Origin of the sequence: Agrobacterium sp. rho-8.1 (genome assembly GCF_033957725.1) — a bacterium.
In the GTDB taxonomy this organism is placed as follows: domain Bacteria; phylum Pseudomonadota; class Alphaproteobacteria; order Rhizobiales; family Rhizobiaceae; genus Agrobacterium.
Genome location: NZ_CP192793.1, coordinates 1 through 101,464, shown reverse-complemented (window position 1 = coordinate 101,464; position 101,464 = coordinate 1). Strand labels below are relative to the sequence as shown.

The 101,464-nt window shown below is 54.1% G+C and carries 68 protein-coding genes and 4 pseudogenes; 26 read left to right on the top strand and 46 right to left on the bottom strand.

Going from position 1 to position 101,464, the window contains the following annotated elements; translation table 11 throughout:
• Positions 1-494 precede the first annotated feature (494 nt).
• Positions 495-910: pseudogene (locus RMR21_RS25855) on the bottom strand (site-specific integrase); the annotation flags it as partial.
• A 242-nt stretch (positions 911-1,152) separates the two neighbouring features.
• Here RMR21_RS25855 and RMR21_RS25850 point away from each other — a divergent pair.
• A protein-coding gene (locus RMR21_RS25850; protein ID WP_498668974.1) for an IS3 family transposase occupies positions 1,153-2,342 on the top strand; the annotation gives its coding sequence in 2 pieces (ribosomal slippage) (positions 1,153-1,405 and positions 1,405-2,342; 1,191 coding nt in all).
• 270 nt (positions 2,343-2,612) lie between these two features.
• On the opposite strand, the gene imm40 is transcribed toward RMR21_RS25850, so the two are convergent.
• Positions 2,613-2,939, bottom strand: a complete 327-nt coding sequence (imm40, locus tag RMR21_RS25845; protein WP_498672767.1) for an Imm40 family immunity protein — start codon at positions 2,937-2,939, stop codon at positions 2,613-2,615.
• Positions 2,940-3,087: 148 nt separating this feature from the next.
• Here imm40 and RMR21_RS25840 point away from each other — a divergent pair, with 148 nt between their 5' ends.
• Positions 3,088-3,471, top strand: a complete 384-nt coding sequence (locus RMR21_RS25840; protein ID WP_498672766.1) for an NUDIX hydrolase — start codon at positions 3,088-3,090, stop codon at positions 3,469-3,471.
• Between the two features lie 136 nt (positions 3,472-3,607).
• Here RMR21_RS25840 and RMR21_RS25835 read toward each other — a convergent pair whose 3' ends face one another.
• The 3 genes and pseudogenes from RMR21_RS25835 to RMR21_RS25825 form a co-directional block, all read right to left on the bottom strand.
• Positions 3,608-4,126 (bottom strand): transposase, encoded by a 519-nt coding sequence (locus RMR21_RS25835; protein ID WP_498672763.1) that lies wholly within the window; start codon positions 4,124-4,126, stop codon positions 3,608-3,610.
• Between the two features lie 248 nt (positions 4,127-4,374).
• Positions 4,375-4,677, bottom strand: a complete 303-nt coding sequence (locus tag RMR21_RS25830) for a hypothetical protein (RefSeq protein WP_498672762.1) — start codon at positions 4,675-4,677, stop codon at positions 4,375-4,377.
• An 80-nt stretch (positions 4,678-4,757) separates the two neighbouring features.
• Positions 4,758-5,674 (bottom strand): annotated as a pseudogene (locus RMR21_RS25825) (recombinase family protein).
• Between the two features lie 648 nt (positions 5,675-6,322).
• On the opposite strand from RMR21_RS25825, the gene RMR21_RS25820 reads away from it, so the two are divergent.
• Complete coding sequence (locus RMR21_RS25820; protein WP_498672760.1) at positions 6,323-6,541, top strand: hypothetical protein; 219 nt, start codon at positions 6,323-6,325, stop codon at positions 6,539-6,541.
• A 92-nt stretch (positions 6,542-6,633) separates the two neighbouring features.
• Here RMR21_RS25820 and RMR21_RS25815 read toward each other — a convergent pair whose 3' ends face one another.
• The 3 genes from RMR21_RS25815 to RMR21_RS25805 all read right to left on the bottom strand — a co-directional run bounded on the left by RMR21_RS25815 (position 6,634) and on the right by RMR21_RS25805 (position 10,666).
• Positions 6,634-6,837 (bottom strand): hypothetical protein, encoded by a 204-nt coding sequence (locus RMR21_RS25815; protein ID WP_498672757.1) that lies wholly within the window; start codon positions 6,835-6,837, stop codon positions 6,634-6,636.
• A gap of 458 nt (positions 6,838-7,295) precedes the next feature.
• Entirely contained in the window at positions 7,296-7,832 is a 537-nt protein-coding gene (locus tag RMR21_RS25810) for a hypothetical protein (RefSeq protein ID WP_498672754.1), read from the bottom strand.
• 167 nt (positions 7,833-7,999) lie between these two features.
• Positions 8,000-10,666, bottom strand: coding sequence for an ATP-binding domain-containing protein (locus tag RMR21_RS25805; RefSeq protein ID WP_498672750.1), 2,667 nt, complete (start codon positions 10,664-10,666; stop codon positions 8,000-8,002).
• A 179-nt stretch (positions 10,667-10,845) separates the two neighbouring features.
• Here RMR21_RS25805 and RMR21_RS25800 point away from each other — a divergent pair, with 179 nt between their 5' ends.
• The 9 genes from RMR21_RS25800 to RMR21_RS25760 are packed head-to-tail and all read left to right on the top strand — an operon-like array spanning position 10,846 to position 22,746.
• Complete coding sequence (locus RMR21_RS25800; RefSeq protein ID WP_498672747.1) at positions 10,846-11,862, top strand: ParB N-terminal domain-containing protein; 1,017 nt, start codon at positions 10,846-10,848, stop codon at positions 11,860-11,862.
• A gap of 4 nt (positions 11,863-11,866) precedes the next feature.
• Positions 11,867-12,286: a hypothetical protein gene (locus RMR21_RS25795; RefSeq protein WP_498672745.1), complete on the top strand. Its 420-nt coding sequence runs from the start codon at positions 11,867-11,869 to the stop codon at positions 12,284-12,286.
• Between the two features lie 7 nt (positions 12,287-12,293).
• Positions 12,294-13,775 (top strand): DEAD/DEAH box helicase, encoded by a 1,482-nt coding sequence (locus tag RMR21_RS25790; protein WP_498672743.1) that lies wholly within the window; start codon positions 12,294-12,296, stop codon positions 13,773-13,775.
• The gene (locus tag RMR21_RS25785; RefSeq protein WP_498672742.1) at positions 13,772-14,785 is read left to right on the top strand and encodes a hypothetical protein; all 1,014 of its coding nucleotides are present in this window, start codon (positions 13,772-13,774) and stop codon (positions 14,783-14,785) included. Before RMR21_RS25790 ends, RMR21_RS25785 begins: the two co-directional genes overlap by 4 nt.
• Positions 14,786-14,834: 49 nt before the next feature.
• Positions 14,835-15,908 (top strand): DGQHR domain-containing protein, encoded by a 1,074-nt coding sequence (locus RMR21_RS25780; RefSeq protein WP_498672740.1) that lies wholly within the window; start codon positions 14,835-14,837, stop codon positions 15,906-15,908.
• Positions 15,901-17,532, top strand: a complete 1,632-nt coding sequence (locus RMR21_RS25775; RefSeq protein WP_498672738.1) for a radical SAM protein — start codon at positions 15,901-15,903, stop codon at positions 17,530-17,532. Before RMR21_RS25780 ends, RMR21_RS25775 begins: the two co-directional genes overlap by 8 nt.
• Entirely contained in the window at positions 17,529-19,091 is a 1,563-nt protein-coding gene (locus RMR21_RS25770; protein ID WP_498672737.1) for an ATP-binding protein, read from the top strand. Before RMR21_RS25775 ends, RMR21_RS25770 begins: the two co-directional genes overlap by 4 nt.
• 17 nt (positions 19,092-19,108) lie before the next feature.
• Complete coding sequence (locus RMR21_RS25765) at positions 19,109-21,088, top strand: PIN-like domain-containing protein (RefSeq protein ID WP_498672735.1); 1,980 nt, start codon at positions 19,109-19,111, stop codon at positions 21,086-21,088.
• Positions 21,088-22,746: an ATP-binding protein gene (locus RMR21_RS25760; protein WP_498672733.1), complete on the top strand. Its 1,659-nt coding sequence runs from the start codon at positions 21,088-21,090 to the stop codon at positions 22,744-22,746. The genes RMR21_RS25765 and RMR21_RS25760 overlap by 1 nt, the downstream gene beginning before the upstream one ends.
• 181 nt (positions 22,747-22,927) lie before the next feature.
• On the opposite strand, the gene tnpC is transcribed toward RMR21_RS25760, so the two are convergent.
• The 3 genes from tnpC to tnpA are packed head-to-tail and all read right to left on the bottom strand — an operon-like array spanning position 22,928 to position 25,383.
• The gene (gene tnpC, locus RMR21_RS25755; RefSeq protein WP_498667440.1) at positions 22,928-24,583 is read right to left on the bottom strand and encodes an IS66 family transposase; all 1,656 of its coding nucleotides are present in this window, start codon (positions 24,581-24,583) and stop codon (positions 22,928-22,930) included.
• A gap of 45 nt (positions 24,584-24,628) precedes the next feature.
• The gene (tnpB, locus tag RMR21_RS25750; RefSeq protein WP_498667441.1) at positions 24,629-24,976 is read right to left on the bottom strand and encodes an IS66 family insertion sequence element accessory protein TnpB; all 348 of its coding nucleotides are present in this window, start codon (positions 24,974-24,976) and stop codon (positions 24,629-24,631) included.
• Positions 24,973-25,383 carry an IS66-like element accessory protein TnpA gene (tnpA, locus tag RMR21_RS25745; protein WP_498667442.1) on the bottom strand — a complete coding sequence of 137 codons (411 nt, stop codon included), beginning with the start codon at positions 25,381-25,383 and terminating at the stop codon, positions 24,973-24,975. The genes tnpB (RMR21_RS25750) and tnpA overlap by 4 nt, the downstream gene beginning before the upstream one ends.
• Before the next feature lie 354 nt (positions 25,384-25,737).
• Here tnpA and RMR21_RS25740 point away from each other — a divergent pair, with 354 nt between their 5' ends.
• The gene (locus tag RMR21_RS25740; RefSeq protein WP_498672731.1) at positions 25,738-26,367 is read left to right on the top strand and encodes a 4'-phosphopantetheinyl transferase family protein; all 630 of its coding nucleotides are present in this window, start codon (positions 25,738-25,740) and stop codon (positions 26,365-26,367) included.
• Between the two features lie 58 nt (positions 26,368-26,425).
• Here the strand turns inward: RMR21_RS25740 and cuyB are convergent, their stop codons facing one another.
• The 11 genes from cuyB to RMR21_RS25685 form a co-directional block, all read right to left on the bottom strand.
• Positions 26,426-27,178, bottom strand: a complete 753-nt coding sequence (cuyB, locus tag RMR21_RS25735; RefSeq protein WP_498672729.1) for a cysteate racemase — start codon at positions 27,176-27,178, stop codon at positions 26,426-26,428.
• Between the two features lie 42 nt (positions 27,179-27,220).
• Positions 27,221-29,083 carry an ABC transporter ATP-binding protein gene (locus RMR21_RS25730; protein WP_498672727.1) on the bottom strand — a complete coding sequence of 621 codons (1,863 nt, stop codon included), beginning with the start codon at positions 29,081-29,083 and terminating at the stop codon, positions 27,221-27,223.
• A gap of 75 nt (positions 29,084-29,158) precedes the next feature.
• Positions 29,159-52,912 carry a non-ribosomal peptide synthase/polyketide synthase gene (locus RMR21_RS25725; protein WP_498672848.1) on the bottom strand — a complete coding sequence of 7,918 codons (23,754 nt, stop codon included), beginning with the start codon at positions 52,910-52,912 and terminating at the stop codon, positions 29,159-29,161.
• A 303-nt stretch (positions 52,913-53,215) separates the two neighbouring features.
• Positions 53,216-54,505, bottom strand: a complete 1,290-nt coding sequence (locus RMR21_RS25720; protein WP_498672846.1) for a serine hydrolase domain-containing protein — start codon at positions 54,503-54,505, stop codon at positions 53,216-53,218.
• A gap of 514 nt (positions 54,506-55,019) precedes the next feature.
• Positions 55,020-55,874 carry a hypothetical protein gene (locus RMR21_RS25715; RefSeq protein WP_498672844.1) on the bottom strand — a complete coding sequence of 285 codons (855 nt, stop codon included), beginning with the start codon at positions 55,872-55,874 and terminating at the stop codon, positions 55,020-55,022.
• A 17-nt stretch (positions 55,875-55,891) separates the two neighbouring features.
• A complete protein-coding gene (locus RMR21_RS25710; RefSeq protein WP_498672843.1) occupies positions 55,892-56,947 on the bottom strand; it encodes a phosphotransferase in 1,056 nt (351 codons plus the stop codon).
• Entirely contained in the window at positions 56,948-57,733 is a 786-nt protein-coding gene (locus tag RMR21_RS25705; protein ID WP_498672841.1) for a hypothetical protein, read from the bottom strand. It abuts the gene before it with no gap.
• 5 nt (positions 57,734-57,738) lie between these two features.
• Positions 57,739-58,440, bottom strand: coding sequence for a hypothetical protein (locus RMR21_RS25700; RefSeq protein WP_498672838.1), 702 nt, complete (start codon positions 58,438-58,440; stop codon positions 57,739-57,741).
• Between the two features lie 161 nt (positions 58,441-58,601).
• The gene (locus tag RMR21_RS25695; protein ID WP_498672837.1) at positions 58,602-59,297 is read right to left on the bottom strand and encodes an HAD family hydrolase; all 696 of its coding nucleotides are present in this window, start codon (positions 59,295-59,297) and stop codon (positions 58,602-58,604) included.
• Positions 59,298-59,299: 2 nt separating this feature from the next.
• Entirely contained in the window at positions 59,300-60,361 is a 1,062-nt protein-coding gene (locus RMR21_RS25690; protein ID WP_498672835.1) for a hypothetical protein, read from the bottom strand.
• Between the two features lie 137 nt (positions 60,362-60,498).
• Positions 60,499-61,224 carry a thioesterase II family protein gene (locus RMR21_RS25685; protein ID WP_498672833.1) on the bottom strand — a complete coding sequence of 242 codons (726 nt, stop codon included), beginning with the start codon at positions 61,222-61,224 and terminating at the stop codon, positions 60,499-60,501.
• A gap of 189 nt (positions 61,225-61,413) precedes the next feature.
• Between RMR21_RS25685 and RMR21_RS25680 the strand changes: the two genes are divergently transcribed.
• The 3 genes from RMR21_RS25680 to RMR21_RS25670 all read left to right on the top strand — a co-directional run bounded on the left by RMR21_RS25680 (position 61,414) and on the right by RMR21_RS25670 (position 64,457).
• Positions 61,414-62,502, top strand: a complete 1,089-nt coding sequence (locus tag RMR21_RS25680; RefSeq protein ID WP_498672831.1) for a nucleotidyltransferase family protein — start codon at positions 61,414-61,416, stop codon at positions 62,500-62,502.
• 71 nt (positions 62,503-62,573) lie between these two features.
• Complete coding sequence (aepX, locus tag RMR21_RS25675; protein ID WP_498672829.1) at positions 62,574-63,470, top strand: phosphoenolpyruvate mutase; 897 nt, start codon at positions 62,574-62,576, stop codon at positions 63,468-63,470.
• A 60-nt stretch (positions 63,471-63,530) separates the two neighbouring features.
• On the top strand, positions 63,531-64,457 hold the full coding sequence (locus RMR21_RS25670; RefSeq protein ID WP_498672826.1) for a beta-ketoacyl-[acyl-carrier-protein] synthase family protein: 927 nt from the start codon (positions 63,531-63,533) through the stop codon (positions 64,455-64,457).
• A gap of 35 nt (positions 64,458-64,492) precedes the next feature.
• Here the strand turns inward: RMR21_RS25670 and RMR21_RS25665 are convergent, their stop codons facing one another.
• The 3 genes from RMR21_RS25665 to RMR21_RS25655 all read right to left on the bottom strand — a co-directional run bounded on the left by RMR21_RS25665 (position 64,493) and on the right by RMR21_RS25655 (position 67,020).
• On the bottom strand, positions 64,493-64,765 hold the full coding sequence (locus RMR21_RS25665) for an acyl carrier protein (protein WP_498672825.1): 273 nt from the start codon (positions 64,763-64,765) through the stop codon (positions 64,493-64,495).
• Positions 64,766-64,799: 34 nt separating this feature from the next.
• On the bottom strand, positions 64,800-66,287 hold the full coding sequence (locus RMR21_RS25660) for an AMP-binding protein (RefSeq protein ID WP_498672823.1): 1,488 nt from the start codon (positions 66,285-66,287) through the stop codon (positions 64,800-64,802).
• 229 nt (positions 66,288-66,516) lie between these two features.
• Positions 66,517-67,020, bottom strand: a complete 504-nt coding sequence (locus tag RMR21_RS25655) for a GrpB family protein (protein WP_498672821.1) — start codon at positions 67,018-67,020, stop codon at positions 66,517-66,519.
• 106 nt (positions 67,021-67,126) lie between these two features.
• Here RMR21_RS25655 and RMR21_RS25650 point away from each other — a divergent pair, with 106 nt between their 5' ends.
• Positions 67,127-68,017: a beta-ketoacyl-[acyl-carrier-protein] synthase family protein gene (locus RMR21_RS25650; protein WP_498672819.1), complete on the top strand. Its 891-nt coding sequence runs from the start codon at positions 67,127-67,129 to the stop codon at positions 68,015-68,017.
• 2 nt (positions 68,018-68,019) lie between these two features.
• Positions 68,020-68,721, top strand: a complete 702-nt coding sequence (locus RMR21_RS25645) for a hypothetical protein (RefSeq protein ID WP_498672817.1) — start codon at positions 68,020-68,022, stop codon at positions 68,719-68,721.
• A gap of 22 nt (positions 68,722-68,743) precedes the next feature.
• Here RMR21_RS25645 and RMR21_RS25640 read toward each other — a convergent pair whose 3' ends face one another.
• The 3 genes from RMR21_RS25640 to RMR21_RS25630 form a co-directional block, all read right to left on the bottom strand.
• Positions 68,744-70,360, bottom strand: coding sequence for a nucleotidyltransferase family protein (locus RMR21_RS25640; protein ID WP_498672815.1), 1,617 nt, complete (start codon positions 70,358-70,360; stop codon positions 68,744-68,746).
• Between the two features lie 39 nt (positions 70,361-70,399).
• Positions 70,400-73,096 (bottom strand): Gfo/Idh/MocA family oxidoreductase, encoded by a 2,697-nt coding sequence (locus tag RMR21_RS25635; RefSeq protein WP_498672813.1) that lies wholly within the window; start codon positions 73,094-73,096, stop codon positions 70,400-70,402.
• A 127-nt stretch (positions 73,097-73,223) separates the two neighbouring features.
• Entirely contained in the window at positions 73,224-74,306 is a 1,083-nt protein-coding gene (locus tag RMR21_RS25630) for an iron-containing alcohol dehydrogenase (RefSeq protein WP_498672811.1), read from the bottom strand.
• A 205-nt stretch (positions 74,307-74,511) separates the two neighbouring features.
• On the opposite strand from RMR21_RS25630, the gene RMR21_RS25625 reads away from it, so the two are divergent.
• Together RMR21_RS25625 and aepY are read left to right on the top strand one after the other, a co-directional pair.
• Positions 74,512-75,330: a TauD/TfdA family dioxygenase gene (locus RMR21_RS25625; RefSeq protein WP_498672809.1), complete on the top strand. Its 819-nt coding sequence runs from the start codon at positions 74,512-74,514 to the stop codon at positions 75,328-75,330.
• Positions 75,331-75,348: 18 nt separating this feature from the next.
• Positions 75,349-76,512 carry a phosphonopyruvate decarboxylase gene (gene aepY / locus RMR21_RS25620; RefSeq protein WP_498672806.1) on the top strand — a complete coding sequence of 388 codons (1,164 nt, stop codon included), beginning with the start codon at positions 75,349-75,351 and terminating at the stop codon, positions 76,510-76,512.
• Positions 76,513-76,747: 235 nt separating this feature from the next.
• Here aepY and RMR21_RS25615 read toward each other — a convergent pair.
• The 5 genes and pseudogenes from RMR21_RS25615 to RMR21_RS25595 form a co-directional block, all read right to left on the bottom strand.
• A pseudogene (locus RMR21_RS25615) lies at positions 76,748-76,979 on the bottom strand (integrase catalytic domain-containing protein); the annotation flags it as partial.
• A 113-nt stretch (positions 76,980-77,092) separates the two neighbouring features.
• Positions 77,093-77,293, bottom strand: coding sequence for an MbtH family NRPS accessory protein (locus tag RMR21_RS25610; RefSeq protein WP_498672854.1), 201 nt, complete (start codon positions 77,291-77,293; stop codon positions 77,093-77,095).
• Positions 77,294-77,302: 9 nt separating this feature from the next.
• Positions 77,303-84,976: an amino acid adenylation domain-containing protein gene (locus RMR21_RS25605; RefSeq protein ID WP_498672804.1), complete on the bottom strand. Its 7,674-nt coding sequence runs from the start codon at positions 84,974-84,976 to the stop codon at positions 77,303-77,305.
• 76 nt (positions 84,977-85,052) lie between these two features.
• Entirely contained in the window at positions 85,053-85,361 is a 309-nt protein-coding gene (locus RMR21_RS25600; protein ID WP_498672803.1) for a phosphopantetheine-binding protein, read from the bottom strand.
• 215 nt (positions 85,362-85,576) lie between these two features.
• Positions 85,577-85,735 carry a hypothetical protein gene (locus RMR21_RS25595; protein WP_498672801.1) on the bottom strand — a complete coding sequence of 53 codons (159 nt, stop codon included), beginning with the start codon at positions 85,733-85,735 and terminating at the stop codon, positions 85,577-85,579.
• 142 nt (positions 85,736-85,877) lie between these two features.
• On the opposite strand from RMR21_RS25595, the gene tnpB (RMR21_RS25590) reads away from it, so the two are divergent.
• Both tnpB (RMR21_RS25590) and RMR21_RS25585 read left to right on the top strand, forming a co-directional pair.
• On the top strand, positions 85,878-86,243 hold the full coding sequence (gene tnpB / locus RMR21_RS25590) for an IS66 family insertion sequence element accessory protein TnpB (RefSeq protein WP_498672799.1): 366 nt from the start codon (positions 85,878-85,880) through the stop codon (positions 86,241-86,243).
• A gap of 78 nt (positions 86,244-86,321) precedes the next feature.
• A pseudogene (locus RMR21_RS25585) lies at positions 86,322-87,029 on the top strand (transposase domain-containing protein); the annotation flags it as partial.
• Positions 87,030-87,049: 20 nt separating this feature from the next.
• Here the strand turns inward: RMR21_RS25585 and RMR21_RS25580 are convergent.
• Positions 87,050-90,169 carry a relaxase/mobilization nuclease domain-containing protein gene (locus tag RMR21_RS25580; RefSeq protein WP_498672797.1) on the bottom strand — a complete coding sequence of 1,040 codons (3,120 nt, stop codon included), beginning with the start codon at positions 90,167-90,169 and terminating at the stop codon, positions 87,050-87,052.
• Between the two features lie 152 nt (positions 90,170-90,321).
• Between RMR21_RS25580 and RMR21_RS25575 the strand changes: the two genes are divergently transcribed.
• On the top strand, positions 90,322-90,846 hold the full coding sequence (locus RMR21_RS25575; RefSeq protein ID WP_498672795.1) for an HAD domain-containing protein: 525 nt from the start codon (positions 90,322-90,324) through the stop codon (positions 90,844-90,846).
• Between the two features lie 275 nt (positions 90,847-91,121).
• On the opposite strand, the gene RMR21_RS25570 is transcribed toward RMR21_RS25575, so the two are convergent.
• The 3 genes from RMR21_RS25570 to RMR21_RS25560 form a co-directional block, all read right to left on the bottom strand.
• Positions 91,122-91,439 carry a helix-turn-helix domain-containing protein gene (locus RMR21_RS25570; protein WP_065700806.1) on the bottom strand — a complete coding sequence of 106 codons (318 nt, stop codon included), beginning with the start codon at positions 91,437-91,439 and terminating at the stop codon, positions 91,122-91,124.
• Positions 91,432-91,806, bottom strand: coding sequence for a type II toxin-antitoxin system RelE/ParE family toxin (locus RMR21_RS25565; RefSeq protein ID WP_498672792.1), 375 nt, complete (start codon positions 91,804-91,806; stop codon positions 91,432-91,434). Before RMR21_RS25565 ends, RMR21_RS25570 begins: the two co-directional genes overlap by 8 nt.
• A 195-nt stretch (positions 91,807-92,001) precedes the next feature.
• Positions 92,002-92,718 (bottom strand): hypothetical protein, encoded by a 717-nt coding sequence (locus RMR21_RS25560; protein WP_498672789.1) that lies wholly within the window; start codon positions 92,716-92,718, stop codon positions 92,002-92,004.
• Positions 92,719-92,858: 140 nt separating this feature from the next.
• Here RMR21_RS25560 and RMR21_RS25555 point away from each other — a divergent pair, with 140 nt between their 5' ends.
• A complete protein-coding gene (locus tag RMR21_RS25555; protein ID WP_498672787.1) occupies positions 92,859-93,089 on the top strand; it encodes a helix-turn-helix domain-containing protein in 231 nt (76 codons plus the stop codon).
• A gap of 41 nt (positions 93,090-93,130) precedes the next feature.
• Here RMR21_RS25555 and RMR21_RS25550 read toward each other — a convergent pair whose 3' ends face one another.
• The 4 genes from RMR21_RS25550 to RMR21_RS25535 all read right to left on the bottom strand — a co-directional run bounded on the left by RMR21_RS25550 (position 93,131) and on the right by RMR21_RS25535 (position 94,970).
• Complete coding sequence (locus RMR21_RS25550; protein ID WP_498672785.1) at positions 93,131-93,307, bottom strand: hypothetical protein; 177 nt, start codon at positions 93,305-93,307, stop codon at positions 93,131-93,133.
• Positions 93,308-93,510: 203 nt separating this feature from the next.
• Positions 93,511-93,699: a WGR domain-containing protein gene (locus RMR21_RS25545; protein ID WP_498672851.1), complete on the bottom strand. Its 189-nt coding sequence runs from the start codon at positions 93,697-93,699 to the stop codon at positions 93,511-93,513.
• A gap of 302 nt (positions 93,700-94,001) precedes the next feature.
• Complete coding sequence (locus tag RMR21_RS25540) at positions 94,002-94,433, bottom strand: hypothetical protein (RefSeq protein WP_498672784.1); 432 nt, start codon at positions 94,431-94,433, stop codon at positions 94,002-94,004.
• 243 nt (positions 94,434-94,676) lie between these two features.
• Entirely contained in the window at positions 94,677-94,970 is a 294-nt protein-coding gene (locus RMR21_RS25535; RefSeq protein ID WP_498672782.1) for a hypothetical protein, read from the bottom strand.
• 910 nt (positions 94,971-95,880) lie between these two features.
• Between RMR21_RS25535 and RMR21_RS25530 the strand changes: the two genes are divergently transcribed.
• Positions 95,881-96,612: a hypothetical protein gene (locus tag RMR21_RS25530; protein WP_498672781.1), complete on the top strand. Its 732-nt coding sequence runs from the start codon at positions 95,881-95,883 to the stop codon at positions 96,610-96,612.
• Between the two features lie 58 nt (positions 96,613-96,670).
• On the top strand, positions 96,671-96,901 hold the full coding sequence (locus RMR21_RS25525; protein ID WP_498672779.1) for a hypothetical protein: 231 nt from the start codon (positions 96,671-96,673) through the stop codon (positions 96,899-96,901).
• Positions 96,902-97,095: 194 nt separating this feature from the next.
• Here RMR21_RS25525 and RMR21_RS25520 read toward each other — a convergent pair whose 3' ends face one another.
• The 5 genes from RMR21_RS25520 to repA all read right to left on the bottom strand — a co-directional run bounded on the left by RMR21_RS25520 (position 97,096) and on the right by repA (position 101,464).
• Positions 97,096-97,401 carry a helix-turn-helix domain-containing protein gene (locus RMR21_RS25520; RefSeq protein ID WP_498672777.1) on the bottom strand — a complete coding sequence of 102 codons (306 nt, stop codon included), beginning with the start codon at positions 97,399-97,401 and terminating at the stop codon, positions 97,096-97,098.
• Between the two features lie 65 nt (positions 97,402-97,466).
• Entirely contained in the window at positions 97,467-97,733 is a 267-nt protein-coding gene (locus tag RMR21_RS25515; protein WP_498672775.1) for an addiction module toxin RelE, read from the bottom strand.
• Positions 97,734-97,792: 59 nt separating this feature from the next.
• Positions 97,793-99,007: a plasmid replication protein RepC gene (repC, locus tag RMR21_RS25510; RefSeq protein ID WP_498672773.1), complete on the bottom strand. Its 1,215-nt coding sequence runs from the start codon at positions 99,005-99,007 to the stop codon at positions 97,793-97,795.
• Positions 99,008-99,160: 153 nt separating this feature from the next.
• Positions 99,161-100,204, bottom strand: a complete 1,044-nt coding sequence (repB, locus tag RMR21_RS25505; RefSeq protein ID WP_498672771.1) for a plasmid partitioning protein RepB — start codon at positions 100,202-100,204, stop codon at positions 99,161-99,163.
• 45 nt (positions 100,205-100,249) lie between these two features.
• A complete protein-coding gene (gene repA, locus RMR21_RS25500) occupies positions 100,250-101,464 on the bottom strand; it encodes a plasmid partitioning protein RepA (protein ID WP_498672769.1) in 1,215 nt (404 codons plus the stop codon).

The window sequence follows — 101,464 nt, the reverse complement described above, 5'->3', positions numbered from 1 at the left end:
CGCGAAAAACCCTAAATGCGTTTTCAAGCCCACACGAGCAATGAAACCGCATTTAGACCCGATTCTACGAGTCTTGCAAGGAAAACAAAGTTAACAAGAAGTTAACTGGAAAACTATGACGTGTAGCGAGTTTACCGCAGTAAACTTTTAGAGCTATTACAAAGCGTATTGGTAAACATCGCGTCGAGGCGACTCCCGAAGGGCGCCGTACCTGTCTGCGTCCTTTGTCTGCCGCGCGAGCCACCGGAGAGATTCACCAACAAAATCTTCACCTAACTAAATTCCTGATCGCATCGTGAGCCTCCCGTTCGCGAAGATTAGATTCGCAGCGAGGCTGCGTATAAGATATTTTGGGGCTGGCGATAGAGTGGCCACTTGCCGTTTCGCCATGATTTTTTTCGCGCGCTTTTCGTCTGATTTGTACAAATAAGGAACGTGGGAGAAAGTGACCAATTGCCAGGCCCGCATGGCGTGGCCCTAAAAGCCAGGCCGCAGCCGTGTGCCGGAAACTCCTCCGGCTCCAATCCTGCCATCTCCGCTCGCGGTTTGAGTATCGCATTAATCGACTGCGGATCGATTGATCGCTTCGACACCGTTCCTCATCTCCCGATTCCGCTGAAGAAACTGCCATTGTCGATCTTCGCCGCCGACATCCATGCATAGATAGCCTCTACCGGCCGGCCTGTGAGATAACCGGCATCATACTGCTCGCCGCTCGTGGTTTTCGTCCGTCCGAGATGAATGGCGAGAAAGGGGAGGGGAGGGCCATCGGCCACCTCGATCGGCGGCTCGACACAAGGGCGACCATCAGGATCGCCCGGTCACGCAGATCGCGTAGGCCGTCGCCCGCGCAAGTGGCCAGCAGTTTTGCCAAAACGTCGCTCGTAACCGCTTTGGCGCTTTTACGCCGCCACGCCGTCATGAACTGTTCGTTTTCATATGAGTTTGAGCCATTTTCCCGTTTCGTCGTGATCGACTTACGCCGGATAGAATTGTTGTCGGCCAACTCACTACACCGGATATGACGTGCCAACGCGAAATGGAAAAGCGGATTAAATTTCGCTGAAACTCAACAGCATGAACTAAGAAATGACCTGCCACTGAGAATTTCCTCCAGATTCGATTATAGTCCGGCTCATCGAGGACGGACTTATGAAGAAGCAGAGATTTACGGAAGAGCAGATTATTGGTGTGCTGAAGGAGCAGGAGGCGGGCGTTAAGGCCGCTGATCTTTGCCGCAAGCACGGTATTTCCGAGGCGACCTTTTATAATTGGAAGGCCAAATACGGCGGCATGGAGGTGTCGGAGGCCAAGCGTCTGAAGGCGCTTGAGGACGAGAATGCAAAGCTGAAGAAGTTGTTGGCCGAGCAGATGCTGGATGTTGCCGCTCTTCGTGAGCTTCTTGGAAAAAAATGGTAGGGCCTGCCGCCAAGCGTGAAGCCGTCACGCATCTGAAGGTCACAATGGGGCTTTCGGAGCGGCGGGCCTGCCAGATCATATCTGCCGACCGCAAGACGGTCCGTTATCAATCCAGTCGACCACCTGAGTTAGAGCTGCGAGCGAAGTTGCGCGATCTGGCCAATGAGCGCCGCCGGTTCGGCTATCGTCGATTGTTCGTCTTGCTTCGACGAGACGGAGAGCCGTCTGGTATCAATCGCATCTACCGGCTATATCGCGAGGAAGGTCTTTCCGTGCGCAAGCGGAAAGGCAGGCGTCGTGCTGTCGGTACGCGTGCGCCGATCCTCGTCGAAGCAAAGGCAAATGCCCGCTGGTCGCTGGATTTCGTCCACGACCAGTTCGCCTGCGGCAGACGCTTCCGTGTCCTCAATGTGGTCGACGATGTCACGCGCGAATGCCTGGCGGCGATCCCGGACACATCGATCTCCGGCCGCCGTGTCGCGCGAGAACTGACGACGCTTATCGAGCGACGGGGCAAGCCCGGCATGATTGTCTCAGACAATGGGACCGAACTAACCTCGAATGCCATCCTTGCCTGGTCAAAGGATCATAAGGTTGAGTGGCACTACATTGCGCCGGGAAGACCGATGCAAAACGGCTATGTCGAGAGTTTTAACGGCCGCATGCGCGACGAACTGCTCAATGAAAGTTTGTTCTTTGGGCTCGATCATGCCCGCAGCGCCATTGCGGAATGGGCCGACGACTATAACAATTTCCGGCCGCACTCATCGCTCGGATACCAGACCCCGGCGGACTATGCCGGGATCATCGCCGCAACCGGCTCCAACGCTACGCAAAGTGGAAGCTTCGCGTTGCCGCCGGTTGCTCCCACCGCGCCATTTGGCGTATCAAAAACCGCCGAGGCTCTAATCGCAGCCGGATGAAACTTCAGTGGCAGGTCAGAAAGCCAAAGATTCCGATCCTGGCCGGATCGTCCCATGCGGACGACGGGATGGATGAAGCCGAATATGACTGCTGCGCTTCGAGCGCGTCCCTAAGCGAGGCTCTCCAGACCCTGATCCCATGCATGCGTGCAGCGGCTCCAAACGAAACTGAGCCACCAGACTGCGAAGAGAAGCGTGACCCGCGTGGACGATCAGGCCATCTAGGATAAAAAGAAAGAGCTTGACCCCAATGCCCGATTAGAGAAGCGGTCATGCTGATCTGGGTACAAGCACGAAATAAGCATCCTCAACTGGATAATCGCTAATGTAAGAAGATGCTTTTAATGCGCTTAATGACAGATCATCGGGACTCGGTGGAGACGAAAGCTCAAAATACCAGTTGTCATAAGTGTGACTGAAGTTCTTTCCAGGCCCGTTGAGGACATCTCCACCTAACAAAATGCATTTTGCGTCACGAAGTTTGCCAATCGCAACGAGAGCCTGCTCTTTGGTCAAGGCCCAGTTGGTACGATCAGGTCCCAGCCAGACACCTGTTGAGAGAATGGCATCAGCGTCTGTGGAATATACAACTGGCAACCCAGTCCCTCCTCGAACCGTTTAAACAAATACAAATTCCGGAGAAAGTGCAATGACCGCATCTGGCGCATTGCCGCCAAGGCTGCATTTGGCCCATTGAGGTCATTTGATTAATATTGCACGTTGTCTCGGCCCACTGGAGACGACATTGACAACTATCTTATTGGCAGCATTCATCGAAGATGGTCGGGTGTTGATGGCCCGCAGGGCCGATCATAAGAAACAGTTCCCCGGACATTGGGACCTGATCGGCGGCCGTGTCGATCAGGGAGAAACTTTAGAAGTTGCTCTCATCCGTGAGGCCCAAGAGGAGATTGGCTTGATGCCGACAGCTTTCCGTGACCTCGGTACTTTCAATGATGACGAAACGGAAGCCACATACCATCTGTTCGTTGTGACCGAATGGTCGAATGATCCTCCAAAACTGCTAGGCGACGAACATACCCAATTGGTATGGGTTCGGGTAAGTGAAGCTAATTCTCTAAGCCCTCTGGCGCATCCGGGCTTCATTTCGGTAGTCGGTCAAGTCTGAATAATGTCCGGTGTTGGCGCAAAGTGGTCGTCCCAACTGGATTGGAGACTGTTTTGGACAGCATTCATCCAATACAAATCAAAGCTTTCCGGCGCTAAAATTCACGAGGGCTGAATTGGGAAAACAGCCGGAATGCTTAAAGTGTCATTCCGCCCCATACCGGAACCGACCCCTTGACGCATCTGGCCCATGGCACAGGGGACAAAACCATGAAGCTCAACCACCGCAAGCCGCTGGCCTTGACGAAGTGTCCATGGCTTGAGCCCACCGGATCCCGATAAATTCCACGAGCGGCGATACGTTGGCCCCAACGACGTTCGATTGTATCGTCCATTCCGATCACGACGGGGCCATCGGGCACGAACCTTTCAATGATGATCGACAACAGGCGCGCCGACAATAGGCGAGGGCTCCAGCGGGCACGGTTGAGGAGTTGATGATAGGCGGCAAAATTGCTTGCCTCCGCTCGACCGGTGATCCGCAAGCATGCCGTCACTGTTCGCTTGCCAGGAGAAAGGATCGCACCCATCACTAGGACCAGAAGATGGTCCCAACTCAGCGCGGTAAACAAGCCACGAAACGGCGACAGCCATTGGCGGAGGAGGTGGGGAACCGCGTCTCCCCGGTCATTGCAACGATCAGGAGATTTGCTCATCCATCGGTTGGAATACGATCGGGCCGGTGAAGCAAGGCACGCTGACTGCGGCAAATTGATTCACACCGGGCCGCTTAGCAGCACCAGAAATCACAACCGATTTTGTACAAAGTCGAGCTAAGGGACAAAACAGTACACGCATAAACACAGTTGCCAGTCAGCAAAGCGTCCGAATCTGTTCAGACGATCAGAACCACCTCAAGGCTCCTCTGGAAGAGGTGGCGAGGTCTAGCCTCGCCACTTTGAGATCACCACTGTCCGCTGCCGAGGCAGGCAATCGCTTCCCATCCACTGTATTCCCACCAACTATAATTTGGATCATTGCATCCGTCGGCAAAGGAAGCGAGCTGGACGTTGCCTCCGTGTGTGGGACCTTTGATTTCGCCTTTTTGCAAACCAAGTTGTAGGATTGCGGGTTTCTCAATAGGTGGAATTGCGGTTGAAGTGGCCGGAGTAGCCAGCGACGTCATCCCGGCAGGCACTGCAGCCATCGCAGTGGAAGCAATCATAGAGAAGGCTGCGATGGTAGCACCGATCTTTGAGCTTTTCATGTTTTCTCCATCTGTTAGGAAGGTTCTACACGCTCAATATTCGCTTGCTTGCACTAGGCGACGCAATTAGTACGGATGTGCTATGTATCGGTAAGGCCGAACCGATGCGCTTCATCCAGCAGGTTGCGAACGGATGATGGCTGCCATTTACGTCCACCGCGCGCCGGTCGCTCTCCCATCTGATCAAGCTGGCTGGCAATGTCGCGCAGCGACAGGCCGGGATCGGCGATAGCAATCGCTGCGACGAGCTTCATGAGATGATCTTCTGGCGTGCGGCGTGGAGAGCGGACCAGTAGCTCGGGATCCGCGAGCTTTTCACGAACCATTCGATGCACGGCCCGACGTAGCCTTTCCATCGTCCAGTCATCGCCTCTGCGAGTGAGGACCCGCACGACATTGTCCCAGCTATGTTTTGGCCGAAGTTGCCGAACGGTCGGGAGCCAAATATGGGAAGTGGAGATCAGTTCGTCGAGATAGAGTTTTTGCCGGGACTTCGAGACCGCCTTGATGGCTTGCGGCCGCCGCTCACGAAGTCCAGGGTTCTCCGGTAGCTTGCCAAGGACTTTTGCTGCCTTGATGCCTGCTTTTGTTCGCTCGGCGATTAGCGCACGTTCGAGCTGCGCGACGGACCAAGAACCTGCAGAGAAAACATGCCTTGTGGCGTGGACGTATCGATCGGATCGCGGATTGACCGAAAATGGACCCCACGATCTTCGAGATCTTCGATCACTTGCAGAAGGTGGCTCACAGACCGGGCAAGGCGATCCAGCCGGACGACGACCAGCACGTCGCCGGCTTTGAGGTTTCCGAGAAGTCTTGTGAGAACCGGCCGAGCGCGTGATGCACCCGAGCCTTGCTCCTGAAAAATCCGCTCGCAGCCAACGGCACGCAACTCGTCCATCTGCGCATCATGGACCTGATCGTCGGTCGAGACGCGTGCATAGCCGATAAGCCGTTTGGGAGCCGGCGCTGGATTGGCGACTTGCCGTTTTGCCATGGTGTTCTCGTGCGCTTTTCAGGTGCCTTATACAAATAAGGAATGCGTGAGAAAATGACCAGTTGCAAGCGTGGTTTATGGGCTAAATGCAGCCCCACCAGACTCGAAATGCGGCCTCGAACAGGGTCCAGCCGTAACCAGCGCGAAACGCGCCCTAGTGGCCATCTGTGGCGGAAATGCCTGAAAACAAGCAGATCGGAGGAGGAGAAGGGCAAAAATGGTCGACTGAGCAGAACAATGATGAGGGAAGCCGCATCATAGCCGAATGCCAGGACCGCCGTGAGCGGCCCGCGGAGCAGCTACCGTTCCACCGATCCTAGCCGAAATCTGCCAAAAAGACCGGAAAACCATGGCTTTCCGGTCATTCAGGGCGACCGACAATCCTCGATTTGGGCCACGAAATCAACTACCATCGATAAGGGGTACTTATCGATGGTTAAAATGCCTACCTCGTGTCATACAGAGTGTTGCATCTTAAGGCCTAAATAGCTTTCGTTTAAGATAGAATCAGCCGCGATTTCAATGGTTTGTGGCGTGCACAGTTCTGGCACCCGTAATGGTCTGCGATCAAGATCGTGGCACGAAAGGGGAAACGAAGATGCAGATCTGCACATTGCAAGTGGTGTGAATTTTTCGGATCGTGTCGGAATGACAAACGATCAAAAAGCACTCTCCGATATCAAGATGAGGCCGACCACAGTTTTCATGTTAAACCAACATGGTTATGAAACTTTGGCGGACATCGCTCACCTTTCCAGCGCTGAAATTTTGCGTATGCCCTGCATGGGTGGTAGCGATTGGCGAAAACTCTCTGCAGCATTGGGTCGGGAGCCATTCTCTCAACTGTCGCGGCGCAAAAACGCCTAGCTGGCGTTTGCCACGAGGCTTGATCCGCCATCTCCGATATGTGACTGCCCCAAGATATGTACATTCGGATGGGGAAGCTCTCGCCTGTGTGATCAATCTTCTGTGTTGGTCAATTTTCGATTTAGCGTGAGGGCGTGCGGGCTGCGAAGAGCGGGTTCGGCGCCGTTGTCGACAGCAAGCACCATGCGGATGTGCTCTTCTTCCGCCAGCCGTCTGGCTTCGTTGTGGCCGTATTTGCCGATGTTGAATGTTCGGGTGATAGCTTTGCGGCGCCTTTTTGTTGAAGCGTCATTCACATGACCCTCAACCTGCATCTCAATCCGGGCGATCCAGGCAGCTTCTTTGAAATGTTTACCGGGCTGTAAGTAATAGACGCCAGGCAGGCTGCTTCCGTACCGCCATACGTACCATCGTTGAAGGTCATCTGAAACGTCTTGCAACCACGCGAAAAGTTAACGTGCCAGGCATTCTGACCGTGACGATCGGCATCAACACGGTTGATCGCGTACATGTCGCTTTCGTGGAACTGCGACGCTGCTTCAGAGATCTTGCAGAGCTGTAAGACTTTCGTCAAATGGCCGCTACCCATCTTATGGATTGCCTTTCGCTAAGTTCCAGGAAATCTCATCCGCTAAGCCCGATGGGCCAAACATTGCTCACTCTAAGGTGATCCAGGAAACACCTTCGACAAGCTTGCCGCCATGTGCACATGCATCTCCTAACCGGGCAATTTTCTTGCCCTGAATGTTTGCTATCAATCACCCGATCGTAATTTTATCAGATGTCGTCGGCACGCCGGTACACAGCAAGCTGTCTCCCGCGTGTCGTGAAACCGTTTCTCGTCCGGTGGGAAGTTGAAGTCGGTTTCAGATTCGAAAAACCTATTAGCTTCGTCTGGATCGACACATGTGTCTATCGCCGTCTCCAGTAGCCAAAAATTGTAGATCAGAACGATATTTGCGTCATGGTCCCGGTTTAGAGTCATAAGTATTTCGGGCTTCCAGATAAGTGCCATTTCAACAAGCTCATCCACCAGGTGGCCGGCGAACCGGTTACGCAAGTATGAGAAAAATTCGACGGCTTTCTCGATATGTTTATAGCTGGTACTTAGATCGCGATGCTCGCGGTACAGTGAACGTAGGGTCTTCTCAAAATCATTGAGATTGTGGAAGGCAATGAAAGCGGTCTTGAGGTGCGCGATTGCACGAATAAGCCCCTTGTTGCGGACCTCGACTGCTGCTTCGTCAAGATCATTGCGAATAACAAGGCATTTCAGAAGCTGCGTTTCCATATGATACCTTTGAAAATCCGCTCAGGCACGCGTCATGAAGCGACACAACATACCGGTGACCACAGGCGTTACACGTGCAGAGCAAAGGGGAGGCCCCACTCTAACAGGCTTCAGACAGAGCAAGAACGTCAGGCCTGCGAATCCGTCATTCTCAGGCTCGCACCCTCCTACCATTTCTTCTCGAAGAGCGGTTCGAGGTGTTTGACTCGATCCGGCAACAGCCCAGCGCAGGTGAGCCCGAGATAGGACGCCGCCCGCGTTGCTCCGACATATAGGTACTTGTCGAACAGGTCAGGTAGATTAGCTGCCAATGTATCGACGCCCACGAAAAAGACGGCTTCGAACTCAAGCCCTTTGATATGCTCGACATTGAAGACGCGGACAGCGCCCTCTCGACCCCGAACTTGACCGTTGGGGCACGGTATGACGCGAATGTTATTATCAAGGAGAGCCTCACCCAGAGTGTCGGCAACCGGGCGGACATCAGCTTCACTGTTGACCAGAACGGCAATAGACGGGAGTTCGCGGACAGTCTCCTCGATTTCGATGATCCTGTCCGCAAGCCAGCGCGCCGTTTTTGCAGCATCAATCATCCCCGTTCCCAGGACCGGCGATACGCCTTCGTTGTCAGCAAAGTCAGAAAGGACAACTTCCGCGGCGCTGTCCCCACTGAGAGCGACCAGTTGGCGGGCCAAGGCGTGAAGTTTTTTGCTCTGCCGATAAGCGATCGAAATAGAACGATTTTCGATATCCGACAGAACCCATTTCATTTGCTCGAGCGACCGGGTCCCCCATGCAGTTACCCGCTGGTTGAAGTCACCGCAAGCAAAGAATGAACGGCTGACAGGTCGGGCAAGCGTCGACATGCAGGCAAGCTGTATGGGAGAAAAGTCCGTTGCCTCGTCAACGAGAACTTGGGTCCTATAAAGTTCGCTCATGCGCGTCAGAATCCGCTGAGCTGGATTTTCCGGCGTATCAAGCCGTCGGGCGCGGCGCACGAGTTCGTCCGAACTGCGCATCATGACGAGCAGTATGATATCCGCTTCCAGGGGGTGAAGATCCGTCACTGCATGCCCGTCCGGGGCAAACCATAATCCCTCTGCCTGCCGGATGCGGCGGAAGCGGCGATAGCGTTGCGGGACCCCATCGACATAGCGGCGCACCGGATTGACGAACCATCGGAGTGCGGATTGCACCACAAGGCTTTCCCCGATGCGCTGCATATCCGTATCAGCCGGCATTCGGCCCGTAAGCCAATCGATGATGCGGCCGGAACGGCTGGCTTTCGGAACATTTCTCCGACGCGCGCGTGCTCGCGCTTGTGTACGCAGGACACGGAGATAGTGGTTCATCGCAGCCGCTCTGCCGACCCGTGGCTGGTTTGCCTCCTCGTCGTCTTCGTCCTGTTCATCCGCGTCGTCAGTCACATCGGACAAGCCTTCGATGAAGACTGCAAAGCTGTCGAGAAAGCCCCTGTCCCGGTTGACCTGCAGGTTCAGAGACTTTTTCAACTCGGAATCTGTGGCGGCCTTGCGCGCCTCCACCATTGCCCTGATGTCTTCGGCAATAGAAAGGAAACTGACAAATACCTGAGTGCTTTCGCTCCCTTGTGGACCCATGGCTGCAGAAAGTCGCGCCCCGACCCGGGCGACATCAGACGCTGTTTGTTCGCTCAAAGCTGTCGCAGAACTACGCATCTCCTCCCAGAACGCTGCCTTTTGCCACTGGTCAAAATCCTCAAACCAGGCAATCGCGTCATCCTGAGATGTCGGCCTCAATGTCAGCGCGTTGTCCTTAAGAACATAGCTGCTTGAATTAGACGTGGAGCGGAGGATGGGGAAAGTGTTGCGTGCAAGTTCCTCGCGATAGTCTGACCAGGTGCTGATGCGGTCGTCGGGCGCCGGGATTTCTTCGCGATTGAATGCCTCCTTAACGTAGAGTTTCAGGAGTTCGGTTGGGGTGAACATGATCCAGTCACGAGCGTAATTACTTTCACGGCTCAGCGATGTCGCTCCAATGGCGCGGCGTTCGTCCTCTTCGAGGAATGCGATATCAAGCTTTTGGCCGAGCCTTTTGATCAGGGTCGTCGTTTTGCCGGTTCCTGGGGCGCCCAGCAGCAACAGTCTGCTGTTTAGCGGAAGGCGGAAAATCTCGTCCTGATACTGGTCGAGCAACGGCTGGTCGCGCAGATCCATTCTGGTAATAACGCTTCGATGCAAGCCCGCCCGAATAATGGCGGCTGCATTTTCTTCTTCCAGCAAGGCGTCGAGCACACTCGCATCGACATCGGGCAGAATCCGCTCCAGCCATCGGCGAAACGATTCGATGCTCAGTGGGCCGTACTGGCCGCCGGCGACTACGGCGTTATGTGCATCCCATTGGCCAACGACTACCCTTGGCTGGAAGCGTGCAAATTCCACGACTTCGACCGTAACGGGGCGGCCGTTTTGAAAAAGGGTGTGATCTGAACCCACAGGAAGTGAGGCGAGCCTACCCACCGGCGAGCGATAACTTGCGAGCTTTACACCCTTGTTTGTAAGTGGGACAGGGCTTGTGCGGCAGATGTAATAGTCGGTGGTCTCACCGTCCTCATCGGCGACACTTACCCGTGCAATTGCGGGTTCTTCGATTAGCAAACGATGAGTTTGGGCAGTCTCCTCGTCGATGCGGCGGCGGTTTTGGTCAGCATTCGGATTTGTCCAGCTGTTGTCTGCAATCTGGATGGATGGAGCACGTGTAGCGTGCAAATGGTCGCGAGCCGCACCGGATATCGTCGCAAAGCATTCGAGGCTTTCTTGAGCCACTACTTCTATCTGTGCTTCGTGCTCGTTCAAGTTTATCCTCCAAAAATCAGACAGACCAGAAAGCTTCATTAAACTGTCGATAGTCTTTACAGGGGAGCTATGCAGCAATATTGATTCTGTCCACTAAAAGTTGCGGCCAATTTAATCTTGCTGCTTGGAATTCCCTGCGAATCAACACTAATGTCTAGCAACAGAGGGGGAGAATCAAATTGGTCAATGCGGGAACACACCAAAATATTGCGGTAGACACGATTGAACTCGATCGGTCGAACCCCCGGATCCGCAAGTTCCTCGAAATGTACGGAGACAATCCCTCACCGGAGGCGATCTACCTCGCGCTCGGAGCCGGCAACGAGGAAGAGCCCGGCAGTTCAAGCAGCACAACTTTCGAGAAGCTGAAGCAATCGATTCTCACAAACGGCGGCATTATTCAGCCTGTGATCCTCAACCGCCGAGCCGATGGCACTCTTGTCTGCGTCGAAGGTAATACCAGGGTTGCGCTCTATAAAAGCTTCCTCGACGAGGGAGTCAAAGGCAACTGGACTCATATTCCGTCGCTTGTTCATGAAGAAATTGACGAGGCCTCCGTTCATGCGATCAGGCTTCAGATACACCTGGTGGGAACGCGACCGTGGGATCCTTACTCGAAGGCGAAATATCTTTATGAGCTCAGAACACAGGAACACCTGCCGTTTGCCACCATCGTTGATTATTGTGGCGGACGCCAGTCTGAGGTGCTTGAGAGCATCAACGCTTATGCCGATATCGAAAAGTATTATCGCCCCGTGGTAGGGGAAGATGGGGAGTTCGACACCACACGCTTCAGCGGCTTTGTGGAGTTACAGAAAGCGGGGATAAAGCAGGCAATAAATCACGCCGGTTTCGACTGTTTCGATTTTGCGCGATGGATTCACAGCGGTAAATTGCATCCTTTGCAAAAGGTGCGCGTCTTGCCTCGTGTTCTACGAAACGAGAAGGCTCGAGAGATATTCCTTAAGGACGGAATCAAGAAAGCGGAAGCAGTTCTTGAAAAACCGGATCTGACGAAAACGCTGCAGGAGGCTCAACTCGGCCAGCTCGCTCGGGCACTCGTGACCCAGATTGCGGCTCTTCGGTACGATGAGCATCAGCGTATTGAAGCCGACCCCGGCGGTGACACCGCTCAGGCGCTGATCGATTCTCAGGCGGAACTGAGCAAATTGCTATCCAGCCTCAAACTGAGCTGATTTTATGGGTGAGACAGCCATCCATGCTAGATTGGTCGATGCATTGCTTGTCTATGCCGAAATCGAACTCGGCCAACAAACCAACCTTTGCCTACGCAATGATGCTGTCCGACCGGTCAGAGGCGAACGACCGCCAAGGATCAACGGGTACGTTCCTGATTTATATGCCACGGATGTTCCCACTACGGCAACGCTGATCGGCGAAGCGAAGACGAAGACCGATCTTGAGACCGACCACACACGCGTCCAAATCCACGCATTTCTCGACTATCTGTCGCAAACGCCAAATGGTATTTTTGTGTTGAGCGTACCACTGAGTGCGGCGGCGACGGCTCGCCGGCTATTATTGCAGCTTAAGGTGCCGTTCATCGACGCGCAGACCAGGACCATTGTTATTGACCGTATGAGGGCTGTAGTTTGCTGAGGTCGCCATGCTGAGAACACAGAAAGCCGCGAGCCTTGCCTCCAAACGCTCAGCCTTCCCGCATCAAATGGAGGCTTTTGCTGCCGTAAAAGACCTCCCCTATGCAGCCGTTTTTCACGAACAGGGCCTGGGCAAGACAAAGATTGGTCTTGATCTCGCATTGTTTTGGCTTGCCAACGACGTCGCAGACTCGGTGCTGATCGTCACCAAAAAGAGCCTCATTGAGAACTGGCGCAACGAAATTGCCGATCATAGCCATCTTCGCCCACGAATATTGGGCCAAGACCGTAACGCAAATTTCTATGCGTTTAACAGTCCGGCCCGCCTCTATCTCATGCATTATGAAGCCATCGTATCGGAAAAAAAGCGGCTGGAGCTGTTTTTAAAAACGCGCAAGGTCGCCGCAATACTCGACGAGGCTCACAAAATAAAGAACCCGGAGGCGGAGATCAGCCAGGCGGCGCACATGCTCGCTCCTGGATTTGTCCGCCGGGTTATCATGACGGGAACGCCTGTCGCAAACCGGCCATACGACCTATGGTCCCAGATCAAGTTTCTTGATCTGGGAAACAGCCTTGGCGATGAATTTGCCGCCTTCAAGCGCGATCTGGACCTAAGCAATGAACTCCGCGGTGACGATAGGCGAGCCCAAGCCTTTGCAGATGAACTCGAGGCGGTCTTCGAGAAGGTTCGGCCGTTTTCGGTCAGAGAGACAAAAAAGACCGCAGGGCTAAAGCTGCCGGACAAAACGATACGCAATCTGGAATGCGAACTCGAACCGCGGCAGGCGGAAATATACGGTCAGTACCGCGATGAGCTAGCGGCAATCGTCGTGCGGCAGGGGCGCCCGGTTCTTGATGACGCCGAGGACATCCTCAAGCGTTTGCTGCGACTGGTCCAAGTCGCGTCCAATCCGGCGATGGTCGACCAGGCGTACAGATCCGTGCCAGGCAAGATGCGTGCTCTCGATGAGCTAGTGACAAACGCCATCGATGCTGCGGAAAAGATCGTGGTTTGGACCAATTTTACTATGAATGCCGAGGCGCTGTGCCGCCACCTTGGAGAATTCGGAGCAGTATTGGTTCATGGCGGAATCGAGCTTGCCAAGCGCGAGGAAGCCTTGAGTGCCTTCAAGACGGATCCCCAAACCAGAGTGTTGATCGCAACGCCTGGTGCGGCGAAGGAGGGGCTGACACTCACCGTCGCCAATCATGCTGTCTTTTACGACCGCAGCTTCAGCCTCGATGATTATCTGCAGGCACAGGACCGAATTCATCGGATTTCGCAGACTAAGCCATGCTTCGTTACCAATTTGATCGCCTCGAATACGGTTGATGCCTGGGTCGATGCGCTTTTGTCCGCCAAACATCTCGCCGCCCAATTGGGGCAGGGCGACATCGACCGCAAGGAATATGATAGACGCGCAGACTACGCCTTCGCCGACATGATCCGCGAGGTGTTGGGGCTCAACACGCAGGAGGAAGAATGAACGCGATGGATAAACATCCGCTAACGGCTGGCGAACCGATCCTAATTCGCGGGGTCGAGGTGCCTGTCGAAACCGGATCTTTGCCGCAAAAGCATCTGCAATTTTTCGTGGAAAACCCGCGTGTCTATTCAATTTTGCGGTCAGGAGGCGAAGAACCCAGCCAGGTAGACATCGAGCGCAAACTCCTTGATATGGATCATGTGAAGAAGTTGGTCCAAGATATCAAGCGCGACGGAGGGTTGACAGATCCGGTTGTGGTGCGGTCCGGCACCCTGGAAGTATTGGAAGGCAATAGCCGCCTTGCCGCTTATCGAGCACTCGCTAAAAGCGATCCTGTCAAATGGGGATACATGAAGGTGCGGCTTTTGCCGCAGGACATTGATGAAGCTCTGATCTTCGCCCTTCTGGGCCAATACCATATCAAGGGCAAAAAGGATTGGGCCCCCTTCGAACAAGCTGGCTTTCTTTACCGTCGCCATAAAACCCATGACGTCGATACCGGCAAGTTGGCAATAGAAATTGGTCTCTCAAAGCGCAAGGTCGAGCATCTAATTGCCGTTTATCAATTCATGCTCGACCATGATGAAGCCGATACGGCGAAGTGGAGCTATTACGACGAATATTTGAAGTCGTCGAAGATCAGAAAGGCTCGCCTTGCCAATATCGCTTTTGACAGCCTTGTTGTTGAAAAAATAAAGAGTGACGAAATTGCTAAAGCGGTCGATATCCGAGACCGCTTGCCAATTATCTGTTCGGCGCCGAAGGCGCTGCAAAAGTTTGTCAATGGGACCGAAGGGTTCGAGGATGCCTTCGAACATGCCGTAGAAGCCGGCGCTGATAACACGCCCCTTAAGAAGATCACTAAGTTTCGCAATTGGCTTGCACTGCCAGGGACAGAAGCCGCGCTCAACCACGCCCAGGATGAAACCCGCAAAAAAATCCTGTTCGAACTTGGCAAGCTTTCGGGGCGGATTGACACATTAGTACAAAAACTGAACCCAAAGAAATAGCTGCACGATAAGCTGCGCTGGTCGTTTCCCCTTGACTTGCTCGCTGTAAATGCAGAAACTGCAGCGAACGAATGCAGATTTTGCATTAGGGGGTGCGATGGCAAAGTCGATTTGGCTCACTTGCTCGACTGGCGTGTCAGTCGACAGGCCGGTACTTTTGGGGTTTGCGCCAGCAAAACTTCTGCATCGATATAGCTTCGCGGACGTGTTGAACGAAGACACCGGCCTTGGCTATCAACGACGCTTCAACTCGCAACACAGCCAGGACTTCCGTCGCTATATCCGACAGTCCGGCGCCTCGACTATCCCGCTCACTTTGAATCTCCGCCCTAACGAAAAGGGTTGGAACGTCAAGAATGTTGGGCCTGGGCAGGCTCGATTAGAGGTAGAGCCGGAGGCTGGCAAGATCATGGCACAAGTCGATTGCCAACATAGGCTTGGCTGCCTTGAGGATCTCGATATCCAGCTACCGTTCATGTGCTATGTGGGGCTCAGTCTTAAAGAAGAGATGGAAGTTTTCAGTACTATCAACAGCAAGGCCAAAGGCCTAAGCAACAGTCTCCTCGATTTTCATGATGCACATCTGGCTGGAGATCTGGCAAAGGATCGCCCGGAAATTTTTATCGCTCTTCATCTGAACAATGACCCAGATTCGCCTTGGTGCCGACAGCTTGACCTTGGCGGAGAGAGCACTTCCGGGATGACCCGGCGTGCATCGCTTCGGACGATGCAGAAGGCCATAAAGCGATTTCTCAACTCGACCCGGTCGTTGAAGACACGGTCGCCGGAAACCCTCACACAGATCGTCATGTCCTTCTGGCGTGCAGTTGCCGAGGTGCTTCCTGCTCAGTGGAGCACGCCGCGTAAGCACATCCTGACCAAGGGTGTTGGCGTATACGCTTTAATGGACATCGCCGCCGATCTTTACAACGAGGCGGAGGATGGGGCCAAGCTCGACCGTGGCTACTTCGTCAATCGTCTCGCTGACTTTGCCTATGATATCGATTGGTCAACGACCGGCCGCCTAAAAGGACTTGGTGGCGAGGGTGGGGTTAACGAGGCGGTCGAATACATCCGCGAAACCCGCAATCGCTCTCATTTGAAAGTTGTCAGCAATGGCTAATAAGAAAATCCTGCTTATAGAGCCGAGCTACAAGAACAAATACCCGCCGCTTGGACTGATGAAGATAGCTCAATATCACGGCCCCCGGGGAAAGCGCGACAACGTGCGTTTCATCAAGGGTGAGGATCGTTCGGTCATGAACGAGGCTTGGGACCGCATCTATGTTACCACCCTTTTTTCTTTCGAATACCCCAAGATCTCTCAATCGATCGACTTTGCGCTGGAAGTGGCAAACGGCCAGGCCGATAAAGTCTTTGTGGGCGGAATTGCTGCATCTCTTATGCACGAGAGATTCCTGAATGAGCGTCGTTGGCATGGCATCAGGTTTATTAAGGGATTGCTGTCGGACGCGCCAGCCATTTCCCTGCAGCTCGACGAATTTGCAGAAGAACTCTATTCCACTGACACAAACGGTCGACCGATTGAGGATCTTGTTCCGGATTATGATATTCTCTCTCAGATCGATTACCGTTATCCGGTAAGGGACGCATATTTTGCCTATACGTCGCGTGGCTGCATTCGTAAGTGCCATTTCTGCGGCGTACCGAAGCTTGAAGGCATGCAGCGTGATACCGAGTCGCTGACGGATTTGGTGCGCGCCATTGACGAGCATTACGGTCCGAAGAAAGACCTTATTCTTATGGACAACAATGTTGTCGCATCGGCACGGTTCAAGGAAATCATTGCGGAAATCCGTGACCTCGGCTTCGTGCCGGGAGCAAAGCTTATGAGACCGGGCGCCAAGGTCGCCGTACAGCGTAGGGTCGACTTCAATCAGGGCGTTGATGCTCGGATCCTGTGCAAAGATCCGATGTATTTGCGTGAACTGTCGACCATTTGCCTCAAGCCGCTTCGCATCGCTTTCGATCATCTGGGCGTGAAAAAGCCTTACGAGCAGGCGGTGCGCTATGCCGCCGAATATGGACTGACAGAGTTGTCGAACTACATGCTTTATAATTTCCATGACGGGCCGGAGGATCTGTTCGAGCGCATGCGTCTGAACGTGACCCTTAACGAAGAGCTTGGCATTCGTATTTGGTCGTTCCCGATGCGCTATCAACCGACAAATCGTCCCAATCGCGGGCATATCGGTGAGAAGTGGTCCCGCTACCAGCTGCGTTCGATGCAGATTGTACTGCAAGCAACCCATGGTATCGTCAGCGGAGCGCCGGACTTTTTCAAACACGCTTTCGGCGACACGTTCGAGGACTATGCGCGCATTCTGATGATGCCGCACGACTTCATCTTTAATCGCACGTGGTACGAGCGATACGACCAGAATCACAAGCTCTATGAATTCAGGGCAGAATTTGCTGAGCTTGACAGCTACGAGAGGGCCGAGCTTATGGAGTTGCTTTCATCCCGCGACCCGCGCGAATTCGTGATGTTGAGCGACTTCGCTGCCAACGACAAGGTTCGACGTATTTTGCGGTTCTACATTCCGGTATCCAAGGAGGAACTGACGACAATCTGGGCCACTCAAAAAGAACTGGTCCGCCTGGAATCGATGTCCGACCTTGGGCTCGCGGAAGACGAGCGAGTTGAAGACGCCGGATTGGACTATGAGGAAGAGAGCATCGCGATCACTGCAGAGCTCGCACCAAAACAAAGGGCTATTGCATGACCGAAGCACGGATCAGCCGAGCGGCCCTTGCCGCTGCAAAAAATGTTGGCGAGAGTGAATACCTCAACGACATCGTCATCGGCCGCGATGTTCTGGAACTCGTTTCGAGCGCAATGTACGTCGACCCGATGACGGTGTACCGTGAGTATATTCAAAACTGCGCCGACGCGATCGACGAAGCTCGGGTCGCAGGCATCATAGGCGAGGGGGAACACGGACAAGTTTCGATAAAGATCGACGCAGCCTCTCGGTCAATCCTTATCCGGGACAATGGTATTGGTGTTGCGAACAAAGAGTTCGCCCGCAAGATGGTCGCGCTTGGAGCCAGCCGGAAGCGCGGCACGACGGCGAGAGGATTTCGCGGCGTGGGACGTTTGGCGGGCCTTGGCTACGCACAAGAGCTGATATTCCGTTCAAAAACCGCCTCCGACACGTCGGTTGCAGAACTGGTTTGGGATTGCCGCAAGCTAAAAGCCGCCCTGCGTCAATCCGAAGGGACTATCGAAGAACTCATTCGCTCAGTCGCAACATTGAGGAAGAAAGCCGTCGCCGATTATCCTGAACGCTTCTTTGAAGTTGAGCTCCGAAATGTGGTTAGACTTCGCAGCGACCGCTTAATGAGCCCAGCTGCCGTGGACGAATATCTTGGTCAGGTCGCTCCGGTTCCATTTTCTCCCGAGTTTCGCTTCGGCCCTGACATCCGGGCAGCTCTCGTGGAGCATGTCGGTTTGGGAGAACTCGACGTCCGCATCGATGGTCAGGACCAACCAGTCTATAGACCGCATCGCAACGTAATGATTAATGAGAGCGGGAAATCAATTGAATTTGAAAGTCTGTCCCTCACCGAAATACCTGGCGTCGATGGTGATACGGCTGCCGTTGCGTGGATCTTGCACCACAATTATGAGGGTGCCCTTCCGAATGAAGCGGGGGTTAAGGGATTGAGACTGCGATCTGGCAACATCCAGATTGGTGAACACGCATTGTTGGAAGATTTATTTCCAGAGACCCGATTCAACGCCTGGGCGGTTGGAGAGGTCCATGTTGTCGACAAGAAGATTGTCCCGAATGGACGACGTGACCATTTCGATCAGAACACTCACTATCATAACCTTACCAACCAGCTATCTCCCTTGGCCCGGGAGATTGCTCGCCGTTGCCGCACCAGCTCTGTCCGCCGCAAATGGCAACGCGAGTTTGAACTTGCCCAAACCTCTGTGCGCGAGGTCGTGGGCGTCATTGCGCAGGGAAGTCTGGGGTCGAAGGGTAGAGCAGAAATTGCCAGGGCTGCGGGCCAGACGTTGGACAAGATGACGAAGATTGCCGAGATGGATATCTTGGCAGACATGGCACCTAAATACCGTGATGCCGTATCCACGCTGCGCGAGAACCTGACCGCTGGTGACAGCGAAGTAGGCTCTGTCGCTGCGCCCCTCGCTCGATTACCAGAAGTCGAAAGGCAAAGGTTTGAAAACTTTTTCGAGCTAGTCTACGAGTGCTCTACCAACCGGGTCGCGGCGAAAGCTTTGATTGATCGCATCTTGCTCCGGCTGGAATAGCAATAAGCATTTTTGGCATGCAGGGGGCAGGCTTAGTGGAGGTAAACAAACTCAAATCGGTCCGCCTTCAGAAGAAAGCGGCTTCCACGACACGCCAATGGTCCGGACCGCTTATCGGCGCAGAGCCCGAAACTGCCGACGATTACCTCAAGCGCGTGAAAGATAGCTTGAGTGAGGGCGACACACACGCCTATTTCGATACGTCATTTCTGATGTGGCTTGCAAAGGCGGGCAAACCGTCGAGATCAGTTTTTTTCGATTGGCTGCGGGCGCAAAGAGAAGAGCGGTTTCATGTTCCGCTATGGTCGGCACATGAGTTCTTCAAGCACAGACTAAAAAAGACTGTTACCAAAGAGGTCTCAGCCGATATCAAGGCTTTCGATGATGCCGCAGTCAAACTCTATGAGAAAATGCGCCTCTACTGTTCTGACGACCTATTCGGCTTCGCCAACAGTGGGGCGCTCTTTCTGGATGAATACACCCGAACCGTTCAGCCGTTGCGCAGCATGCTGCAGCTAGCACAGAAGTCAGAACAGTTCGAGCACGGGATCCAGGCTGTATCAGCCTTTATCGACAGTCGGCTATTATCAGGCCCCCTTGATGAGGTCATCGCCGATGTCGACTTCGATGAGCGCGTACGCAATAGAGGCGTGATCCCGCCGAGCTTCAAGGATGCCCATAAGCGCGGAAGCCGAAAAAGCGAACAAGAGGGTGACGAAGAGAATGCTGCCGGCGACAATAGCTTCGGAGATTTGATTTTCTGGCGAGAAACCCTCCGGCATGCTACGAGCGTGAAAGCGGGGGGCGTCATCATCTTGACCGCGGACCGGAAAAACGACTGGTTTCTCAACCATCATGGGGAACAAGGCGTCACGAAAACCGTCCATCGCCTTGTGCAGAAGCCACGGCCTGTTCCCGCGCCTCATCCGCTCCTACGTCGTGAAGCCTTTGATAAAGGAATTGAGGAGCTTATCTTGCTGGACCCGATGTACTGCGGCGTCCTCCTCGAAGGCGCTGGGGTGGCTTATAAAAGCTTCGCGCAGGCAGCTCTAGATACCCAATTGCCAAAGCTTTCCGGCAAACCGGCGGCCGCGCGAAGCTGGGCAACCAGATTTGGCGCCTTGAGTAGCCTTATCGGAAAAGGAGGCGGTGGTTCAGAGGATCAACAAGACCAAGAGGCCGACGACAGCGAGGACGACGGAGACAAGCCAGTTGAGCTCGGAGCCCTTCATATAGACAATTTGAGCCCTGCCGCTGGTAAGCTCTCAAAAGCCGCTTCAACCTACTTGGGCGCGATTAATAAGGCCAACAGTGTAAAAAAAGCTGAGCTTTTCGCCGAAACTACTTGGGCATCGCTGGAAACATGGAGCGCCTTGGATCTCATCACCTTTGGGCGAAGAACGGAGCGACTGGCAGAGGCGGGCGACCTCCAAGCTCTTTATTTTCTGACACGACTACGTGACGAAGCAATCGAAATGTCCGAATTCGTGCGCGAAAGCCTGTATTTTGGCTCGCTGGGTGCTCTTTATTACGATGACAATCTGGCGCCGAAGACAGCCGCCCCGTTTTCTGTGTCGCCGGTTTTGCTGGATTTGGTGACAATGCCAGAAGTTGCAAATGCGGTCAGCGCACTGGGAGAAGCACTAGCCGGATCCGGCCTGTTTTTCACACCCGGCAGCAGCCAACAACCTCTGGTTCTAGAGGTGGTCGTACAGCCTGCCGCTGACAACAAATCGAACTCGGACCTTCAAGCGATCAAGCTCGGTGGCGTGGATCTAATGACAACCTTACAGGACGAGGAGGCTCACAGGTTCTCAAAGGTCCTTCAACAGCCGGGCGGCGCTTTCGACACCACCATTGGCTCTCTTATTGATATCCTCGCCCGCTATCACCGCCTGCCGCGGCAACTGATCACGGCGAACATGGACACAGATCAACAGGTGCGAGTCTCTGAATACTCTGGAGTCGAGCTCGAAGCTATGAGTGGAGAAGAGTGATGGCCCTGACAACGCGCAATCGTGGACGAGCCAAGCCTGTGCCGGCGCCGCTGATTGGTTCCTTTCTTCTGGAATCGATCACGACTGGCATGTATGGCGAGCGTAAAAATGCAATCCGCGAATATGTCCAGAACAGTTACGACGGCATTCAGACGGCCATCGAGGAAAAGGTGCTCAGAAGCGGAGCGGGCAAAGTCACGCTGACTATCGCGCCAGATAAAAAAATACTCACCATTCTAGATAATGGTGTCGGCCTTTCCCACCGCGTGGCCGTGAAGACTCTGACGGCAGTGGGAGCATCGCGCAAGGAACGAGGTCGTCAAGCCGGTTTTAGAGGTATCGGACGACTAGCCGGGATAGCGTTTTGTGAGACCCTCCGTTTCCGGACCAAGGCAGCAGGCGAAGACCTGGAGACAATCGTCGAGTTCGATTGCAATGAGCTGCGCAGCGGAATGTTGAGGTCAGGTCGTAAACCTGCGGCCGAATTGATCACCGCATGTGCGACTTACGACCAAATCAAGGTCGCCGACCCCCGGGCACACTATTTCGAGGTGTCGCTGGTTGGATTGAAAAACGCCCCCGTCGAGGCAATAGATCCCCTCCAACTGCGGCTATTCCTCTCCCAGGTCGCGCCGGTAGATTTCCATCCGGATTTCAAGGCATTTCGCGATCGGATCATGGATGAGGTCGACGCGCTCGAAATGCCTGAGCTAGTCGACCCTGTGACCGACGATGATGAAGACGAGGACGGAGAAGACCTGCCCGATTGGTCGGCGCTCGAAGACGACGCTGAAACCTTGCTCGAACGCATTCCCTTTACCTTCATCTCGGTGATCATCCGCCACAGCTCGCCCATCAAAGAGGAGCAGGTTTTCAAGCCGTATCGGCCGAAGCTCGGGGTCGATGATAGCGACAATATACCTTTGCAAGGGATCACCATCCATTCAGGCGCGTCTGGTGCGTGGTGGGGATGGGTCGGCCACAAGGCCAAGCCTGGTGGCTATCAGGATGAATCTGTCAGCGGTCTGCGTTTTCGGGTAAAAAACATTCAGATCGATGGAAACGATCTCATCACTCTTGTTCCGACCACCAACGAGATCCGCTCGTCGTTTCGCTGGTCTAACTGGTTCATCGGTGAGATCTATATTGATCCTCGGGCCGTTGTGCCGAACGCTCGCCGCGACAACTTCGAGGAAGAACCCCGCTGGTTGGCAATTCGTAAAGAGCTTAATCCTCTTTGCCAGTCTCTCACGAGCGAGGCCCGACGCGTATCGAGAGATCATCAAGCGTCAGTTGAAGTCCTTGAAGGGAAAGCTGAGAAACTGCGCACCGCCTATCTCGTAACATCAAACGCCAAGACGTTTGACGTGAAGAAGGCGGAAAAAATACTGCGCGACAGCGACAGCCTGCAAAAGGACATTGAAAAAGCTTCGAAGGGTGCGCCAGCCGTCGAGCAAATCCGCCTCAAGGCAATGACCAAAGAGGTAACGCAAATCCGAGTTGGACTTTTGGAACAGCCGAAGACCCCGGAATACGAACGGTTTCGAGGAGCGATCAAGGCGGAATTCCTCAAAATAACGCTATCGGTCCTGAACAATCATCTCGACATGGATCAATTCGAGGAAGTAAAGGAAGAACTTGAGCGAAAAATACGTTGAACTTCTCCCTTGGCTGCTCGGCTAAAACGTGTTCTGCGCCCGCTTCGCGACGCGATTGTCTTCTATGTCGTAGCGATCCGTTTACCGAAGACTATTCAAGATGCCTACGCGGACCTTGTTCGCTAAGCGATAGACACAGTCTTGGCGCGATAGGTCGTAAGCATCCGGCGAAGGCCGCAGGTCAGGCCGCCTGAGCACTCAGCGTCTTGGGTGTCCAGTTCCACGGCAGGAGTTGCTCAAGCCTTCTGATCGGCGTGTCCGCAATGTTGGCGAGGACGTCTGCAAGCCAGGCCTGCGGGTCGATGTCATTGAGCTTGGCGCTCATGATCAGTGTCGCCATGAACGCCGCACGTTCAGCACCACGATCCGATCCGGCAAACAGCCATGACTTCCTGCCGAGTGCAAAGCCTCTGAGCGCTCGTTCGGCAGCATTGTTCGCCAGGCAAATCCGACCGTCATCGAGGAATGACGTAAAGCCATCCCATCGCTTGAGCATGTAATCTATCGCCTCGGCGACGGGAGAACTGCGCGACAATTTTGCCCGCTCGGTTTGGAGCCAGTCATGCAGCTCTTCTACGAGTGGCTGGCTGTCTTTGCGGCGGCGCTCCAGACGCTGCTCGGCGGCAAGACCGTTGATCTCCCGTTCGATATCGAACAGGGCATCGATCTGTTTGACGGCCTCTAATGCCATTGGCGAGATCGGCGCAGCTTTGCTGCCACGTTTGGCGTTCGCGGCGATGTCGGCCAGCACGAAGAACTTTCGGCGTGAATGTGCCCAGCAGAGTGCTTGGCGCAGAGGCGCGGGATCGCGATCTACCTTGAACAGCGGATTGTAGCCGCCATAAGCATCCGCCTGCAGAATGCCATAGAAGGCCTTCAGGTGGCGTACGGGATGCTCTTGTCGCCGGTCTCGCGACGCGTAGAACAGAGCTGCTGGCGGTGACAGCCCGCCAAACGGCCGGTCATCCCGGACATAGGTCCAGATGCGGCCCGTATCGGTCTTTCCCTTCGCCAGGATCGGTACGGTCGTGTCGTCGCCATGCAGTCGCTCGGCGGCCAGGACATGGGCCTCGATCAACGAATGGATTGGCTTCAGGGCCGCGGCGCACGCGCCGACCTGATCGGCAAGCGTCGACAGGCTGAGGTCGATCCCCTCTCGGGCATAGCGCTCGCTTTGGCGATTGAGCGGCTGATGCTGGGCGAACTTCTCGAACAGGATCATCGCCAGAAGGTTCGGGCCGGCAAAGCCGCGCGGCGTCACGTGGAAGGGTGCTGGCGGCTGCGTGATCTTCTCGCATTCGCGGCAGGAGAACTTCTCCCGCACGGTCTGAATGACTTTCCACTGACGCGGGATGACCTCCAGCGTCTCTGTGATATCCTCACCGAGCTTCGAAAGCTTGGCCGAGCCGCAGCAGGAACAGTTTGTTGGGGCAGCAATGACGACACGTTCGCGTGGCAGATGCTCGGGAAACGGCTTGCGTGACGGACGCTTGCGCTCGAAGACCCTAACGGTCGAGCCCTTGGCAACCATCTCCGCCGCGAGCTCGTCTTCGCCAGCATCAGCCTCCAGTTCCTCGAGCTGCAGTTCCATCTGTTCGAGAAGCCGCGCTTTGCGCTCGGAGCGACTGCCATAAAGCTCCCGGCGGACTTTCTCGATCTCCAGCTTCAACCGCGCGATCAGCGCCTCGGAGTGCGACACGAGCGCCTTTGCACTGGCGGCTTCTGCCTTGGCAGTCGCTGCTTCTACCTCGGCAGCAACACGCCGGGCACGCTCCGCCGCCAGGGCCGCAAGTGCGCTGGCAAGATCGTCGGGAAGCTGTTCGGCCGTATCGTTCATGGACTGATGGAATCATATTCTATCCAGCGATTCCAGCGTTTTTGCTCATCCGGCTGAGGTCGGTCTCCACGTTTTTTTTGGCATCCGCCAGTCGATACCTTCCAGCAAATAACTGAGCTGCGCCGGCGTAATCACGACCGTCCCATCGGCCGCCGACGGCCATATGAAGCGTCCCCGTTCCAGCTTCTTCGTGAACAGGCATGCTCCCTGGCCATCATGCCAGATGACCTTGATCAGGCCGCCGCCACGACCCCGGAAGACGAACAGATGCCCGCACATCGGATCGCGCTTCAGCGTCTCTTGCACCATCAGCGACAAACCGGGAAAGCCTTTGCGCATGTCCGTATGGCCGGTTGCCAACCAGACCTTCACACTAGCAGGAACAGGGATCATCGTCGCCCCAGCACACAATCGAGAATGCGGCCAAGCGCCTCCGCGTCTATGTCGCTGTCCACGCGGACACGGCGATCGCGGCCCAGCTCAATCGTCACATCGCTACGCTTCCGACGGGGTTGCGATGGGGCTGGCGCTTCTAAGGCGGCGGGCTGGGCTGCCGGCGCGGCCTCCGAAACGATCACGGGCACCAAGGTGCTCGATACCTGCTTCGACGGCTCCTCGATCCGGCAGAGTTCCTTGCGCCACCGAAAGAGCTGGCTAACGTGGATGCCGGCCGCACGGGCAATCTCGGAAAGAACCGCACCAGGCTCAAGGCAGGCTGCAACCAGCCGCTCTTTGTCCTCGCGAGACCAGCGCCGACGGCGCTCGACAGACGTGATCACTTCAATCGGATGCTTGGTCATAGGACTACTCCTAGTGTTTGCACTAGGACTTCCGATGTTCGCATCAACCTCGCAAGACGGCCCTCACCGTGGGCTTACGATAGGTCTCGCCAAAAACGCTGAAGTCCTTCTCCATACACAGGCGTGGTCTATATCCAAGATAACAATATTGTCGCGGATAATCAGAATTATAGCTTCTCAAAATTTTAGGGTTGTACGTTCGATTCCGTTCAAGGCGCTCTCGTCCAAAAGCGCTACCTCGATGACGGCGATTCGGCCCAGACGCGTTTTGAATGGTCAAAAATGATAGTTGGAAATTCTTAGCTATCAATTTCTATTCTGAAGCGGGCAACGCATGGGCTAAAAGGAGTGAGAATGTTAGGATATGGTGACGGGGCATTACTCGCATCCTTTTCATCCAGAATACAAACCTATGGTGTCAACGCTGCGTGGAAAGCGATTGTTGCTGAAGACAGATTCTGGCTCGCTCCTGACGAACTGGCTATGTTTCAAGATGCTAATAATAAAGTAAAAGCGGCAAGTGGAGCCGCTCGACATCTCATTCGGAAGATATTGCGGGAGCGGGGTGAACCGGAAGTATCGGTCATAAAAACAACCCTCGGAAATCCCATTTGGCCTGATAATTTGGTAGGATCGATCTCTCATTCAGATGAGGTTGCTTTTGCTGTCATTGCCAACCGGGACAAATTTATCGGGATCGGCGTCGATGTCGAAAAGACAAGCGGCATCACGTCTGATCTCGCCTCGCTCATATTAACACCGAGCGAGCAAAGCAGTTACGGCGATGAGGCAATCGCCTCAATATTCAGTATCAAGGAAGCATGCTACAAGGCCTGCTATCATGCGGATTCGGTGTTCTTCTCCTTTTTAGACATCGAAATAAACTTGGAATCTTCCAGCGCTAGAACAAAGTATGGCCGCCAAATCGATTTCATTTGGTCGAAAGGCGAACAATCAGCAGCTTTCGCTTTCATAGCGGAATAGATTCGCCGGAATGGATTGCTTAGAGCTGCTACTTCTAGTCGAGTCCATCATATCGGCCTTAGTCTGATTTGGAAGTACGTTTCATACGTTGTTCGTAACCAAGTGCCTTAAGAGTGCTGCGTGCTAAGCAAACAGTTGGATTGACCTCTGGAACGGTTAAGCACCCTGCTTCTACGCGGGACCGCCAGACGATTGGAAGCTCGGTGCACGCGAGTATAACAGCATCGGCTTTTAATTCTCCCAGATGGGCGTGAATATTCGTAGCAGCTGTATTAGCCTCGATGAGGTGCCCACTTTTCACATAATTTATGATGGATTTTACTTCGAGCTGGAGGCGGTCGGACGGGACAATCGGCTCATAGCCAGCGGCGGCGAGCTTCCGTTGATAAAAACCAGATCTGACCGTGCCCTCCGTTCCGAGGACCGCAATACGTCGGCCTAGCGATCTCTGCATGATGTCGGTTATTGTACAATCAGCAATGTGAAGCATTCGGGCTCGACTCTGGGAGGATAATTCGTCGAACCAATGGTGTGCTGTATTGCACGTCATGACCACGAGCTCGACACCTAATTGGTTTAGTGTCTTTATCGCTGAGCTAAGAGATGGTAGCGGGGATGGGCCTGATTCAACAATCGCAACGGTTCGGTCCGGCGTATGAGTGACGTTCAACATCACCAGGGGAATATGGTCCTGATCCCCTGCTACTGGTGTCAACTTTGTTAAAACTTCACAGAAATTTGCGGATGCTAGCGGGCCAAGTCCTCCAATAATTCCAAGCCGATAATTTTGACCAGCTACTGTTCCGTTCATCGATCTTTTTCCCTTCGAGGCCAAGCGAAAATAGCCTCCGACTCAAAGTCCGCTACCCGGGTTATAGCCAGCAAGATAGCCACCTGTTTGTCGCTTCCACAAACGGGCATAGAGACCGTCAAGTTCGACAAGGTCGTTTGGTGCGCCCTCTTCGATAATGCGCCCCTCATCAAGGACAATGATTCGATCCATTTGGGCAATCGTGGAAAGTCGGTGGGCAATCGCAATAACGGTCTTTCCTTCCATCAAATGCACCAGATTTTCTTGTATAGCGGCTTCGACATCACTATCCAAAGCCGATGTTGCCTCGTCCAAGATGAGAAGTGGAGCATTTTTTAGCAAGACACGTGCGATGGCGATTCGTTGTCTCTGACCTCCCGACAGCTTTATTCCACGATCGCCTACGAACGCTTCGTACCCCTTTCGACCTGCGCTGTCCCTCAAATCCTCGATAAACTGATCAGCGTGCGCCAAAGCAGTTGCATGCATCACCTCATCTAGTGTCGCATTCGGCCGCCCGTACCGGATATTGTCCAACACTGACCGATTCAAAAGCGAAATATCTTGCGATATAACGCCTATACTATCACGAAGCGAAGCTTGCGTGACCCGACTAATATCGTGCCCGTCGATACGGATCGAGCCGCTTTTGAGTTCAAAGAAGCGAAGAAGCAAATGGATTAAAGTGCTTTTGCCTGCGCCTGATACGCCGACTAACCCAACTTTCTCAGCCGGCCTTACGCGAAGATTGAGGTCGCTAATTATAGGCTTGCCGGGACGATACTCAAAATGCACAGCATTGAATGTGACGCTACCCTGCTTCACGACCAAGGCCTTGGCTTCTGGTAAGTCCGTAATAGTAGGGGGAGTAGTGATAACAGGCATAGCGTCTTTTATTGTTCCCATCGCTTGAAAAATCTGCTGTCCAATTTGGAGAAAGACTCTCGCGTTTGAGGCAAGGCGCTGCACTATATATATGGCCGCAACAAATTCTCCAGTCGATACGAATGATTTGAGAAGACCAAAGATACCCGTGATAAAGACGCTGAACCAGAGTAAAACGTTCAATATAATTACAGCAATGTCTGTACTTAGGAATACCCGTCTTTCCCTCTGCTGTGTTTCGACAGCCGTAACCACAAGAGTACGCATTGTGCCTGCTTCGCTATCTTCGGATGCGAACAGCTTAACAAGCTGGATGTTACTGTATAAGTCGGTCATAGCACCTATAACCAGACTGCGAGCTCTCGCAGATTTGCTGGATTTAGCTGCTAGTTGGGGGACAACGAGCGCGACAAAAGTCACACTCATTATAAACCATATGACAACTGGCACGGCTAACTGCCATGACAATGCACCAAGAAGCCCGACAGAGCCGATCAGTTGGACGACGAGTTGAGGAAGACTTTGGACCGCTACAATAAGCTGTTGTTGAACTGCCGATGCAACCTGTGAAATTCTGCTCGCTACTTGACCGGCGAAGATATCATGAAAAAAGGCAAGGTCTTGTTTCTCCACGGCTTTATAGCCATGCCACTGAATCGTCGCAGGCATACAAACTGAAACTACCTGCGAGGATAGGGTATTTGAAAGAAAAATGAGGACTGGAAGAACCGGAAAGATTAATAGAGCTAGTGTCGCGAGTAGTCCAACACCCTCTCTCAGAAAGGTTGCGGGCCCCTTCGCACTCACACCATCGACAATGACAGAAATCCCCCAGATGACGGTCAAATTTATTGCCTCAGCTGCCATGCTAGTCAAAATTATTATTACTAGAACCCCTTTGAACATTTTTGCGAAATGCAGAAGGAGGAATATGGGGCCTTTCGAGGGAATTGGGCCGTAGGGCAGATCTAGAGGACGGATTAAAGTTTCGAATCGGCGATATATAAATTCCATGTTCATTGAATCTACCTACCTCGTTAAGGCACTCTAAAACGGACTTCCAGGACGCATGTGGAGAAACCTTGCTGCAGCCTGCTAATGCTTATCGAGAAAGTCCTCGTCTAACTCGTTTTCCAAGGCTTCGAGTTCTTCTTGAGAAAGCGCTACTAAAGGAAAATCAGATGGAGTGCTGTGGGACTTTTGGGCACTCTCAAGTGCCGCCAGAGCTTTAAGTGTATCAAGCCATCTGTCTATCAGCTGGTTTACTTGCGATTGTTCGAACAGGCGGGATGGCCAGGACCATGTAGTGACGAGCTCGCTGCCGCCTGCATGGTCTTTTACACGGGCATTGAGTTCAAGGGCGTAGGCTGAGGCTAACTTAGCATCGCTGCCGCCTCCAAACTCGTTTTGTTTGTCGTCTGATTGGGAATTATCACCAAAACGGCCCAGATAATTAAAGCAGATTTGCGGATTGGGGAATGCTGCTAGTTCGCCAGCGGTCTGCGAGTTCATATAGCGAAGAAGACCGTAACCAATTCCATTATCGGGTATCTGCCGCAGTTGCTCCTTCACAGACTTCAGCAGCTTCAGCAGCGTAAATTGCGTTAATGGGCCGGTGGCCAGATTCCGTTTATCGACTTCGATCCGAACTGGAGAGATGCTCGTAAACCAACCGATCGTGCGAGAAAGGTCGATTGACTGGCGCATTTCTTCCCGCCCATGACTTTCCAGGTCGAACAGAACGTGATTGATGTCTGTGGAACCTTGCTGGTGACGCCACATGATCAAAGACAGAGCAAACGCTGTCAGCAAAACATCATTTATGCGGCCATGTATAAGGGCTGGCACTTTAGTCAACAAAGGAACGGTAAATTCTGACGGCAGAACCACCCTCAGATGCCTGGTCGTTTGAGATGTGTCCAGCTGGGGATTTAAGCTCACCGGCGATATAGGCGGATCAGGCTGACTTAATAAATCCTTCCAGAAACCGAGCTCTTGAAGCCGCTGGGAAGTGTGAGCTTCCTCTTTAAGATGATTTGCCCAGGCGAGGAAAGATGTTCGGACGGGCTCCAACGGGAGCGAAGATTTTAGGTTGGCCGCTTCGAGGAGATCAGGAACCAAAATCCTCCACGAGACACCATCAATAACCAGATGATGTACCACGAGGGCAAATTTGATGACCCTATCCTTGAAGAGGATGCCTCTCACCATTTGGCCTTTGTAAGGATCGAGGTCGTATTGCACTTCCCGGAGCGCCTTCCTGATAGCAGGTGCCTTGTCATCTTCCGACAACGACAGGAGGTCGATCTCTTGGACTACATCCTTGGCATTAACCGTTCCTGGGGGGAGAACCTCTAGCTGCCAGCCAAGGCTGTTCGGCGAGGCAACAAGCCTGCTCCTCAGGATATCGTGGTGATCAAAAATCTTTTGTAGGGCCAGAACCGCCGAAGAACGGTCAACATTATCGGGGACCGTAATGATCATGGACTGATTGAAAATGTTGATCGGGCCGTGCCGCTCCAGCATCCAGTGAATAACCGGTGTCAAAGGGACAAACCCACTACGCGGTTCGTAGGTCAGGTCTTCAGGGGTAAGCGGAGCCGCAACAGAAGCAAGGGCCGCAACGGTCTGAGATTGGAAAACGTTGCGGGAAGAAATGATCAGACCTGCTTTCCTGCATCTACTTACCAATCGAATGGAACTAATGCTGTCCCCCCCCAGATCGAAGAAGCTGTCATCAATGCTAACCTGCTCGAGGCCCAGCACCTCCTGGAAGAGGCCAGCGATAATCTCTTCCTGGGGCGAGCGTGGCAAGCGCATCACGGATGGGGTGAAGTCTGGTGCCGGCAGGGCCTTCCTGTCGAGCTTGCCGTTCGGGGTCAGCGGCAGGGCATCGAGCAGGACGATCGCGGCCGGGACCATGTAATCGGGAAGACGGCCAGCAACATAATGACGCAACTGGCCCGCGTCAGGGATCTGCTCTCCGGCCTGCACAACATAACCGACCAGTTGCTTCTGCCCAGGCTTGTCCTCACGTGCCAGCACGATCGCCTGTCCCACGGCCGGATGTGATGCCAAGGCCGCCTCAACCTCGCCGAGCTCAATACGGAAGCCGCGGATCTTGACCTGATGGTCGGCCCGGCCCAGGAAGTCGAGCACACCGTCAGGACGCCACCGTACCAAATCCCCGGTCCGGTACATCCTGCTTCCCGCAGGACCAAAGGGATTTGCCACAAAACGATCCGCCGTTAATCCCGGACGCTTCAAATAGCCACGCGCAAGTCCCTGCCCACCAATGTACAACTCACCCGGGACACCCGCGGGAACAGGCTGAAGCCAAGCGTCAAGAACGTAAACCTGCGTGTTCCAGATCGGCCGACCGATCGCGTCCTGATCGTTACGTGCCAAGCCCCTGGTCAAGACAGAGCATATTGTTGTCTCAGTCGGGCCAAAAGCATTGTAAAGGTTGGTGTGTCGCGCCCAGCGATCAATAACTGCGGAGGTTAGTTTTTCCGCACCAACCACAATTCCTTTAAGTTGAAGTTGACCATTGTCGAATTGTGTTAACAGAGATGGGGACATAAATGCATGGGTAATTCTTTGCTCCGCAAAAAACTTCGGCAAGTGGGCCACTTCGAAATCGTTGGGGGCCAAAATAAGCGCCCCACCTGGATTCCAAGCCATCAGCATCTCTAGAATTGAAGCATCAAAACTCAAGGATGCAAATTGGGGTACCCGCGCGAATGAATTTGCATCAATTGTGAAACAGATTGAGCCACCTAGGCTAGTCAGCCCTTCATGGGTTACGACGACACCCTTTGGCCTTCCGGTTGAGCCGGATGTGTAGATGACATAGGCGGGTTTTGCGGGTGTGAGGGGAGCGGTACGCTCCTGGTCAGTCGGGTTATGGGGCGACCTTTTGGCGAGCGCCTGTGCGAGATCGTGATCGTCGATGAGGATCTGTTGCGAGGGCGGCAGGCGATCGGCCAGGCCGGTGGTTGTGAGGATGCAGATCGGCTCGGCATCCTCGACCATGAAGGCGAGCCGATCTTCCGGGTAGTTGGGATCGAGCGGCAGGTAGGCTGCGCCGGCCTTCAGGATAGCCAGCAGGCTGACCACCATATCGATAGAGCGTTCAAGGCAAAGTCCCACGATGCTTTCAGGTCCAACGCCTGCCTCGATAAGGTGGTGAGCCATCCGGTTGGCGCGGGCATTGAGTTCGTCATAAGAAAGCGACGTCTCGCCAAACACCAGCGCGACGGCATCCGGTGACTTTGCCACCTGCTCTTCGAGAAGGGCCGGAAGGGTTAGGTCGGGAACGGGGTGAGCCGTTTCGTTCCACTCGACCAGCATCGTCCGGCGCTCGTCGGCAGCAAGGATATCGAGTGAGCCGATAGGCAGCGCCGGGTCGGCGACGACCGCCTGGAAGATCCGTTCGAGCCGGGCCGCAATGGCTTCCACCGTCTGCCGGTCGAAGAGATCGGTGGCATATTCGATCCGGCCAGACAGACCTTTTGGCTGGCCCTCCGCATCGCGGGCCTCACTGAAGCTGAAGGAGAGGTCGAACTTGGCGGTCTGCGTCCCTTCCCCCTTGAACCGGGTCAGCGAGAGACCGGGCAGATCGAAGCGGCTCTGGGCGTTGTTCTGCAACACCAGCATGACCTGGAAGAGCGGATGGCGGGAGAAGGAGCGAGGCGGATTGAGGACTTCAACAAGCCTTTCGAATGGCAGGTCCTGGTTGGAATAGGCGGCGAGGTCCTGCTCCCTCACTCTGGCGAGTAGATCATGGAAGCTGGGATTGCCGGACGTATCGGTGCGTAGCACGAGAGTATTGACGAAGAAGCCGACAAGATTGTCGAGGGCAACGTCGGTGCGGCCTGCGATCGGACTACCCAAGGGAATATCCGTCCCCGCTCCGAGCCGGGTCAGCAGGGCGGATAGGCCGGCTTGGAGGACCATGAACAGACTGGCCTTGCCTTCCTTCGCCAGAGCCATCAGCTTTGTGTGCAGCGCCGCGTCGAACTGGATGTTGACCCGTTCGCCACGATGGTTTGGGGTAACCGGCCGGGGCCGGTCATAAGGCAGGTCGAGTTGCTCTGGCAGGCCGGCCAGTGCATTGCGCCAATATCCGAGCTGCGCAGCGATCGGGCTGGTCGGGTCGGCCTCGTCACCCAGGACCTCTTTCTGCCAGATCGTATAGTCGGCATATTGCACAGGCAAAGGAACCCATGCAGGCTCCTGCCCCCTGCTCCGGGCTTCGTAAGCAAGCGCCAGATCGCGCAGCAGCGGTCCAAGGGACCAGCCGTCGCCGGCAATGTGATGCAACAACAGGACAAGGACGTGCTCCTGCTCGGAGCGACGGAACAAAGAGGCCCGCAAAGGCAGGTCCCTGCCAAGGTCGAAGCAGTAGGACGAGGCTTCCGCGACAGCCTGGGCAAGCTCAGCCTCGTTGATATCACGAACTTCAAGAACCGACGCCCCGGCAGTATCGGGCAAGACCTGCTGGATGGCTTCGCCCTCGTGCAGGGCAAAGACCGTCCGCAGGCTCTCGTGGCGGCGAACGACATCGGCGATCGCAGCATCAAGTGCCGCCACATCCAGTGGACCATGCAACTGCATGCTCCAGGGGATGTTGTAGGTCGAGCTCGCGCCATCGATCTGGTCGAGGAGCCACAGACGACGCTGGGCAAACGACAGCGGCAAGAATGGCGGCCGTGTCATCCCGCGCAGCGCCGGACGGGCCATCTCCGCCCCGTTCAACCGTCGGGCGAAGGCCGACACGCTCGGTGCTTCGAAGAGCATGCGTACCGAGACCTCGATACCCAGGGTACTCCTGACACGGCTGATCAGGCGCATCGCCAGAAGCGAGTGTCCTCCCAGATCGAAGAAGCTGTCATCAATGCTAACCTGCTCGAGGCCCAGCACCTCCTGGAAGAGGCCAGCGATAATCTCTTCCTGGGGCGAGCGTGGCAAGCGCATCACGGATGGGGTGAAGTCTGGTGCCGGCAGGGCCTTCCTGTCGAGCTTGCCGTTCGGGGTCAGCGGCAGGGCATCGAGCAGGACGATCGCGGCCGGGACCATGTAATCGGGAAGACGGCCAGCAACATAATGACGCAACTGGCCCGCGTCAGGGATCTGCTCTCCGGCCTGCACAACATAACCGACCAGTTGCTTCTGCCCAGGCTTGTCCTCACGTGCCAGCACGATCGCCTGTCCCACGGCCGGATGTGATGCCAAGGCCGCCTCAACCTCGCCGAGCTCAATACGGAAGCCGCGGATCTTGACCTGATGGTCGGCCCGGCCCAGGAAGTCGAGCACACCGTCAGGACGCCACCGTACCAAATCCCCGGTCCGGTACATCCTGCTTCCCGCAGGACCAAAGGGATTTGCCACAAAACGATCCGCCGTTAATCCCGGACGCTTCAAATAGCCACGCGCAAGTCCCTGCCCACCAATGTACAACTCACCCGGGACACCCGCGGGAACAGGCTGAAGCCAAGCGTCAAGAACGTAGAACTGGGAGTTCCAGATCGGCTGGCCACATAGAGCATATTGGAACTCAGTTGCGTCATCGGGAATAAGCCAGAAGCTTGATGTCATTGTCGCTTCAGTTGGCCCGTATTGGTTAAAAATATTCGCCTTGGGGAAGGCCTTTTTTACATCTCGCGCAGATCGGAGAGGCAAAGCTTCCCCGGATGAGAGTATGATACGGACAAGAGGAAGTTGCTTTGCGTTGGACAATGCCTCGACCGCCAACGCCTGCATCAGACTAGGTGTAATACTGAGAACTGCAGTTACGCCATGACGGGCTGCGAGGAGTAGGATCTCGTTCGGAAGCTGTGACTTATCAGGTGGCAACAAAATGCACGCCGCTCCCGACATCAAGGAGCCGATGAGGTCACGCACCGAAGCATCGAAAGAAAGGGTCGGTATCTGTAATACGACGTCATCAGGGGAAACAGTGTATGTTTCACGGAGATGATAAAGGAAGTTTACAGCGTTCTTATGCCGCGTGACGACACCCTTTGGCCTTCCGGTTGAGCCGGATGTGTAGATGACATAGGCGGGTTTTGCGGGTGTGAGGGGGCCGGTACGCTCCTGGTCAGTCGGGTTATGGGGCGACCTTTTGGCGAGCGCCTGTGCGAGATCGTGATCGTCGATGAGGATCTGTTGCGAGGGCGGCAGGCGATCGGCCAGGCCGGTGGTTGTGAGGATGCAGATCGGCTCGGCATCCTCGACCATGAAGGCGAGCCGATCTTCCGGGTAGTTGGGATCGAGCGGCAGGTAGGCTGCGCCGGCCTTCAGGATAGCCAGCAGGCTGACCACCATATCGATAGAGCGTTCAAGGCAAAGTCCCACGATGCTTTCAGGTCCAACGCCTGCCTCGATAAGGTGGTGAGCCATCCGGTTGGCGCGGGCATTGAGTTCGTCATAAGAAAGCGACGTCTCGCCAAACACCAGCGCGACGGCATCCGGTGACTTTGCCACCTGCTCTTCGAGAAGGGCCGGAAGGGTTAGGTCGGGAACGGGGTGAGCCGTTTCGTTCCACTCGACCAGCATCGTCCGGCGCTCGTCGGCAGCAAGGATATCGAGTGAGCCGATAGGCAGCGCCGGGTCGGCGACGACCGCCTGGAAGATCCGTTCGAGCCGGGCCGCAATGGCTTCCACCGTCTGCCGGTCGAAGAGATCGGTGGCATATTCGATCCGGCCAGACAGACCTTTTGGCTGGCCCTCCGCATCGCGGGCCTCACTGAAGCTGAAGGAGAGGTCGAACTTGGCGGTCTGCGTCCCTTCCCCCTTGAACCGGGTCAGCGAGAGACCGGGCAGATCGAAGCGGCTCTGGGCGTTGTTCTGCAACACCAGCATGACCTGGAAGAGCGGATGGCGGGAGAAGGAGCGAGGCGGATTGAGGACTTCAACAAGCCTTTCGAATGGCAGGTCCTGGTTGGAATAGGCGGCGAGGTCCTGCTCCCTCACTCTGGCGAGTAGATCATGGAAGCTGGGATTGCCGGACGTATCGGTGCGTAGCACGAGAGTATTGACGAAGAAGCCGACAAGATTGTCGAGGGCAACGTCGGTGCGGCCTGCGATCGGACTACCCAAGGGAATATCCGTCCCCGCTCCGAGCCGGGTCAGCAGGGCGGATAGGCCGGCTTGGAGGACCATGAACAGACTGGCCTTGCCTTCCTTCGCCAGAGCCATCAGCTTTGTGTGCAGCGCCGCGTCGAACTGGATGTTGACCCGTTCGCCACGATGGTTTGGGGTAACCGGCCGGGGCCGGTCATAAGGCAGGTCGAGTTGCTCTGGCAGGCCGGCCAGTGCATTGCGCCAATATCCGAGCTGCGCAGCGATCGGGCTGGTCGGGTCGGCCTCGTCACCCAGGACCTCTTTCTGCCAGATCGTATAGTCGGCATATTGCACAGGCAAAGGAACCCATGCAGGCTCCTGCCCCCTGCTCCGGGCTTCGTAAGCAAGCGCCAGATCGCGCAGCAGCGGTCCAAGGGACCAGCCGTCGCCGGCAATGTGATGCAACAACAGGACAAGGACGTGCTCCTGCTCGGAGCGACGGAACAAAGAGGCCCGCAAAGGCAGGTCCCTGCCAAGGTCGAAGCAGTAGGACGAGGCTTCCGCGACAGCCTGGGCAAGCTCAGCCTCGTTGATATCACGAACTTCAAGAACCGACGCCCCGGCAGTATCGGGCAAGACCTGCTGGATGGCTTCGCCCTCGTGCAGGGCAAAGACCGTCCGCAGGCTCTCGTGGCGGCGAACGACATCGGCGATCGCAGCATCAAGTGCCGCCACATCCAGTGGACCATGCAACTGCATGCTCCAGGGGATGTTGTAGGTCGAGCTCGCGCCATCGATCTGGTCGAGGAGCCACAGACGACGCTGGGCAAACGACAGCGGCAAGAATGGCGGCCGTGTCATCCCGCGCAGCGCCGGACGGGCCATCTCCGCCCCGTTCAACCGTCGGGCGAAGGCCGACACGCTCGGTGCTTCGAAGAGCATGCGTACCGAGACCTCGATACCCAGGGTACTCCTGACACGGCTGATCAGGCGCATCGCCAGAAGCGAGTGTCCTCCCAGATCGAAGAAGCTGTCATCAATGCTAACCTGCTCGAGGCCCAGCACCTCCTGGAAGAGGCCAGCGATAATCTCTTCCTGGGGCGAGCGTGGCAAGCGCATCACGGATGGGGTGAAGTCTGGTGCCGGCAGGGCCTTCCTGTCGAGCTTGCCGTTCGGGGTCAGCGGCAGGGCATCGAGCAGGACGATCGCGGCCGGGACCATGTAATCGGGAAGACGGCCAGCAACATAATGACGCAACTGGCCCGCGTCAGGGATCTGCTCTCCGGCCTGCACAACATAACCGACCAGTTGCTTCTGCCCAGGCTTGTCCTCACGTGCCAGCACGATCGCCTGTCCCACGGCCGGATGTGATGCCAAGGCCGCCTCAACCTCGCCGAGCTCAATACGGAAGCCGCGGATCTTGACCTGATGGTCGGCCCGGCCCAGGAAGTCGAGCACACCGTCAGGACGCCACCGTACCAAATCCCCGGTCCGGTACATCCTGCTTCCCGCAGGACCAAAGGGATTTGCCACAAAACGATCCGCCGTTAATCCCGGACGCTTCAAATAGCCACGCGCAAGTCCCTGCCCACCAATGTACAACTCACCCGGGACACCCGCGGGAACAGGCTGAAGCCAAGCGTCAAGAACGTAAACCTGCGTGTTATCCAAAGGCCGCCCGATCGGAAGGGGACTGTTGGTATCCGTCAGAGAGATCAGATAGCTCGTTGCGAACGTCGTCGTCTCCGTCGGGCCATAGCCATTCCGAAAGTTCAGTCTGGGCTGTGCGGAAACAACCCGCCTTACAGCTTCCGAGGGTAATGCTTCTCCGCCTGCCCAGAGATTCTGTAGCCCTTTGAAGGATTCAAGTCTCTGGTCCGCAATTAACGAAAATAATGTAGCGGTGAGCCATACCGAAGTTATCTTGTTCTCTAGAATGAATTCCGCGAAAGCATGCACATCCAGCTTTGCATCTGGGAGGATAAATATGCGCCAGCCACGAGCTAATGAAGCGAAGACCTCAAAAACAGAGGCGTCGAAGGTAATTGGCGAGTGGAAAAGGACTTTTTGGCGCGCAAGTTTTTTCCATTCACAGTCTTCAGCAAAATAGACAACACTCTCATGGGTTACGACGACACCCTTTGGCCTTCCGGTTGAGCCGGATGTGTAGATGACATAGGCGGGGTTTGCGGGTGTGAGGGGAGCGGTACGCTCCTGGTCAGTCGGGTTATGGGGCGACCTTTTGGCGAGCGCCTGTGCGAGATCGTGATCGTCGATGAGGATCTGTTGCGAGGGCGGCAGGCGATCGGCCAGGCCGGTGGTTGTGAGGATGCAGATCGGCTCGGCATCCTCGACCATGAAGGCGAGCCGATCTTCCGGGTAGTTGGGATCGAGCGGCAGGTAGGCTGCGCCGGCCTTCAGGATAGCCAGCAGGCTGACCACCATATCGATAGAGCGTTCAAGGCAAAGTCCCACGATGCTTTCAGGTCCAACGCCTGCCTCGATAAGGTGGTGAGCCATCCGGTTGGCGCGGGCATTGAGTTCGTCATAAGAAAGCGACGTCTCGCCAAACACCAGCGCGACGGCATCCGGTGACTTTGCCACCTGCTCTTCGAGAAGGGCCGGAAGGGTTAGGTCGGGAACGGGGTGAGCCGTTTCGTTCCACTCGACCAGCATCGTCCGGCGCTCGTCGGCAGCAAGGATATCGAGTGAGCCGATAGGCAGCGCCGGGTCGGCGACGACCGCCTGGAAGATCCGTTCGAGCCGGGCCGCAATGGCTTCCACCGTCTGCCGGTCGAAGAGATCGGTGGCATATTCGATCCGGCCAGACAGACCTTTTGGCTGGCCCTCCGCATCGCGGGCCTCACTGAAGCTGAAGGAGAGGTCGAACTTGGCGGTCTGCGTCCCTTCCCCCTTGAACCGGGTCAGCGAGAGACCGGGCAGATCGAAGCGGCTCTGGGCGTTGTTCTGCAACACCAGCATGACCTGGAAGAGCGGATGGCGGGAGAAGGAGCGAGGCGGATTGAGGACTTCAACAAGCCTTTCGAATGGCAGGTCCTGGTTGGAATAGGCGGCGAGGTCCTGCTCCCTCACTCTGGCGAGTAGATCATGGAAGCTGGGATTGCCGGACGTATCGGTGCGTAGCACGAGAGTATTGACGAAGAAGCCGACAAGATTGTCGAGGGCAACGTCGGTGCGGCCTGCGATCGGACTACCCAAGGGAATATCCGTCCCCGCTCCGAGCCGGGTCAGCAGGGCGGATAGGCCGGCTTGGAGAACCATGAACAGACTGGCCTTGCCTTCCTTCGCCAGAGCCATCAGCTTTGTGTGCAGCGCCGCGTCGAACTGGATGTTGACCCGTTCGCCACGATGGTTTGGGGTAACCGGCCGGGGCCGGTCATAAGGCAGGTCGAGTTGCTCTGGCAGGCCGGCCAGTGCATTGCGCCAATATCCGAGCTGCGCAGCGATCGGGCTGGTCGGGTCGGCCTCGTCACCCAGGACCTCTTTCTGCCAGATCGTATAGTCGGCATATTGCACAGGCAAAGGAACCCATGCAGGCTCCTGCCCCCTGCTCCGGGCTTCGTAAGCAAGCGCCAGATCGCGCAGCAGCGGTCCAAGGGACCAGCCGTCGCCGGCAATGTGATGCAACAACAGGACAAGGACGTGCTCCTGCTCGGAGCGACGGAACAAAGAGGCCCGCAAAGGCAGGTCCCTGCCAAGGTCGAAGCAGTAGGACGAGGCTTCCGCGACAGCCTGGGCAAGCTCAGCCTCGTTGATATCACGAACTTCAAGAACCGAATTTATGGTTGACCTTGCTAAGATATGCTGGATGGCTTCGCCCTCGTGCAGGGCAAAGACCGTCCGCAGGCTCTCGTGGCGGCGAACGACATCGGCGATCGCAGCATCAAGTGCCGCCACATCCAGTGGACCATGCAACTGCATGCTCCAGGGGATGTTGTAGGTCGAGCTCGCGCCATCGATCTGGTCGAGGAGCCACAGACGACGCTGGGCAAACGACAGCGGCAAGAATGGCGGCCGTGTCATCCCGCGCAGCGCCGGACGGGCCATCTCCGCCCCGTTCAACCGTCGGGCGAAGGCCGACACGCTCGGTGCTTCGAAGAGCATGCGTACCGAGACCTCGATACCCAGGGTACTCCTGACACGGCTGATCAGGCGCATCGCCAGAAGCGAGTGTCCTCCCAGATCGAAGAAGCTGTCATCAATGCTAACCTGCTCGAGGCCCAGCACCTCCTGGAAGAGGCCAGCGATAATCTCTTCCTGGGGCGAGCGTGGCAAGCGCATCACGGATGGGGTGAAGTCTGGTGCCGGCAGGGCCTTCCTGTCGAGCTTGCCGTTCGGGGTCAGCGGCAGGGCATCGAGCAGGACGATCGCGGCCGGGACCATGTAATCGGGAAGACGGCCAGCAACATAATGACGCAACTGGCCCGCGTCAGGGATCTGCTCTCCGGCCTGCACAACATAACCGACCAGTTGCTTCTGCCCAGGCTTGTCCTCACGTGCCAGCACGATCGCCTGTCCCACGGCCGGATGTGATGCCAAGGCCGCCTCAACCTCGCCGAGCTCAATACGGAAGCCGCGGATCTTGACCTGATGGTCGGCCCGGCCCAGGAAGTCGAGCACACCGTCAGGACGCCACCGTACCAAATCCCCGGTCCGGTACATCCTGCTTCCCGCAGGACCAAAGGGATTTGCCACAAAACGATCCGCCGTTAATCCCGGACGCTTCAAATAGCCACGCGCAAGTCCCTGCCCACCAATGTACAACTCACCCGGGACACCCGCGGGAACAGGCTGAAGCCAAGCGTCAAGAACGTAAACCTGCGTGTTCCAGATCGGCCGACCGATCGGAACGTCTCCCTCCTCAAGTGAATTGAATGCGTATGATGTGGAATAGACAGTTGTTTCCGTCGGGCCATAACAATTAAATATTGAGGCCGAAGGGAATGATATTCTTAAATTTGTAGACAGCGAACGCGGGATTGGCTCACCAATAAGCACAACAGTAGTTACCTCGGATAATGGATGGCTTTCTTTGCATGCCGCTGCGACGATCGAAGGTACCCCACTTACTAGTCCTCCCGCTCCAAACGCTCCAGTAGTCCCAGCCAGAAAGTCTTCAAAAATATAGATGGTCCCGCCAGAGACCAATGGCACTGCATATTCGAAAACTGATACGTCAAAGCTCAGTGACGTCGTAAAATTGGCGGCAGAAACTCTGTCATTTCCAAAATAATCTTGAGCTGAACTGACCAAGTTGCATACATTGTCATGGGTTACGACGACACCCTTTGGCCTTCCGGTTGAGCCGGATGTGTAGATGACATAGGCGGGTTTTGCGGGTGTGAGGGGAGCGGTACGCTCCTGGTCAGTCGGGTTATGGGGCGACCTTTTGGCGAGCGCCTGTGCGAGATCGTGATCGTCGATGAGGATCTGTTGCGAGGGCGGCAGGCGATCGGCCAGGCCGGTGGTTGTGAGGATGCAGATCGGCTCGGCATCCTCGACCATGAAGGCGAGCCGATCTTCCGGGTAGTTGGGATCGAGCGGCAGGTAGGCTGCGCCGGCCTTCAGGATAGCCAGCAGGCTGACCACCATATCGATAGAGCGTTCAAGGCAAAGTCCCACGATGCTTTCAGGTCCAACGCCTGCCTCGATAAGGTGGTGAGCCATCCGGTTGGCGCGGGCATTGAGTTCGTCATAAGAAAGCGACGTCTCGCCAAACACCAGCGCGACGGCATCCGGTGACTTTGCCACCTGCTCTTCGAGAAGGGCCGGAAGGGTTAGGTCGGGAACGGGGTGAGCCGTTTCGTTCCACTCGACCAGCATCGTCCGGCGCTCGTCGGCAGCAAGGATATCGAGTGAGCCGATAGGCAGCGCCGGGTCGGCGACGACCGCCTGGAAGATCCGTTCGAGCCGGGCCGCAATGGCTTCCACCGTCTGCCGGTCGAAGAGATCGGTGGCATATTCGATCCGGCCAGACAGACCTTTTGGCTGGCCCTCCGCATCGCGGGCCTCACTGAAGCTGAAGGAGAGGTCGAACTTGGCGGTCTGCGTCCCTTCCCCCTTGAACCGGGTCAGCGAGAGACCGGGCAGATCGAAGCGGCTCTGGGCGTTGTTCTGCAACACCAGCATGACCTGGAAGAGCGGATGGCGGGAGAAGGAGCGAGGCGGATTGAGGACTTCAACAAGCCTTTCGAATGGCAGGTCCTGGTTGGAATAGGCGGCGAGGTCCTGCTCCCTCACTCTGGCGAGTAGATCATGGAAGCTGGGATTGCCGGACGTATCGGTGCGTAGCACGAGAGTATTGACGAAGAAGCCGACAAGATTGTCGAGGGCAACGTCGGTGCGGCCTGCGATCGGACTACCCAAGGGAATATCCGTCCCCGCTCCGAGCCGGGTCAGCAGGGCGGATAGGCCGGCTTGGAGGACCATGAACAGACTGGCCTTGCCTTCCTTCGCCAGAGCCATCAGCTTTGTGTGCAGCGCCGCGTCGAACTGGATGTTGACCCGTTCGCCACGATGGTTTGGGGTAACCGGCCGGGGCCGGTCATAAGGCAGGTCGAGTTGCTCTGGCAGGCCGGCCAGTGCATTGCGCCAATATCCGAGCTGCGCAGCGATCGGGCTGGTCGGGTCGGCCTCGTCACCCAGGACCTCTTTCTGCCAGATCGTATAGTCGGCATATTGCACAGGCAAAGGAACCCATGCAGGCTCCTGCCCCCTGCTCCGGGCTTCGTAAGCAAGCGCCAGATCGCGCAGCAGCGGTCCAAGGGACCAGCCGTCGCCGGCAATGTGATGCAACAACAGGACAAGGACGTGCTCCTGCTCGGAGCGACGGAACAAAGAGGCCCGCAAAGGCAGGTCCCTGCCAAGGTCGAAGCAGTAGGACGAGGCTTCCGCGACAGCCTGGGCAAGCTCAGCCTCGTTGATATCACGAACTTCAAGAACCGACGCCCCGGCAGTATCGGGCAAGACCTGCTGGATGGCTTCGCCCTCGTGCAGGGCAAAGACCGTCCGCAGGCTCTCGTGGCGGCGAACGACATCGGCGATCGCAGCATCAAGTGCCGCCACATCCAGTGGACCATGCAACTGCATGCTCCAGGGGATGTTGTAGGTCGAGCTCGCGCCATCGATCTGGTCGAGGAGCCACAGACGACGCTGGGCAAACGACAGCGGCAAGAATGGCGGCCGTGTCATCCCGCGCAGCGCCGGACGGGCCATCTCCGCCCCGTTCAACCGTCGGGCGAAGGCCGACACGCTCGGTGCTTCGAAGAGCATGCGTACCGAGACCTCGATACCCAGGGTACTCCTGACACGGCTGATCAGGCGCATCGCCAGAAGCGAGTGTCCTCCCAGATCGAAGAAGCTGTCATCAATGCTAACCTGCTCGAGGCCCAGCACCTCCTGGAAGAGGCCAGCGATAATCTCTTCCTGGGGCGAGCGTGGCAAGCGCATCACGGATGGGGTGAAGTCTGGTGCCGGCAGGGCCTTCCTGTCGAGCTTGCCGTTCGGGGTCAGCGGCAGGGCATCGAGCAGGACGATCGCGGCCGGGACCATGTAATCGGGAAGACGGCCAGCAACATAATGACGCAACTGGCCCGCGTCAGGGATCTGCTCTCCGGCCTGCACAACATAACCGACCAGTTGCTTCTGCCCAGGCTTGTCCTCACGTGCCAGCACGATCGCCTGTCCCACGGCCGGATGTGATGCCAAGGCCGCCTCAACCTCGCCGAGCTCAATACGGAAGCCGCGGATCTTGACCTGATGGTCGGCCCGGCCCAGGAAGTCGAGCACACCGTCAGGACGCCACCGTACCAAATCCCCGGTCCGGTACATCCTGCTTCCCGCAGGACCAAAGGGATTTGCCACAAAACGATCCGCCGTTAATCCCGGACGCTTCAAATAGCCACGCGCAAGTCCCTGCCCACCAATGTACAACTCACCCGGGACACCCGCGGGAACAGGCTGAAGCCAAGCGTCAAGAACGTAGAACTGGGAGTTCCAGATCGGCTGGCCACATAGAGCATATTGGAACTCAGTTGCGTCATCGGGAATAAGCCAGAAGCTTGATGTCATTGTCGCTTCAGTTGGCCCGTATTGGTTAAAAATATTCGCCTTGGGGAAGGCCTTTTTTACATCTCGCGCAGATCGGAGAGGCAAAGCTTCCCCGGATGAGAGTATGATACGGACAAGAGGAAGTTGCTTTGCGTTGGACAATGCCTCGACCGCCAACGCCTGCATCAGACTAGGTGTAATACTGAGAACTGCAGTTACGCCATGACGGGCTGCGAGGAGTAGGATCTCGTTCGGAAGCTGTGACTTATCAGGTGGCAACAAAATGCACGCCGCTCCCGACATCAAGGAGCCGATGAGGTCACGCACCGAAGCATCGAAAGAAAGGGTCGGTATCTGTAATACGACGTCATCAGGGGAAACAGTGTATGTTTCACGGAGATGATAAAGGAAGTTTACAGCGTTCTTATGCCGCGTGACGACACCCTTTGGCCTTCCGGTTGAGCCGGATGTGTAGATGACATAGGCGGGGTTTGCGGGTGTGAGGGGAGCGGTACGCTCTTGGTCAGTCGGGTTATGGGGCGACCTTTTGGCGAGCGCCTGTGCGAGATCGTGATCGTCGATGAGGATCTGTTGCGAGGGCGGCAGGCGATCGGCCAGGCCGGTGGTTGTGAGGATGCAGATCGGCTCGGCATCCTCGACCATGAAGGCGAGCCGATCTTCCGGGTAGTTGGGATCGAGCGGCAGGTAGGCTGCGCCGGCCTTCAGGATAGCCAGCAGGCTGACCACCATATCGATAGAGCGTTCAAGGCAAAGTCCCACGATGCTTTCAGGTCCAACGCCTGCCTCGATAAGGTGGTGAGCCATCCGGTTGGCGCGGGCATTGAGTTCGTCATAAGAAAGCGACGTCTCGCCAAACACCAGCGCGACGGCATCCGGTGACTTTGCCACCTGCTCTTCGAGAAGGGCCGGAAGGGTTAGGTCGGGAACGGGGTGAGCCGTTTCGTTCCACTCGACCAGCATCGTCCGGCGCTCGTCGGCAGCAAGGATATCGAGTGAGCCGATAGGCAGCGCCGGGTCGGCGACGACCGCCTGGAAGATCCGTTCGAGCCGGGCCGCAATGGCTTCCACCGTCTGCCGGTCGAAGAGATCGGTGGCATATTCGATCCGGCCAGACAGACCTTTTGGCTGGCCCTCCGCATCGCGGGCCTCACTGAAGCTGAAGGAGAGGTCGAACTTGGCGGTCTGCGTCCCTTCCCCCTTGAACCGGGTCAGCGAGAGACCGGGCAGATCGAAGCGGCTCTGGGCGTTGTTCTGCAACACCAGCATGACCTGGAAGAGCGGATGGCGGGAGAAGGAGCGAGGCGGATTGAGGACTTCAACAAGCCTTTCGAATGGCAGGTCCTGGTTGGAATAGGCGGCGAGGTCCTGCTCCCTCACTCTGGCGAGTAGATCATGGAAGCTGGGATTGCCGGACGTATCGGTGCGTAGCACGAGAGTATTGACGAAGAAGCCGACAAGATTGTCGAGGGCAACGTCGGTGCGGCCTGCGATCGGACTACCCAAGGGAATATCCGTCCCCGCTCCGAGCCGGGTCAGCAGGGCGGATAGGCCGGCTTGGAGGACCATGAACAGACTGGCCTTGCCTTCCTTCGCCAGAGCCATCAGCTTTGTGTGCAGCGCCGCGTCGAACTGGATGTTGACCCGTTCGCCACGATGGTTTGGGGTAACCGGCCGGGGCCGGTCATAAGGCAGGTCGAGTTGCTCTGGCAGGCCGGCCAGTGCATTGCGCCAATATCCGAGCTGCGCAGCGATCGGGCTGGTCGGGTCGGCCTCGTCACCCAGGACCTCTTTCTGCCAGATCGTATAGTCGGCATATTGCACAGGCAAAGGAACCCATGCAGGCTCCTGCCCCCTGCTCCGGGCTTCGTAAGCAAGCGCCAGATCGCGCAGCAGCGGTCCAAGGGACCAGCCGTCGCCGGCAATGTGATGCAACAACAGGACAAGGACGTGCTCCTGCTCGGAGCGACGGAACAAAGAGGCCCGCAAAGGCAGGTCCCTGCCAAGGTCGAAGCAGTAGGACGAGGCTTCCGCGACAGCCTGGGCAAGCTCAGCCTCGTTGATATCACGAACTTCAAGAACCGACGCCCCGGCAGTATCGGGCAAGACCTGCTGGATGGCTTCGCCCTCGTGCAGGGCAAAGACCGTCCGCAGGCTCTCGTGGCGGCGAACGACATCGGCGATCGCAGCATCAAGTGCCGCCACATCCAGTGGACCATGCAACTGCATGCTCCAGGGGATGTTGTAGGTCGAGCTCGCGCCATCGATCTGGTCGAGGAGCCACAGACGACGCTGGGCAAACGACAGCGGCAAGAATGGCGGCCGTGTCATCCCGCGCAGCGCCGGACGGGCCATCTCCGCCCCGTTCAACCGTCGGGCGAAGGCCGACACGCTCGGTGCTTCGAAGAGCATGCGTACCGAGACCTCGATACCCAGGGTACTCCTGACACGGCTGATCAGGCGCATCGCCAGAAGCGAGTGTCCTCCCAGATCGAAGAAGCTGTCATCAATGCTAACCTGCTCGAGGCCCAGCACCTCCTGGAAGAGGCCAGCGATAATCTCTTCCTGGGGCGAGCGTGGCAAGCGCATCACGGATGGGGTGAAGTCTGGTGCCGGCAGGGCCTTCCTGTCGAGCTTGCCGTTCGGGGTCAGCGGCAGGGCATCGAGCAGGACGATCGCGGCCGGGACCATGTAATCGGGAAGACGGCCAGCAACATAATGACGCAACTGGCCCGCGTCAGGGATCTGCTCTCCGGCCTGCACAACATAACCGACCAGTTGCTTCTGCCCAGGCTTGTCCTCACGTGCCAGCACGATCGCCTGTCCCACGGCCGGATGTGATGCCAAGGCCGCCTCAACCTCGCCGAGCTCAATACGGAAGCCGCGGATCTTGACCTGATGGTCGGCCCGGCCCAGGAAGTCGAGCACACCGTCAGGACGCCACCGTACCAAATCCCCGGTCCGGTACATCCTGCTTCCCGCAGGACCAAAGGGATTTGCCACAAAACGATCCGCCGTTAATCCCGGACGCTTCAAATAGCCACGCGCAAGTCCCTGCCCACCAATGTACAACTCACCCGGGACACCCGCGGGAACAGGCTGAAGCCAAGCGTCAAGAACGTAAACCTGCGTGTTATCCAAAGGCCGCCCGATCGGAAGGGGACTGTTGGTATCCGTCAGAGAGATCAGATAGCTCGTTGCGAACGTCGTCGTCTCCGTCGGGCCATAAACGTCACGTAGTTCTAGACCATCGGTGTTACTGAGCAGAGTTTTTACTGCTGAAGAAGGTACTGCTTCTCCACCAGTCCAAAGGTATTTGAGTGTCGCTAATGGCTGCGCCTGAACATCGGCCATCGCGTCGAACAATGCGGTCGTCATAAACGCAAAGGTTATCTTGTTCTCTAGAATGAATTCCGCGAAAGCATGCACATCCAGCTTTGCATCTGGGAGGATAAATATGCGCCAGCCACGAGCTAATGAAGCGAAGACCTCAAAAACAGAGGCGTCGAAGGTAATTGGCGAGTGGAAAAGGACTTTTTGGCGCGCAAGTTTTTTCCATTCACAGTCTTCAGCAAAATAGACAACACTCTCATGGGTTACGACGACACCCTTTGGCCTTCCGGTTGAGCCGGATGTGTAGATGACATAGGCGGGGTTTGCGGGTGTGAGGGGAGCGGTACGCTCCTGGTCAGTCGGGTTATGGGGCGACCTTTTGGCGAGCGCCTGTGCGAGATCGTGATCGTCGATGAGGATCTGTTGCGAGGGCGGCAGGCGATCGGCCAGGCCGGTGGTTGTGAGGATGCAGATCGGCTCGGCATCCTCGACCATGAAGGCGAGCCGATCTTCCGGGTAGTTGGGATCGAGCGGCAGGTAGGCTGCGCCGGCCTTCAGGATAGCCAGCAGGCTGACCACCATATCGATAGAGCGTTCAAGGCAAAGTCCCACGATGCTTTCAGGTCCAACGCCTGCCTCGATAAGGTGGTGAGCCATCCGGTTGGCGCGGGCATTGAGTTCGTCATAAGAAAGCGACGTCTCGCCAAACACCAGCGCGACGGCATCCGGTGACTTTGCCACCTGCTCTTCGAGAAGGGCCGGAAGGGTTAGGTCGGGAACGGGGTGAGCCGTTTCGTTCCACTCGACCAGCATCGTCCGGCGCTCGTCGGCAGCAAGGATATCGAGTGAGCCGATAGGCAGCGCCGGGTCGGCGACGACCGCCTGGAAGATCCGTTCGAGCCGGGCCGCAATGGCTTCCACCGTCTGCCGGTCGAAGAGATCGGTGGCATATTCGATCCGGCCAGACAGACCTTTTGGCTGGCCCTCCGCATCGCGGGCCTCACTGAAGCTGAAGGAGAGGTCGAACTTGGCGGTCTGCGTCCCTTCCCCCTTGAACCGGGTCAGCGAGAGACCGGGCAGATCGAAGCGGCTCTGGGCGTTGTTCTGCAACACCAGCATGACCTGGAAGAGCGGATGGCGGGAGAAGGAGCGAGGCGGATTGAGGACTTCAACAAGCCTTTCGAATGGCAGGTCCTGGTTGGAATAGGCGGCGAGGTCCTGCTCCCTCACTCTGGCGAGTAGATCATGGAAGCTGGGATTGCCGGACGTATCGGTGCGTAGCACGAGAGTATTGACGAAGAAGCCGACAAGATTGTCGAGGGCAACGTCGGTGCGGCCTGCGATCGGACTACCCAAGGGAATATCCGTCCCCGCTCCGAGCCGGGTCAGCAGGGCGGATAGGCCGGCTTGGAGGACCATGAACAGACTGGCCTTGCCTTCCTTCGCCAGAGCCATCAGCTTTGTGTGCAGCGCCGCGTCGAACTGGATGTTGACCCGTTCGCCACGATGGTTTGGGGTAACCGGCCGGGGCCGGTCATAAGGCAGGTCGAGTTGCTCTGGCAGGCCGGCCAGTGCATTGCGCCAATATCCGAGCTGCGCAGCGATCGGGCTGGTCGGGTCGGCCTCGTCACCCAGGACCTCTTTCTGCCAGATCGTATAGTCGGCATATTGCACAGGCAAAGGAACCCATGCAGGCTCCTGCCCCCTGCTCCGGGCTTCGTAAGCAAGCGCCAGATCGCGCAGCAGCGGTCCAAGGGACCAGCCGTCGCCGGCAATGTGATGCAACAACAGGACAAGGACGTGCTCCTGCTCGGAGCGACGGAACAAAGAGGCCCGCAAAGGCAGGTCCCTGCCAAGGTCGAAGCAGTAGGACGAGGCTTCCGCGACAGCCTGGGCAAGCTCAGCCTCGTTGATATCACGAACTTCAAGAACCGACGCCCCGGCAGTATCGGGCAAGACCTGCTGGATGGCTTCGCCCTCGTGCAGGGCAAAGACCGTCCGCAGGCTCTCGTGGCGGCGAACGACATCGGCGATCGCAGCATCAAGTGCCGCCACATCCAGTGGACCATGCAACTGCATGCTCCAGGGGATGTTGTAGGTCGAGCTCGCGCCATCGATCTGGTCGAGGAGCCACAGACGACGCTGGGCAAACGACAGCGGCAAGAATGGCGGCCGTGTCATCCCGCGCAGCGCCGGACGGGCCATCTCCGCCCCGTTCAACCGTCGGGCGAAGGCCGACACGCTCGGTGCTTCGAAGAGCATGCGTACCGAGACCTCGATACCCAGGGTACTCCTGACACGGCTGATCAGGCGCATCGCCAGAAGCGAGTGTCCTCCCAGATCGAAGAAGCTGTCATCAATGCTAACCTGCTCGAGGCCCAGCACCTCCTGGAAGAGGCCAGCGATAATCTCTTCCTGGGGCGAGCGTGGCAAGCGCATCACGGATGGGGTGAAGTCTGGTGCCGGCAGGGCCTTCCTGTCGAGCTTGCCGTTCGGGGTCAGCGGCAGGGCATCGAGCAGGACGATCGCGGCCGGGACCATGTAATCGGGAAGACGGCCAGCAACATAATGACGCAACTGGCCCGCGTCAGGGATCTGCTCTCCGGCCTGCACAACATAACCGACCAGTTGCTTCTGCCCAGGCTTGTCCTCACGTGCCAGCACGATCGCCTGTCCCACGGCCGGATGTGATGCCAAGGCCGCCTCAACCTCGCCGAGCTCAATACGGAAGCCGCGGATCTTGACCTGATGGTCGGCCCGGCCCAGGAAGTCGAGCACACCGTCAGGACGCCACCGTACCAAATCCCCGGTCCGGTACATCCTGCTTCCCGCAGGACCAAAGGGATTTGCCACAAAACGATCCGCCGTTAATCCCGGACGCTTCAAATAGCCACGCGCAAGTCCCTGCCCACCAATGTACAACTCACCCGGGACACCCGCGGGAACAGGCTGAAGCCAAGCGTCAAGAACGTAAACCTGCGTGTTCCAGATCGGCCGACCGATCGGAATATTACTCTTCTCATTACGGCAATGCCAATATGTAACGTCGACCGCTGCCTCTGTCGGCCCGTAAAGATTATGCAGAGGTACATCAAAAATTGATCGGAACTTTGAACTTAACTCAACTCCTAAGGCTTCACCGCTGCAGAAAACGCGCCTCAAAGAGGAACTCCCAGACGCGCTTGGTTCCTGTAGAAAAGCCTCTAACATTGATGGCACAAAATGAAGAGTAGTTACGCCCTTACTCTGTATAACCGAAGCAAGATATGTTGGATCTTGATGTCCCTCCGGGCGCGCCATGGCGAGACTAGCGCCTTCCATCAGTGGCCAAAAAAATTCCCATACTGAAACGTCAAAACTTGATGGAGTTTTTTGTAGAACGACGTCTGTGTGATCGATATTATATGCCGATTGCATCCATTTAAGACGATTTGTAATGGCATAATTGCTAACGACGACACCCTTTGGCCTTCCGGTTGAGCCGGATGTGTAGATGACATAGGCGGGGTTTGCGGGTGTGAGGGGAGCGGTACGCTCCTGGTCAGTCGGGTTATGGGGCGACCTTTTGGCGAGCGCCTGTGCGAGATCGTGATCGTCGATGAGGATCTGTTGCGAGGGCGGCAGGCGATCGGCCAGGCCGGTGGTTGTGAGGATGCAGATCGGCTCGGCATCCTCGACCATGAAGGCGAGCCGATCTTCCGGGTAGTTGGGATCGAGCGGCAGGTAGGCTGCGCCGGCCTTCAGGATAGCCAGCAGGCTGACCACCATATCGATAGAGCGTTCAAGGCAAAGTCCCACGATGCTTTCAGGTCCAACGCCTGCCTCGATAAGGTGGTGAGCCATCCGGTTGGCGCGGGCATTGAGTTCGTCATAAGAAAGCGACGTCTCGCCAAACACCAGCGCGACGGCATCCGGTGACTTTGCCACCTGCTCTTCGAGAAGGGCCGGAAGGGTTAGGTCGGGAACGGGGTGAGCCGTTTCGTTCCACTCGACCAGCATCGTCCGGCGCTCGTCGGCAGCAAGGATATCGAGTGAGCCGATAGGCAGCGCCGGGTCGGCGACGACCGCCTGGAAGATCCGTTCGAGCCGGGCCGCAATGGCTTCCACCGTCTGCCGGTCGAAGAGATCGGTGGCATATTCGATCCGGCCAGACAGACCTTTTGGCTGGCCCTCCGCATCGCGGGCCTCACTGAAGCTGAAGGAGAGGTCGAACTTGGCGGTCTGCGTCCCTTCCCCCTTGAACCGGGTCAGCGAGAGACCGGGCAGATCGAAGCGGCTCTGGGCGTTGTTCTGCAACACCAGCATGACCTGGAAGAGCGGATGGCGGGAGAAGGAGCGAGGCGGATTGAGGACTTCAACAAGCCTTTCGAATGGCAGGTCCTGGTTGGAATAGGCGGCGAGGTCCTGCTCCCTCACTCTGGCGAGTAGATCATGGAAGCTGGGATTGCCGGACGTATCGGTGCGTAGCACGAGAGTATTGACGAAGAAGCCGACAAGATTGTCGAGGGCAACGTCGGTGCGGCCTGCGATCGGACTACCCAAGGGAATATCCGTCCCCGCTCCGAGCCGGGTCAGCAGGGCGGATAGGCCGGCTTGGAGGACCATGAACAGACTGGCCTTGCCTTCCTTCGCCAGAGCCATCAGCTTTGTGTGCAGCGCCGCGTCGAACTGGATGTTGACCCGTTCGCCACGATGGTTTGGGGTAACCGGCCGGGGCCGGTCATAAGGCAGGTCGAGTTGCTCTGGCAGGCCGGCCAGTGCATTGCGCCAATATCCGAGCTGCGCAGCGATCGGGCTGGTCGGGTCGGCCTCGTCACCCAGGACCTCTTTCTGCCAGATCGTATAGTCGGCATATTGCACAGGCAAAGGAACCCATGCAGGCTCCTGCCCCCTGCTCCGGGCTTCGTAAGCAAGCGCCAGATCGCGCAGCAGCGGTCCAAGGGACCAGCCGTCGCCGGCAATGTGATGCAACAACAGGACAAGGACGTGCTCCTGCTCGGAGCGACGGAACAAAGAGGCCCGCAAAGGCAGGTCCCTGCCAAGGTCGAAGCAGTAGGACGAGGCTTCCGCGACAGCCTGGGCAAGCTCAGCCTCGTTGATATCACGAACTTCAAGAACCGACGCCCCGGCAGTATCGGGCAAGACCTGCTGGATGGCTTCGCCCTCGTGCAGGGCAAAGACCGTCCGCAGGCTCTCGTGGCGGCGAACGACATCGGCGATCGCAGCATCAAGTGCCGCCACATCCAGTGGACCATGAATGTTAAAAGTTCTTGCTATATTGTATGCTGGGGATGGGCCATCGATCTGGTCGAGGAGCCACAGGCGTAGTTGCCCAAATGATAGCGGGATCTGATTCATCATACCTCCAGCACATCCAATACAACCAAGCCTAGAACGTCTTATGAAAACAGTCCCGAAGCGCCCTAAGAGAAAATTGCGGCCACTTAAACGCGACCTATGTTGCAACGGCGACCACGCTGTCGACGACTAGGGGGGTGCATCGTATTGATGTCCCGTAGGCTGGCTGCAGGCCCAAACCCGTCGTGTGGATCTCACTCTAAACTCAACCTAAGGGTTGGTCATCTGCAGCCGATTGTCAAGATCAAATTTAGTTCAAGCAAGCTAAGGTTGCTGTAAGCGACGTTTCTCATACATAATGGATGGCTATAATGCCCTCGTAGCGGGCAATAAGAAATTTTTCCCGTCGTGATGAAGTGTGACTGCATAACAATCTCCACCATCGCCAATATGAAAGGTTAGTTCGGCTTGGAGAGACGAAAGGTAAAACCGGAATCCACTCACTTCAGGTATTGGCACAGTCTCTAAATTATTAAAGCGAACATTTAACACGCCTGCAACTACTGATACCTCAATCTTTAAATTCGCAGATCCATACTTTCCAACAAGTTGACTAACTGCAAAGTTGCGAATGGATGCATGGCGGTGCTGGTTCTGAGTGGTATGCAGAGCGCGCTGATCAAGCAGGAGCCTCCCAAACTCATCGATGCCATGTCTTAGCGCAGTATTAGCCAAAACCACTACACCCTTTTTCAAAGTTGGATCAACTCCAATGAAGCTTGCATATCCTCCAGTCTTTCCCGCCTGCCAAGCAACGCTGTTCTTATGGATTGAAGGGAACATCCAGCATGCCCTAGCGCCGACACCCAGAGGAGACACCTTTTCGCTGGGAGAAACCATAAAACTTGGCGCCGCCGCCTCTAATCCAAGTAAGGCACGTAAAACTACCGCCAAATCTGAAGCAGTTGAATAAAGCCCCCCCGATCCTACAAAAAGGCCGAACTTCCAACGAGGCACAGGATCGAACGTCGCTGTGTGTCCAGGGATGAGTCCAAGGAGCCCGATAGGATCGAGGGTTGTAGATTTTAGTAATAATTTTCGAGTGAAATACTGATTCAAAAGTTGATCATATCCTAGGCCGGTTACTGATTCCAAAACATAAGTAAGTACTGCATAAGAAAAATTTGAATATAGCCTCCGTTTTCCAACTCGAACCCCATCTTTAAGATCATTGTGCAGGTCGTGAAGTGAATACTCCGCGAAGGGCCCGATTAGCGTCGGTGGAGAAAGAGATCTGGGCATATTAGGTAAGCCAGACCGATGTGTCGCCAAATCGGCAAGCGTGAGTTCCGCTATATTTTGAACCTTCTGAACTATCTCAGGCGACAAATGACTGCGAATAGGCGCCCTCAAGTCCACGACCCCATCTTCGGCTAACGCGGCTAATAGAAAAGCCGTGAACACCTTGGTCACCGAACCAATTTCAAATATTGTCTCCTCGTCAGGTTGCCGGTTGTCGTCGCTGGCGAACTGGCCGGCGGAGGCAAACTTCGTCCCGCCAGAGTCTACGAAACCAACAACTATGCCTAATGCCTGGCGTTGTTGGTTCACAAAGCTCGACGCTAAAGCGCCTAGCACGGGATCTTGTTCATCCATGCGGGACAATTAAATAGCCTTTTCTGTCGACTCAGGAGAGACTTGCCGCGCTGAGGGTACACTTCTAATTTCTGTATTCAACCACTGGCATATGACCGGTCTTACACAAGGATTGGTGATAAGTCTGATCTTAAAGCAGTTGCTGTGGTCGCGGCGGCATCCGCAGAGAGCGTTGATAAAGAAGGCAGGTTTCCTCGGGAAGCAGTCAAAACTATGAGCTGAGCGCTTACACTGAGCTGCAACCCATCCACGATTTAATATGTTCCCATGTACTTGCCGCCGAGCGTCTGCGCGGGGACGACACGACCGTACAGCTTCTGGCCTGAACGGGCTAAGCTTGTCGCTTACGAATGGGACGTAAACGCATTGCCTCATCGGCGAGAGTTTTCTCTTGGGTGATGACACGCTCGATCTGACCTTCAATTTTACGAATCTGAGCATCAAGCATTGCTTTCAGGTCTTCATCTGTGCTGTCGGCTGGAATAGCTTGTCTTGTCCGCCAGCTTAACTAAACTTAGATGGAATACATTGAGGATGTCTTGTAGGCTAACCCGTGAAGAGCATCTGCGATAAGGCCCGGGTCTCCGAGACAACGCACCCCGTCGCAGCTCAAACTTATCGCTCCGGTCAACTCGCCGATCACCCCCTTGTCTAATGCCCCAATTCCCTTTTGTGTTGCAGGGGAGAGATTCTTTTTTGATCTATCGAAGATCCGTTGCGCGGCTTCAAAAAGTCGGGTAGCTGCCTCGTGATAGGGTATTGTTTCCGCCTTAAATTTCGGGCCAATTTGCAAATCTGCGATTGCAACTATCTTGACACCTTGGTATGGGCCGCCTTCGCATTCCTCAAGCTCCCAACGGTCTGGGGCAAAACTTAAGTTCTCAGCCTCGACCTGCAGGGAGGGTGGTCCAAAATCGTCTTTTCTTATTAAAATAGCTCTCGATCCCGCAAGTATCTCGCCCTTCCGTGACAGTATTACGGTATCCCCTGCGAGAACTCTCCAACCGCGCGCTTTTAGTTCTAGGCTCACCGTTGTTTTTCCTGCGGCGTGAGGACCGATTAGTAAAACAGCTAATCCGTTGTACTCAACGGCTACACCATGGACTAGCAGCATACTTCTTTTCGCGGCCTCCTTTGCAATTAGCGCAAGTGACGCACGACGAATGTCGGATGGAGACACGAGTGGGTCTAGAATAATGGAGGTCGCTCCAGCCACGAGGACGCTGGATTTTGACCTCGGCTTCATTTGCTCGGGAAACTCAGTGATTGCTGCTGCCGGTACGCGCTTCCGAAGCTCAAGACGGACTAAGGCCGTGAGAGGCAATCCATATGCCTGAACCTCTATACCCGAAGTCATCACCTTCCACATCTTCTATCGCCGATCCGCTATAGCTGCTTTGAAATCTCAGACATGACTCGATCGGCTCGATCGATATCTCTTAGCAATTTGGTGGCGGCGATATGCCGCAAACGCCAAAACTCATCCAGCTCTTCTTGCAAAAGCCCACCGCCATTGTAGTGCTCTTTGATCCCGTACAGGCTCTTCAGCAGCTGGATTAGTGCAACACGCGCTGATGCCCTTATATCGTTTGGATTGACCTCAGGGTTCGTCGTACAATATCCTTCTACTACCAACCTAGCATAATCCAACCAATCGTTCGTACCTTCGACTGTGTTAGGATAGAAAGCAATTCTTCCAAGCTCGTATGCGATCAGAAACGCTTCTGGCGGCCGAAAATCTACTACGGCAGCCAAGCGTCCCGAAGAGAACAAAATATTCACAAGGCTATAGTCGCCATGCAGAACCTGTGAAGTGAGGGGCGGAAGAGATTGTAACAGAGGCAATAACTCATCCAGCTGCGTTCGCCTCGTGGCGAGTTGTAGAAGCGCATTTCGGTCAAAATCTTCGGCGAAACCATTTCTTATCTTTTCGGAAACGCGTTTCTCAAGAGAGCTTATTTCCGTTCGCAGGTTTGTCACTGAGATGTCAAACCATCGAATTGTTTTTTGAGGTGACGATTTGGCTTGCGCTATATTGGCAAAGGTTCGGTGGATGCGGCCGAGAACTTCACCAATCTCACGATAATGCACCTGCTCAAGTCCACGCTTTTTCACTTCGCCATCTATCCAAGACCAGACAGACAAAGAATGGTTTGTAGATTTGTCTATCCGGTGACCAAATTTGTTTTCGATAATTTGGGGGGTGGGTACCCCGGAGCGACGCGCCAATTCCGTAGCTTCAATAGCCTCGTTTTCGGCTCCGAGGTTTGAGCGTTGGACGTATTGCTTTACGAACACCGTGTAGCCGTTGCCGACCGCTTTAAAATTGTAACCTCCCTCGCCGAAATTAAGGCGCGACAGTTTCGCGTCCGAAAAACCGTATTGGTTGGCAAGCACTTTTTCTATGCCTGATGTAAACTCTGGACTAAGTAGCGGGGTCATCTAACTGAGGTCCTTTCGCTCCCAAAAGTTTTCCCAAACTTGCGCGGCGACCGCATATGCCATCGTTGCTCGCTCCGGGGATCTGTCAGCACCTGTCCATTCGAAGACAGCTTCTATCGGATGTACTGCCCGCGCATTCGCGATAAGATTAAATACCATTTTCGTGCCAGGACTTGTGAGGCCTGATCCCGGATCGGTGACGTGAGCGAATCGGACAATCGGCTCATAGATCGCTAACGCTTCTTCAGTTTGGACAACGCCGAACTGACGGCAGGCCAGGCTAACCTGTTGACTATCGATCAATATTCCTATGAATGCTCTTTCGCAGCGCTTCACGAAAGTCGCGGCGGCGGAAGGATTGAACCACAACGGATCATGTAATTCTACTACGAACTTTTTATTTGTCACCGACCCCCATCGGTGGATAAGTTCCGTCCAACTATTGCAGGAAACGTAGCCTCTAGCTGTCAACCGCAATGTGTTGGCCCCAAACAAGTCGGCCGCATGGCAAAGGCGCAATAAGTTATCAGGTGGGTTCTGCACTGGTAACGATAGTGACGAGTCCGTAATATCTATTTCTGTCGTCACTACCGTGACGGGTGGCAGTAGGTTTGCGATACCCGGAAGCATTTCAAGTTTCCGCTCTGTCCAACTCGCAAAATCATATCCCCTTTGCCCGCCCCGCAGATGAATGAACGGGAGAGAGTGGTCTTTTGCTATCCGCGCTAAAGCCTTTAGATTAATGTTGGCGAGCCCAATACTGTAAAATCCTAATGGTGCGTGCATCACTTTCACCAACAAAAAATGACGAACGGCGGAAGCTTTCGGGAGAAAGGATTTCGAAGCTCTGCATAAACTCCGGGTGCATCTGTTCCATCAATCAGAGCACTTGCCTGATGCAAGGATTCTTTATAGTGACTAAAAGCTAACCAGTCAGTAACGTCAGCAAAAGTCTGGCGGTACGTGACTGGTGGCGGCGCCAGTTCATGCATTCCAACAACAGTCAGGGCTTGCCGATGAACGGTTAGCGCATCAATGACAGCACCCTCGGAGGGAGTTCCGAGAATTCCTAACCGGCCACCTGCTTTGATCGCCCCTAGTGCGTCAGATATTCGATCCGCACAGTCTATTACGACCGAAGCGCTTCTTGTCCGAAGAGCCGGAACGATCGGAACGTCTGGAAAAAGCGCTGCCATATATTTGGAGTTTCTTGTAACAACTTTGATGTCCGTTGCCTCGAGGCGGCGTAGCTCTAAAACGCACCCGATTGCCACGGGGCCGGAGCCAAAAACCGCAATAGACGTAGTCCTGAGATCTTTTTGCATCAGCGCCAAGCCCACTGCAGCAATCAGTTGAAATCGTGCTGCAGCGATAACTTCCACCGATAGTGCATGCTTGATAAATAGCGAACGGTCGTTAATAATTGCGTCCTGTGAGCCGTGAGGTAGGGGCTCTAACACTCCGACGCCGTCACGTGAGAGTTTAATGTTCATGTAGCCTGCATAACGATCAGCCTCGTGTTTCGTACTTGCTAGCTGTCTCCGTTCGGTACCTGGGCTCAAAATACTAAACACATCGGATTGCGTGTCAGCTCGCGTTGCGGGAGGACATAAGGTTATTTCGCCCCCGCTGAACTTGATTCTGCCCTTAGGGTTTATTGCCACTGGTTTTTCTCCAACAAGGCGGGCAGCTGTGAGACATCATCGATTTCGGGTATGTCCTTAGGAGCCCGGCCAGGTCTCTTTCTACCGTTTAACCAGACAGCGTTCATGCCATGCTTCACAGGTTCGATAACATCTCGAACTAGGGAGTCTCCTACAAATAGTAACTCCCTAGGTAGGCAATTGCCTGCTTGTACTATCAATTTGTAGAATTCCGGGTCCGGCTTTCCAAATCCAAGTGTCGATGAAATAAAGGTTCGTTCGAAGAAATCTAACGCGTTACTCTGCTTTAAAGCTCTGAGTCTGGAGGAGGCAGGGCGTCTGGTATTGGAAGCTAAAAAAAGCCTGTACCCCTTTTCGCGAAGGGCTCTCACCACCTGAACTGCCGAATCGTGCATTTGACTGTCCGGCGAAGACGCCCAAAGCCGCTCAGAAAACTCATCGTATTTCACGCCCAATGAGTATTTTGCGGTCAACGGCTCAAGAAGCTCGTCCCAAGCATGTACTCCCCCAAAACATGAGTATTTGAGCACAGACGCGTTAAATAACGTACTTAGATCAGCGATCATGGATTCGCTTATTTTCTCTCCCATCTGATGCCAAACATTGATTACATCTTCAATGGTTAGCGACTTAGATGGAAACGCCAGAGTCCCGCTGTAGTCTAGAGCTATGCACCGGATCGCCAATTCTACTCTCCTCGCAGCATGAAAGCCCAAAGGTCCTCGAAAGCACTTAAAGCATTGTAAGGTACATCTAACTCTTCTATTTCGAGTGCCTCAGCTTTCCCCTCAACGATCGGCGACGTAATCTCAGGGATAGAAAATAGGCGGAACGGATCAACTAGATAGCGTCTGTCAAAACCGGTTGCCTCGAATTCCGAACGTAAGTCTCCAAGCCGGGAATTCACATGTTGAAAACAAGCGGGGACGGGCCGAATATTGGCGATCCGCAAACGGCCGGTCGAGTGTCCGCAATACGCTATTTCCAAATATTTCTGCACCTCGTCAGGATCGAACGCTAAGCGCTCTCCCCGGGGGTGAGTTCGGTCCGAGGCGATGCCCCGTCTTAGTTCAGGTTCGAATTTTGCGACTCGCTCCAGACCGAACACCTCTTGCAACAGCGCCCGTCTCACTGCGACACGTCCGGGCCAGCCTATCACGTCCCATTGTGGTCCAAGCTGGCGAACAAAAACGATGTCGTCAGCGAGAAACTTGGCACCTTTCAGCGAGGCAGCTAGAAAAGCAAGAGTGGACTTACCGCTCCCGCGGTGGCCCGCCCAAACCAGAGTTTTGTCACCGTAGGAAACAGCTGACGCATGGAGGGGTATCCATCCGTCAAGTAGCAGGCGTGAACTCAGGATCTGTTTTATGACCCGCGAAATCCACTTGGAATCAGCGCGTTCGATTTGTAAGCAAATTGCCATATCCTTCTGACTGATGAACATTCGAGCGCGATCGCCCGTGTTTTCATCCAGAAGCCATACTAAGGACGAGTCAGAGCCTATTTCCTCTATGAACCATGGAAAGGGTTCTATTCCACCTGGCCGATACATTCCAATCACCCGTGACTTATCGGGCCAACGCTCTGCTAAATCCAGTTTCGAAACCGACATTTGCCAGGTCGGCGATCTTTCTCTCTGACTAACCACGAACGGAGCGGGTAGCCGCAAAGTCAAGTCCGTTAAGCCTGGCTGAAGATCAATATGTATGACCGAACTCTCAACTGTCAGAGTAACCTCGTATATCGTCATGTCCAAATCACAAAAGTTAGCCGGCATCCTGGCTATGTTATGTTATCTTGAAAGCACCATTAACACTCTTGGCACGGCTGCTTTCCCGGATTGTAGGTAGTTGAGACGCACAGATGAACGTCGGGTTTGTACAAGTGTTAAGCACGGGGCTTTCGATGTTGAGCCGAGGACGTAATTAAAAGTTTTTGGAGAACGGCTGAGAACTCACGTGGCCGCTGGTGAAGGAAAAAATGATCGCCGTCGAACCATCGAAGCTCGAACCGGCCGGTTGTGAATCTTCTCCAACGATCCAGTTCCTCGAAAGTCAAATCAAAATCCTCAGCGCCTCCGAATGCGTAGAGAGCACAGTCAATCGGCTTGAGAGAACTTGGGATGTAAGTTTCCGCGGCGCGTACGTCTCGCCTCAGTGTAGAACGTATTAAGTCCAGAAATTCAGGGCAACTCGAAAGCTCGCTGGGAATGCCCCCAAGAGAGGCAATCGCCACATCAAACTCACGATCAGGAAGAGTATGAATTTCGTCGCGTGACATCGGCAAGTCGGGCGCTCTGTGCCCGCAAACAATAACGCATGTTGGTGGTGAAAACCCCGTGGAACCGATAAGCGACGCCATTTCGAAGGCTAGGAGTGCACCTAAACTATGCCCCAGCAGGGCATAGACTTCTCCGGGGCTCAAATCGCCAATCACCTTTCGAACAAGATCCTTGGCCATCTGCTGGACGTTCATGTCCACAGGGTCAGCATAGTTCTTCGAGCGGCCTGGTATCGCCAATGCTTGTAGCTGCACATGAACAGGAAAAAATTGTTCCCACCCTGAAAAGGCACTTGGGGACCCACCTGCGTGTGGAATTATGAACAAGCGCATATGCGGGAAATCTCCGCTGGTTCGTTATTCAAACAGGCGCGCAATCTGCGAATCCTGCCGCCTGTCGTTGTACAAATCGGCGGCTAGCTCAATATTCGCGATTAGCGCGCATCTCACGGTTGCCATTCTCGATATGTCTTATACAATTGCATTTGCTTGGGGTCAAACTGATCATGTTGGATTTTAAAGATGACGAACGAACAAAGTTTGTTGCTGGCCCTTTCCAAGGCTCTTGCCCACGGGCACAGTATGTTTGAGGCAGGTGACGATTTAGAGACAGTTGATGTTGCCCAAACCTTACGCGAGTCTGTACGACAGGGTATTTCGCCAATATTTTCCAGATTTGTAATGGGAATTGAGCGTGGCAAGCTTCCAGACTCAGGACTAAATGATGTTCTCTATGACATCCTACTCTTAACGTCGATGCAAAACGCAGCGTTAAGTGCGGAAATAGCTAGAATTATGTTCGCCTTTAAGAAACAAAGACTCAACATTTTACCTAGAAAAGGCGCGGTTTACGCTTATCGATATTACCCAGACCCTGCTATGCGCAGCTTCAAAGATGTAGATTTTTACGTGAATTATCATCAAAGGAAAGAAGTTGAACAATGCCTATCGGCGCTTGGATATGTCAGAGGAGTTTTTGACCGAAGAAGCGGGGAGGTGAACCGCCTAGACCGACGCCAAGAATTAATGTTTCAGCTTTATCCAACTCACCACCCACCCCTTGTTCGGCTTACCGGGAACGGTTTTCTGCCGGCTGTTAAGCTTGATCTCGCATTTAAAATGGGATGGGAAGGAACAGGATTTGAAGAGCTGCATCAGTCGATTTTGAGCGATGCTTTCGCTCAAGCGGAGGGGACTAATGAGCCGCTATTCGCAGCCGGGACCGTATTTCACCTTATCGATTGCGCGCTTCACCTTTATCGGGAGGCATTCTTTGAAAAGCCGGATGCATCAACTAGCCGATGGACGGGTGTCAGCGTCAAAAAATTTCTCGACCTAGCAATGCTTTTTAGAAATCTTGAGCGTTCAGACCTGGTAGCGCTATCGCTTTACTTGTCGAACAGAGAATTCGCAAAGATATTCGCCTGGGTTAGTTTCCATATCGATTCAATTTTCGAGACTAAGTTCTCTTCCACTTTAGGCCTTGACCCTATCAACCTAGGAGCTCTCCTTGATCGGTGGGTTGCTCCGGGCGGATCGCAGTATCAGTGGCCTGGCAACATGACCGAGCGTCTTTTCTGCAACTCGTTGAGATCAATTTGCAAAGCTTAACGAACTTCAATCGTTGATGTCTTCGAGCAGGTCGGGCCCCAAAAAACTAATTCGAATAGAGAGGATTTGAAATGAATCTTAATACGAACGCCGAAAAGCAGCAGCCTTCTCTGTTGGCAGATATCCGCTCTGTCGAAACAACAATTTTCTTGGAGGCACATAACGGTCTTTCAGCACGCATTGTAGAGGAGGCCGGCTTTCGTGGGATTTGGGCTTCTGGGTTGACAATTTCGTCGTCTCTGGGCGTGCGAGACGCCAATGAAGCGTCTTGGACCCAAATAGCCGAGGTCGTGAACCAAATGGTGGACGCTACAAAATTACCGATATTGGTCGACGGGGATTCAGGATATGGTGATTTCAACACCGCTCGACGTGTTAGCAGGAAACTGCAAAAAATAGGGGCAAAAGGTATCTGCTTGGAGGACAAACAATTCCCGAAAATGAACTCGTTTATAGGTTCTCGGCAGCCTTTGGCAGATGTCGATGTATTTTCAGGAATTTTGAAGGCTGTTAAAGACGCACTAGTGGATGAGGAATTTGTATTGGTGGCCCGGACAGAGGCACTCGTGGCGGAAAGGAGTCTAAACGAAGCGCTTGATAGAGCCTACGCCTATGAAGAAGCGGGCGCTGACGCAATCTTGGTTCATTCGAAGCAGAAAGTGGCGGATGAAGTCGTTGCCTTTGCCCAGGCTTGGCGCGGCACATGCCCCCTAGTAATTGTTCCCACGACTTACAAAGTCACTCCCAAGTTGCTTGAAGATAACGGGTTCTCGGCCGTAATCTGGGCCAACCACCTCCTCAGAGCGTCGATCACCGCGATGCAACAGGCTTCTGCTCAGATCCGAGATGGCGGCCCTGAAATGTTAGAAGGCACTATAGTTCCTGTTTCTGAAATCTTTCGAATGCTGAATTACGTCGAACTTGAGAGGGATCAGCAAGTTTACAGTGGGGTCTCACGCGAAAGGTAAACACATTGACTCTCACTTCTGCGACCCCGCCACACTGGAATCGGTGAACAGGAATCGATTATGGAAGTCTGGTTAGGCTCTGTATCCACTTGGGTGCCCGACAAAACACTTAGTGTGATGGACGTCAACGGAATTCCGCCTCCGACATATCTGGTCGAGGATGGGTTCCAGTATGTTCCGGTGAGCGATGAATATGCATACTTGCTTGCTGGCAGGGCGGTGATGAAAGCAATCGAGGGGGGTGCATTCCGTCCAGATGAGATCGACGCGATTGTCCTTTGTAGCGAAAGCTTTTGGGATACTGAACCGTCGCAAGCTAGACGGCCTGAGCAGGTCTTCAGAGATGGTTTCAAATCTGAGTTATTGCGCATTGGACTGGGGCATGCTCGGTGTTATGGCGTGTGGATGGCCAGATGTTCGAATTTCAGTCTTGGAATTGGAGTAGCTATGGGTCTCGTTAGCTCTGGCCAGTGTCGCAATGTGTTGGTGGTAACGGCAGATAGATGCATTCCCGGATCGCAGCGGGTTATGGCTAGCGGGTTAAGCGTACTGGGAGATGCCTCTGCTTGCTGTGTGGTAGGAAATCACGGGACATTTCAGCTGAAGGATGTCCACACTACCGGCACTCAGCAGTCCAACGCACAAACAGGAGGTGGTTCAGCAGCAAAGAGTTTCCTCGCAGCTTGTCGGCAGACCGAACACCAATACCGTCAGCGAAGGAACAGGAGTATTTCCGATGCTAGTGTCATAGTTGCCGAAAACTACGTAAGCAGCTTTTTTGATATATTACACGAAGGGCTGGTTTTGAAAGGAGCTCCAATCCTAACACCAACGAAATCCAAATTGGGCCACGCCTTCTCTTCCGACTGTTTATTCAACCTAGAGTCGCTCTACCTGTCCAGCTCTTTACCTCAAAAAGAAGAATTCGCACTTTTAAACTTCGGCCCGGCACTGTTAGGAGCTATTACATTAGTGCTTCCAAGTTGAAAGCCGCACATTATATTATCCTAGAGCGTAAGGCGTTATCGTTGGTCAGTAAGAGTCAACGTGGCGACTCGCTCTGATAGTGCTTCAAGGGTTGAAAGATCTCGAGCGGTGGTTCCTTCGCCAACAAGATCGATATTAAAAGTCGCCTCCACCCGGAGAACAAGAGATACCATATCGAGAGACGTGATACCTAGATCGGTGAATAATGACGTTACAGGAATACTGCTTATACTAACGCCTTTCAGCTGTGAGATTAAACCCGCTATGGTGTCCTGGATGTTGTCCTTTGAAATTGTCTGTTCAATCATCTCAACTCTCGGCTTTATGTTGGTCTCGTAACATTTATTTTTCTGTCGCTTGTGCCTTCTTTAAACACGCAAACAGTACAGCAGGATCTAACTGAGACTTGTCGTTCGGTCCCAGAGGGAGCTGAGAAATCACTCCAAGATGACTGGGAATCGCGTGCAAATCAAGGTAACTCGCTAAATCCTTTCTAACTTCCTCTTCACTGAAGATTGTATCCATCCGTCGTTTGAGAAGCGCACACAAGCGGTCTTCATGAACGAAAAGATGATGTACAAACCAGCCCAGCTTCTCAAAAGCGGCTCGCACTTCCCCGAGTTCGACGCGAAATCCGCGAAGCTTTATCATTTGATCTTTCCGACCAGCAAAAAACAAGTGATCGCCCTTTTTTTCTACGTAGTCACCAGTCCTATAACGCTTCGTGCCAGTCACACTAGCCTGCTTCCCGCTGCCAAATCTAGCGGCAGTAGCCTCTGGATCGCGAAGATAGCCTTCAGCGACCTGTGGGCCACTGATCGACAACTCAAAGATGTCGCTCTCGCTCGTCGGCTCAAGATGCAGTCTATTCCCGGCAGCTGGCTTTCCTAGCGGAGCGGATGGCTTACAAAAATTTTTATAGTTGGACGAAGTTATTTTTTCGTAGGTAACGGCGACCGTTGCTTCAGTTGGACCATAAGTATTGAACACAGTAGCAACTGGGCGGGCGGTAAAAATTGTGTCCAGGTGATCGAAAAGCAGTGGTTCGCCGCAGAACGTGAAAATTCGCACCGATTCCAAGTTTTGTGAATTTGCCTCACCTGCCGCGTTCATAAGTCCAACCACGCTAGGGACGGAGTTCCAAATAGAGATTCGATCGTGCTTAATTTTTCGGGCCGGGAAGAGCCGATCGCTCTCACGTGAAAATGGCACGAGACATGATCCGCTCGACAAACCCCCGTATATATCAGGAACACTAAGATCGAAAGCGATACTAGGATGTTGCGATATCCGGTCGTCTGACGTGTAGCCAACCATCTTAGTCCACCAAGTCAGAAAATGATCGAGGCTATCTCTAGACACCATAACACCCTTCGGCATTCCGGTAGAGCCAGAGGTGTACATGACGTAAGAGATATCGTGAGGCCGATTTTTCAACATAGCATTAGAAGAGGAAGGTATGGCGGATGCATCCACGAAAATACCTTTGCACCCGTAGTCCCGGCAGACAGATGCAAGCGACGGAAGACCTATCACGATGTCGGGCACGAAATCATGCAGTATTCTTCGAATTCGTTCCTTCGGCGCGACATGGTTCACTGGAGAGTAGACACCTCCTGCGAACTGACAGGCCACCATCGAAGCGTAGGCCTCGAAGCCTTGAGGAAGCCCAATTAATACATTTGGCCTCTCGAACTTCTCGATAACGTTAGCTATTCGAAGGACGAGCTCATGAAACTGCTCGTAGCTGTAGGAAGCTCCCCCGTCGTAGACAGCAATGGACTGAGGGGCGCTTTGAACGTGGTGTAGGTAGTTTTTAAGCATAACCATCAAGGCAATCCACTGGTAAATTACTGTCGTTGTAGCTTTTTGCTTAAAAAGTCACGCCACATATCCACGGGCTTGCTCGCTGGTTTCTACGGACAGACATAGGTTCAGACTTGACACTGCGGCCGAGGAAGAGGTGTCAAGCGCCGCCGAATAAAGAACCCTATTGAGGATAATCCGCCCCCTAGCCTCGCGATATTTTAACTTCTCACGCAAATCGGATTGACTTATTTTATTTACAAATACCCGCAATCATCGCGTCAATAAAAGGCGCTTTTTTGCTCAGGTATTCCTGAATCCCGTCTCTGTTTGTTTGACTAAGTTCAAACTTCAGGTCCTGGTATTTCTGACGGTCAACCGGGTTGTTACGAAGATGATCTCGAAAACCTACCATGCGCCTTATCGACCCATGCCCCTCAATGCAAACGTGGATTTTGTGAGTGCGCACGCCGTCTTTGTTCCGCTTAAAAAAGTAATGGCCTGGTGACAAGTCGCCACCCCGTCTATAATTAAGCGAACTCAAGGACTTGGTCCAAGATTCGAGACAGGCAGCGTCTGAGACCACGCACAATATGTCTATCTCAGGTTTCGCCGCCAACCCAGGAACGGCAGTGCTCCCCACGTGGTGGATCGACAGCCCCCTCGAACCAAATATCGACGCTATTTGTTTGGCCTCGGCCTCGAACATAATAGGCCAATCTGGATCATAGCTATCGATTTCAGAAGTCAACAACAAACCAAATCCTCCCTGAGAGCCTCGACCATACGCCTACCCGGCTGGCGCAAATACAATATCTCAAGTATACAATCTGTAGTTCCCTCGATCAAGACTGGAGCAAAAAATGAGCAGCTGTTTTTCGATATCCGGACTAACCTGCCGGCTGGGAGAGATTTGTCAACTCGAAGAGGTTGATGAACTCAAGCCGTACACCGCAGAGCTTCAGATATTCCGCGATTTGGGTTTCACTAAAACGTCTATCATAAACAGCGATCTCGCAGTCGAGATTGAGGAATGTATCCTTACAGCCTTAGACCGCAGCCAACTGTCAGCGCAAAACATCGACCGTGTCATTTTTTGTGGCGAGCCGCCAAATCACGGGAATTCCCGGATCTTTGTACAAAACATTCTTCAGAATACTGGCCTCGCCGAGAAAAGCCGGTTTCTGATTTCTGGCAATTCGAGTGGTGACGCTTTCGCAGGGCTTGAAATCGCAGGAACGATGGTCGCTGACCCCGGAAAATCTTGCCTCGTAGTATCATATTACCGTCAGAATGACGACCATGGCCGGCTTAGCCACGATAATACAGCGATCAAATGCGATGGTGTCGTGGCGCTTGTGGTTAAGTCTCCTCGAGAGGGTCAGCTTCACGTTCGCAACTTTTGCAGAGTTGATCATACCGAATTATCGAGGCTACCGGTACGAGAGGACGCTATTGTAGCTGCTGCATCAATCATAAGGCCGCTTGAGAAGCTCCTAGGAGCAGATGCTTTTGGCGGTCAAACTTCTTTGTCTACTTCCGTTTCGAGGAAAAATAACCTTTTTTTACCTTCTCAGCTTACAGCTCAGCAGTACAGTGGAAAATACAGAGATCTTAACCTCCTGATGGCTGGGCAGCCTTTGTTCCAAATCACGGACATGCTGGAAAATGGAATTCTCAGCCGTGGCCAACCGGTTCTGCTTTACGCACCTTCCCCGCATTCGACCTTCGCCGGGATCGTAGAGGTGATTTAACGTTGACTACTTCTACTGAACACTCGGTTGTACCGTTTCTCATAGATTGGCTAAAGCGAGAGTGTATTTGTCCATTCGGTCGTGAGGCCGCTCAGGCGAATGCAATCTTCTGGGGTCACATTCCGCGAGGACTAGACAAAGATCCGGAAAAAGCTTGCCGCGATTTGCCTTCTGACCTACTTGCTTTCGCGCAATCTAATGCCAATACTATGATTATCATTCTTGAGGACTTATTCGAAAGTCACGAACATGCTCACTTGTCCGCGAAGCGTGTATTCTGCGAACTTTGTATTGCCTCCACCGTTTTGTCGGCACCAGACCGCACGCTGATTGAAGTGAGGTCCCAATGGGTCCTTTCTTTGCTTCGGGAATTGGGGGATCGGACGGTCCCGGTTCTCACACCAACAATCGCAGTTGATATCAATGAACTAAGGAGAGCTTTCTTTGTTTCCATGATGACGCCGTTATATTCATTCGATCATCCAAGGTACAGTCCGCACTCAATCTTGGTCCTGACAGACCACGCGGCGATGGTAGATGTTGGTCGAACTGCAGCTAAGTCCACCAAGTTGTTGCGCGATAGGGTTCAGAAAAAATTATCAAAAAAAATCGAAATGCGTCGAGAAGCGACAGTCGACAATACCTTTATTCCAAGAATTAAAAAACTATACTTAGAAAACTCGCTGTACATTATCCCCTCGTGAATAGTGTACCAGTGGTAGCGATTCAATCGACTATTACTACTTCAGCGGGTTCGGTGTCTCCAGCAAATGTCGGTATGTATCCCGTAACAGAATGAAAGCGATAAACCTCCCTTCTGACGTAATGCTCGAAACCGAAACGCTTCCCTTGCGGAGCCGAAGACATATTTATTCGTTGAAAAGGTACGAACAATTCGAATGTCACTCGGCCTTCATCTTCGCTTTGCTTGATATTGACCGCCACGTCTTCATTGGTCTCACCCTCCGACTTGCCCCCAAGTGCCCTAATGATGCCAATGCCCTCTCGTACAAAGAGTTCATAGCCTGAACCTGGAAACGGTACCGTTGGATCGTCTTCAATAAATTTGGTTTGTAAGGAGAAATTCCCGAGGAAATCTAACTCTACCTTCGGGGCAGAGAATCGCCAAATCATGGAGTTTTGATCGGCGATAATTTCAGCTTCAAAAGCGACACCGAAGAGCGTCGGGATCACATATCGCATTCCCAGACCAATGGGGGGACTTTGCAACGTATAAGAGGGCGATTTACCTTGAGCTGCAGCCTTCCACAGCATAGAAGCGCGCCAATTCGCGTGACGGGCGCTTATGAGAGAGTGATGACCGGACATCATTACTTCTAGGTCAAGGTAATCGAATTGATCCACTTCTGGCAATTCGTATTCAAAAATGAATTCGATGTGATGAGGCCTGATCCCAATAATTTTCGTAGCACTCGCCAACGCGGCTAATATCTGACGGTCACATCCCAGTACCTCAGCCTCCGCAATCAACGTTCTCCAAAATTTCTCTGTGTTGAATTTATGAACAGCGCGGTTGATATCAAGTATGTCACGCACCCAAAGTGCGCGCCCTTTAGTCATATCTTTATATTTATCAACAAGAAAGAGTATCAGCGAATGTTTCTCACTAAGGCAACGGCGAATTTTGCCGTTACACAGCTGATCCGAGCTATATACGAATAGTCGGAACTGGTGATCTGTAGATATACCACGAAACTCCACGTGAACTTCAATCTTAACTTTAATTCCGTCGACCATTTTGACGAAGTCAGATAGCAACCGCGGGGTGGTTTTGTAGATTGGGACGGGCACATCCTCATTTGGGATATTAGAAGAGTCTGAAAAAAAATCGTTCAATATTTGGCGAAAGCCGGCTTTACGCAACAGGAAGTGCATTTCGGGCACTTTGATTTGCTCAATGAGGATATCGACATCACCGGAATCCCGTAAGGTCGGATCTCCATGTATCACCTGTGCGAGAGCGGCTCCCTTAACAAACGCATGGTTAATATTGCGTGTCTTGGCTTCTTGCGAGATTGATTGAGCAATCTCCAACGCAACGCCTAGGCGGCCAATAATGTTCGCATGTGTCTCCTGAAAAATTTCGCGCATATCGGTCGGAATATATTGCTCGTAAATCGAGTAGAACGGCGTGAATATTCGAAAATCGATGAGTAGCGCTCGTAACTCCTCCCAGTCAGTTTTGGGCTTAATTGCACGGGGCATTGCAGCTGCGCCGCCCTGGGCATAGTCGCAGACAAATTGTCTAATGAAAGAAACCTCTGATGGCTTATACGAGGGGCGGGGGCGGTCGGTGATATTGAAACTCGTTGTTTTAGTCATCAGTCGATGTCCTTCTCTGTACGAGACCTTGTCGAGAGGTTACCGGAGACTTGTACCGATATCTTCCCGATCCGGCTCTCGCAACTGGTCGGCTAATAGTGCGATACGGCGCAACGCCCTCAGGTCGATAGGGCCGAGATCCTCACCATCCGTTAGCATCGTTGATACTCCATGCCGGATTGCATTGTGCAGCGGGGCGTCGGGTAACACGTAGTCGGCGACAATGTTGCCCTGTCGCTCAACCGTGAGCCGATGATAATTACGAGGAAGTTGCCACCCGCCGACTGTCGTAACCGGGTCAAAGTACAGTGTCACTGTTGTGATTCCAGCTGTTATCCGAGCATACCGTACTCGATCGTCCAGCGGGCGAAGTTTTTTTTGCCAGTTACCTGATGAAGCAGGGCGAGGCATCGGTCCGAAAGCAGCCTCCGATACGGGCTGAACGATGTTAGAGGACAAACGAATTGATACTGGCTTGCCATCGCGAGCGACGACTGTCTCTTCAGTCAGGGCTGCAATAAATAATGCCTCGCTATATGTGGGGCGAAGCAAAGAATGGACTGGATTGGATGAGACATACTGCTGAAAACTCTCTGGTAAGATCTCCCTGACAATAGTTAGCATATGCAACCACTCATATCCCAACACGCCGTAGGAGCGGTCTACAAAGCGCCCCTTTTCGATTTGCCTTCGCCGATCCTTATTGAAGGTGACATCAACACCGGTAATCGGCTCGCTTGGCTCAAAATTGCGAAGGGCCTGAAGCAAAGCCGGCAAGAGCAAGGTGTGTTTATATTGGTCGATAACGCATAGGCGCGCCTCAGGATGTTGTTGGAGAAGAATAACAAGATCTGGAATCTCATGGGCTTGACAGGCGGGCTTCTCAAGCAAAACGCGCGCCCTCGGATTTAGTTTAAGTATCTGTTGAAGCGAGCTTAGGTGCTCTGCTGTCGGGGTGCAGATACTCCATAGCTGAACAGCGTGAGCAAAATCTTGAGATAACTCCGAGATCGCAGTTACTTGGAATGTGTCTGGAAGCCCTTGGTACTTCGGATCAACGATGCTGAGTTTCGATCCGGTCTCGAGAAGAATTCGGGCATGGAGTCGGCCAGCGACCCCATAGCCTACTATGCAAACCTGGAGGTCATTGCCCATCTCAGGCTCATCTCTATCCTTTTCGGGAGATCGATCTTTTGTCAGTACATATCGGTCGTAATAACGTTCGTACAGCCCTGACGAGCGGATGATTTCATTCACTCGATCAAGATGTAGCCCTGGTGAAAAATGAGTTGGAGCTTGACAAAGTGCGGCAGCCGCAATCAGGGTGCCTGCCCGGTAAGCATCATACCCCTCATTGGGAATTGCGTCTGCCTCAAAGAGATTCAGCGATCTCCCGTCGCCTAAGACCGTCACCTGCCTGGCGTCGTCCAACTTATAGCGCTTGCCGATGTTCGGAATTGTCGTCGACGCAGCCGGATCTAAAATTTCCTTCAGGATGCTAAAATCCCTAGTTGCGAAGGGTGCCAACACCGTTTCATCCTTCAAAACGTCCACGTCGTCAGCGGTAAGGGCAATCTCTCCAGTCGTTCCCGCTATTAGAAAAGGATTTGCTCGGTCAATCGCATCTGACAAGTTTCGGTGAGTGGCGTATCCGGCCTCTGCGGCTTTAATCAGTCGCAAGATATCCTTTTCTACCACGTGAACTAGCATTCCTATCGAGTGAAGCGCCGAGGTTAGTTTTTCGCCGAGCGAACCGTAACCGAGAACTATGGCTGACCGCCCTCGCTGTTTAAACCCTGGTATAATGGTTTGAATTCTTCGAACGCAGGAATCAACAATTTCGGGGTAAGCAAGTTGTTGTTTTAACTCAGATTTGGCAAGATTTAGAATTGGGATATCAATATCGGATACCTGCGCGATGCGTTTAAGGCCAGCAATAGTCAACTCCAGCGCACCGTCGACACGCCGGGCGCTAGATTTGCTTCCATACCCCCATGCAACTAGACCGCCGTCATCGATAATTAGTACCTTCTTCCCGGCAGCCCTTGATGAATCAATGAAATCATCTAAAGGTTCTTTATACTGTAGGAGGGCATCAGGACTAGCGATCGTAGTGTCGATCAGCGCATTATCGAGAACGCCCGTTCTTATACCTTTTGAGCGAAGCGTAGCGTCAATGCGATGTCGGTTCGAAGTCCTGTCGCCTTTTGTAAGAGCCAAGATCCATTCAGGTGGTATTCCCGCGTTCACTATCGCGAGCAGGAAGCCTAGGGTATTTTCTACGAAATGATCCCGAAAAATAAGTGACCAGCCATCGAAGCACTCCTTTGAATCTATTGAACTCTTTCCCAACAGAGGCATCGATTTTTTTATTTCTGCGATTTCCTCCTCGCTGAAACAATACAACTTCGTCCTGATAAGCTCAATTAATTCGGTACCCCACTTCGCTTCTTTGCAGCTTGAAAGATCTGCAAGTATCTCAAGATTACCATCTTCGTGAAACGCATAGCGCTGGGCGTTCACAGGGGCGTTATCTGTCCTGCGCCAAGTTATCACGACCCTCTGGCCGGATGCGGCCTCAAACGCTTCTATAGTTTGATGTGCGGTTGGAATCGACGATAAATCGTTTGCGAGCAGGAATTCGTCGATCACCTTCTTGAGGTTCGAACTTGACATTGGTCCACTTAGAACTTCCCAATCCCGACCAGCGGACGCGCTGCTAAACACTGAAGCCATTTCGTCTCCAAATCCGACAGGCCTGCATAACGCGAATAGCTGACAATTTCAGTAATCGGGCTGCAACACCTAGACTACAAAAGGTTGTGTGGGTGGCATCAATGGTAGGCAGAGTAGCGCAGTTATGTCAACCGTTCACCGTTAAATTTGAAATTGCACGTTGCAATATTTGACGAGCCTCACTCTCGTCGACTCGTAGTATGAAGTTTTTTGAACGATTGCCGTCAAGGAGTGCGAGGTCGGTGGCATCAGTTTTGACGGGCTGATTTAAAGCCTCCACGATCCATGGAGGAGTGTGGATTTTGATCAGCTTTTCTACGCTTCTCCCGAGACCCGAAACACTAGTTCCCCAAGCAGCTGCCGCAAACTCGATCCTAGATGGATGTCTGTCTGCCAAAATCTTAATAAGCTCGCCGAGGGTTAAGGCGCATGCGAACCCATGAGGAATTTTGAATGTTGACGTTAACGGATACGATATCGAGTGCGCGAGCGCGGTTCCAGTTATTCCTATAGCGAGTCCAGCTTGATACGCAGCTTCCTGCATTCCACGCGTTATCTGTTCCGATTGTCTCGTCGAAAGACTCTGTTCAAAAAAAGTGCGGGCGAGCGCCAGGCTACGGGCTGCGTGTTGGTCTGAGATGCTCGTCGCTTTCTGATTCCAAATCGCTTCAAAGGCATGACTTATTGCGTCAAGACCTGCAGCGGCCTTAACCTTTTTTGGCACCGACAAGCAAAGTCTTGCATCAAATAATATGTCATCTGGAAATAGTGCCGACCCACTAATTGAGTATTTTGGATTTGAATCGCCCCATAGGGTTGCAGTACCGGTCGCCTCTGAACCAGAGCCAGCAGTGGTCGGTATAGCTACAAACCGAAAATCACGTTTTTTAAAATCGCCGCGTTTTGCTTCAATCCACTCTAAAAGATTGGTCTCCCCACGAAGGGAACCGGCGGCAATCAAAGCTTTAGCTCCATCAATCACACTACCACCACCTACAGCGACGAGCCCATCGCATGTTACGGAAGTCAGAGTATTCGCCCACCGGAGTGTGGGATGTGAACTGACAAAGACAATACGAACCGGCGTTTTAGTGAAATGGCGCAGCAAACCTCGCTCGATCCATCCTCTCGACGTCACCACCTGCCAACTACCGGAAGCGGCGATTCGCGCCACTTCACAAAGAGCGTTATCCGTATGTCGAGCGTGCATGTTGGTCATCCTATCAAAAAGTCATAACGAATTCTGCGATAAAATGATTGCGTTCCACAGATGCGCTACCCTATAGTAAAGTTGCACGGCGTAATTGCAAGAGTTGCGTAGGATTGATCTATATGCACTAGCTAGCTGCACATTGCTGCATTTGTTATCTTTAGCATCGCCATCAGCGTGATCCGTAAGATCGGGGAGCATTTCAATGTTTACATATCATACAGTGGAGTTTTTGCCGCCGGAGAGCAATCTGCCCTACATAGACCAGCAAATCTTGCCTTCCGAAATTCAAACTCACTTGCGCACCAAAGGGGTACTTCGGGTGAAGCATAGTGCTCTCTCGGAAAGGACTGATGAAGAGTTGGTTACAGAAGTAACCGAAGCATTCAACACATTCGGTTCACTGGTCCCACAAAACAATCAGGGCGATACTATTGTAATCGTGCAAAATCATGGGGAGAAAATGGAGAGCGGCGGACGTTACCACCGCAGCAATCAAGGCGGGTCGATTCATACCGATGGACCGATGATAATTGCAGCGCCAGATCTAATATCCCTTTTCTGCCTTCACCAAGGAGCAGACGGAGGAGACTCCATACTCGTCGATATAGGCGCAATGATTACTAAGATGCGCTCAGTAAATCCCGAGGCGCTCGCCGTCCTCGAGCGACCGGTGTGGTTTGACTGTAAGAACTATTATGGAGGCCGGCCAGCGGCCATCAATGTTCCAGCTTTAGAGTTTACGGATTCAATTACTCTAGTCAGGGCCCGATTTCTAAGGGATTATATATTATCCGGGTATGAAATTGCCGGGATCCAGTTGCCCTCAGAAGTGAAAGAAGCAGTGAATTTTTTCGATTCCGCACTTTCGGACCTTTCGTTTAGCACGAGGTTACGACTGGAAAAGGGAGAGGGGTTGCTTATAAATAATCGCCTAGTCGCCCACGGTAGAACAGCGTTTTTGGATGGAAGCGGGGTTACTAGGAAGATGGTTCGCTTGTGGTATCAAACTTCCTGGCTTTGAAACCGCGGTGGTCCTCTGATGCTCGATGCAGATACATTCCTCACCAGTCTGAAAAAACGAAACATGGATTTTCTTACTGGCGTGCCGTGTAGTTTCCTTACGCCTTTGATAAATGCCGCCAATACCGATAAAAAGATCGACTATGTTGGTGCTACGAGCGAGGGGGAAGCGGTCGCAATAGCCGCTGGAGCTTGGTTGGCCGGAAGACAGACCGTTGTATTGTGCCAGAATTCCGGTCTTGGCAACATGGTGAATCCACTAACTTCGTTGAACTGGCCTTTTCAAATACCTACCCTCTTAATTGTGACATGGCGTGGCAGGGTCTCAGATAACGACGAGCCGCAACATCAGTTGATGGGCGAGGTAACCCAAGACCTCCTCCGACTCATTAGGATTCCACATGCGCCATTTCCGAAATCTGCCTTAGAAATAGACATCAAATTGGATGACGCGGCTAGTTATTTTGAAAAAGGGCGACCGTATGCCATGATTGTTGAAAAGGGGGGGCTGTGCGGGTCATCTCTGGGCAAACCTCAACATCTAGTGTGGCCTCCCGCGAACGTAACAAATCTGCGTTCTTACAAATCATGGCCTTCGCGCACTGATGCCATCCTACAAATGGTTGAAGCTATACCAGACACCGCAGCGTGGGTTGCGACTACCGGATACTGCGGACGTGAGCTTCACGCCATTTGTGATCGACCACAGCATTTATATCAGGTGGGGTCGATGGGTGGAGCGTCAGCAATGGGTCTAGGAATCGCGCTGAATGTTTACAACACGGTAGTTGTTTTGGATGGTGACGGCGCGGCGCTGATGAAATTGGGCAATATTGCAACAATCGGTGCCACGAGCCCAAAAAATCTAATCCACATAGTCCTTGATAACGAGGAATACACTTCGACGGGCGGCCAGCCCTCCGTTTCTCCATTTGTCAACTTCGGGGAAATAGCAGTCTCTTGTGGTTATGCTTCCGCCTTCACATTGGACAGTTTGAAGGGGCTTGAGCAAGCTCTGGCCCACACACTAGTCACCGACGGCCCGCATCTTCTCCATCTCAAGATATCTGCGGATACGCCTGAAGGTCTACCACGACCCTCTATTGCGCCTCACGAAGTGGCACAGCGTTTCAGAGATTTTCTCACTGTCCACCGTCGGAAACAAGTTAGAGCAGGCCTGTAAACTAATCTGATCCCGACAATATCGACTCCGGTGAATTGATCCATTTTGATGACAACACAGATGAGGGTATTACGTTCCTAACATACCAATCCACCGAGAGCCTGCAGGAGTTTCTCGCAGACCTTGGCTCTTAATAAGGCATCGTTCGCCATTTTATCGATTGCTAATTCAACCCAGAAATGATCGAGCGTATCGTTGCCGACGATCGGAAACTATAAGAGCGCGGACCGACGTTGTCCATATTGATCGTCTTTGGATAGCCAGTCTTGTGGCAGATGACTTCCAGTATCTGGAAGACATCCTAACCTCTGTAGGTAAAGCGTGCGTCGGCTGCAGGGCAGTCGCGCGAGTGCAGTCAACCACGATCAGAATGCGCAGCTTCCTGCCGGTCGCGACTTGGTCGTGAACAAAGTCTATCGCCCAGCCTTCGTCCGACCGTCAGCCACCTGACGATCTTCTCTGAGCTTTGGTTACCCGGCGCTTCGAGTGCCTCTCGCTTCTCTGGGGCGTGAACCGCACAGTCGCTCGGCTGTGTGCCTGCCGGATTCTGTATCTGGGAATGCGACCTCAACAGGAAAGCCTATTCCGCTGCTTTTCGCTGAGGTTGACCCAAAGACATCCACTTGCCGTCGATATATTCCACGCACTCCGTCTTCGGTGCCTCTAACCGAACGTCCCATCCGGCCGGCACTTCAACATGTTGAGGCCAAAGAGAGTACTCACCTCGTTTATTCTCCAGAACTTTAAACGGCTCTTCATTATTGTCGAATGGATTTGTCATCATTACACCTTATGTTTGATGTGGAGGATTGTCGGCAAGCGGTTGCTCTGCGAGCATTGCCAGAGCTTTAAGTGTATCAAGCCATCTGTCTATCAGCTGGTTTACTTGCGATTGTTCGAACAGGCGGGATGGCCAGGACCATGTAGTGACGAGCTCGCTGCCGCCTGCATGGTCTTTTACACGGGCATTGAGTTCAAGGGCGTAGGCTGAGGCTAACTTAGCATCGCTGCCGCCTCCAAACTCGTTTTGTTTGTCGTCTGATTGGGAATTATCACCAAAACGGCCCAGATAATTAAAGCAGATTTGCGGATTGGGGAATGCTGCTAGTTCGCCAGCGGTCTGCGAGTTCATATAGCGAAGAAGACCGTAACCAATTCCATTATCGGGTATCTGCCGCAGTTGCTCCTTCACAGACTTCAGCAGCTTCAGCAGCGTAAATTGCGTTAATGGGCCGGTGGCCAGATTCCGTTTATCGACTTCGATCCGAACTGGAGAGATGCTCGTAAACCAACCGATCGTGCGAGAAAGGTCGATTGACTGGCGCATTTCTTCCCGCCCATGACTTTCCAGGTCGAACAGAACGTGATTGATGTCTGTGGAACCTTGCTGGTGACGCCACATGATCAAAGACAGAGCAAACGCTGTCAGCAAAACATCATTTATGCGGCCATGTATAAGGGCTGGCACTTTAGTCAACAAAGGAACGGTAAATTCTGACGGCAGAACCACCCTCAGATGCCTGGTCGTTTGAGATGTGTCCAGCTGGGGATTTAAGCTCACCGGCGATATAGGCGGATCAGGCTGACTTAATAAATCCTTCCAGAAACCGAGCTCTTGAAGCCGCTGGGAAGTGTGAGCTTCCTCTTTAAGATGATTTGCCCAGGCGAGGAAAGATGTTCGGACGGGCTCCAACGGGAGCGAAGATTTTAGGTTGGCCGCTTCGAGGAGATCAGGAACCAAAATCCTCCACGAGACACCATCAATAACCAGATGATGTACCACGAGGGCAAATTTGATGACCCTATCCTTGAAGAGGATGCCTCTCACCATTTGGCCTTTGTAAGGATCGAGGTCGTATTGCACTTCCCGGAGCGCCTTCCTGATAGCAGGTGCCTTGTCATCTTCCGACAACGACAGGAGGTCGATCTCTTGGACTACATCCTTGGCATTAACCGTTCCTGGGGGGAGAACCTCTAGCTGCCAGCCAAGGCTGTTCGGCGAGGCAACAAGCCTGCTCCTCAGGATATCGTGGTGATCAAAAATCTTTTGTAGGGCCAGAACCGCCGAAGAACGGTCAACATTATCGGGGACCGTAATGATCATGGACTGATTGAAAATGTTGATCGGGCCGTGCCGCTCCAGCATCCAGTGAATAACCGGTGTCAAAGGGACAAACCCACTACGCGGTTCGTAGGTCAGGTCTTCAGGGGTAAGCGGAGCCGCAACAGAAGCAAGGGCCGCAACGGTCTGAGATTGGAAAACGTTGCGGGAAGAAATGATCAGACCTGCTTTCCTGCATCTACTTACCAATCGAATGGAACTAATGCTGTCCCCCCCCAGATCGAAGAAGCTGTCATCAATGCTAACCTGCTCGAGGCCCAGCACCTCCTGGAAGAGGCCAGCGATAATCTCTTCCTGGGGCGAGCGTGGCAAGCGCATCACGGATGGGGTGAAGTCTGGTGCCGGCAGGGCCTTCCTGTCGAGCTTGCCGTTCGGGGTCAGCGGCAGGGCATCGAGCAGGACGATCGCGGCCGGGACCATGTAATCGGGAAGACGGCCAGCAACATAATGACGCAACTGGCCCGCGTCAGGGATCTGCTCTCCGGCCTGCACAACATAACCGACCAGTTGCTTCTGCCCAGGCTTGTCCTCACGTGCCAGCACGATCGCCTGTCCCACGGCCGGATGTGATGCCAAGGCCGCCTCAACCTCGCCGAGCTCAATACGGAAGCCGCGGATCTTGACCTGATGGTCGGCCCGGCCCAGGAAGTCGAGCACACCGTCAGGACGCCACCGTACCAAATCCCCGGTCCGGTACATCCTGCTTCCCGCAGGACCAAAGGGATTTGCCACAAAACGATCCGCCGTTAATCCCGGACGCTTCAAATAGCCACGCGCAAGTCCCTGCCCACCAATGTACAACTCACCCGGGACACCCGCGGGAACAGGCTGAAGCCAAGCGTCAAGAACGTAAACCTGCGTGTTATCCAAAGGCCGCCCGATCGGAAGGGGACTGTTGGTATCCGTCAGAGAGATCAGATAGCTCGTTGCGAACGTCGTCGTCTCCGTCGGGCCATAGCCATTCCGAAAGTTCAGTCTGGGCTGTGCGGAAACAACCCGCCTTACAGCTTCCGAGGGTAATGCTTCTCCGCCTGCCCAGAGATTCTGTAGCCCTTTGAAGGATTCAAGTCTCTGGTCCGCAATTAACGAAAATAATGTAGCGGTGAGCCATACCGAAGTTATCTTGTTCTCTAGAATGAATTCCGCGAAAGCATGCACATCCAGCTTTGCATCTGGGAGGATAAATATGCGCCAGCCACGAGCTAATGAAGCGAAGACCTCAAAAACAGAGGCGTCGAAGGTAATTGGCGAGTGGAAAAGGACTTTTTGGCGCGCAAGTTTTTTCCATTCACAGTCTTCAGCAAAATAGACAACACTCTCATGGGTTACGACGACACCCTTTGGCCTTCCGGTTGAGCCGGATGTGTAGATGACATAGGCGGGGTTTGCGGGTGTGAGGGGAGCGGTACGCTCCTGGTCAGTCGGGTTATGGGGCGACCTTTTGGCGAGCGCCTGTGCGAGATCGTGATCGTCGATGAGGATCTGTTGCGAGGGCGGCAGGCGATCGGCCAGGCCGGTGGTTGTGAGGATGCAGATCGGCTCGGCATCCTCGACCATGAAGGCGAGCCGATCTTCCGGGTAGTTGGGATCGAGCGGCAGGTAGGCTGCGCCGGCCTTCAGGATAGCCAGCAGGCTGACCACCATATCGATAGAGCGTTCAAGGCAAAGTCCCACGATGCTTTCAGGTCCAACGCCTGCCTCGATAAGGTGGTGAGCCATCCGGTTGGCGCGGGCATTGAGTTCGTCATAAGAAAGCGACGTCTCGCCAAACACCAGCGCGACGGCATCCGGTGACTTTGCCACCTGCTCTTCGAGAAGGGCCGGAAGGGTTAGGTCGGGAACGGGGTGAGCCGTTTCGTTCCACTCGACCAGCATCGTCCGGCGCTCGTCGGCAGCAAGGATATCGAGTGAGCCGATAGGCAGCGCCGGGTCGGCGACGACCGCCTGGAAGATCCGTTCGAGCCGGGCCGCAATGGCTTCCACCGTCTGCCGGTCGAAGAGATCGGTGGCATATTCGATCCGGCCAGACAGACCTTTTGGCTGGCCCTCCGCATCGCGGGCCTCACTGAAGCTGAAGGAGAGGTCGAACTTGGCGGTCTGCGTCCCTTCCCCCTTGAACCGGGTCAGCGAGAGACCGGGCAGATCGAAGCGGCTCTGGGCGTTGTTCTGCAACACCAGCATGACCTGGAAGAGCGGATGGCGGGAGAAGGAGCGAGGCGGATTGAGGACTTCAACAAGCCTTTCGAATGGCAGGTCCTGGTTGGAATAGGCGGCGAGGTCCTGCTCCCTCACTCTGGCGAGTAGATCATGGAAGCTGGGATTGCCGGACGTATCGGTGCGTAGCACGAGAGTATTGACGAAGAAGCCGACAAGATTGTCGAGGGCAACGTCGGTGCGGCCTGCGATCGGACTACCCAAGGGAATATCCGTCCCCGCTCCGAGCCGGGTCAGCAGGGCGGATAGGCCGGCTTGGAGAACCATGAACAGACTGGCCTTGCCTTCCTTCGCCAGAGCCATCAGCTTTGTGTGCAGCGCCGCGTCGAACTGGATGTTGACCCGTTCGCCACGATGGTTTGGGGTAACCGGCCGGGGCCGGTCATAAGGCAGGTCGAGTTGCTCTGGCAGGCCGGCCAGTGCATTGCGCCAATATCCGAGCTGCGCAGCGATCGGGCTGGTCGGGTCGGCCTCGTCACCCAGGACCTCTTTCTGCCAGATCGTATAGTCGGCATATTGCACAGGCAAAGGAACCCATGCAGGCTCCTGCCCCCTGCTCCGGGCTTCGTAAGCAAGCGCCAGATCGCGCAGCAGCGGTCCAAGGGACCAGCCGTCGCCGGCAATGTGATGCAACAACAGGACAAGGACGTGCTCCTGCTCGGAGCGACGGAACAAAGAGGCCCGCAAAGGCAGGTCCCTGCCAAGGTCGAAGCAGTAGGACGAGGCTTCCGCGACAGCCTGGGCAAGCTCAGCCTCGTTGATATCACGAACTTCAAGAACCGAATTTATGGTTGACCTTGCTAAGATATGCTGGATGGCTTCGCCCTCGTGCAGGGCAAAGACCGTCCGCAGGCTCTCGTGGCGGCGAACGACATCGGCGATCGCAGCATCAAGTGCCGCCACATCCAGTGGACCATGCAACTGCATGCTCCAGGGGATGTTGTAGGTCGAGCTCGCGCCATCGATCTGGTCGAGGAGCCACAGACGACGCTGGGCAAACGACAGCGGCAAGAATGGCGGCCGTGTCATCCCGCGCAGCGCCGGACGGGCCATCTCCGCCCCGTTCAACCGTCGGGCGAAGGCCGACACGCTCGGTGCTTCGAAGAGCATGCGTACCGAGACCTCGATACCCAGGGTACTCCTGACACGGCTGATCAGGCGCATCGCCAGAAGCGAGTGTCCTCCCAGATCGAAGAAGCTGTCATCAATGCTAACCTGCTCGAGGCCCAGCACCTCCTGGAAGAGGCCAGCGATAATCTCTTCCTGGGGCGAGCGTGGCAAGCGCATCACGGATGGGGTGAAGTCTGGTGCCGGCAGGGCCTTCCTGTCGAGCTTGCCGTTCGGGGTCAGCGGCAGGGCATCGAGCAGGACGATCGCGGCCGGGACCATGTAATCGGGAAGACGGCCAGCAACATAATGACGCAACTGGCCCGCGTCAGGGATCTGCTCTCCGGCCTGCACAACATAACCGACCAGTTGCTTCTGCCCAGGCTTGTCCTCACGTGCCAGCACGATCGCCTGTCCCACGGCCGGATGTGATGCCAAGGCCGCCTCAACCTCGCCGAGCTCAATACGGAAGCCGCGGATCTTGACCTGATGGTCGGCCCGGCCCAGGAAGTCGAGCACACCGTCAGGACGCCACCGTACCAAATCCCCGGTCCGGTACATCCTGCTTCCCGCAGGACCAAAGGGATTTGCCACAAAACGATCCGCCGTTAATCCCGGACGCTTCAAATAGCCACGCGCAAGTCCCTGCCCACCAATGTACAACTCACCCGGGACACCCGCGGGAACAGGCTGAAGCCAAGCGTCAAGAACGTAAACCTGCGTGTTCCAGATCGGCCGACCGATCGGAACGTCTCCCTCCTCAAGTGAATTGAATGCGTATGATGTGGAATAGACAGTTGTTTCCGTCGGGCCATAACAATTAAATATTGAGGCCGAAGGGAATGATATTCTTAAATTTGTAGACAGCGAACGCGGGATTGGCTCACCAATAAGCACAACAGTAGTTACCTCGGATAATGGATGGCTTTCTTTGCATGCCGCTGCGACGATCGAAGGTACCCCACTTACTAGTCCTCCCGCTCCAAACGCTCCAGTAGTCCCAGCCAGAAAGTCTTCAAAAATATAGATGGTCCCGCCAGAGACCAATGGCACTGCATATTCGAAAACTGATACGTCAAAGCTCAGTGACGTCGTAAAATTGGCGGCAGAAACTCTGTCATTTCCAAAATAATCTTGAGCTGAACTGACCAAGTTGCATACATTGTCATGGGTTACGACGACACCCTTTGGCCTTCCGGTTGAGCCGGATGTGTAGATGACATAGGCGGGTTTTGCGGGTGTGAGGGGGCCGGTACGCTCCTGGTCAGTCGGGTTATGGGGCGACCTTTTGGCGAGCGCCTGTGCGAGATCGTGATCGTCGATGAGGATCTGTTGCGAGGGCGGCAGGCGATCGGCCAGGCCGGTGGTTGTGAGGATGCAGATCGGCTCGGCATCCTCGACCATGAAGGCGAGCCGATCTTCCGGGTAGTTGGGATCGAGCGGCAGGTAGGCTGCGCCGGCCTTCAGGATAGCCAGCAGGCTGACCACCATATCGATAGAGCGTTCAAGGCAAAGTCCCACGATGCTTTCAGGTCCAACGCCTGCCTCGATAAGGTGGTGAGCCATCCGGTTGGCGCGGGCATTGAGTTCGTCATAAGAAAGCGACGTCTCGCCAAACACCAGCGCGACGGCATCCGGTGACTTTGCCACCTGCTCTTCGAGAAGGGCCGGAAGGGTTAGGTCGGGAACGGGGTGAGCCGTTTCGTTCCACTCGACCAGCATCGTCCGGCGCTCGTCGGCAGCAAGGATATCGAGTGAGCCGATAGGCAGCGCCGGGTCGGCGACGACCGCCTGGAAGATCCGTTCGAGCCGGGCCGCAATGGCTTCCACCGTCTGCCGGTCGAAGAGGGATTGGTCATACGAAACACGTATCTCAATCTGATCACCTGGAATGACAAAAAGACTGATGGGATAATGCGTTTGATCTCCACCGTATCCACCAAGATTCTTCAACCGAACTAATCCGACACCGCTATTTTTTACCAGCACGGAAGGGTAGTTTTCGAACACTAAAATACTGTCGAATAACCGGGGCAGGCCACAAGCGCGAGTAATTTCGCTTAGGCCCACAAATTGATGTTGGATCAAATTAGCTTGCTTTTGCTGCAGCCCATGTAACAATTCGAGCAGCGTTGTTGTCCGAGCAAGCTTTATACGTAACGGAACTGTATTGATAAACAGGCCGATCATACGCTCGACGCCTTCAAGTTCAGGTGGACGACCTGAGACCGTTATTCCGCAAATGACGTCCTCGGAGTTCGTCAAACGCCCGAGCGTAATTCCCCAAGCTCCTTGGATAAGCGAGTTGAGGGTCAAAGAGTTCTTTCTAGCAAAGGCTTTTAACTGCCCGGTCAGATCGGCTGTTACAAATTTCGTGAAGACCTGTTTTACAGGTTTGATAGAAATTTTTGAGGGTGCCACCAAACAAGGCCCAGAAATGCCATCTAACTCATGACTCCATATCGCCTTCGAACTGGCCAAATCTCGGGTATGAAGCCAACTGAGATATGTTTTATAAGGTATAGGAGAAGGAAGATGGCTGTCATTTCCTGTCGATAATATTTCCTTTAGCTCAGAGAGGAATATTACTAATGACCAGCCATCCAATAAAATATGATGATATGAAAAAAGCAGTCTGTGCTTAACGCCTAGAGTAACCAGAGAAAACCTCAGCATTGGAGGGATTTCCGGATTAAATGGTCTGCGCTCTAAACGACAGATATTCTGCCACTCGCCTTGTGAAGCGCCTTTAACAACATGTTCCGTAAATGGAGCTTTAATTCGGCTCCGGATTATCTGGATTGGCTCTTCAGAACCCCTGAAGCGAAACTCAGACAATAAGTGAGGGTGTCTCGAAAGCAGTATGTCAATGCATTTTCTAACATACTCGCTATCTCCTTGCCCAATCTCAAACTGGCGTTGCACTACATAGTCTTCGCCGGAACCTTGATTGTAGTGCGCATGAAAAAGAAGCCCTTCCTGTAGCGGAGACAGCGGAAGAATATCTTGAATTAATGACAACTCATCCTCCTATCGCGTACCTCGAGGAAAGTTCTGCGAGCGGCCGCCATCCATCAATCACTCTCATTTCGACGCTTTACGAGTTGCGTGGCTTAAGAGCCTTTCTTCCCTCTGGAGCGGTTTCAAGTGCTGCAGACACCCCACTAACTGTCGGGTTTTCAAAAAAGGCAGAGAAAGATACCTCTTTCCCACAAGCAGCCCGGATAAGACTAATGACACGGACGACCTGCAGAGACTGACCTCCCAGCTCAAAGAAACTCTCGCTATTGTTCAGAGCTTCTACATCAAGTACTTGCTGAAACGCGATCCGTACGATTTCGGTTTGCGCCACCGAATTTTCTGAGGGATTTTCGAATCTGGGCTGCTGTGCATTATTGAGCATCATGTCGCCTCGCTGAAAAGAATATAGATTTTTATCCGCCGATACTCACGATTGTCAATTAGTTTCTACCGTAGCGGAGGTGTGAGGACGTCAGAAGCGATTGTGGGTTGCAGGAAGCGAGCGGGAGGCCGGCGTAGCGATACTGGCACGCAGCCTTAGTAAAGCTTGATCCACTAGCTGCAAAAAACTTAAAATTCGGCCTGTTCGATCATTCCAAGCTATTTGATTCCAAACATGCCGACGTGAGCGGGTTGATTATCCGCACTCATCATCTGTAATTTGCCATTAATCTTGATGGCGATTTTGCCGCTCTCCCCAATACTCTGGCTCAAATCGGCCAACGTTTTCGCCTGAATCTTCAGCGAAGAGGTCACCACTGTCTGTCCCCTTAGAAACGATCGAAAAAAAGGGCTGCTATCATTCTTGCCTGTCAGTGTTAAAGGAGGAGCACTAGCGCTCCAAGTAGGTATACGTCATCATGCTTGGCAGTTAGAGCGCGTATACCGATGAAGCACACCTGTGTCGCGTCATCCGAGCGGTGCGGTCTGCGTGATCCCGTCGAACGTAAAAGTCTTTCTGGCGAGCCATCCAATCGACTTTCGTAAGGGGCCTGATAGCTTGCTGTCGCTGGTTCGAGATGCTGGCCGTGATCCGTTCAACGGAGCTCTCTATGTCTTCCGGGCAAAACGAGCAGACCGGATCAAGATTGTCTGGTGGGATGGCTCAGGCGTTTGCCTTTATGCAAAGCGGTTGGAAAAGGCGCAATTTTGTGGGCCGCGCATTGGTCACAACTGGGTCCAGCTCAACAATGCCCAGCTTCTGGCTTTGGTGGATGAAATGGAAACGCGTTCGACCAACACCGATCAAGCCACCCGAAATTGTTAAGTAAAACCCCTGCGACGAATTGAATCATGCACCTAAAACTACGGGCAGATCACGGCGAAATATGCTCTGATCATACCCATGACACGACCCGAGATAGAGCTCCCGGATGATATAGAGGCACTCAAGGCCATGGTTTTTGCCATGGCCGAAAAGGTCGCTTGCGTCGGCTTTGGAAAAGCAGGTCGACGGTCTCGAGGTCCGAAATGCTGATGCCGATGAGCGCATCGAGCGGCTGACACAGATCCTGAAAGCTTTAGACCGCGCGCGCTTCGGGCGGCGTTCAGAGAAACTTGCAGCGGCCAGCGTCGATGACGAGCAGCATGCTTTTATCTTCGAGGAGATCGAGACCGGCATTGCGGCGATCAGGGCCAAGGTTACGAGTGGCATCAACAAAGATGGCAAACGTTCACCGAGGCCACGCAAGGGCTTTGCGCCGCATCTGGAGCGTATCGAGGTGGTGATCGAGCCGGAGGACTTGCCGCAGCATGTGGGCAAGACAAAAATTCTGATCGGAGAAGACATATCCGAACGATTGGATGTGGTTGCAGCGAAGTTCCGTGTCATTGTCACGCGCCGTCCCAAATACGCTTTTAAGAACGAAGACGGCGTGATCCAGGCTTCGGCCCCGACACATCATTGAGGCGGGCATTCCAACAGAAGCCCTTCTAGCCCAGATCGCCGTCTCCAAGTATGCCGACGGTTTACCTCTCTATCGGCAGGATGCGAGTCGAACTTGATCGCAAGCTCGTGGCACAATGGATGGGCAAGCTAGGGTTTGAGCTCGATAGCGCCGGCAATCTTTAAAGTCAGAAGCCCATCGACGGCCCTTGACCTATCACGGATTTGCGTAGCCGCAACTTCGCCTCCTCGACCCTTGGTACAAACTGTTGGAACACAGCACTCGGAATTAGAACACCCTCAGATCGTGCAGAAGCACAGGCTGAATAATACTTGTCTGCGACGACGACAATCTCGCGGTCTGAGTTGCCTAAAACAGCACGCCCCAACTCACTTAACGCGTCTTCGATAACAGGCAGCCATCGACGTTCGGCCGAATCCCGTTGCGCTGTGGTGCGCATGCTTTCGAGCCCATTTAACAGATCGGCTGGCAGGTTTTCCCGCAATTGCGGATGTTCGTCACTATAGTTTGCCACCTGATCTTCAAAGGCTTGAATTCTAGCCAATGCAGCAGCCGGTTCGAGTGCTCGCCACTCAGACAGCAGCTTACGGCCCATCGAAGTGACTTTTTCTTCTGCAACTGCGCGCTTCTTTCCTGCATACTCTGCATCGGCACTCCTTCTCACTTCAAACCGTGCCGAATTATCGCCCCGCCTGTTTGCCAGTTCTGCCATCATCGCTTCATCAATGATGGATGAGACCGGAAAGCCCTCCATTTCAAGCTGGCGCCTTAAATCTTTAACGCTGTATATAAAGCGATCAAAGGCATCAGGGCTATCAATCCAATTGGGATTCTCAATCTGATTACGGTAGCGTTGAAGCTTTTTAACCCTCACCTGTTGATCATCGGCTTTGACAGTATCTTGATTGAGTTCTGCCAACTCTTGCTGCCCGTCACCATAGGCTGATGGCACGTCACCTTCGACAGACGGCGGCCGTAAATCGCCAGGCCAGTCTTCTACCGTCATCGAAAAATGAAGATCGCCTGCGTTATCTGTAGAGACGCTGAACACATCCCCTGCCACCTTGGAGACAACTGATACCAGTCGATCAGCAACGCGTGCGAAGACGTTTAGACCAAGCGCAGTCTCTCGCACTTGCCCGGTCGAAACATCTTGCCAGTTTCGTTTCCAATATGACCTGAACGCCGACACGGCATCCAGTGAGGCCTGTGCCAGCGGGCGGAAAGCTTCAAAGACGTCAATAATCGCAATCTTCACCGCCCGTGCGGCCTGCTTGCAGCGTTCAAACGCTTTTTCAAGCTTGCGCTCCGGCAGGAATTCCAAGGCTTCGTTGAGCAGGCTTTTAATGCGATCAGAAAATGCAGGTTCGTCCGCCTCCCACCCATTTGACGCAGCATTCCGCTCGCGCTTTCTCTCGACCAAGTCTCGCAGATGTCCAATCGTATCGCGATAATCGATCATGGCCAGTTCGAAGGTGGCAAGTGCAAATGCTTGTGCCGGCGTCAGGTTGTCGAGTTCGAGACGAGCTTTCTCTAAGTTTTCCAGGACGCTACGCCTCAACCTCTTAGCTGCTTCCGCGGCTTGCACTTTCTCGGAATGGTCTTTCAGACGTTTGCCAAGGTGCCAATCAAACGCAGGGAGATCGCGGCAAAGTCGCCGCGGGAACCGCCGCCTGAAACCATCGCCGCCGCTAATGTCCCAACCTGTTCTCACTTGCTGATATTTGACACCATGCTTCTCGCATATCGATCGTAATACCCGCCGCTCCTCCCTATACCGCGCCCTCCCCCGTTCAACGTTCCCGTGTTTCCTCTGCCTGTTCAGGTGTTCGAGATGACCAGGCATCAGCTGCTCGACATCTAGCGACTGCCGGCTGACGTCATCTTGTGATTGTGTACGGGAGCCGATCCTGTGATCAATCTCCTTGGCACTGCGAGACAGAAGCCGCTGCAGCGAATCGACAAAGTCGCCGGAGGCAGTCGTAACGAGCCACGCATAACTTCCAGGCCGAAGTCGAAGACCGACCTCGTAGAGGGCGGCTTCAAAGCTGCCTCTACTATCGCAACGGCTCCATATGTCAGCCACCATATGACGCTGCGTAAGCTGACCTGTCTCACTTTCGGTTTCATCATCCGTCCCAACGTCGCGCCCGGCGTCCGCCTGCGCGCGCTCCCGAGCCTGTCTTTCCAGAACTGACTTGATGCGGGGATGATGGTCCGACCAGATGCGTTTCACCACATCCTCGAGATCCTGTTTCTGTTTCCGCCCAATCGAAATCCGCTCTTGCCTGGCCGCCATGCGGATTCGTTCAGATAGAACATCACTGGAGGCGCTCATAAGAACGATCTCTCGATCCGTCTGCCCGTCTTCGCCTATTAGCCAATCTCTATTGGCAATGACAAATGCCGCTCTTTCGAACGGATGCGAGGAGCGAGTCTTCACATCAGTCGCACATTTTTTTTCGTGAGAATAGGATTGGGCGAACCCCGGTCGGTATGCGTCGAGCACCCGGTCGCAGCTTGCGTCAGCCTCGGCATTTACCTCGGCAAACACGGCTTCCAGCTCCGCCACATGCGCCTGCCCCAGTGCGTCGTCACCCAGGACAGAGACATCTCGAATGAGCTCTTGCTCTGCCTTATACAGCCCGTTCAAGACCGGCCAAGCACTCCGACGCTCCGCCTCGATTTCCTGTCGCGATTTGGAGACAAGATCTTTCACCGCAAAACCGGATCGTCTCAGCGCGTTGTTTCTCACGCGCTGCTCGCAATGAATTTTTCCATGACGACGCTCGTAATCCTCAGCCCATGCCGACAATTTGAAGCGATCCATTGATTTGGAAACGACGCCCGAGAAATCTGGTTTGATGCGGTTTACGATAACGTGGATATGGTCATAGGGCTTGTCGATATGCGAGACGAAGATTGCCTGGTGATCGCTCATGCCAAGCAGCTCCAATGTCTTTTCCGCCGCGTCAACCATAGTGGCCTGATCCGGACGCTCCTCAATCGCCCACGACAGAGAGAAACTGTAGACAGGGCTCTTCAATGGCTGCCCCCGAGTGCCCCTCTTCATCTCCTGGTAGCGCTCATAGGTTGCCTGCATCATGGCAAAACCCTCACCAGGATCATCCGTCGACAAATTGCGGGTTTCCGTAAAACCGACCCGCCCGTTGCTCAAGTTGAGATCTGTGGCACTCCCGCCAAGCATGTAGGAACGGATGCCACCATTCGCTTCGCCAACTGACGCAGCTTTAGCAGCGCCGAGGTAATAGGCGCCAGCACCCACGAAACTTGCTCCACCCTCTGCAATCTTAGGGACCATTCAATCGCACTTCAAACTTGCCAACCTGGGCTCTTCGCTTTATGTGAAACAAAAGCATATCTTGCTCTATAATCCTTCTTTTACCCATCTTCAAGCGCCTGAAAGGTACTCGTGCGATGAACGTCATATTCCTGGATATCGACGGCCCTCTCCTATCACGCAGAATGTGGGCGGCGGCCGACAATTTCGCCCTCATTCGTATGCCGGTCGACGAGCGTATTGCTCATCTCAAGCTTGATCCGGGGTCGGTTGGACTGATCTCCAGAGCCTGCGAACTGGTACAAGCTCAACTGGTTCTGGCTTCAAACTGGCGCAGGACCTGGCCGGGTGATCTGGGGGCGCTAAGACGGAAGTTGGAGCACGAGGGTTTGGCGCGTGATCTTTGGCACCATAACTGGAAGCTGCCAGTCATCCCGGTCGGAAATAAGCGGTCGGAGCTGGAGGCTTGGCTCAATCAAAATGGACCCGTCACCAAAGCAGTCTTCATCGATGACGAGAAACAGACCTGCCCAAGCCCGGTCGTTCAGATCACCGTGTCTCTGGATGACGGGTTTGGAATGCAAGCCTACCGAGACACCATTTCTTATTTTGGGGTATCAGACCCGTTGGACAAAGGCGTCCAGGCCCAGCATGCTCAATGAGAAATTATGGTCGGCTCAAGGCCTGGCGCCAGAGGTAGACCTCAATCCGATCTGCTCGAGCGGCACGCAATCGTCGTGATGGCAACCTCAAGGGAAAGATTGAGCCGTAGAGGTAAGGACGAAGAACATGCCCATCACAAAACGGATAGGTGTTCTGCGGATTTTCGATATGGCAGGTCGATATGGGTTGGCTCTTCCGCGGTTAACTCCTTTGGCTCACTACGGCGCTATATGGGAGCGCGTTCGCCTAAGGGCCGCGACGGTTGCGTCGCAGGTTATGATATCGCCTGCAGGCCTTTCTTCTGTACCACCGTTAACAAACGAAGCGCAGGACCACCCGGCTTCTTGACGCCGCGCTCCCAATCGGAAACCAGGCCTTTGCTGACGTTGAGGTAGCGGGCAAACACAGGCTGAGAGATATTTTCGCTCTCCCGGATAGAGCGAATTTCCTCCGGCGTAAGTGCCTCTACGGAAGTCAGGCAAGCATCATCGAACTCGCGCATGGTCTGCTTATCAATCGCACCGGACTCGTGGAAGCCTTCCATCATCTCATGGATAGCGGCCATCGCTTCGCTTTTATAAGACTTACTCATCACATCTCACCTCTATCATGCGGCCAGATCCGACTTCAGCGTTCATCTGGTCGTCAGAAAATCCTAGTACCAACTTTGCCGCCTTCTTGAATACGGCTTCCTCATTCTCTTCGAGATTTTCCATATCACTCTTGGCAAACCCGAATGCGAAGACGGCCCGCGTCTTCGTCCTAAAAAAGATCACAGTTCGATAACCGCCAGATTTCCCCGCCCCGGGTCGTGCCACCCGTTGCTTGATAAGGCCACCGCCAAGATCGGCATCAATAAGCCCGCGCTCGACACCATCTACGGCGTCACACAGCATCTTATCTGTGATCTTTTCCTTGCGAGCGAACTTGTGAAACCTGCTGCTTTTAAAAATCCTCACGCTTTCGTCTGCCTTATATATTACACTATGTGTTACCCTTCAAGAGGATCCTCGCGACCGCACCCAAACACCGATCATTATCCAATGTCGGCAGTGGCCGCATACCACGGATATTTGCAAAACGACCTCCCAACGTAATCGACCTGCGCATCAAATTCCAATATCCATGATCAAGCGGTTCTATGGCATAAGCTATTAAGGAGCGTTAGCAAGTTCGCGATCGCGCTGACGAACAGCCATAACCTCTGGCAAGATTTCGGTTTCGAGCCGCTTGCGAAGCGCTGTTTGGAATTGCGTGATCTCCTGATGAACAAGCTGATCGATTTTTACCTGCAAATCCGACGGAATACGGCTACCGTCGATTTGCTTGAGTAAATTGCCCGGTAATGCAATGAGACCCATCGACTGACCGCCGACAGGGTCGTGTTTCCATGTGCCTCCCAGTCCAAAGCATATCGGAGCTGGATCGGCACTCGCACCGATACAACGGATATAGCCCTGCCCCATCAGTATCCGCGACAGGCTTGGGTTTGCTTGTTCGACCAGCAGGGTCGCGCCATGCTGCTGAGCAATTCCCTGCAGCCCTGACAACAGCTTCTTGAAATGACTTTTTCCGCGAAAGCGATCGTGCAGTTCGACGCGGGCGAGTAGCAGTTGAGCGGGCTCACCAGCAAGGTTACATTTCCAACGGAACATCAGGTCGCGATAGAGGTAATCCGTGTAGAAAAGGCGGAAGCTGGTCGGAGCGGTGTTCTGAAGTTCGGAGCCAGATCTTTTCGATTTGATGTGCGTGATCCAGAACACTACTGCCGAAAGTGCAGCGTGGGAGCTCTTGCGGTGAATATTTGAGACCGCCAGGTGAGAGTCGGTGTCGTAGATCTCTATGTTCTGCGCGATTGTTTGATCGTCCATGTTTGGCCACCTCTGATTTGATCCTGGCGGAGTGCCATACAGGCGATGATACGCTTTGAAAACATTTTTATATCTGATTGGATATATTTTAAATTTGATAGAATGTGGTTTATGTTGGCTGTCCGTGGTCCATCCTATGCATGGAAACCGGCACAATCGCTCTTCGAAAAATTGTAGCGCTCAACATGCGCGTTCGTCGTGCAGAACTCGATATGACACAGGAAGAACTCGCGCTGCGCACCGGGATCACACAGGCTTATCTGAGTGGCATCGAGCGCGAAAAACGGAATCCATCACTCGACAATATTCAAAAAATTGCTGCCGCTTTAGAGCTGTCTCCTCCGGCACTTCTCACACCTCGCGTGCGATGAATTAAACGCGTTAAGCGTTCAGGCGATTTCACCCACCGCTATCAAGTTTTAGGAAGCACAGATCGAGGCTTGGCAGGTGCCTCTACCTTGGCAGCATCCCAAAATGATGCGCCGAGGCTCTCGGCTTCTGGGGCATTCAGGTCATGGAAAAGCTTACCCTGATCCCGCATCCGGGCGAGTTCGCTCAAAGAGGCTGTCTTTGTTTCCCTCTCAGTCATTTCGCCTTCCTTTCTACGCTGTTATCAAGCCAGTGATACCGTGTATGAATGACTATGAAACATTCATTGGACCGCACCGGGTTTGCCCGGCCTATTCGCTCAATTTATGCTGTCATGGCCGGTGCGTCCAGCATGGCTTAGCGGACGCCTTCGAAAGCTCCCAATCCTTCCAAGGCCGCGCAGGCCTTCCACTCTCCCCTCCCCTACCGAACCGGCTCATTTAGAAGTCGAGGTGCCCAGTAGCCACGGACCGTCTTTCGTCGCAAGATGTCAAGGAACACGATCAGTGCGTCTTCCTTTCCCGCGAAGAGCTGCGTCTTGCTTTGGCCCCGACAGCCAATCCTGCCCCAGGTCCGCGTGAGACACACGTCTCCAAACAGTGTGGATGTCATGTCGAGCACGTAGTATCGCGCCATGTTTCGGTGGGCGTCAATTCGTTCGATATAGACACGGGTAGGCTGTGTGCTCATACTGACAGAGTCGAAATTCTGGCTGCGAATGTCCAACGACAGTTTTGAATCGGTTCAGCGATACCGATTCATAATTTTGATGGGAACTGTTTGCGCGCGATCTGTCACCCGACCTGATCAAAACACCACCATGCGATCCTTTGAGCTCGAGCATACTCATCCAGTCGATGCGACTTTTCGTCAACCGCTATAATAAAATTCAGAGAATCTTGATCCCGCCAAGCCTACTGCAAAACCTCTTCAGAGGAGCTTGAATCTAGAGCAAGCAGGGAACCAACCAACGTTCGGTTTGGCGGTCCGCCTTTCCTGTCTCTGCTTACGAGAGAAACCGTTTCGAAGAGAACTTCGATCAAAACGTCATTGAACGATATGAGCCAAAATCTAGCATTTACCGCTTTCCATTTAGAAGTCTCTGGCCCCGAAATTTCATTGAAGGCCCATGGATTGACCGGATACCTGAATGCTTTCAGGCCTTCAACATTCATGGACGTTACCCGGAAATCGATGACCTGCCCGAATTTGATCAACACATTGCCACCACCCACGCGGGGCGAAGCTTCATAGCAAAGGAAAGCATCCGTCCCGTCATGCAGCACAGCGGGGTTTGCCACAGTTCCTAATTCGGGAAAAGCCTCTAGAGGACTCGATACTTGCATAATCGTGGTGCCTGATCTGGAGCGTGAGGAAGCGGTTGTACGAAGCGGGATCATATTGTCAACAGAGGCTGGCCTTGATCTTGCGGATGTGCGCGGGGCACCTTGTACCTCTTTCGTTCCAGAAGCGGGGTAGGGGGCAAGTCAAGTGAGTAGTAACCTGCGCAGTGCTCGAATTTCATATCGTCCGGACGATCCTGGTCTCGGTTCCATCGTTGCCTCCGCGAGCATGTCCGCAGCGGCTATTCAATCAACGACATACTGCCCAGAGGCAGAACGATATACAAATATTTCAGGGCTATTTTCAGCCAGGGTGCGAGATATAACCACAATGGAGTTTGGTGAAAATATCAGTTCAAATCTGTCTTCAAACTCTTGAAAACTAGAAAATATCAGCGGCTTCCCGTTGAATTTTATGTCAACGATTACGTCCGAATAGATGGTCATTCCGGATTTATCATGAAAAGCAAGCGATATGGAATCTTCGTCCAACTCAACATTCTTTAATTCACATCCTTCAAGGTAGTCTTCCAGTCGCATGATGTGCTCCATTATTTTGGTTTTTTTAGGTAAAAATGCTTAAAAAAGAAACAGTACGTAATCCAAGCAAGCGATCGGAAAGACCACATGCCTAAAAAAGTGGTGGTGATTTCCCTGAAAGAGAGTTTGCGTTCTTCTGAAATCGATTTTCTTCAGTTCGGTACGCCGTTGCTACAAATTGCAGAGAGTCTATGACCGCCAAAAGGATAGATAACCGACGCATACAAGCAGCACGTACCGCTGTATTGGCTGTACTCGGGCGGTCTGGAATTATCTTTCGAACCAGAACCGCCATACCGATTGACTGCATTCAAACTTTCACCCGTTGGCAATCATAAAGGCAGAATGACCAACTTCAGTTATTCTGTTCGGATGCGCAACGACTTTCCAATGATCGAGACTTCAGTTTCTGGCTTCCTGCGGAGTGGTCTGTGGGATTTGGAAAAAGTAAGTGTCGGGATCTGCGCCAAACCAAACTATCCGGTTCTCGATATTTGTGTCGGATGCCTACGAATACCTTTCCTGATGAGTTCAGAAAAGCAGGCGGCATCATGAGCTTTCCCAGAGCGGCAATGAATTGAAAAGGAGAGTTGCCCTACTTGATCCAGATTGCCACTTCGTCGGAGCCTACTTCTCACCTGAAGACGTTGGAACTCAGCGCTTCCCAAGCGATGGGTGGACGTCGATTAGCGGTGAAGAATATCTTCGCCAGCTTGACGCCGCGGAATAGGCGTCCGTCAAGGCCAGCAGCAAAATACTTCAGTCGATTGGCCACGGATGGCAGAGGAGGCGCGCCGACTACGAAGCAAAGCGTCCGGCGTGCAGGTAGCGTCTTTGGCGCAAGGCGGGAATGACCATGGCTGGTGAATCTCCATGCTGGTCAAAGCGAAACTGATAAATAGGATTGCGTATGCCTGATGCCCTCAATTTACGCCAAAGGCTTGACGGTGCCTATGAAGTGTTTGCGCGATACCGCCGTCCACTGGTTTTTCACGCCTCACCGCTGCGCGATCCAGAAATGCTGCTGAAGCAACTGACCGCCAAGCCTATAAGGCACCTGGACGTTGGAGATGTTCAAGAATATGCATCTGCAGCATTAACGACCGTCGGCACTGTCGAGGACTACAAGCACTTCCTGCCACGGCTCCTTGATCTTGCAACGGAGTCTGGTGTCGTTGAGCCCGAGATGATTGCTCTGAAGCTGAAGACGGCAGAATGGCGGGCTTGGCCGGAAAACGAGCGACAATGCCTCGAAGAGATTTTCGTCCACGCCTGCGTGGATGCTTTCAAGCAGCATACGGATGATTACCTTGCGGGTAAGTGGCTCGTGAGCCTTGCGATACTGAACATCGACCTTGGTGGCTTGTGGACCCACGTATTCGCATCAAAGGATGACTGTTGTGCCCTCCAAATCGCCCACCTACTGCTGTCAGACAATCTTTTTGCGAGCGATCCATCCAAGCGAGCGTATTGGGAGGATGTACCCGAGACGACTATCAACGAAACGCGCTCCTGGCTGCTTAGCCAGGAAACACGGTCGCTGCTCCTATCCGTGAGCTTTCGGACACGCTCGGAGGATGGTTGGCTTCTTGAAAAAGCGATAGCGAGACAAAATGAGCTGGTTCAACGGCGCCTTCATTGACCGGCGAACTGGGCTCAATGAGCGCGCCTCCGGAAAGGCCTCCCGGACCCATCCGGTTATGGTAGCAAGGTTTGCGCTCGGCAGCACGCTCTCTGTTTTCCTTTACGAAGTTGATCGTCCGGTTTCCCAAGTCGTTGCAGAAGTGCCCCACCTGAGAGCCGATATCGACCGCATTCTGGGTACGGAATATGCGCGGGTAAAAACGTTGTTGGAAGCCGAGCGCGACACCGTCATTACCCTCTCCCGAGCGCTGAAGAAAGAGAGACGACTAGAGGCGCTGTTAGCTTAACTCAAAACTCCCGGCCGTCTAAAGAAAACCGAAAGCTTCTGATGTAGTGTACCCTGATCTTTCCAGATGTAGGCCGGGGCTGCCCGAGCGCGTCTTATGCTGCATCTAACGATCCAGAGCGACAAAGGGATCCCTTGTTCTGCCTTTGTGTGCCGCGATCCATTAATCTGACGACGAGCGCACTGGATGCATCGTCAACCGGACAGCGCTCGCAGCACTGCCTCGGGCTCCTTCTCCATCACACGCAGAAGCGTTCGAGCGGCACCTGAGGGCTGTCGAGCCCCCTGCTCCCACTTTTTGTATCCTGATGGGCTTTTCCCCAGGAAAGCAGCCATTTCGTCTTGTGTCAGATGTAGCTTTTGGCGGATCGCCTTCGCTTCAACAGTTTCCAGATCAACGGCAGTGACCCGCATGACCGCAGGGTCGCTGCCCTGCGCATGACCCAGAGCTTCGGTCATAGCCTGAACCAAATCCTCGCCGAATTTTGTCGTCTCGCTCATGGTTTGCTCCTGTACGTCGCTTGGATCGCCTTGAACGCAGGAACCGCCTTGGCCTCTTCCGGCTTTCAATCCGTCTTTTCGTTCTTTCCAAAACCGAGAAGCGCATAGATTGGCGCATCGTCGCTACACCAGTAATAGATGACGCGCGCGCCGCCTCGTTTACCTTTGCCCTTGGCGCTGAATCTCAGCTTTCGGACACCACCCGCACCCGGTATTTCATCACCAGCTTGGGGATTGGTCGCCAGAAAATCAATCACATCCTTGCGCTCATGGTCCATGAACAGAGCCGCTGCCTGTTTGATGAAGAGCGATGCTTCAGCAATTGTTTGCATGGTGTTTTATAACCCATTGGGGTACTTATGGCGATCGAGGTCGTTTTTGTAAACGATCATCACGCCGACCGCTTCCCGACTTCGCCGTTCAACCGTAGCAGTGCCATCACCATCGGCCCGAGCGAAAACTCTCCACGCGCCGCCCGGTTGGTGAGATCACGCAGATAGCCACCGGCGGAATTGATGTGCCCTGCCCTCTCCAGGATACAGGCAATCGCAACCGCTGCATTTTCAGGCCCCATCGTTTCGCAAGCCTCTTGATAGGCCGACGGGCTCACACCCAGCATCGACCTCACCACAACCGCGGCCGACATGAGATCACGCCACCCACCCACAGCACCACCTGGACCGTAGTCGATAATCTGCGGGCATGCCTTCAGCACAACACCCAGAGGAAAGGCCTTCAGCGTCTCAGTTTGCGGTCCGCGTCTCTTGCTCGGCTTTTCGCCCTGCTCTTGTTCAGAGCTAGGTTCAAGTTCATGGAAGGATTCGGGTTTTGAATTCTGTATGTGCTGCTCAATATGAGCATCATTGGTGCTATTAAATTCTGAATTTGACTGCGTATCCAACAGATTAAGGACTTCCTCGCGAAGAAGCTCCAGTTCGTCGAGGATACTGGCGACGTCAGCGATGGTCGGGGAGCGTGGAATGCGGGCAACGAGGTCGATGTACATGGCCTCTATCGCCATCCAGTCGCCGTCAGCCCCCTCCTCTATCGCTGCAGTGATCAGCTTGCGGACATCCCGGCGGCAGATTGTGAGGTTTTCTTTCGCCTTACGGAAGGCAGAACGAGCAGCAACGATTTTCTGCGCGATGACAGCAAGCTCTTCGGACCGGGCAAGGATCGGAGAAAGATCGAAACCGAATGCATTCTCGATCTCGCCGGAACCGTTCTTCCTCGCATAGCGCTTGCCGTTGGCACTATCCTTGCGGATGATCAGGCCTGCATCGACCAAAAGCGCAAGATGACGACGCAACGTGGCGCCTGCCATGCCGTGGGCTCGAAGGATCAACTGAGCGTTTGAGGGAAACACGACGAGCTGCGCGTCCTGGCGCAACTCGTTTTCCGGATAAAAGCTCAGGAGTGCGTCGAGCACAGCCAGGCTGTTAGACTGCAAACCGAGTTCTTCTCTTGCTTCCGCGGCATCACGGAAGACTTTCCATTTCTCAACTGTTTTGCCAGCCTTGATATCGTTTGTGGCCACTTGCCGCTTCACCAAGGCGAGCGTCATAGGCCGCCGCCCAAAGGGCGTCGTTACACTTCCTGTCTGCATTTCTTTCACCCTCTAATAGGCAAAAGAAAACTGCTCACCAAAACGATGCCAAAGACTCTTGACTGTGATTCGGGGAAATGCGATTCTCTGTCTTGCTAGAGATCGAGAAGGGCTTCCACGGTATACCGTTTGGGGGCCTTTTTCTTTTGCGGTTCAGTCTCCACTCTGCTGTTGATCGTTTTCGAAAGCCTCGTAGAGCTTGTCGAGATTATTGGCGAGGTAGGCGCCGAACGCGGCGGCCTGGTCCGAATTTTTGGGAGACTTCAGAGCAATAGTCACGCGCTTCCCGTCGCCTTTGATAGATGCTCGAACCAAGCTTCTTTCGCTTTCCCACGTTTGGACCGGTGATTTGTCTGCTGAGTTTACTGCGGTAAACTTTTCTCTCGGGACCAACCGCTCCAACATCTCGAAACGAGCGTCATGAGTAGAACTGACAAAATCAGGTTCGCGAAGAACAGGTCGTACCTTGTCGGCCATGGCGTCTTCTGACACCGCCCCACCAAGAAAATACCAACGGTCGCGGCCCGGTGCCCTCGCCGCCTTCACAGTGTCGAGAATATCGGCAGGAAATCGCTCGATAGCAGACAGCATCTTCGAGATCGTTGTTTTGTCAGCTCCAAGCGCCAACATGATAGTGTCTCGTCCGAAACCGCCTGTTTCCAAATTGTGTGCGAACATCGCTTTCTCGATGAAAGACAGGTCGGATCGCTGCGAATTCTCTTGTCCTTGGGCAATGACGTGATCACGGTCTTCCAGCGCCTTGACGACGGCACGAACAGGAATTCCGATCTCGCGGGCAGCTCGAACGCGGCGGTGACCAAATACGGTCTGATAGTGTCCTGCCCTTGTGGGGTGCGGACGAACCAAGATGGGGGTGTCCTGACCTCGAGCGCGTATAGCCTCAACGAGTTCCTGAAAGTCCGCTTCGTCCATCGCAACGCGATCCGTGACGAACGAGCTATCGATCAACGCCGTATCGAGCTTGATTACAGTCTCACCCTCAGCCAGACGTCTCTCGATCTCTTGTGCGGCATCTGCACGCGCTGCGAGTTCGTCAATGCTTCTGGTTACGGCACCAAGAGCACCGATTCCCCGCGTGGTCGTGCGGAAGCTCTCTTGAGGTTTTTCCTCGATACCGTCACGGCTGGTCTGCTTGTCTTCTTTCATAATTCCAGACAAGATATTTTTACGAGCCATGGTACGCTCCCTGCCGAAAGTTTACTGCGGTAAACTCAATACGCATCAGTTGCGGCCCCATGCTTTGTATATCAAATCCAGCACTTCGGCATTTACAGCGTCCATTGCTTCAATAGCCCGGTCATATGTTGAACGGGTGAATGCAGCACGCTCAACTTCGTAAAGTGTCTGGTTCGTCATCGCGGCGTCTGAGATCGCGACACTTCGCAACATGGGGTTCAATAGGACATGGTTTTTGAACATGGAACGCATGAACGCCACCATCTGCGTCTGTGGGCCATCTTGTGGATCGTATCGAGTGACAAGATACCGGAGCCAGTCCAGATTCATGTTACCGCCCACATTCTTAAGCGTGCTGAGAATGTCGCCCAGCATCTGCAGGAATTGACACATAGACATAACGTCTAGCATCTGCGGGTGAACTGTAATCAGGACCGCAGTCGCTGCACAGATCGCGCTCATCGTCAGAAAGCCAAGCTGGGGAGGGCAGTCGATAATCACCACGTCGTAATCGTCTGCTACGGACGATAGGGCCTCATCGAGACGAGCGAAGAAAATCCGTCCGTAGTCCTTGCCTTTGCCTTGGGCTAGAATACGTGGGGTATCGTGCTCAAACTCCATCAGTTCAAGGTTTCCAGGCACAAGATCAAGGTTGGGGAAATTGGTCTTGCGAATGATCTCGCTTAGCGGGCGCTGCTGTTCGTCATAGCGGATCGCTCCATAAAGGGTCTCGTTCTCATGCACATCGAACTCGGGCTGCAAGCCATGGATTGCGGAGAGGGAGGCCTGCGGATCAAGATCGACAGCGAGCACGCGATGACCGGACAACGCGAGATACTGCGCCAAGTGCGCGGCACTTGTTGTCTTGCCGCTACCACCCTTAAAGTTGACGACGGCGATTACCTGTAGCTTCTCGCCGGTACGACGATGAGGGACATAATGTGTTCCAGCTCTGCCGCTGTGCTCTAGAAAATGACGCATCGCTTCCATCTGCGTCGCGGTATAAGACCGGCGACCGGAAGGGGTAACTTGGGGCTGCGGCCCTTTGCCTTCGAGGGACAGGTTCTTCAGGTAGCCACTTGTTACTCCGACAAAACGTGCAGCCTCTGCAAGCTGAAACTCGCGTAGGTCCTTCATCGCCCGTGGAGGATACATCTCCAAGCGATGCTGCTTCAATTTTTCCGACAGCTCTTGCGCCTGACCAATGATAAGTTGATCGACATCAGAAATTGCCGTTTTATCGATATGAGCGATATTCAT

Bases quoted from the DNA above. Each gene is read 5' to 3' on its own strand.
- RMR21_RS25685 (WP_498672833.1), bottom strand. From the start codon at position 61,224: ATGCGCTTGTTCATAATTCCACACGCAGGTGGGTCCCCAAGTGCCTTT.
- RMR21_RS25690 (WP_498672835.1), bottom strand. From the start codon at position 60,361: ATGACGATATACGAGGTTACTCTGACAGTTGAGAGTTCGGTCATACAT.
- RMR21_RS25740 (WP_498672731.1), top strand. From the start codon at position 25,738: ATGTTAGGATATGGTGACGGGGCATTACTCGCATCCTTTTCATCCAGA.
- aepX (WP_498672829.1), top strand. From the start codon at position 62,574: ATGAATCTTAATACGAACGCCGAAAAGCAGCAGCCTTCTCTGTTGGCA.
- RMR21_RS25535 (WP_498672782.1), bottom strand. From the start codon at position 94,970: ATGCGACTGGAAGACTACCTTGAAGGATGTGAATTAAAGAATGTTGAG.
- RMR21_RS25640 (WP_498672815.1), bottom strand. From the start codon at position 70,360: ATGACTAAAACAACGAGTTTCAATATCACCGACCGCCCCCGCCCCTCG.
- RMR21_RS25560 (WP_498672789.1), bottom strand. From the start codon at position 92,718: ATGGACGATCAAACAATCGCGCAGAACATAGAGATCTACGACACCGAC.
- repB (WP_498672771.1), bottom strand. From the start codon at position 100,204: ATGGCTCGTAAAAATATCTTGTCTGGAATTATGAAAGAAGACAAGCAG.
- RMR21_RS25785 (WP_498672742.1), top strand. From the start codon at position 13,772: ATGAACGCGATGGATAAACATCCGCTAACGGCTGGCGAACCGATCCTA.
- cuyB (WP_498672729.1), bottom strand. From the start codon at position 27,178: ATGAACGGAACAGTAGCTGGTCAAAATTATCGGCTTGGAATTATTGGA.
- RMR21_RS25720 (WP_498672846.1), bottom strand. From the start codon at position 54,505: ATGGATGAACAAGATCCCGTGCTAGGCGCTTTAGCGTCGAGCTTTGTG.
- RMR21_RS25575 (WP_498672795.1), top strand. From the start codon at position 90,322: ATGAACGTCATATTCCTGGATATCGACGGCCCTCTCCTATCACGCAGA.
- RMR21_RS25660 (WP_498672823.1), bottom strand. From the start codon at position 66,287: ATGGTTATGCTTAAAAACTACCTACACCACGTTCAAAGCGCCCCTCAG.
- tnpB (WP_498667441.1), bottom strand. From the start codon at position 24,976: ATGATCCCTGTTCCTGCTAGTGTGAAGGTCTGGTTGGCAACCGGCCAT.
- RMR21_RS25730 (WP_498672727.1), bottom strand. From the start codon at position 29,083: ATGAACATGGAATTTATATATCGCCGATTCGAAACTTTAATCCGTCCT.
- RMR21_RS25765 (WP_498672735.1), top strand. From the start codon at position 19,109: ATGCAGGGGGCAGGCTTAGTGGAGGTAAACAAACTCAAATCGGTCCGC.
- RMR21_RS25770 (WP_498672737.1), top strand. From the start codon at position 17,529: ATGACCGAAGCACGGATCAGCCGAGCGGCCCTTGCCGCTGCAAAAAAT.
- RMR21_RS25780 (WP_498672740.1), top strand. From the start codon at position 14,835: ATGCAGAAACTGCAGCGAACGAATGCAGATTTTGCATTAGGGGGTGCG.
- repA (WP_498672769.1), bottom strand. From the start codon at position 101,464: ATGAATATCGCTCATATCGATAAAACGGCAATTTCTGATGTCGATCAA.
- RMR21_RS25715 (WP_498672844.1), bottom strand. From the start codon at position 55,874: ATGTGGAAGGTGATGACTTCGGGTATAGAGGTTCAGGCATATGGATTG.
- tnpA (WP_498667442.1), bottom strand. From the start codon at position 25,383: ATGACCAAGCATCCGATTGAAGTGATCACGTCTGTCGAGCGCCGTCGG.
- RMR21_RS25680 (WP_498672831.1), top strand. From the start codon at position 61,414: ATGACGAACGAACAAAGTTTGTTGCTGGCCCTTTCCAAGGCTCTTGCC.
- RMR21_RS25635 (WP_498672813.1), bottom strand. From the start codon at position 73,096: ATGGCTTCAGTGTTTAGCAGCGCGTCCGCTGGTCGGGATTGGGAAGTT.
- RMR21_RS25795 (WP_498672745.1), top strand. From the start codon at position 11,867: ATGGGTGAGACAGCCATCCATGCTAGATTGGTCGATGCATTGCTTGTC.
- RMR21_RS25670 (WP_498672826.1), top strand. From the start codon at position 63,531: ATGGAAGTCTGGTTAGGCTCTGTATCCACTTGGGTGCCCGACAAAACA.
- RMR21_RS25835 (WP_498672763.1), bottom strand. From the start codon at position 4,126: ATGAGCAAATCTCCTGATCGTTGCAATGACCGGGGAGACGCGGTTCCC.
- RMR21_RS25830 (WP_498672762.1), bottom strand. From the start codon at position 4,677: ATGAAAAGCTCAAAGATCGGTGCTACCATCGCAGCCTTCTCTATGATT.
- aepY (WP_498672806.1), top strand. From the start codon at position 75,349: ATGCTCGATGCAGATACATTCCTCACCAGTCTGAAAAAACGAAACATG.
- RMR21_RS25530 (WP_498672781.1), top strand. From the start codon at position 95,881: ATGCCTGATGCCCTCAATTTACGCCAAAGGCTTGACGGTGCCTATGAA.
- RMR21_RS25710 (WP_498672843.1), bottom strand. From the start codon at position 56,947: ATGACCCCGCTACTTAGTCCAGAGTTTACATCAGGCATAGAAAAAGTG.
- RMR21_RS25525 (WP_498672779.1), top strand. From the start codon at position 96,671: ATGGTAGCAAGGTTTGCGCTCGGCAGCACGCTCTCTGTTTTCCTTTAC.
- RMR21_RS25775 (WP_498672738.1), top strand. From the start codon at position 15,901: ATGGCTAATAAGAAAATCCTGCTTATAGAGCCGAGCTACAAGAACAAA.
- RMR21_RS25790 (WP_498672743.1), top strand. From the start codon at position 12,294: ATGCTGAGAACACAGAAAGCCGCGAGCCTTGCCTCCAAACGCTCAGCC.
- RMR21_RS25700 (WP_498672838.1), bottom strand. From the start codon at position 58,440: ATGAACATTAAACTCTCACGTGACGGCGTCGGAGTGTTAGAGCCCCTA.
- repC (WP_498672773.1), bottom strand. From the start codon at position 99,007: ATGCAGACAGGAAGTGTAACGACGCCCTTTGGGCGGCGGCCTATGACG.
- RMR21_RS25725 (WP_498672848.1), bottom strand. From the start codon at position 52,912: ATGATGAATCAGATCCCGCTATCATTTGGGCAACTACGCCTGTGGCTC.
- RMR21_RS25650 (WP_498672819.1), top strand. From the start codon at position 67,127: ATGAGCAGCTGTTTTTCGATATCCGGACTAACCTGCCGGCTGGGAGAG.
- RMR21_RS25555 (WP_498672787.1), top strand. From the start codon at position 92,859: ATGGAAACCGGCACAATCGCTCTTCGAAAAATTGTAGCGCTCAACATG.
- RMR21_RS25665 (WP_498672825.1), bottom strand. From the start codon at position 64,765: ATGATTGAACAGACAATTTCAAAGGACAACATCCAGGACACCATAGCG.
- RMR21_RS25820 (WP_498672760.1), top strand. From the start codon at position 6,323: ATGACAAACGATCAAAAAGCACTCTCCGATATCAAGATGAGGCCGACC.
- RMR21_RS25515 (WP_498672775.1), bottom strand. From the start codon at position 97,733: ATGCAAACAATTGCTGAAGCATCGCTCTTCATCAAACAGGCAGCGGCT.
- RMR21_RS25540 (WP_498672784.1), bottom strand. From the start codon at position 94,433: ATGCAAGTATCGAGTCCTCTAGAGGCTTTTCCCGAATTAGGAACTGTG.
- RMR21_RS25705 (WP_498672841.1), bottom strand. From the start codon at position 57,733: ATGCACGCACCATTAGGATTTTACAGTATTGGGCTCGCCAACATTAAT.
- RMR21_RS25545 (WP_498672851.1), bottom strand. From the start codon at position 93,699: ATGACATCCACACTGTTTGGAGACGTGTGTCTCACGCGGACCTGGGGC.
- RMR21_RS25550 (WP_498672785.1), bottom strand. From the start codon at position 93,307: ATGACTGAGAGGGAAACAAAGACAGCCTCTTTGAGCGAACTCGCCCGG.
- RMR21_RS25760 (WP_498672733.1), top strand. From the start codon at position 21,088: ATGGCCCTGACAACGCGCAATCGTGGACGAGCCAAGCCTGTGCCGGCG.
- RMR21_RS25520 (WP_498672777.1), bottom strand. From the start codon at position 97,401: ATGAGCGAGACGACAAAATTCGGCGAGGATTTGGTTCAGGCTATGACC.
- RMR21_RS25625 (WP_498672809.1), top strand. From the start codon at position 74,512: ATGTTTACATATCATACAGTGGAGTTTTTGCCGCCGGAGAGCAATCTG.
- RMR21_RS25600 (WP_498672803.1), bottom strand. From the start codon at position 85,361: ATGATGCTCAATAATGCACAGCAGCCCAGATTCGAAAATCCCTCAGAA.
- RMR21_RS25810 (WP_498672754.1), bottom strand. From the start codon at position 7,832: ATGGAAACGCAGCTTCTGAAATGCCTTGTTATTCGCAATGATCTTGAC.
- RMR21_RS25570 (WP_065700806.1), bottom strand. From the start codon at position 91,439: ATGAGTAAGTCTTATAAAAGCGAAGCGATGGCCGCTATCCATGAGATG.
- tnpC (WP_498667440.1), bottom strand. From the start codon at position 24,583: ATGAACGATACGGCCGAACAGCTTCCCGACGATCTTGCCAGCGCACTT.
- RMR21_RS25610 (WP_498672854.1), bottom strand. From the start codon at position 77,293: ATGACAAATCCATTCGACAATAATGAAGAGCCGTTTAAAGTTCTGGAG.
- RMR21_RS25630 (WP_498672811.1), bottom strand. From the start codon at position 74,306: ATGCACGCTCGACATACGGATAACGCTCTTTGTGAAGTGGCGCGAATC.